The organism is Streptomyces yerevanensis, from assembly GCF_000716805.1.
Taxonomy (GTDB): Bacteria; Actinomycetota; Actinomycetes; order Streptomycetales; family Streptomycetaceae; genus Streptomyces; species Streptomyces flaveus.
This window is the reverse complement of sequence record NZ_JNWJ01000023.1, coordinates 1-115,343: the sequence shown is the minus strand read 5'-3', so window position 1 is coordinate 115,343 and position 115,343 is coordinate 1. Positions and strand designations below refer to the sequence as shown.

Here is a 115,343-nt window from a genome sequence, read left to right as displayed (position 1 = left end):
CGCTGTCGTATCCGTGGCTGTCGCGCACGGAGACACAGGCCGAGCGCTGCGTCTTGCCGAGCAGGCGGTCGAGCTGGCGCTCGCGATCGACCGCTTCTCCCTTGCCCCTGACGCACTGACGGCCGCTGTCCAGGCGCTGGGGTGGGCGGGTGCGACGGAGCGTGTCGCTGAGGTCATCGAGAAGCTCTCGAGACAGGACGGCCCGTTGAGCAAGTACGACCTCGATCGTGCCCGCACAGAGGCGGCTGCGGGCCTGTGGTCGCATGACCCGGACCTAGCAGGCCAATTGGTGGACGACGTGCTCCGCGACATGAACGGGAGATCCGTGTCGCGTGTTGCGCAACTCCTCGTCGCTGTGGGGTTCCATGACAGTGAGCGTGGCACCCGTATCGAGCAGTTTCTGCTCCGCCAGGACGCGGACCCTGACGTGCGTCAGTCGTACCGCGACGGGGTACTGCTCGGCCTGTTGGCCGCTGCCGCCGACCCAGCCGCTGCCCATCACCGCCTCGATGCGGTGACATCGGAACCAGAAGAAGCACCGTGGCCACAGGCAGCAACCGGGGCTGCCGCTGTTGCCTACGCCGCGCTCGGAGACCACGAGACGGCCCGGACCATCGCCCGGCGTGGAGAGGACGAAGAGGGGCGCTCGGGGGCGTTCGCCCAGCTCGCCGCATACGCCGCTTGCGTGCCGGGCGACTCCGCGGCCATTCCGCTCCTTGAGGGTCCTTTCAACGTTGTGTCGCCTGCCCGTCGCTTGGCCGCCTTCTTGCTCCCGCCCCCGTCCGGCCCGGACCTGCCCCGTGCAAGAGCCCTTCTTGCGGAAGCCCTCACCCCGGAGGGCTGGCACCACGCCGTCCCAGTCCTCGCCGCGATCGACCCCGACGCCGTGCTCCGAGTACGGGACGTCGTCTTCGCGCACCTGGGGCTCAGCGACTGAGGTTTCCGGCCTTCAGAGCGTGCAGGAGACCCGCGAAGGCACGGGACGTGGTGGTGGCGATCTCGTGCGGGTGGTCGCTTTCCCGGAGGTGTATGCGCTCCGGGGCCGTTGCCGCCAGCTCTACGCACTCGCCCTCGCCGCCGCCGCTGAACGAGGACTTCTGCCAAGCGAGTTGGGGCATCGCGATTCCTTTCACAGGGTGTACATGACGTGCTGGATCAAGCTCAGCGAGTCGCGGCACTCGTGCGACTCCGGTGCCGATTCCGGGTCGACCGGGTCCAACGCCAGCTCGGAGAGCCGCTCGAACATTTTGGCGTACTCGTCGAGTTGGTCTCCATCGTGTAGGAACAGCGAGTTGACCGGGTGCTCCAGATAGACCGTGTCCAGCTCGGGGGTTACGCCGCCGAAGATCGCGAACGACCGGCTGTACGCGGAGTAGACGCCTGCCTCGAACGGCACGACCTGCACGGTCACGTTGGGCAGCCGGGATGCTTCGATCAGCCGCAGGAGCTGCCTGCGCATCACGCTCGGGCCACCGACGCGGGTGTGCAGGGCGGACTCGTAGATGACGGCACGGTAGGTGACGGGGGTTTCCCCAGTGAGGGCGCGTTGCCGAGCCATGCGGAACTCCACGTATCGTTCGGCCCGTTGGATGTCGTCCTCCGTCTTGCCGAGCACGGCACGGGCGTACTCCTCGGTCTGGAGCATGCCGGGGATGAAGAGCGGTTCGTGCGTGCGCAGAATCGCTGAGCGCGACTCGAGTTCGGCCAGATTCCGGGCGACCGGACCGATCGTGTCGTCGAACTCGTCCCACCAGCCTCGTCCGCTCGACTGCCCCATGCTCATGAGCTCGTCGAAATACGGTCCCGGCGTGCACCCGTACTCGCGGAGCAACAGATGGAGGCGGTTGCGCGACACGCTGAGCCGCCCGGATTCGATGTAGCTGATCCGCGAGCGCTCGCCTTCCAGCAGTTTGGCGGCGTCGTCGCTCGACAGGCGCGCGCAGAGCCGGAGTTTGCGCAGCTCGGCACCCAGACGGCGTTGACGCTCGCTGGGGCTGGTACGTGGCGGCATGGTCCCTCCCTGTAACTGTGCGCAGTGTGCCGCGAACGCTCCGACGTCGTCGACCAGTTGTCTCTCGAGTCACCCACAAGGGTTGTCATGGGCGTTCACGATTGAACTCCACTCATGAATGACCATACCGTCGGCATCGAACCGACCACTCGCGTCACGAGGAAGTACCCCCGCCCTCAAGCCAGTTGACGAGGCCCGGATCTGGTCACCGCGTAGACGCCCAACCCGAACAGGAGCCCTCATGGAAAGTCCTCCAAGTCCCAACGCCCACCCCCACCCCGCCGACGTCTCCCTGGTCTTCCCGCCCCACCCCGCCTGGGTCCGAGCCGCCCGCGAAACCGTCCGCACCCTCCTCGCCGCCTCCGGCCGTTCCGAACTCGCGGACGCCGCCGTCCTGTTGACCTCCGAGGCCGTCACCAACTCCATCAACGCCTGCGCCGCGAAGGGCTGCATCACCCCCGTCACCCTCCACGCCGGCTGGGCCGACCCCGCCCGCCTCTGCATCCTCATCCACGACGAAGCCCCGGGCCTGCCCGCAATCCGCACCGCGGCGCACGACGACGAGGACGGCCGTGGCATGCACCTCATCTCGTACGGTGCCGACGCCTGGGGTGTGTGCACGCACGGTCCGGGTCGGGGCAAGGCCACCTGCTTCGAATTGGGGCGACCACGCTGACGGGGACACTCCCGCAAAAATCGTGAACACACAGCGGGAAACTGTCCTTCGGGCGCTCAATCGAGCAGTGCGTGAACACGGCAGGGAGAAGTGCTCACACTTTTCGACACAGCACCCTCCCAGACCCACCGCCGCGTCCGCCGCGCGGCACCGCATCCACCGCACGCACCACCGCACCACACCGCGCCACGCGGCCGCACCATCACCCCCGCCCTCGCCCGCGCTCAAGACCAGGGGCGCGGCACCCCCCTCAAGTGCCGCGCCCCATCCCCCCGTTCCCCCTGTTTCCCTCTACTCAGTGGTCACCGGAGGCAGCTCCCCCGAGCGAGCTGCCTGTGCGTACCAGTGGGCGCTCGACTTCGGCGTACGAGCCAGGGTCGAGTAGTCGACGTACACCGCGCCGAAGCGCTTGCCGTAGCCGTAGGCCCATTCGAAGTTGTCCAGCAGGGACCAGAGGTAGTAGCCGCGGACGTCCGCGCCGTCGGTGATCGCGCGGCGGACGGCCGAGAGGTGGCCGTGCAGGTACGCGATTCGCTCGGGGTCGTGGACACGGCCTTCCGGGTCCGGCTTGTCGTCGTAGGCGGCGCCGTTCTCCGTGATGTACAGGGGGAGTCCGGGGGCCAGGCTGGTGTAGCGCATGATCAGCTCGTGGAGGCCGGTCGGGTCGATCGACCAGCCCATCTCCGTGCGCTCGCCTGGAGTCTGATGGAACATCACATCGTCCGCGGCCGGCCAGGGGGAGTACGAGCTGGCGCCGTGGCCGTCCGCGCGCGGGCCGGCCGGGGCGGCTTCGGCGGCCGAAACCAGCGTCGGGGTGTAGTAGTTGAGGCCCAGGGCGTCCAGCGGCTGGTGGATCAGCTCGAGGTCGCCGTCGAGGACGTACGACCAGTCCGTGACCGAGGACGTCGCCTCGAAGAGCGTCTCGGGGTACACGCCGCCCAGCATCGGGCCGTGGAAGACGCCGTTCGCCAGGTCGTCGATCCGCTGCCCTGCCGCCAGGTCCGCCGGGTCCTGCGAAACCGTCCTGATCACCGAGGAGTTGAGGCTCACCGCGATCGTGTTGCGGGCGGGCATCGCGGCACGCAGGGCCGAAGTGCCGAGCCCGTGCGCCAGGTTGAGGTGATGGGCCGCCTTCAGCGAAGCCGCCGCGTCCGTACGGCCCGGAGCGTGCACCCCGGACCCGTACCCCAGAAAGGCGCTGCACCACGGCTCGTTGAGGGTGATCCACTGCTCGACGCGGTCACCGAGCGCCTCGCCGACGATCTGCGCGTACTCCGCGAAACGCAGCGCCGTGTCGCGCTCCGGCCAGCCGCCCGCGTCCTCCAGCTCCTGCGGCAGATCCCAGTGATAGAGGGTGAGGGCCGGCTTGATGCCGTGCGCGAGCAACTCGTCCACCAGGCGGCGGTAGAAGTCGAGGCCGCGCTGGACGGCGGGGCCGCGGCCCGTGGGCTGCACCCGCGACCAGGACACCGAGAAGCGGTACGCACCAAGGCCCAGCTCCGCCATGAGGGCCACGTCGTCGCGGTAGCGGTGGTAGTGGTCGACAGCGATGTCACCGTGTTCGCCACCGGCCGTCTTGCCCGGCGTATGACTGAAGGTGTCCCAGATCGAGGGTGTACGGCCGTCCTCCCGCACCGCCCCTTCGATCTGGTACGCGGAGGTCGCGGCTCCCCAGAGAAAGGCGGGGGGAAAGGTCACAGGCTCAGGCATGGAAGCGCTCCCATAAGGGGTCGTGGAGGGCCGAGGAGTAAGTGGGGGAGATGAGCGGGGCCGGGGCGTCGATGACCCGGCCCCGTCGGGCGGAGGCGCGGCGGGTCAGCCCTTGATCGCGCCTTGCATGATCCCGCCCACGATCTGCTTGCCGAACAGGAGGAAGGCGATGAGCAGCGGCAACGTGCCGAGCAGCGCGCCTGCCATGATCACCGACTGGTCGGGGACGTAGCCGGTACCGAGGGCGTTGAGCGCGACCTGCACGGTCGGGTTGTCCTGGTTGAGGGCGATGATCGGCCACAGGAAGTCGTTCCAGGCGAACACGAAGGTCAGCAGGCCGAGCACGGCCATCGCGGGCCGCGCCGCGGGGAAGACCACATGCCACACGATCCGCAGACTGCTCGCGCCGTCCACACGCGCCGCCTCGATCAGCTCGGTGGGCAGCGCCTGCACCAGGTACTGCCGCATGAAGAACGTGCCGAAGGCGGTGACCAGCGTCGGCAGGATGACGGTCTGCAGCTGGTTTGACCAGCCGAGGTCGGCCATCCACAGGTACAGCGGCACGATGGCGAGCTGCGGCGGGATCATCATCGTGCCGATGGTCAGCAGCAGCAGGATGCTGGAGAACTTGAACCGCAGCTTGGCGAAGGCGAAACCGGCCAGCGTGGAGAACAGGACCGTGCCGACGGTGATGGTGGTCGCGACCAGCGTGGTGTTGAACATCGCGGCGCCGAGAGAGGCCTCCTCCCACGCACGCTCGAGGTTCTTGAACAGATTCCCGCCGAACCACAGCGGCGGCGGCGTCTGCGCGAGCCGCTGGTCGGTGCGCGAGGCCGCGATCGCCGTCCACACCAGTGGCGCCAGCGAGACGAGAGCGAAGATGGTCAGGACCACATAGGTGACCGGGCCCGCGTGTAGCTGCTTGCCCGCGCCGAGCATCCGGGGGCGCCGGAAGCCCCGGTCGCTCTTCGCCTTCGCCCCCTTCTCCTGCTCCTTCTCCTGAGTGAGGGGCACTTCGCTGGTGGTCATTGGGACTTCCTCAGGCGTCGGGAGACCAGCAGATTGATCACGGCGATGAGCAGCAGGATCAGGAACATCGACCAGGCGATCGCGGACGCCTTGCCGAGGTTGCCGATGACCCAGCCCTGGTCGTACATGTACAGGCCGAGCGTCTGGTAGTCGTGGCCGGAGCCGCCCTTCGAGCCGCTGACCCCGCCGAACAACAGGGGCTCACCGAAGAGCTGCGTCGCGCCGATCGTGGAGACGACCACCGTGAACAGGATCGTCGGCCGCAGCTGCGGGACCGTCACATGGATGAACTGCTGCCAGCGGTTCGCGCCGTCGAGGGACGCCGACTCGTACAGGTCGGCGGGGATCGCCTGCATCGCCGCGAGGTAGATCAGCGCGTTGTAGCCGGTCCACCGCCAGATCACGATCGTGGAGACGGCGAACTTCGAACCCCAGTCGGACTCACGCCAGTTGATGGGGTCGACCCCGACGAAGTCGAGCAGCCAGTTGATCATGCCGCCGTCCCAGGAGTACAGCAGCACGAACACCAGCGTGGCCGCCGCCACCGAGGTGGCGTACGGGGTGAGCATGACCACCCGCCACACGGTCGAGCCGCGCAGCTTGTAGTTGAGCAGGTGTGCGAGCCCGATCGCCATGATCAGCTGCGGCACGGTCGAGATCACGCCGATGACGAGCGTGACCCACAGGGAGTTCCAGAAGAAGTCGGAGGACAACAGGTTCTGGTAGTTGTCCAGGCCCGCCCAGGTCTGGTTGTCCAGGTCGGACAGCTGCACGTTGTGCAGCGAGTACCAGGCCGTGTACAGCAGCGGGACGAGCGAGAAGGCCCCGAAGAAGATGAAGAAGGGGGAGATGAACGCGTACGGCGACGCCTTCATGTCCCAGCGGTACAGCCGGCTGCGCCAGGAACTGGGGCCTGGGGGCGGTGTACCGCGACCTTGAGCGCCCCGGGCCGCGCCCGGCTGTTCACCGGGCGCGGCGTCGGCGCTCGGCGCGGATTGCGCGAGAGCCTGTTTGGAGCTGGTCACTGGCCGAGCACGTCCTTGATCTCCTCGGTGGCGGCGTCCCAGCCCTCCTCGGGCGACTTGCCCTTCTGCTCGACCTGCAGGATGCCGATGTCGGTGAGCGCGGTGTTGATCGGCTGGTCCTTGATGCCGAAGTACTGGCTCGGGATGGTCTCGGCGGAGGCCGAGAAGATCTCGGTGATCGGCGCGTTCGAGAAGTATGCCGCGGTGGCGGCCGCCGGCTTCAGGTCCGCATACGCCGACGGGGTCGACGGGAAGCTGGCCTGCTTGGCGAAGACCTTCGCCTGCTGCTCGGGCGCGGTCAGCCACTTCGCCAGCTTGATGGCCTCCTTCTGGTTCTTGCTGGCCGTCGGGACGCCGAGGAAGGCGCCGCCCCAGTTGGCCGCGGTCGGCGCCGCCGCCACGTCCCACTTGCCCTTGCCGGAGTCACCGGACTTCTCCTGGATGTAGCCGATCATCCACGCCGGGCAGGCCACCGTCGCAAAGGTGCCGTTGGAGTAGCCCTGGTCCCACGGCTTGTCGAACTGCTTCAGCTTCGCCGACATGTCGCTGGTCGCCACCTCCATGGCGACGTTCCAGGCCTTCTTGACGCTGTCTGACTTGTCCCAGATGACGGTGCCGTCCGTCTCGTAGTAGCGCTCGGGCTCGCCGCCGAGGGCCGCGTTGTAGACGGAGGACGCGGAGTCCACGAACTTGGTGCCGCTGGGCGCCTTCTCCATGTACTGCTTGCCGAGGTCGACGTACTTGCCCCAGTCGCCCTTCCACTGTTCGGCGAGCTTGGTGCGGTCGGTCTCCAGGCCGGCTTTCTCGAACAGGTCCTTGCGGTAGCAGATCGCCATCGGGCCGACATCGGTGCCGAGTCCGATCTGCTTGCCGTCCTTGGTGGTGGCCTGGGCGTTCTTCCAGTCCAACCACTGGGACTTGTCGACTTCCTTGCCGAGGTCGACGAACTTGTCGGCCTGGGTCTCCACCGCCTCGGTGACGTTCATGATCTCGATCGCCTGAATGTCGTCGGTACCGGCACCGGCTTGCAGACGGGTGAGGGTCTTGGGCCAGTAGACGTCGGTGCGGGTGGTGACGTTCTCCTTGATGGTGACGTCCGGGTTCAGCTTCATGTACTCGTCGTAGAGACCGGCCTGCTTGTAGCCGAAGACACCGAAGGTGCCGACGGACAGCGTGGTCTTGCCGCTGCCGCCGTTGCCTCCGTCCGAGTTCGACGAGCCGTCGCCGGAGTCCTCTGCACAGCCGGCCAGCAGCCCGGCGCCCAGCGAGGCCACAGCCGCGAGGACTACCACCTTGCGGTGGCCGGTTCGGGTACGTGCGCGCATTGTCGTCCTCCTGTTGCCCTGACGTGCCGACCCCCCGGCCAACTCTCTTGCTGGGCCCGTGTGTTCTGACTTGCGGCTCGGGCGGGGAACGTGCGGGATGTGTATGTGCCAGGTACTGTGGGAGCGCTCCCACCGGTGATGTGTTGAAGGTTCGCCCCTCGATGCGGGGGTGTCAAGGGACCGGACAGCGAGATATGTCTTCAGTTATCGGGCCGTTAACTAACGGCCGGGGAGCGATCAAATCCGGTATGGGCGTCGGCAGATGAGCGCCGGAAGCCGCGTACGGACCGACACTGTTAGATTCCAGGCCACACGCGGTGCGAGCCGTGTCGGACGGGAGGCAGGGGATGGTAGTCCACGGAGCGCGGGGGCGCAGCGGCAGGCGGCCGACCCTCGAAGAGGTCGCCGCGCGAGCCGGAGTGGGCCGCGGCACGGTCTCCCGCGTGATCAACGGTTCCCCGCGGGTCAGCGACGCCACCCGCGCGGCCGTCGAGGCGGCGGTCGCGGAGCTCGGTTACGTCCCGAACACGGCGGCCCGCGCTCTCGCCGCCAACCGCACCGACGCCATCGCCCTCGTCGTCCCCGAGCCCGAGACCCGCTTCTTCGCGGAGCCGTACTTCTCGGACATGCTCCGGGGCGTGGGCGCGGCCCTCTCGGACACCGAGATGCAGCTCCTGCTGATCTTCGCGGGCAGTGACCGGGAGCGGCGCAGGCTGGCCCAGTACCTGGCGGCGCACCGGGTGGACGGCGTCCTGCTGGTCTCGGTCCACGCGGACGACCCGCTGCCGGATCTGCTGTCCCAGCTGGAGATCCCGGCGGTGATCAGCGGCCGCAGGTCCGCGGAGGAGACGCTGCCGTCCGTCGACTCGGACAACTACGGCGGCGGCCGGGCCGCGGTGGAGCACCTGCTCGACCGGGGCTGCCGCACCATCGCCCACATCGCGGGCCGCCTCGACGTCTTCGGCGCCCAGCGCCGCGTCGACGGCTACCGCGACGCGCTGAGCGACGCGGGCCGGGAGGTCGACGAGGAACTGATCCTCACGGGTGACTTCACGGAGGCGGGCGGCCGCCGCGCGATGACGGAACTGCTCGCCCGCTGCCCCGCCCTGGACGCCGTCTTCGCCGGCTCCGACGTCATGGCGGCCGGCGCCCGCCAGGTCCTGCGCGAGGCCGGTCGCCGCACACCCGACGACGTGGCCCTCGTCGGCTACGACGACTCCGCCATCGCCCGCCACATGGACCCGCCGCTGACCAGCGTCCGCCAGCCGATCGAGGACATGGGCCGCGCGATGCTCGACCTCCTGCTCGACGAGATCGCGGACCGCCGTCCTGCGGTCTCGCGAGGCCTGGACAAGCGGCAGTTGGTGCTTCCCGCGACGTTGGTGGAGCGCGACTCGTCGTGAGGGGCGGTGCTCCCGCGGTGTTCCGTGCGGTTCCCGTGGTTCGGGAACGACGAAGGCCCGGCCTGTCTGTGCAGGTCGGGCCTTCGTCTTCGAGGGTGAGTGACGGGACTTGAACCCGCGGCATCCTGGACCACAACCAGGTGCTCTACCAGCTGAGCTACACCCACCATGCCCGGCGGTTGTCCGCGTGGACTTCCTGACCGGCCGAGAAAAAGTGTACAGGGTCCCGAGGGGTGCTCGCGCCCGCGTTTTCGAGGGCGGAGCACAGCCCCTACTGCGCAGGCAGGACGTGCTTCGCGGCGATCGTGCGGGCCTTGTCGGAGTCCGGGCCCGGGGGCGGGACGAAGATCGCCTCGCGGTAGTAGCGGAGTTCGGCGATGGACTCGCGGATGTCCGCCAGGGCGCGGTGGTTGCCGTTCTTCTCCGGGCTGTTGAAGTACGCCCGGGGGTACCAGCGGCGGGCCAGTTCCTTGACGGAGGAGACGTCGACGATCCGGTAGTGGAGGTACTCCTCCAGGCTCGGCATGTCCCGCAGCAGGAAACCGCGGTCCGTGCCCACCGAGTTGCCGCACAGCGGGGCCTTGCCCGGCTCCTTGACGTGCTCCCGTACGTACGCCATGACCTGCTCCTCGGCGTCCGCCAGTGTCGTACCGGCGGCCAGCTCGGAGAGGAGACCGGAGGCGGTGTGCATGGCGCGCACCACCTCCGGCATGGTCTCCAGCGCCGTGTCGGGCGGGCGGATCACGATGTCCACCCCTTCGCCGAGCACGTTCAGCTCAGAGTCGGTGACCAACGCGGCCACCTCGATGAGCGCGTCGTCGGACAACGAGAGGCCGGTCATCTCGCAGTCGATCCACACCATGCGATCGTTCATATGTCTTACCCTATGCCCCCGGCGATGCCCGGTGGCAGGCGCGGGACCCGGCCGGCTGCCTGGCGCCGCGCCTCACCCGCGCCCCGTAAGGGGCGCGGGGCGGTGTCAATTTGCGGCTCCGCCGCGGGGCGCGACCAGCCACAACGAACCCGCAGCTTCGAAACCGCCTTACCCAGCGGAGCGCTACGGCGCGCTCCGCTGCCCCGGCAGGCTCGGCCGGCCGTTGGCGTACATCTCGTTGCCGCTCCTGTCCGGCTCCGTGGACAGGGACGCCGACGGGCCCACGGCGTGCGCGGCGGCCGTGCGGCGGGTCTGCGGGGGGACCGAGGCGGACTCCTGCGGGGGCGGTGGTGGTCCCTCCGGGTCCGAGGGCTTGTCGGACTGTGGGCGCCGGGCGCGGTAGGCGGCCCGGTACGCGGCCGGGGACGAGCCGAGCTGCCGGCGGAAGTGGCCGCGCAGGGCCACCGGGGAGCGGAAGCCGCAGCGGCCCGCCACCTCGTCCACCGAGTAGTCGGACGTCTCAAGGAGCCGCTGCGCCTGGAGCACCCGCTGCGTGATCAGCCACTGCAGGGGAGCGCTCCCGGTGAGCGAGCGGAACCGGCGGTCGAACGTACGACGGCTCATGTACGCGCGTGCCGCCAGCGTCTCCACGTCGAACTGCTCGTGGAGATGCTCCAGCGCCCAGGCGACGACCTCCGCGAGCGGGTCGGCGCCGATCTCCTCTGGTAAAGACCGATCGAGGTAGCGCTCCTGGCCGCCGCTGCGCCGGGGTGGGACCACCAGACGGCGGGCCAGCGCTCCGGCTGCTTCGTTTCCGTGGTCCGTCCGCACGATGTGCAGACAGAGATCTATGCCCGCCGCCGTACCCGCCGATGTCAGTACGTCGCCGTCGTCCACGAACAGTTCGCGGGGATCGACGTGGACGGACGGATAGCGCTTGGCCAGCGTCGGCGCGTACATCCAGTGGGTGGTCGCGGGACGACCGTCCAGCAGACCTGCCGCCGCGAGTACGAAGGCGCCGGTGCACAGCCCGACTATGCGGGCGCCCTCCTCGTGCGCCCGGCGCAGTGCGTCGAGCGCCTCCTCCGGCGGTGGGGAGGTGATCGACCGCCAGGCAGGCACGACGACCGTGCCTGCCCTGGATATCGCCTCCAGCCCCTGGGGCGCGGTGAGTTCGAGTCCCCCGGTGGTCCGCAGGGGCCCCTCCTCCCCGGCGCAGACAAGCAGCCTGTAGCGCGGTACGCCGGCGTCCTGGCGGTCGATCCCGAACACCGACAGTGGAATGGAACTCTCAAAGATGGGGCCGCCGCTGAACAGCAGCACCGCGACGATCTCCTTGCGGCGTCGCCCGGAAAGTTTCCGGGCCGCGGCTTCCGGCGCGGCAGTGGAGTCGTGGCTCATACTGCTAAGCCCCCCTCGGTGGTCGCGGCTCCTCGGTTGTGTCGCTCCTGCACGTTTCCCCTTGGTCCTGCACGAGTCCCCCGCCGTAAGACAGCATGATCGAATCTACTGTGTCCCGTGGTGCCTACGTGACCAGTTCAGCACTCGGCACATTGTCGACATGACAACTTGGCGTGAAGCATTCGATCACGAAGCGTTGCACTCGTGGGCCGTACAGGGAAGTGCGCCTCGCATGCGTGGCCGGTCCCCGTAGGGTGCGAGGCCCCTTGGTGCCCCTTTCGGTGCAGGTCGAACGAGGGGTGGAGACCCCTTCGGCCAACGAATGCACGGGAGCCAGAAGTTGGCTGAAAAGCACCGGGCGCGTGAGCGGAAACCGGTCAGTCGACCGGCGTGTTTTCTGCCGCTCGCCGGCCCCCTCTGTGCGCTCCCGTACCGCCCCTGATGCGCCGTCGGCGACTTGCCGTCCGTTTCTCGGCCGGTTTCTCGCTCGCCGGGCCCGCAGCGAACCGCTCGGACCGCCTCAACAGGGCCCGGCACGCCGCTGTCACCGCCGCCAGGCCGAGGGCCGTCCCTGCCGCGCCCGCCAGGGACGTCCCGTACCCGACGAGCACCACGGGGACCAGTACGCAGCTGAAGGCCGCCCAGCGCACCACATCGCTCACGGAGTCGCCGACGGAGTCCTGCGCGGCGGGCCTCCCGGAGGAGGGCTGGGATGCGGGCACGGTGGGCCTCCCTGGACGGTGGCTTGGGCCTGTCTGGAGCGGTGGCTCACCGGGGTTCAACGCCTGTTCGACCGGCCGGTCACGGAATCCGCCCCGCGGGCGGGAGCCCGACCGCCGCCGAGCCCGCCGAAAAGAGACCGAGCGGCGGGGGCGAACCGATCAACTGTCGCCCCACGCCTGTCAAAACCCCGTGCAAACAGCCTGTACGGGGCAGCAACCATTGCGTTGCGGGCACCCTCTCGTGCATGCTCCCTGGAACCCTCCCGCGGCCGTCGCGGGATCTGGGCAGAGGAGGCGTGCCGCCGTACCCTTGGGGGTATGGGGTTGGGAAGAAGATTCCCGGACACAGCTCCGTAGCACCTGTCGTCCCACCCATGAGGATCCAAACGCCGAGACAGCCATGGCCGGTCAAGAATTCTTCGATCCCGCGGACCGCAAGCGCCCCGTCGTCGATCCCACGGCGTCCGAGCCCTTCGCGGCGGAAGAGACACGTCAGTCCTGTGACCCTGCTTTCAAGCACGGCGTCGTCGTCGGCTTCGACGGCTCGACGTCCAGCGAGCGCGCCCTCGCCTATGCGATCGGAATGGCACACCGCTCCGGCTCCGGCCTGATCATCGTGCACGTCGCCAACCGGCTGCCGACCACGGTGTGGGCGGGCTGCGAACCCCCGGTCTTCGTCGACGTCCCGGACCACCGCACCGAGGTGCTCGGGCTCGAACTCGCCTGCGCGGACTATCTCGCCGAGGTGCCCTGGATCCTCGTCGAGCGCGGCGGCGACATCTGCCACGAGCTCGAGGAGGTCGGGCGGGAGTACGAGGCGGACGCGATCGTCGTCGGCTCCACGCACGGCATCGTCGGACGGATCTTCGGCTCGGTCGCGGGACGGCTCGCGAAGCGGGCGCAGCGGCCGGTCATCGTCATCCCGTGACGCGTCCCCTTGTTCCATTGCCCCAGGTGAGGCGCGGCGCGGCGGGGTGTCGGGCTGCTTCTGACGCGGCATAAACCTACTCGTGCGTAGAGGTGTTTGTGTCTTTGTGAAGGGTACAAACCGGTCGTCGGACCGACACGGTTCCGACATAGGGCATCGCGCAAGCGCACCTGCATGAAAGGAGCCCCGCCGTGAACAACGACGTCACTGCGGGAAGCACCATCACCACCCTCGGTCATCTCGCCCTCGGCATCACCCTGCTGTTCTTCGGCCTCGGTCACACCGAAGTGATCGACGGCGTGACGGCGGCCGACGCCGTGGGCCTGGCCACCTACGTCGGCGGCATCGCGCTCTTCATCGCGGGTCTGTTCGCGTTCCGCGACCGTGACATCGTCACGGGCACGGCCTTCACGGGATTCGGGGCCCTGTGGTTCGCCTGGGGTGCGATGGCGGGCGACTGGGGAGTCACCGCCGGCAGCGCGCTGTCGGACAACGCCGCAGGGCTCTTCTTCCTGCTGTTCGCTCTCGTCGCGCTGAGCCTCACCCTCGGGGCGGCGGCCCGCGGACCGCTCGCACAGGGCGCCTACGGGCTGTTCTTCGTCGCGCTGGTGCTTCTCGCCATCTCGAGCTTCGCGGACAACGAAGCGCTCGGTAAGGTCGGCGGCTGGTTCGCCGTGGCGGGCGGCGCCGTGGCCTGGTACACCGCGACGGCGTTCCTGGCCCACTGGCCCACCGCACTCCCACGACGCGCTGCCGGCCGGAGGATGACGGCTCCCGGCTGAGGCAGCCACGAGCCGGCGTAATGGGCGACGTCGGCTCCCGCAAAGAACGGCCTCCTGTGTGCTGGTGGCACACACAGGAGGCCGTTCGCGCGCCCCTTTGCGCCTAAACCGGCGCCGCTCTCGCGGACCTGGTTGCGCGCCCCTTTGCGCCTAAACCGGCGCCGCTTTCGCGGACCTGGTTGATCGCCGTGGGGGTTGCTCAATTATCGCTTCGGTGGTCTTGCGGAATTTTTATTCCACCGTGACCGACTTGGCGAGGTTCCTGGGCTTGTCGATGTCCCTGCCCAGGGCCAACGCCGTGTGGTAGGCGAGGAGTTGGAGGGGGATGCCCATCAGGATCGGGTCCAGCTCGTCCTCGTTCTTCGGGACGATGATCGTCCGGTCGGCCTTCTCCTGCTCCTGGTGCGCCACCGCGAGGATCTTGCCGCTGCGGGCCTTGATCTCCTCCAGGGCGGCGCGGTTCTTCTCCAGCAGGTCGTCGTCGGGCACGATCGCGACCGTCGGCAGGGCGGGCTCGATCAGGGCGAGGGGGCCGTGCTTGAGCTCGGAGGCGGGGTAGGCCTCGGCGTGGATGTACGAGACCTCCTTGAGCTTCAGCGAGGCCTCGCGGGCGACCGGGTAGCCCCGTACACGGCCGATGAAGAGCATCGAGCGGGCCTCGGCGTACTCCGCCGCCAGCTTCTCGATCTCGCCCTCCTGCTGAAGGATCTCCGAGATCTGCGCGGGCAGCCTGCGCAGGCCCTCGATGATCCGCTTGCCGTCGCGGACCGACAGGTCACGGGTGCGGCCCAGGTGCAGCGCGAGCAGCGCGAAGGCGACCGTGGTGTTCGTGAAGCACTTGGTCGAGACGACGCAGACCTCGGGGCCCGCGTGGACATAGATGCCGCCGTCCGCCTCGCGGGCGATGGCGCTGCCCACCACGTTCACCACGCCCAGGACGCGCGCGCCCTTGCGCTTCAGCTCCTGCACCGCGGCCAGTACGTCGTACGTCTCACCGGACTGCGAGACCGCGATGTACAGCGTGTCGGGGTCGACGACCGCATTGCGGTAGCGGAACTCGGAGGCCGGCTCGGCGTCCGCGGGGATACGGGCCAGCTCCTCGATCATCTGGGCGCCGATCATGCCCGCGTGGTACGAGGTGCCGCAGCCGAGGATCTTCACGCGGCGGATCTTGCGCGCCTCGCGGGCGTCCAGGTTCAGGCCGCCCAGGTGCACGGTGGAGAACCGGTCGTCGATGCGGCCGCGCAGGCACCGGTCCACGGCGTCGGCCTGCTCGGAGATCTCCTTGTGCATGTACGTGTCGTGGCCGCCCATGTCGTACGAGGCGGCCTCCCACTCCACGGTGGTCGGCTCGGCGGTCGTGCGGGTGCCCTCGGTGGTGTAGGTACGGAAGTCGTCGGCCTTCAGTGTGGCCATCTCGCCGTCGTCGAGCGTGACGATCTGGCGGGTGTGGGTGACCAGGGCTGCGATGTCCGAGGCGACGAACATCTCCTTCTCGCCGATGCCGAGGACGACCGGGGAGCCGTTGCGGGCCACCACGATGCGGTCGGGGAAGTCGGCGTGCATCACGGCGATGCCGTACGTGCCCTCGATGACGCGCAGTGTGTCGCGAACCTTGTCCTCGAGCTTCACGGCCTGCGAGCGGGCGATGAGGTGGGTGAGGACCTCGGTGTCGGTCTCGGAGAGGAACTCGACTCCGTCGGCCTCCAGCTTCCTGCGCAGGTCGGAGGCGTTGTCGATGATGCCGTTGTGGACGACGGCGACCTTGCCCTCGGCGTCCAGATGCGGGTGCGCGTTGACGTCGGAGGGGGCGCCGTGCGTGGCCCAGCGGGTGTGGGCGATGCCGGTGGTGCCCTTGAAGCGGGCCGGCACCTTGGCCTCCAGGTCGCGGACCCGGCCCTTGGCCTTGACCATCTTGAGGCCGGCCGTCCTCGGGCTGGTCACGACGATGCCGGCGGAGTCGTAGCCGCGGTACTCCAGGCGCTGCAGGCCTTCGAGGAGCAGCGGCGCCACGTCACGCTTGCCGATGTAACCGACGATTCCACACATACAGAAGGCCCCTAGCCGTAGATGATCTAGCCATAAACGATGCGGCGCAGCTGCCTGAGCGTGAGCTCGGGCGGTGCGACCGCGCGGTACTTCAGGTCCGCCGCGATCCGTTCGAAGATCGCCGCGTTCACCAGGCCCTGAACCTGGAGCTCACGATGGCGGCGACGGACGAAATCCTCCGTCGTCTCGTCGAAGTAGGCGAGCACGTCCTGTATCACCCGCAGTGCCTCGCCCCGGTTGAGGGCGGTGGAGCGCGTCAGGTGATCAACGAGTTCGTCGTGCACTCGATGATCCTGAATGATGGGGCGAGTGATCGCAAGAAATCTGCCCGAAATCGGGCAGGGTCGTGGCGGAACCGTCTCAAAGAACCTGCACTGGCCGCAAAGGATCTATGTCAGGTCAGAGGGGTGGCTCAGAGGTGCTTCAAGATGGCCTGCTTGGCCAGTGTGAACTCCTCGTCCGTGAGGACGCCCGACTTGTGCAGTTCGCCGAGTTCGCGCAGGCGGCGCAGTAGCGCGTCGTGATCGGGCTCGGCGGGCGGCTCGGCGTCCTGGGCGGGGGCGTTCGACGCTGTGGGCACCCGGTCCTCGACGGACGCCGACGGGTGCGGGAGGCGGGCCTGTACCGCCGCCGCGATCAGCGCCATCAACGGGTCCTTCTTGAAGCCCCACAGCTCGATGGAGTTGGGGTCGTACTTCGGCGGGGCCTTGGTCGGGGCGCCTCGGACGGTGAAGCGCAGGCAGCCGTTCTCCAGGCCGATCGCGGGGTGCCACTCCACGGACTGGATATCCGCGAAGTAGAGCGTGCGGGGGCCGGACGCAGCCTTGGCCTCCTCCGTCTTCCAGTTCCATTCCAGCCGTACGCGCTCCCCGTCGAAGCTCGCGGTGCCGTCCCCGGCGGACACCGACAGCGGCACGGACGGGCCCGGCAGCAGATAGCGGTCGACGGCGGTGGCCGGGACCTGGTCCAGCAGCAGCGCGTTGCGGATCTCGTCCACGAAGTACTCGGCGACGCCGTAGCGGTCGGAGTCGACGGCGAGCTGATACGGATCGTTCGGCTCGGCGAGCTTGCCGCCGGTCGCCTGCAGCAGTGGGTCCGCTCCCTCCCGCAGCCGGAGCTTCAACCGGCCGGACTTCTTGCCCTGCTCGAAGGAGATCCCCGCCAACGAGCCCAGCGGGACGGTCAGTTCACCCAGCGTCTTGCGCAACAGACTGACGCTCTTGTCGCGCCCCGGTGTCAGGTGCAGGGCATCGCCGTCGAAGGTCCAAGTACCGTCCTTTTGGATGATTTCCGCCATACGGCAATTCTGTACGACGACGGGCGCCCCCTGGGACCGTACTTGAGGGCGCCCGCCTGCTTGTGGGGCTGTTGCTACAGCCCGGCTATGGGGTTCTTCAGGTTGCCGACGAGCTGGAGCGCTCCGGCCGGGTCGGCGAGGTCGACCATCTGCTTGTTGTTGCGCAGCTGGAGCCGGTTGAGGCAGGACAGCGCGAAGTCCGGCGCGAACATGTCGTACTGCCGGAACTTGTCGGCCAGTTCGGGCGCGGCTGCCTGATAGTCGCGTACGCAGTCGGCGACCGTCCGCCAGAAGTCGGTCTCCTCGATGACGCCCTCGTCGGCGAGGTTCGCGGCCAGGAAGCGGAAGAAGCAGTCGAAGACGTCCGTGAGGATCGACAGCAGCTTCTTGTCCTCGGGCACCTCGACGCGGATCCGCTCGACCACCGGCGGCAGCACCGCGTCCGGGTCCATCACCGCGATCTCCTCGGCGATGTCCTTGTAGATCACGCGCTGTACGACGCCGTCCTTCAGGACGAGGATGACGTTCTCGCCGTGCGGCATGAAGACGAGGTCGTACGCGTAGAAGCTGTGCAGCAGCGGCGTGAGGTACGCGTGCAGGTAGCGCCGCAGCCACTCCACGGGCGTGAGGCCCGAGCGCTCGATCAGCGCCGCCGCGACGGACGCGCCCTCGTGGTCCACATGGACGAGGGAGGCCATGGTGGCCAGTTGCTCGCCCTCCTGGAGGGAGGGGACCGGGCTTTCGCGCCACAGGGCGGCGAGCATCTTGCGGTATGGGGAGTAGCGGTCGGTGGCCGCCTCGTACTCCAGGTGCCGGTAGCCGACGGCCGCGCGCTCACGGATGACCGACAGACCGGTGGACTTCAACACCGGGTCGTTCTGGACGAGTTGGGCCAGCCAGTCGTTGATGGCCGGCGTCGCCTCCATGTACGCGGCGGAAAGGCCGCGCATGAAACCCATGTTGATGACCGACAGAGCGGTCTTCACATAGTGCTTCTCGGGGGCGCTCTTGTTGAAGAACGTCCGGATCGACTGCTGGGCCAGATACTCGTCGTCGCCCTCACCCAGGCACACCAGGTGCTGCTGGGCGACCTCGGCCGCGAAGGTCACGGAGAGTTTGTTCCACCACTGCCAGGGGTGGACTGGGATGAGGAGGTAGTCGTCCGGGTCGAGGCCCTTTTCGGTCAAGGTGACGGAGAACCGCTTCAGCGTCTCGTCCCCCAGCTCGGACCGCAGCAGCGACTCGTAGTCGATGCCGACGCCCGCCGTGAACGCCGCCCGCGAGCGGTGCGCCGCCAGCCAGATCAGCCGTACGGGGCTCGCGGTCTCAGGGGCGTACGAGAGGTACTCGTGGACCCCGAAGCCGAGCCGCCCGTTGTTCGCGACGAAGCAGGGGTGGCCCTCCGTCATCCCCGTCTCGATCTCCTGGAAGCCGCTCCTCGCGAGCTCGGCGGAGGTGAGCTGGGGCTTGGTGAGCTTGTAGCAGGTGCCGGAGAGGGTGGAGGAGATCTCCTCCAGATAGACCGGCAGTACCTCGTCGCTCAGGCTCAGTGCACCCTTCAGCTCGATGAAGAACTCCAGGGCGTGCAGGGGGAGTTCCCTGCCGTCGCGGTGCCGGGTGATCGACTCGGCGTCGACCTGCCAGTGGTCGAGGGCGCGGCGGGCGGCGGTGAAGCGGTAGCGGGTGAGGCCGTCGTCGCTGCGTATGACGTACGAGCCGTCGTCGGTGGCCTCCGGCGTGAGGAGCCGCTCGTGGGCGAATTCGGCGAGGGCCTTGCGGATGAGGAGGCGGTTCGCCCGCGTCCAGCGCTCCGGCGACAGGTGCGCCACGGCGTCGGACAGATGCGGTCCGGTTGCGGTGTCGATGTGGGTGTGGGTGGTCAGGGTCATATCGCCACTCCTCGCGAAGCCAGGCTGTGCTTTTTAAAGAAGTGCGCCCGCGTGCAGAACGACAGCAGCGCGCGCTTCTCCGGCTTCTGGATCTCACGTACGGGCACAAAGCCGACGGCCTCGTTCAGCGCGTGCACGGCCGTGTTGCTCACGTCCGGTTCGACGACGACCCGCCGGGTGCGCGGGTCGTCGAACAGGGACTCCATCACCGCGGTGATCACGGCCCGGGTGAAGCCGTGCACGGGTGTGTCCGTCGGCGCCACCAGGAAGTGCATGCCGACGTCGCCGGGCTCGGGCTCGTACAGGCCGACGAGTTCGACGTACCGCGGGTCGTAGCGCTCCATCAGGAACGCCGGCTCGCCGTCGTGCAGCCCGATGAACGCGTCGTGGTGCTCATGGGCGGCGATCCGCATGTACTCGCGCTCCACGTCCTGGAGCCGGGCGCCCTGCATCATCCAGTAGGCCGCCTTGGGATGGGTCACCCAGGAGTGCAGCAGCTCGGCGTCGGAGAGCGGGTCGAGGGGGCGCAGTGAGAGCGCCCCGAGAATCGCAGTGCTCATACGGCGAACTCCTGGAAGGCGATGGTCTTCTCGACGGGGTAGTACTCGCTGCCGAGCAGCTCCCGGATGATGTACGCGTTGCGGTACGCGCCCATGCCGAGGTCCGGTGACGTGATCGAGTGCGTGTGGACGCCCGCGTTCTGCAGGAAGATGCCGCGCCCGGTCGTGTCGATGGCGTAGTTGCGGGCCACGTCGTGGTTGCCCTGCTCGTCGTAGAGAATCCGGTCGCGTACAGGCTTCAGGAACTCCGGCTCCGCGTACTTGTAGCCGGTCGCCAGGACCAGGCCCTCGGAGTGCAGCTCGTAGTCCTTCTCCTGCTCCTCCTGACGCAGGCCGAGGGTGTACGTACCGTTCTCGTAACTCGCCCTGTTCAGGGAGGAGTTGGTGAGCAGCCGGGTGGGAACCGGGCCGCCGAGGTTCTTCTGGTAGAGCAGGTCGAAGATCTCGTTGATCAGCTCACCGTCGATGCCCTTGAACAGGCCCTTCTGCTCCGACTGGAGCCGGTAACGGGTCCGCTCCGGCAGCGCGTGGAAGTAGTCGATGTACTCCGGGGAGGTCATCTCCAACGTGAGCTTGGTGTACTCGAGCGGGAAGAAGCGGGGCGAGCGCGTGACCCAGTTCAGCCGGTAGCCGTGTACGTCGATCTCGCTCAGCAGGTCGTAGTAGATCTCCGCGGCGGACTGCCCGCTGCCGACCAGGGTGATCGACTTCTTCGCCTGGAGCTCCTGCTTGTGCTGCTGGTAGCGGGAGTTGTGGATGAAGTCCCCGCCGAGACCCTGACAGGCCTCGGGGATGTACGGCGGTGTTCCGGTGCCGAGCACGAGGTGCCGGGCGCGGTAGGTCTCGTCGGCCTCCGTCCGTACGACATAGACGTCATCGACGTACGTGACCTCGGTGACCGTCGTGTTGAAACGGATGCTGGAGAGCTGCCCGGCCGCCCAGCGGCAGTAGTCGTCGTACTCGACGCGCAGCGGATAGAAGTTCTCGCGGATGTAGAACGCGTACAACCGCCCTGAGGACTTCAGGTAGTTGAGGAAGGAGTACGGGGACGTCGGGTCGGCCAGGGTGACCAGGTCCGACATGAACGGCGTCTGGAGGTGGGCGCCCTCCAGAAACATTCCGGAGTGCCACTCGAAGTCCGGCTTGGACTCCAGGAAGACGCCGTCGAGTTCGGTGATCGGCTCGGTGAGGCAGGCGAGGCCGAGGTTGAAGGGGCCGAGGCCGATCCCGATGAAGTCGTGGGTCTTCTCGGGGAATTCGGGAAGCGCGGATTCAGGAAGCGCGGTCAAGGGACTCTCCCAGGTACTGCTCGGCGTGGCCGGCGATCAGGTCGAGTACGGCGGCGATGTCGTCCGTCGTGGTCTCGGGGTTGAGCAGGGTGAACTTCAGGTAGTGGCGGCCGGCGACCTTGGTGCCCGCGACGACCGCGTCACCGGAGGCGAACAGGGCCTTGCGGGCGTACAGGTTGGCGCGGTCGATCTCGGCCGGGTCGGTGACGGCCGCCGGGATGTAGCGGAAGACGAGGGTGGAAAGCGACGGCGCGACGACCACGTCGAAGCGCGGGTCGGCGGCGAGCAACTCCCAGCCCTCCTGCGCCAGTTCGCAGACCTCGTCGAAGAGTTCGCCGATGCCGTCGGCGCCCATCACGCGCAGCGTCATCCACAGCTTGAGCGCGTCGAAGCGGCGGGTGGTCTGCAGGGACTTGTCCACCTGGTTGGGGATGCGTTCCTCCACCATGCGGCGCGGGTTGAGGTACTCCGCGTGGTACGTGGCATGCCGCAGCGTGGCGGCGTCCCGGACCAGCACGGCGGATGAACTCACCGGCTGGAAGAAGGACTTGTGGTAGTCGACGGTGACGGAGTCGGCGCGCTCGATGCCGTCGATGAGGTGACGGTTCTTGAGGGAGGTGAGCAGCCCGCAGCCGTACGCCGCGTCGACGTGCAGCCAGGCGCCGAACTGGTCGCACAGCTCGGCGATCTCGGGCAGCGGGTCGATGGAGCCGAAGTCGGTGGTGCCCGCGGTGGCGACGACGGCCATCGGGATCAGCCCGTCGCGGCGGCAGCGCTCCAGCTCATGGGCGAGCGCGACGGTCTGCAGGCGCTTGTCGTGGCCGACGGGTATGGAGACCACGGAGTCCTGGCTGAGCCCGAGGAGTTTCGCCGACTTCTTGACGCTGAAGTGGCTCACCTCGGAGGCGAAGACGCGCAGTTTGGCGTACGAGTCGGTCTTGGCCTCCTCGCGGGCAAGGAGCAGCGCCTGGAGGTTGGACTGGGTGCCGCCGGACGTGAACACGCCGTCGGCGGCCGGGCCGAGGCCGATGCGCTCGGTGGTCCAGTCGATGAGCCGGCGCTCGATGAGGGTGCCGCCGGCCGACTGGTCCCAGGTGTCCAGCGAGGAGTTGACGGCCGATAGGACCGCCTCGCCGACGACGGCGGGGATCACGACCGGGCAGTTGAGGTGCGCGAGATAGCGCGGGTGGTGGAAGTAGATCGCGTCGCGCAGGTAGAGCTCCTCGAGCTCGTCCAGGGCCGCGGTGGTGTCGAGCAGCGGCCGGTCGAGGTCGACCTTGTCGATGCGCGGCGCGAGGGCGTCGACCGTGACGCCGGTGAACGGACGGTCGGTGGTGGCGAGTTTGGCCGCCACCCGCTCGATTCCTTCGGTCACGGAGCTGCGGTACCGCTCCGCGGTCGTGTCATTGAGCAGGTGCGAGCGCATGGGGGGTTTCCTCCGGGGACAGAGAGGGTGTGGGGCGCGGTGTTCCTGAGAGCGTGTGACTTAGGTAAGGCTAACCTAACTTTTCGGCTCTCGCTCGTCCCTCATGTCCCTTTAGTTGCACGTATGCCGGCGTTTGGTGGCTGTCCGTGAGGGATGGATCACTCTCCTTGGATCACCCTCCCTGGATCACTCTCCTTGCTCGAGCCGCTGGTCCTCGGTCAGCCCGAGCCGCCAGTAGCCGACGAACCTGACCCGCCGACGGTCGATCTCCCGCTCGCGCACGAGATGGCGGCGCAGCTCCTTCACACAGCCGGCCTCGCCCGAGATCCAGGCGTACGGGCTTTGTGCGGGCGGGAGTTGGGCGGAGCGGATCGCGTCGAGAGCCATGGGGGACCCCTCGTCGCGTACGAGCCAGGTGATCTCGGCGTCCGCGTCGGTGCTCAACTCCAGACGGTCGCCCGCGTGCGGGACCTCCAGCCAGACGCGGGCCCTGGTCCCGGCCGGCAGCGACTCCAGGATGGCCGCGGCGGCGGGCAGGGCCGTCTCGTCCGCCCACATGAGGACCAGATCGGTGTCGGCGGGCGGACGGAAACGTATCGCCCCGTTGTCGGCGACCGCCGGGCCGATCAGGGCGACATGGTCACCGGCCTTGGCGTCGGCGGCCCAGCGCGAGGCCGGGCCTGCCGGGGTGGCGGCCCCGGGCTCCGTGCCGTGCAGCACGAAGTCGATGTCGATCTCGGCGGTCGGCCCCTGCGCGTCGCGGCGCAGCGCCCGCAGCGTGTACGAGCGCATCACCGCCCGTACGTCTTCGGGGATGCCGAGGTATGCCTCCCGCCAGCCCTCGCCGTACTCCAAGGGCAGGACGGGCTTCTCCTGCCCCGGGCGCGGCAGGAAGAGCGAGAGGCTCTGGTCCAGGCCGTCGGAGGCGAAGGAGCTCAGGTCGCCGCCCGCGAAGGTGACGCGGACGAGAGACGGGCTGAGCCGCCTCGTCCGTACGACCTGGAGGGAGAAGATACGGTACGGGGCGGCTACGGCCGTCGTCATGCGTGCTCCTGAGTTCTCGTCAGGGGGCGGGCTTTGTGTCCGGCAACGCCGGCGGGTCAGGCGACCTTCTTGGCCTTCTCGATGGCCGTGGCGAGGTTCTCGAGGATGGGCGCGCACTTGTCGTAGGACAGGATCGGCTCCGGGTCACGCGCGATGACCTGACCGGCCTTGACCGCGGGCAACTGCTTCCATGTGCCCTCGGTGATGTCGGCGGGCTGGATGGCCGAGGTGCGGTTGTCCATCAGGATGAGATCCGCGGGGTACTTGTCGACGTTCTCCCAGCTCAGGTTCTCGAACCAGCCGCCGCTGGCCTTCAGTACGTCGGCGGGGGGCTCGACGAAGTTCACGCCGAGCGCTTTGAAGTACTCCAGGTCGATGGAGAGGTTCGAGGTGGAGACGTAGAAGATGTCCTGGCTCGCGGAGCCGGCCAGCACCCTGATGCCCGGGTTGGCCTTGACGGCGGCCCGCACCTTGGCAGAGGCGTCCTCGAAGCGCTTCTTGGCGGCGGTGACCTTCTCGGCCTTCACGTCGGCGCCCAGCGACTCGGCGAGCTCCATCATGCGCTGCAGCGGCTCGGTCAGCTGGCGGTCGTAGACGGAGATGCCGACGGTCGGGGCGAGGGCGACGATCTTGTCCTTGGACTCCTCGGGGACGTACCAGAGCGTGCCCGCGTCGTCGAACATCGTGGTGATCAGAACGTCGGGCGCCAGGGTCGCGTACTTCTCGACGTTGAACTGGCCGAACTCGTTGCCGAGAATGGTCACTTTGCTGATGTCGAGGTCGCCGGCCTGGACGTCGGCCTTGCCGTCCTTGGTCTCGGTGGGGCCGAAGACGCCCTTGACCGCGATGCCGTAGTCGTGGAGCGCGGCGGCGACGCCGGTGAACGCGACGATGTTCGCCGGGACCTTGTCGGTCTTGGCGGTCTCGCCGCGGTCGTCCTTGAAGCTCCAGGGGCCGGACTTGGCGGCCTCCGTGGAGTCGGCCGAGCCACCGCTTTGCGCTTCGTCGTCGCCGCAGGCCGCGAGGACGGCGCCGAGGCCGAGGGCGCTGCCCGCGGCGAGTATGCCGCGGCGGGTGAGGTGGGCGGAACGGGCGTTGGACATGGGTGGCTGCCTTCGAACGGGGCTGGATTGCGGACAAAGTATCAAGTCAGGTTAGCCTAACCTAACCGCATATCCAGAGGGTGGTTCCGGGTGCTGAGACGCCCGGAGTGACGTATGCCCGTTGCTGTGAGCCGCCTGTGGATCGAAGGCAGGCGAGGTGGATGCCCCTCCAATGGGGCGCAGTGCAGCCGGTTGTGATGCGAATGTCAAGGCCGATCTGACGCCTCGGTGGTCGGCTGACGAGCCGCCGGATCCCGCATACCCAGCAGTCGCCGGAGCATTCCACTGCCGTGACCGCCCCGACCCAACACGGCCTGCCGACCGACCACATCGAGGCCACGAAACCGGCGCTGACTGACCGGGTGCGACCGGCGACTGTCACCTGGCCAACCGGTCACCTGTACCAACCGGTAGGGACATTTGCCTCTAGTGACCCGTGATGCCTTTGTGAACCATGTTGCGGAAGCGGGCCTTCCAGGCCGACCAAGGCCGCAAGCGGCGTCGTTTCAGCAGCCTGCCCGCCCAGTCTTTTGTCGCGCCGATGCGGTCTGTGTTTCCGCGATTCCGCCGGTCAGGAGATAAGCCGACGCAAGAAAGGGCAACACTCAGATGCAATCGTTCTCCGAGCCTGTCGTACCGAGGACGAAAGGCCGCGGGCGCAGGAAAGGCTCCCGGTGGCTGAACAAGAAGTTCCTGCCGGTACTCCTCGCCGTAGCCGTGATTCTCGGCGGTGCCTTTCTCATGGCTCCTCAACTGCAGCCGAAAGCCAGTGCGGCCATCAACACCCAGCCGATCGCCTATGGCATCAGCGCAGGACAGACCGGCCAGTCCAGCTACTCGGACTTTCTCAACCGGCTCCGGCAGCGCGTGACAGGCGGTCGGTTCCTGCAGGGTGACACGCTGCGGACAGATCCCGCCGCCCGGAACGACTTCACCATCGTCCAGCTGGGTGCGGGGAACGAGGGCGCCGCCGCGAACGAGATCATGCTGCTCGTACGCAACAGCGACCTGTTCGTGGTCGGCTGGCTCAGCAGGAGCACCAACCGCTTCACGTCCCTCGAGAACGACATTCCGACCCTCAACGACCCCATAGACGATCAGCGCCCGCCGGCCGAGGCCGTGCGAGCCCGCTTCAGCGGGAACTACGTCGATCTGGAGCGCCGGGCGGGCCAGTCCCGTCTGGAGATCGGCCTCTCCCCCGACGGGGTCCGGCAGTCGATCCGCGACCTGGACAGGGCGCAGTCCACCGAGGCCCAGCAGGCCCGGGCCCTGATCGTGCTCATCCAGGTGATCGCCGAGGGCGCCCGGTTCCGTCCGATCGAGACGCTGTACCGCGACACCTACATCAATGGCGCGAGGCAGCCGGACCAACACCTCGTAGAGCTGGAAAACGCCTGGCAACCCGTGTCCGAAATAGCCAATCGGCACGTCAACGATCCGAACGATCCGCTCACTCAAGAGCTCATGCGTCGGCACGAGAACTTCCTGAACGAGTTGCAAGTCTTCGAATCGAATCAGGTTGCCGCCCTGCTGGCGGTGGCGATCTTCTTCACGTCGCTGTAGTGCCCTCGCGGGGTCTGGCCCGTCCAACTGCGGAACTCATTCGCCTTGCAACTGGACGGACCAGACCCCACTCATCCATGCGGGAGACACGAGAGAAGCACGAGGGAAGCACGAGGGAACGGCAGCCCCGCACTTTCGCAGCGGAGGGGTCAACAGCCCGACGCGCCGGCGGCATCGTCCTGGCCCTGGCCGATCGCGACCAGCGCGCGGTCCAGGACCTCCTGGACCTGGCCGAGGGCCGAGATCGTGGTGACCAGACCCGGGGCCTGGTAGTGGTCGACGACCGGCGCCGTCTGGCTGCGGTAGACCTGCAGTCGCGTACGAACAGTTGCCTCGCGGTCGTCATCGCGCTGGTACAGCTCACCGCCGCAGACGTCGCAGGTTCCTGCCACGTCAGGCGGGCTGTAGTCGACGTGGAAGATGTGTTCGCGGTCCCGACGGCACAGCCGTCGTCCAGCGATCCGCCTGACCACCTCGGCCTCGGGAATCTCCAGGTCGAGCACGGCATCCAGCCTCGACTCCGAGTCGGCCAGGATGCCGTCCAGCGCCTCCGCCTGGGCAAGATTGCGGGGGAAGCCGTCCAGCAGGAATCCGCGCTCGGTGTCCGGGCGGGCAAGGCGCTCTTTGATCACCTCGATCGTGACCTCGTCCGGTATCAGAAGGCCGGCGCGCATGTGCGTGTGGGCGCTCTGCCCGAGCTCGGTGCCCTGGTCGATGTGCTCGCGGAACAGGTCACCGGAAGAGATGTGCTGGATCGACAGATGCGCGGCAATGCGCACCGCCTGCGTGCCCTTGCCGGCTCCGGGCGGCCCGATCAGGAGGATGCGCATCGATGAGGTGTCCCTTCGTCGTGCGTGGCCAGGGTCAATCCCAGGATTCGAAGTAGTTGGGCGTAGTGACTGCGTAGACGCCCTTTGTGTATTCCGCAGACGGTAGGCACCCTAAGGTCGGCGCGGCCTCTTACCGCGGCGCGACGGCCGCGAGTACGCCCCGTGCAGCCGTTCCGTCTGGCCAGGTCCACCCGGCGACGAGGCGTCCGGACGACCTCTGCGCGGCCTCCGCCGACCGTAGGACGCGGTTGACCTGGACATCAAGCCCGTCGTCAAGGCCAGTTCCGTGCACGGTGACGGTCGGGTCAGGGGTGTCGCTCTTGCTCTGGTGCTGCGGCGTCGCCTCGCCACGCAGGAGGGCGCGCAACTGCGCCATCACCACCGGGTCGTGGACGCCGTCGTAGATCCACCGGGTGCCGAGCACCCCATGCTCGGAGGTGCCGATCAGCGCATCGCCGGGAACGTTCTCCAGCGCCGCACCGCGGTAGCCCATCGGCACCAGATACGCCACCGGCTCCTGCGCGGTGGCGTCCACCACGACCATGAACTCGATCCCGACCGCGCCCTCCGGATCGTCCAAGCGGAACCCACCGGCCTTGACCAGTTCCGGCGTTACTGCGTCGCCCACGTACCAGCTCTGCTTCGGTAGCCAGTCGGTGAGCAGTTCCAGCTTGGTGGGCGTCATGGTGGTGCGGTGGATGGAGGCCATGCGAGCTCCCTCACGCGTAGGTCTGGGCCCGTCCTCCAACGGGACGTGATGGAACTATAGGAAACGGCCGTGCTTCCCGAGCGGCGGCGAGTGACCTCGTGGATCTCCCCACGTTATGAGGGTCGGTTGCGGGTGGAGGTCGCCGACGCCAACAACGATCAGCCTGCGCCCAGGGAGGCGCAGGCTGATGAGGAGTGCGGGCGTGGCCTCGCTCTCGTCGTTGCCCTTGCTGAGAAGTGGGGGTGCTGTCCGCGGCGGCATGGGATTGGCAAGGCAGTGTGGGCGGAGCTGCTCCTCTGAGCGAGGGAGATGTCAGCTCGTCAGGCCCAACTCCCGTGCGATCAGCATGCGTTGGACCTCGCTCGTGCCCTCGCCGATCTCCAGGATCTTGGAGTCGCGCCACATGCGGGCCACGGGGTATTCGTTCATGAAGCCGTAGCCGCCGTGGATCTGGGTGGCGTCGCGGGCGTTGTCCACGGCGATCGTGGAGGAGTAGAGCTTGGCCAGGGCCGCCTCCTTCTTGAAGGGGTCGCCGGTCACCAGGCGGGAGGCCGCGTCGCGCCAGGTGAGGCGGGACGTGTGGGCCTTCATCTCCATGTCGGCGATTTTGAACTGGATCGCCTGGTTCGCGCCGATCGGCCGGCCGAAGGCGTGGCGCTCCTTGGCGTACTTCAGGGATTCGTCGACGCAGCCCTGCGCAAGACCCGTCGCCAGGGCCGCTATGGCGATACGGCCCTCGTCGAGGATGCGGAGGAACTGGGCGTAACCGCGGCCCTCCTCGCCGAGCAGGTTCGCGGCGGGTACGCGGACGTCGTCGAAGGACAGCTCGCGGGTGTCCGAGGCGTTCCAGCCGACCTTCGAGTACGGGGGTGCCACCGTGAAGCCCGGCGTCCCGGACGGGACGATGATCGCCGAGATACGCGGCTTGCCCTCGGCCGTGCGGCCGGTGACCGCCGTGACCGTGACCAGAGCCGTGATGTCCGTACCGGAGTTGGTGATGAAGCACTTGGTGCCGTTGATCACCCATTCGTTCGTCGCCTCGTCGAGACGGGCCGTCGTACGGGTCGCGCCGGCGTCCGAGCCGCCGTCCGGTTCGGTCAGGCCGAAGGCGCCGAGGATCTCGCCCGTGCAGAGGCGGGGGAGCCATTCCCGCTTCTGGGCCTCGGTGCCGAAGAGGTGGATCGGCATGGCGCCGAGGGAGACGCCCGCTTCGAGGGTGATGGCCACGGAGGAGTCGACGCGGGCCAGCTCCTCCAGCGCGATGCCCAGCGCCAGATAGTCGCCGCCCATACCGCCGTACTCCTCCGGGAACGGCAGCCCGAACAGGCCCATCCGGCCCATCTCCCGCACGATCTCGTACGGGAACTCATGCCGCTCGTAGAAGTCGCCGATCTTCGGGGCGACGACATCATGTGCGAACTCCTCGACCGTACGCCGGAGTTCTTCGAGTTCGGGGGAGAGCCGATGGTCCAGGGACATGGGGGATCACTCCTTGTGGGAGAGGGCGCGGACGGTGCGGGAAGGGCTGGGTCGGCCCAGTTGCTCGGCCATCCACACGCTGGTGGTGATGAGGCGGTCGAGGTCGACTCCGGTGTCGATGCCGAGGCCACGCAGCATCCACACGAGGTCTTCGGTGGCGAGGTTGCCGGTGGCGGACTTGGCGTACGGGCAGCCGCCGAGGCCTCCGGCGGACGCGTCGACGGTCGTGACGCCGTGCTGAAGTGCCGCGAGGGTGTTGGCGAGGGCCTGGCCGTAGGTGTCGTGGAAGTGCACGCCGAGGGTGTGAGTGGGGACGTCTGCGTCGTTGAGCGCGCTGAGCAGTGCCTGTACGTGCCCCGGGGTCGCGACGCCGATCGTGTCGCCGAGGCTCAGTTCGTCGCAGCCCATGTCGAGCAGGGCCCTGCAGACCCGGACGACCTGGGGGATCGGGACCGCGCCCTCCCACGGGTCCCCGAAGCTCATGGAGATGTAGCCGCGGACGTGGCGACCTTCCGTCTTCGCCCGGTTCACCACCGGCTCGAACATGGCCAGCGACTCGTCGAGGGTGCGGTTGAGGTTGGCCTTCGCGAAGGACTCGGTGGCACTGGCGAAGACGGCGACCTGCCGGGCGCCGAGCGCCAGGGCGCGGTCCAGGCCGCGTTCGTTCGGCACGAGGACCGGGAGCGCGACCGGGAGTTCGCTGACGCGGGGGAACAGTTGCTCCGCGTCCGCCAGTTGGGGCACCCACTTCGGGTGTACGAAGCTGGTGGCCTCGATGGTCGTCAGGCCCGCGTCGGCGAGGCGGTGGATGAACTCCGCCTTGACCTCCGTCGGGACCGTGCCCTTCTCGTTCTGCAGGCCGTCGCGGGCGCCGACCTCGTAGATCCGGACGGCGGCCGGGAGGCCCTGGGCGGGGACGGCCATGGGGAGTCCCAGTTCGGGAGTGGTCATGACGTGGCCTCCTCCTGCTCCTGCCCCAGCTCTTGCTCCTGGGGCGCGATGACGGCCAGCACCTGGTCCATGGCGACGGTCGAGCCCGGAGTGACGTCCAGCTCGGCGACGGTGCCGGCGTGCGGGGCGGAGATGACGTGCTCCATCTTCATCGCCTCGACGACCAGCAGGCTCTGTCCGGCGGTCACTTCGTCGCCGACGGCGACCTTCACGACGGTGACTGTGCCGGGCATGGGGGCGGTGAGGGAGTCGACGCCGGTGAGGGCGGCGCCGGTGAGGGAGGCGGCGACGGGGTCGTGATCCTGGACGTTCCAGGCGTCGCCGTCGCGGCCGAGCCAGGTGCCTGCCGGCAGGGCGGCGAAGGTGTGGGTGACGCCGTTCAGGTGGAGGGTGACGGTGCGGGTGCCGGCGGGAGGGTTTTCTTCCCCAAGCCCGCCCCTTCCCGAAGCTGGGGGCAAGCCCCCAGACCCCCACGAGACTTCCGCGTCGCGGAGGGTGCCGCGTACGCGTACCTCGACGGGGTCGTGGCCGGGTACGCGGAGGTGGTGCACGGTCCAGGCGGGGGTTCCGCCGAGACGCCACCCACTGGGTACCGAGAAAGGATCGGTCCACCCCTCCAGCCCGTCCGGCGCTTGAGGACGAGGCCGTTCAGGCCGATCGGGGGTCTGGGGGCGCAGCCCCCCACGCGGCGGAGCCGCAAATTGATACAGCCGGGAAGGGACGGGCCTGGGGAAAAGTTCCGCTTGTCGCAGCAACCCCGCCGCCACGTACACCTCACTCGGCACCTCAGCCGAGACCAGCCCGTCAACCTCCCGCTCCACCAACCCCGTGTCCAACTCCCCGGCCACAACGGCAGGGTGAGCCAACAGCCTCCGCAGGAACCCCGCGTTGGTCGGCACCCCCAGCGTCACCGTCTCGGCGAGGGCGGCGCGGAGCTTCCGTAGAGCCGTCGCCCGGTCAGGCCCGTACGCGATGACCTTGGACAGCATCGGGTCGTACAGGCTGCCGACCTCGGTGCCTTCACTGAGCCCCGAGTCGGTGCGGACACCGTCGCCCTGAGGCTCGCGCAGAGCCAGCACCGTCCCCCCGGAGGGAAGGAATCCCCGCGCCGGATCCTCCGCGCAGATCCGCGCCTCGACCGCGTGGCCGGTGAATGTGATGTCCTCCTGCCCGAACCCCAACCGCTCACCCGCCGCAACCCGAAGCTGCCACTCGACGAGATCGACCCCGGTAATCATCTCCGTCACCGGATGCTCGACCTGGAGCCGGGTGTTCATCTCCATGAAGCAGTACGCCGACGGGTCGTCGCCCGGCACGATGAACTCGACCGTGCCCGCGCCCACGTACCCGCAGGAGCGCGCCGCCTCGACCGCCGCCGCCCCCATGGCCGCCCGCGTCTTCTCGTCGAGCAGGACGCTCGGCGCCTCCTCGATGATCTTCTGGTGCCGGCGCTGGAGGGAGCACTCACGCTCGCCCAGGTGCACCACATTGCCGTGGCCGTCCGCCAGGACCTGGATCTCGATGTGCCGGGGCCGGTCGATCCACCGCTCCACGAGGAGCGTGTCGTCGCCGAAGGAGGCACGGGCCTCACGCCGGGCCGCCGCGATCTCCTCGCTGAGCACCGACAGGTCGCGCACCAGCCGCATCCCCTTGCCGCCACCGCCCGCCGAGGGCTTGAGCAGCACGGGCGCGCCCAACTCGCGGGCCGCGTCCTCCAGTTCGGGATCGGCGGCACCCGGCACGACCGGAACCCCGGCCGCCCGCACCGTCTCCTTGGCGCGGATCTTGTCGCCCATGAGCTCGATGGCCGAGGCGGGCGGCCCGATGAAGACGAGCCCGGCGTCGGCGCAGGCGCGCGCGAAGGAGGCGTTCTCGGCGAGGAAGCCATAGCCCGGATGCACCGCCTGCGCGCCCGTCCGTGCCGCCGCATCCAGCAGCCGCTCCGCCGACAGATAGCTCTCACCCGCCGGCGCCGGACCGATCCGTACAGCCGTGTCCGCCTCCCGGACGTGTCGCGCGTCGGCGTCCGCATCGCTGAAGACGGCCACCGAGCGCACACCCAGCGCCCGGAGCGTACGGATGACCCGGACCGCGATCTCGCCCCGGTTGGCCACAAGCACTGTCTCGAACATCGTCAAGAGTCCCTCACCCTCACATCCGGAAGACGCCGAACTGGGGCTCACCCAGGGGCGCGTTGGCGCAGGCGGTCAGGGCGAGACCCAGCATCTGCCGGGTCTCCATCGGGTCGATGACCCCGTCGTCCCAGAGCCGGGCCGTCGCGTAGTAGGCGTTCCCCTGGCGCTCGTACTGTGCGCGGATCGGCTCCTTGAAGGCCTCTTCCTCTTCGGCGGGCCAGGACTCGCCGCGGGCCTCCAACTGGTCGCGCTTGACGGTCGCGAGGACCGACGCGGCCTGTTCGCCGCCCATCACGGAGATCTTGGCGTTCGGCCACATCCACAGGAAGCGCGGGGAGTACGCCCGGCCGCACATCGAGTAGTTGCCCGCGCCGTACGAGCCGCCGATCACCACCGTCAGCTTCGGTACGCGCGTACTGGCCACCGCCGTGACCATCTTGGCGCCGTGCTTGGCGATGCCGCCCGCCTCGTAGTCACGGCCCACCATGAAGCCTGAGACATTCTGCAGGAACACCAGGGGGATCCCGCGCTGGTCGCACAGCTCGATGAAGTGGGCGCCCTTCTGGGCCGATTCGGAGAACAGGATGCCGTTGTTGGCGACGATCCCGACCGGATGCCCGTGCACCCGCGCGAACCCCGTCACCAGGGTCTGCCCGAACTCCGACTTGAACTCCGCGAAGCGCGAGCCGTCGACCACGCGCGCGATGACCTCGCGTACGTCATAGGGGGTACGGGAATCCACCGGCACCACGCCGTACAGCCCCGCAGGGTCCACCTTCGGCTCCACGGCCGGTGCGACCGTCCAGGGCAGTGCCCCGCGCGCGGGGAGGGTGGAAACGATGGTGCGCACGATCCGCAGCGCGTGCGCGTCGTCCTCCGCGAGATGGTCGGTGACACCCGACACACGCGCGTGGACCTCGCCGCCGCCCAGCTCCTCGGCGGTGACGACCTCTCCCGTCGCGGCCTTCACCAGGGGCGGCCCTCCGAGGAAGATCGTGCCCTGATTGCGCACGATCACGGCCTCGTCGCTCATGGCGGGGACGTACGCTCCACCCGCCGTGCACGAGCCGAGCACCGCCGCGATCTGCGGGATCCCGGCCCCCGACATCCGTGCCTGGTTGTAGAAGATGCGCCCGAAGTGCTCGCGATCGGGGAAGACCTCGTCCTGCATGGGCAGGAAGGCACCTCCGGAGTCCACCAAGTACACACAGGGGAGGCGGTTTTCCAGCGCCACCTCCTGGGCGCGCAGATGCTTCTTCACCGTCATCGGGTAGTACGTGCCGCCCTTGACGGTCGCGTCATTGGCGACGATCACGCACTCGCGGCCGCTCACCCGCCCGATCCCGGCGATGACGCCCGCGGCCGGCGCCTGCTCTTCGTACATCCCGTCGGCGGCGAGCGGGGCCAGCTCCAGGAAGGGCGAGCCCGGGTCGAGGAGGGCGTCCACGCGGTCGCGCGGCAGCAGCTTTCCGCGCGCGGTGTGCCGGGCGCGCGCCCGCTCGCCGCCGCCGAGCCTGGCTGTGGCCAGCTTCCGCCGCAGCTCGTCCAACAGCGCGTGGTGTGCCGCCTCGTTGGCCTGCCAGGCAGCCGACGCGGGGTCGGCCGTGCTGGTCAGCACCGGTGCCTCCTGCATCGTGGAGTCCCCTCGCTTTGTTAATGAGCGTTAACCATGTCCTCCAGGTTAACGACCGCTAACCTCCCTGTCTAGAATTACCTCCATGGCCACCAGAACCGAAGCCCTCACCCGCCGCGAACAGATCCTCAAGGAAGCCGCCCGGCTCTTCGCCGAGCGCGGCTTCCACGGTGTCGGGGTCGACGAGATAGGGGCGGCGGTCGGCATCAGCGGACCCGGCCTGTACCGGCACTTCGCGGGCAAGGACGCGATGCTCGCCGAGCTGCTCGTGGGGATCAGCGGGCAGCTGCTGACCGGTGGCAAGGGGCGGGCCGCCGAGGCCGCCGGGAACCCCGAGGCGGTCCTCGACTCGCTCGTCGAAGGGCACATCGACTTCGCGCTCGACGACCGTCCCCTCATCACCCTGCACGACCGCGAGCTGGACCGCCTCCGGGACAGCGACCGCAAGCTCGTACGGCAACTCCAGCGCCAGTACGTCGAGCTGTGGGTGGAGGTCGTGCGCGAGGTCTACCCCGACCTCGCCGAACCGGCCGCCCGGGCCGCCGTCCACGCGGTCTTCGGGCTGCTGAACTCGACGCCGCACATGGGGCGTCCCGGCTCGCTGCCCGGCCGGGCGGCGACGGCGGCCTTGCTGCACCGGATGGCGCGGGGGGCTTTTGAAGCGGCGGCCGTCTCGGCGCCGGGGTGAGTCGGTCCTGCGGTGACCCGGTCTTGCGGTGACCGGTCCGGGCCTGACGCGGTGCCCGTGTGACCTGCTCCCAGCGTGACCTACGTCTCTGGACGACTGTAGTGACCGGCGGGTAACGTGGGCTGAGCAAGCGCTTAGACAAGACATGCGGCGCTTGGGACCGAGCAACGCGAGCCAAGGAGCCGTACACGATGCGCCGTACCGTCTTCAACGAGGATCACGAGGCGTTCCGGGAGACCCTGCGAGCCTTCATCGAGGCCGAGGTCGTCCCCGTGTACGACGAGTGGTTCGCCGCGGGCCAGGCACCGCGCGACTTCTACTACAAGCTCGCCGAGCTGGGCGTCTTCGGGATCCGCGTCCCCGAGGAGTTCGGCGGCGCGGGCATCGACTCGTACAAGTTCGAGGCCGTCATGTACGAGGAGACCGCCCGCGCGGGTGTCTCCTTCGGCGGCTCCGGCGTGCATGTGCTGCTCGGTCTGCCGTACATCAAGATGCTCGCCACCGACGAGCAGAAGAAGCGGTTCCTGCCGAAGTTCGTCTCCGGTGAGGAGATGTGGGCCCTCGCGATGACCGAGCCGGGCACCGGCTCCGACCTCGCGGGCATGAAGACCACCGCGAAGCTCTCCGACGACGGCACGCACTACGTGCTCAACGGCGCCAAGACCTTCATCACCGGCGGCGTCCACGCCGACCGCGTCATCGTCTGCGCCCGCACCTCCGCCCCGCGCGAGGACGACCGCCGCTTCGGCATCTCCCTGTTCGCCGTCGACACCAAGTCCGAGGGCTACTCCGTCGGCCGCAAGCTCGACAAGCTCGGCCTGAAGACCTCCGACACCGCCGAGCTGGCGTTCGTCGATGTGAAGGTGCCGGTCGAGGACCTGCTCGGCGAGGAGAACAAGGGCTTCGCCTACCTCGGCACCAACCTCGCCTCGGAGCGCTGGGGCATCGCCTACGGCGCGTACGCGCAGGCCGAGGCGGCGGTCCGGTTCGCCAAGGAGTACGTCCAGGACCGTACGGTCTTCGGCAAGACGGTCGCCTCCTTCCAGAACACCAAGTTCGAGCTGGCCGCCTGCCAGGCCGAGGTCGACGCCGCGCAGGCCGTCGCCGACCGCTCCCTGGAAGCCCTGGACGCGGGTGAGCTGTCCCCGGCCGAGGCCGCGAGCGCCAAGCTGTTCTGCACCGAGGTCGCACACCGCGTCATCGACCGCTGCCTCCAGCTGCACGGCGGCTACGGCTTCATGAACGAGTACCCGATAGCCCGCCTCTACGCCGACAACCGCGTCAACCGGATCTACGGCGGCACCAGCGAGGTCATGAAGATGATCATCGCGAAGGACATGGGTCTGTAAGCCGCCCGCAATCAGTGCGCGGTACAACCGACAACATGAGCCAGGCACGCGAGGCACTCGACTCCCTGCTCGATCTGCTCGACCTGGAGCGGATCGAGCAGGACATCTTCCGCGGCCGGTCCCAGTCCTCCGTCGTCCCGCGCGTCTTCGGCGGGCAGGTCGCGGCGCAGGCCCTGGTCGCCGCCGGACGTACGGTTCCCGAGGACCGGCTCGCCCACTCCCTGCACGCGTACTTCCTGCGCCCCGGAGACCCCGGCGCGCCCATCGTCTACACCGTGGACCGGATCCGCGACGGCCGTTCCTTCACGACCCGGAGGGTCGTCGCGGTCCAGCACGGGCAGCCGATCTTCCACCTCTCCGCGTCCTTCCAGACGTACGAGGAGGGCCTGGAGCACCAGGCCCCCATGCCGGCCTCGCCCGACCCCGAGACCCTGCCGACCGCGGCGGAGATCCTGCCGACGTACGCGGACGCCTTCTGGGAACCGGGCGTACTGGAGCGCCTGCTGGAGGCCCGCGCCGCGGTCGACCTCCGGTACGTGGACGCGCCGCCGTTCGCGAGCGTCGGGGAGGAGCGCGAGCCGCGCTCCCAGGTGTGGTTCCGCACCAACGGCAAGCTGGTGGACGATCCCCTGCTCCACGTCTGCCTCGCCACCTACGTCTCCGACATGACGCTCCTCGACTCCGTGCTCCTCGCCCACGGGCGGGGTGGCTGGGCCGTGGGGGACGTGGTCGGGGCCTCGCTGGACCACGCGATGTGGTTCCACCGGCCGTTCCGTGCCGACGAGTGGCTGCTGTACGACCAGGAGTCGCCGTCGGCGTCAGGTGGGCGGGGGCTTGGGCAGGCCCGGATCTATACGCGGGAGGGGCAGTTGGCGATCACGGTGATCCAGGAAGGTGTGGTACGGATCCCCCGGTGATGGTTCCACCGGGGGTGGGCCGGGGCTCAGGCCGTCGCCGTGAGGCCCGCCGCGTCCAGGAGATACGCCGTCATCGGGTCATAGTGCCGCGGACTCGTGACGTGGTCGTCCAGGGGAATCGTCACCTGGAGCGTGCCCTCGGACTCGGCGAGGAAGAGGGCGGGGTCGTTGGAGTCCGCGTACCCCATGGAGTCGATGCCCTGCTGGCCGGCGAAACCCGCCCAGCCGTGGTCGGCGACGACCAGATCGGGCAGCGGCCGGCCCTCGCGCTCGAGCCCCGTCAGGATGGCGCGCATCGGCTCCCCGGAGTGGGTGTGCCAGAGCGTGGCACCCTGCTCCAGGACTGCCACGTCCGCGAACTGGAAGACATACCCCTCGTCCGTCTGCAGCCCGTCCGGAATCACCACGATCTCGCATCCGGCGGCCCGCAACCCGGCGGCCGTCGCCCGGTGCACATCCAGCAACCCGCCCGGATGCCCCGTCGCGAACAGCACCCGCTGCTTCCCGGCCGCCGCCTTCCGCAGCCGTGACGCCATCCGGTCCAGGGCGTCGATCGTCAGCTCCGGATCGATGGTGTCCTGCCCGTGGCGATACTCCGGGTCGTCATTCACCCCGCAACGCTCCGCCATCACCGCGAGTACGTCCTGCTCGTCGGTCCAGCGGTCACCGAGCTCGAGGCCGAGCCAGAAGTGGCGGTCGCCGTTCGCCAGTTTGCGGTAGTGGGAGAGGTTGTTCTCGCGGGGGGTGGCGACATCGCCCGCGATACGCGTCCGTACGAGGTGGTCGACGAGTTCGGCGCGGCTGGGAGTCCCGGGTATCGGCATGGTCCCTATTCTGCCGGTGCGCCCCGTGTGGCGAACTGGTGTTCCGTAGCCTGGGACGGGGGGTCACGTGGTGTTCGTCACCCCGGGCAGCGAAACGATCACAGGCGGGGCCGAAGCGGCGTTTCCGTCAGCCCAGGTGCGTAGGCGCGAACATCCGTAGCACTGCCGGGAGGACGATCACCGACGGGCCGGGCGTTGACAGGGCCTTCGCCAAGTCGCCTTCGAGGGTCTCAGGAGCCGTACGGACACCCGGTACCCCGAACGACTCCGCCAGAGCCACATAGTCCGGGCGGGTCAGTTCCGTGGCCGTCTCCGTGGCTGTGGCCGTCGCCGTCGTCTCGCCGAAGGTGTCCGTCATGTATTCGCGGAGGATGCCGTAGCCGCCGTCGTCGATGATCAGCCAGGTGACGTCGAAGCCGTGTTGCTTCGCGGTGGCGAGTTCGGCGATGGAGTACAGGGCGCCGCCGTCGCCGGAGACCGCGAGGACCGGGTGGGTGGGGTCCGCCGCCGCGGCGCCCAGGGCGGCCGGGAAGGCGTAGCCGAGGCCGCCCGCGCCCTGGGCCGAGTGCATGGTGTTCGGGTGGCGGGGGTCGAAGGCCGACCAGGCCCAGTACGCCAGGATCGTCATGTCCCAGAAGGAGGGGGAGCGCGGGGGAAGGGCTCGGCGTATCGACGCCAACGCGTCCTGTTCCAGGGCGAGTTGCTGGGAGGCGATACGTGAATGGACCCGTTCCAGGAGCGTACGCACCCGCTCGGGAGCCGCCTCGTCCGGACGCTCGTCCACCGTCTCCAGCAGGGCGGAGAGCGCGAGTCTCGCATCCGCGTGGATGCCGAGCGCCGGGTAGTTGGACTCCAGCTTGCCCAGGTCCGCCTCGATCTGGATCAGCCTGCCGCGCGGCTTGAACGTTCGGTAGTTCGACGACAGTTCGCCGAGGCCCGAGCCGACGACGAGGAGTACGTCCGCGTCCTCCAGGAAGTCCGTCGTGTGGCGGTCCTCCAGCCAGGACTGGAGGGAGAGGGGGTGGTTCCAGGGGAACGCTCCCTTCCCGCCGAAGGTGGTGACCACGGGGGCCTGGATCCGCTCCGCCAGCGCCCGCAGCTTTCCCGACGCGTCCGCCCGTATCACCCCGCCTCCCGCGATGATCGCCGGGCGGGCCGCCCCGGACAGCAAGTGGGCCGCCACCGCCGTGAGTTCGGGGCGTGGGACCAGTTCCTCGGGTGTCGCGTCGGCCGCCGTCACCTGCGGCAGCGGCGTCTCGGCCAGCAGTACGTCCTGCGGGATCTCCACCCACACCGGCCCGTGCGGAGCCGTCAGCGCCGACTGCCACGCCGCCGCGATCGCCGACGGGATCTGTGACTGCGTACGGACCGTATGGACCGACTTCACCACGCCCCTGAAGGACGCCTGCTGGTCCGGGAGTTCGTGCAGGTAGCCGTGGCGGCCGCCGCCCAGGCCCGCCGTCGGGATCTGGCTGCTGATCGCCAGCACCGGCGCGCTCGCCGCCGCCGCCTCCTGGAGTGCGGCCAGGGACGTCAGCGCGCCCGGGCCCGTCGAGAGCAGCAGCGGGGCCGCCTCGCCGGTGATACGGCCGTACGCGTCGGCCGCGAAGCCCGCGTTGTTCTCGACGCGCAGGCCGACGTAGCGGAGCGAGGAGCGGCGGAGCGCGTCGAACATGCCCAGGGCGTGCTGGCCGGGGAGACCGAAGACCGTTGTCGCGCCGAGGCCGGACAGGGTTTCCACGACCAGGTCTCCGCCGTTGCGGCCGGGGGGAGGATTCAGGGCGGCCGAGGTCTGCGCCTCCGTCGGGCGGAGGACCAAGTCGTGGTCGTGGGTCACTTCGCTGCCTTCTCCTGCTTTGCCTGCGCGATCTGGCGGGACATGATCGTCGTCAGTTCGTACGCCGTGTGGGACGCGGCGACCGACGTGATCTCGGCGTGATCGTACGCGGGCGCGACCTCGACGACGTCCGCCGAGACGAGGTGGCAGGACGCCAACCCCCGGAGGATCTCCAGGAGTTCGCGGGAGGTGAGGCCGCCCGCCTCCGGTGTACCCGTGCCGGGCGCGTGCGCCGGGTCCAGGACGTCGATGTCGATGGAGACGTAGAGCGGACGGTCGCCGATGCGCTGCCGCAGCTGGTCCGCCACCTCGTCCACACCGCGCCGCATCACGTCCGCCGATGTCACGATGCCGAAGCCCATCTTCTCGTCGTCGTCCAGGTCCTGCCTGCCGTACAGCGGGCCGCGCGTGCCCACGTGCGAGAGCGCCGAGGTGTCGAGGATGCCCTCCTCGACCGCCCGCCGGAACGGCGTGCCGTGCGTGTACTCCGCGCCGAAGTACGTGTCCCAGGTGTCGAGATGCGCGTCGAAGTGGAGCAGCGCGACCGGGCCGTGCTTCTTCGCGACCGACCGCAGGAGGGGGAGCGCGATGGTGTGGTCGCCGCCGAGGGTCATCAACCGGGCGCCGGTGCCGAGGAGTTCGTCCGCGGCCCCTTCGATGGTCTCCACGGCCTCGTCGATGTCGAACGGGTTCGCGGCGATGTCCCCGGCGTCCGCGACCTGCGCGAGGGCGAAGGGGGACGCGTCCTGCGCGGGGTTGTACGGGCGCAGGAGACGGCTGGCCTCCCGGATCGCGTTCCCGCCGAAACGGGCACCCGGCCGGTACGAGACGCCCGCGTCGAACGGCACACCCACGACCGCGACGTCGGCGCGGCCGACCTCGTCGAGGCGGGGCAGCCGGGCGAAGGTCGCGGGACCCGCGTACCGCGGAACGCGGGACGAGTCGACGGGGCCGCGGGGCGTCTCGTTGCTGCTCATGGTTGTTCTGCCTTCTTTCCTACGCTTCGTCGCGTATGTACTGCACGGCCGACTCTAGTGGGGAGCCGGAACGGGTTCGGACACGGGTTCGGGAGCCCGGCCCGCCAGTCGCTCGCGCCAGGCGGCGAGCACGGCGGCGTCAGTCGCGGGTGTGGCCAGCGAGACGATCACGTACGTGGCCAGCGAGGACAGCAGCCCGTAATAGATGGGCTCGTTGGCGAGGATTCCGTACGCCGCCATCAGCGCGATGACCGCGAGGCCGCCGACCGCGACGGAGGCCAGCGCGCCCTGGGCGGTGCCGCGCTTCCACAGCAGGCCGCCGAGGATGGGCACGAGGAGGCCGCCGACGAGGAGGTTGTAGGCGACGGTCAGGGCCTCGACGACGTTGTTGAGCGCGATGGCGGTACAGATCACCGCGACGCCCATGATGAGGATGAAGGCCCTGTTACCCCTGACCTCGTCGTGCTGCTCCTCGGACGGTCGGACGGCCCCTCGCAACCGCGACCAGATGTCGTTGTTCGCGACGGTCGCGCAGGCGATGAGAGCGCCCGAGGACGTCGACATCACGGCGGCCAGCGCCGCGGCGAGCACCAACCCCCGTACCCCCATGGGGAGTTCGTCCTTCACGATGGTCGCGAAGGCGTCGTCCGCGCTGCCGAGCTTCGGGTAGAGGACCTTGGCCGCCGTACCGATGACGGCGCCGGCGAGCGCGTACGCCAGGCAGTAGGTGCCCGCGACCGTGCCGCCCCATTTGGCGGTCCGGTCGCTGCGCGCGGTGAACACGCGCTGCCAGATGTCCTGCCCGATCAGCATGCCGAAGGTGTAGATCAGGACGTACGTGAAGATCGTCTCGCCGCCGATGCCCAGCGGGTCGAAGTACGACGTCGGCAGCTCGTCCCTCATCGCGCCGAAGCCGCCCGCCTTGACGACCGCGATGGGGAGCAGCAGGAGCAGTACGCCGATCGTCTTGACCACGAACTGCACCATGTCGGTGAGGGTGATCGACCACATGCCGCCGAGCGTCGAGTACGCGACGACGATCGAGCCGCCGAGGACGATCGCGACCGTGCGGTTCATGTCGAAGAGGACGTCGAAGATCGTGGCGTACGCGATGGTGGACGTGACGGCGAGCATCAGCGTGTACGCCCACATGACGACGCCGGAGATGACGCCGGCCCGTCCGCCGTAGCGCAGGTCGAGCATCTCGGAGACGGTGTAGACCTTCAGCCGGGCGATGCGGGCGGAGAAGAAGACCGACAGGGCGAGGAGCCCGAGGCCGATGGTGAAGACCATCCAGGCGCCGGAGAGCCCGTACTGGTACCCGAGGCCGACGCCGCCGATGGTGGACGCGCCGCCGAGGACGATCGCGGCCATGGTGCCGGAGTACATGGTGGGACCGAGGCGGCGGCCCGCCACCAGGAACTCGCTCTTCGACTTGGCGCGGCGCATGCCCCACCAGCCCATGGCCAGCATGCCTGCCAGATAGACGACGATCACTGCGTAGTCGACGGCCACAGGGCCCTCCTTCACTCGGTGTCGCCTGCGGGTGACGAGCAACGACACTAGGTGGCCGGAAAGCGACTGCGAAGTGTACGTTTCATCCATTCGAGCCGCCTCGAGTGGAGGGAACGTCCACCATGCAGGACCCCGCCGTCCCTCCCACCCCACCGGTCCCACTGGCGGCGCTCCTGGCCCGCGAGGACCTCGCCCTCCGCCAGATCGCCGGGCCGACCGATCCGGACCTCGTCGTCCACTGGGCGCACACCTCGGAGATGGCGGACCCGTACCCGTACCTGCTGGGCGGCGAGCTGCTGCTGACGGCCGGAGTGCACATCCCGGAGGCGGCGGGCTCGGGGACCTACTTCGAGGACTACGTGTCCCGGATCGTCGCGGCGGGCGGCGCAGCCCTCGGTTTCGGGGTGGCGCCGGTGCACGACATGGTGCCGCGGGCGCTGGTCGCGGCCTGCGAGGCGTACGAGCTGCCGCTGGTCGAGGTCCCGCCGCAGACCACCTTCTCGGGCGTGGCCCGGGCGGTCTGGCAGCTCATGGCCCAGGCCCGGCACGCGGAGCTGCGCCGCGTGACCGAGGCCCAGCAGAGCCTGGCCGCGGCGGCCTCCCGGCAGGACCCGGTGCCGTCGGTCCTGCGGCAACTGGCTCAGCGGGTGGGCGGCCGGGCGGTGCTGTACGGGACCGACGGGGTGGAAGTCGCGGTTGCGGGGCGGGAGTTGAGGCCGGGAGCGAGTGGCGCGCTGGCCGAGCTGGCGGCGATCGTGCGGCCGGTCGAGGGTCCCGGTGCCACGCCCACGCCCGCCCCTTCCTCCGCCACCGACACCGTGGACGGCACCCACCTCGCCGCGTACGCCCTCGGTACGGAGCAGAGATTCGTGCTCGGAGTGGCGGCGCCTCGGCGCGAACCCGGCGACCACACCATCGCCTCCGTCGCCGCCGTACTCCTGTCCCTCCTCACCGGCGAGCACCAGAGCGGTACCGGCGCGGCCCGCTCCTCGGCTCTCGTACGACTGCTGCTGGGCGCCGCGCCCGAGGACGTGGCGCCTCTTCTGGGCGGAAAGCGGTGGGTCGTGGTGCACGCGTGTCCGGACGGCCCCGCTGCTCCGGACGCCGTCGCCGCGTCCGCGCTGGGGGCGGCACTCGGCTCGGCGCTTGTCGACCTGGACGTGGACGGGGAGGTCGTACGCGTCCTCGTGCCCGCCGAGCGTGAGCCGGCCCCGCAGTCCGGCTGGACGTGCGGGGTCAGCTCGGCCGTCGGTCCGCAGGAGTGGGCTGCCGCCGACATGCAGGCCGCCCGCGCGCTGGCTCGCGCGCGGGCCACCCGTACGCCCCTGGTCCGCCACAGCGAACGCCTCGGCCTGGCCGGCCTGATTCCGCCGGCCGAGGCCGAGGCTCACACCCGTACGCTCCTCGCCCCGATCGCCACGAACCCGGCCCTCCCCGAGACCCTCCGCACCTGGCTTTCCCTGCACGGCAGTTGGGACCGCACGGCGGTCGCCCTGTCCGTGCACCGGAACACGGTGCGGCAGCGGGTCGCGCGGTGTGCGGCCCTGCTGGACGTGGACCTCGACGATCCGGACGTACGGATGGAGCTGTGGTTCGCGCTCAGGCAGCTCGGACACGAGTGACCCAGGAGCGGCGCGGACGCCTGTCCTGGGTCACTCGCTTTGTCAGCTGCTCATTCTCAGCTGCTCAGCGCAGGTCCGAGCCGAACAGTGCGTCCGCGGACGGCGCCGACAGCGTCCCGGGGCCGAAGGCGAAGGCCGACGTGGTGGTGAGGCCACTCGTCTTGCCGCGCAGGAGCCAGACCGCTCCGGCGTCGGCGTTCTCAGCCGTCGAGGAGACGGCGAGGTCACGGTGGCCGTTGCCGTCGACGTCCAGGAGCGCGGCAGCCGCGCCGAACTCGTCGTTCGTCTCGGCGACTCCGGGCACACCCTCGGTGTTCTGGTGGAAGACCTGGGTGCCGGTGCCCGTGACGCCGGAGGCGCTGCCGGGGACCAGGGCGAACGAACCGGCGTCGGTGAGGCCGCTGAAGTCCTCGCCGGAGATGCCGAGCGCGATGTCCGCGTAGCCGTCGCCCGTGACGTCGGCGACCGAGACCGCGGAGCCAACGTTGTCACCGGGCTCCTGGGCGCCGTGGAAGCCGGGCAGGCTCTGGTCGAAGGCCTGATCACCGGCGTCGTTCAGGCCCTGGGCCGAGCCGAACGCTATGCGCACCTTCTCGCTCGCGTCGTCGGCACCGACCACCACGTCGTCGATGCCGTCGCCGTTCACGTCACCCACGCCGGTGCCCGGCTGGGGACCGCCCGCGGTGTCTCCGGGTGCCCGCACGGTGGTGAATCCCGAACTGCCGCCGTACAGCACCCGGTTGCCCCAGGTACCGTCGCCGGTGTAGGCCCACTGGACGATGTCGTCCTTGCCGTCACCGTTGACGTCGCCGACCTGGCCGGAGACGACAGGTCCGGTGATCGAGTCGGGGCCGTCCTCGCAGCCGCCGTTGGTGACGCATGAGGCGTCGTCCGCCTCGTAGCCCCACCATTCGGACCTGTCGAGGATGTTCAGGGTGGCGGCGGGCGTTCCGGCGCGGGTGACCGGGCCCTTCCAGAGGGTGGCCGGGGCGCCCTCGGGGTCGTCGCCGCCGACGTCCTGCTTGGAGAACAGGGCCAGGTCCGTCGTGCCGTCCCCGTCGAAGTCGCCTGCCTGCGGAGCGGCCCCGTACCCGGCGATGTTCGTGCCGCCGGTGAGACCCGAGGGGGAGCCCCAGAGGATGACGGAGCCTGCGGTGCCGCCGGCGATCACGAGGTCGCCGTAGCCGTCGCTGTCCAGGTCGCCCTTGGTGAAGGTCGCCCCGAAGCGCTGGTTGGCTGTGGCCGAGCCGGGAACACCGCTGGTGGAGCGGCTGATGAGTTTTTTGTCGGTGGCGGAGAGGCCGCTGGGCGAGCCGTACGTGACGGCCACGTAGCCGGCCTTGGCCGCGCCGGAGATCGTGGCGCCCGGCGCGCCGACGACCAGGTCGGCGTAGCCGTCCCCGTTTAAGTCGTCCTGTACGTCAACGTCCGCCGATTCGGCCGTGGGGGCGGCCTGGGCGGCATGGGCGGAGGCCCCGGTGAGGGCCAGGGTGCTGATCCCTCCGGCGAGCAGCGCCGCGGCGGCCACGGGGGCGGTCAGCCGGGCGGTGGGGGTCCTGCGTCGTACTCGGGACATGCATGTGCCTTTCGAGTCGGTCCTTTCGGCGCGTCGGGGACGCGCTTTCACGGGATGAGACTCGGACGGTAGGTCACCGGTTGTTCGATCTGAAGACATTCATTGTTCATTTGTAAGCTTGGCTTGAACCGAACTCCCCGGTAACCCGGGGAGTTCGAGCCTCTGCGCGGTGTGCTGCCAGGCCGGATGTGTTACCAGATCGCCTCGACCCACTCCGGGTGGTCGATGAACGGGTTGCGGTTGCCCTGATAGGTGTCGTAAATGATCTCGTTGCGGCGCTCCTCGAAGGCGCTCGGCGGGTCCTCGTCGTTCCACTGCTTCAGGACCGAGAGGCGGCCGTGGTACGGGGAACTGCCGTTGGAGACCGAGTCGTTGGGCTCCAGGTCGGCCCAGCTGTCGTCGCCCTCGTAGCGGACGGCCATGTAGAGGATCATGCGGGCCACGTCGCCCTTGACGGCGTCGCGCGGCTCGAAGGAGTTCGAGTCGGTGTAGTTGCCGGCTGCGCCGCTGACCGCGCTGCCGCCGTTGTCGAAGTCCTTGTTGCCGCGGATGCTGTTGATCTGCACGTCCTCGGGGCGCAGGTGGTGCAGGTCGGTGCCGGGGCCCGCCGAGGTGCCGAAGTCGCCGTGGGACTGGGCCCAGACGTGCTCGCGGTTCCAGTTGCCGGTGCTGCCGCCGTTGAGGGACTTGCTGCGGGAGGTGCCGGTGTAGAGCAGGATCACGTTGTTGCTGTTGTTCGGGTCCTGGTCCGTGGCCTTGAGGGCGTTCCAGACCGCGGAGTACGAGATCCTGGTCTGGTCGCTGATGATCGTGTGCAGCGAGTCCTTCAGGGCCGGGCCCGTCTTGCCGATCGCGTCCTCGTAGTACGTGTCGTCGTACGCGGTGGTGGTGGCCACGGCGGGGCTCGCGACCGCGGCCGGCAAGGTGATCCCGACGAGTACGGCGGCGGCGGTCAGTGCGAGCGGCTTCCAGCCGCGTATTCGTCTGCCTGTCTGCGCAACGGACATGGGGGGTGTCCTTTCCCGGGGACGGCACGCGTGGAACGCGGTGTCCGACTCAAAGGGCCTGAGTTCTACGCGTGTTGACCACTTGGTCAATCGGGAGAGTGGCACGGGGGAGGGGCTCGCGGCGTAACCGGGACGAGGCGTTTGTGTGACGTTCTGAAATCGAAAGCAGCTACTGGCGTTGCGCGAGGGTTTTCCCCAAGTCATGGAGGGCTTGCCCTAGTTGACGTCGGACACGTCCGGCGGTACCGCGTGGGCCGCCGATGGTCCAGCAACTGACCTCCAGTCTCGGCGGGCGTATGGGCCCCTCACCGCTCAGAACTTCCGTGCGGGAAACGTGTGTACAACTTTCGGCCACTTCAATGAGTCAGAGAAGGCGAGCGTGCTGAAGCGCGCTCGTTCTGCTTCAAGGGGATGGGAAGCACTCCATGACTCACCGGATATCCAGGCGTGCCCGTGTGCTGTGCGCAGGGCTCGGCGCGGGGGTGCTCATGCCGTTCGTGGCGGGGGCGGGGCCCGCCGTTGCGGCGACGCCGCAGGTCAGTTGTACGTCCGGCACGGCGGGCCTGGCCGCCAAGTTGCAGAGGGACATCACCACTGCCCTCGCGAACCGCAACGGCACGATCGCCGTCGGTCTCTACGACCGTACGACCCGGACGACCTGCACGCTGCGGGCGAGTTCGGCGTACGACTCGGCCAGCGTCGTGAAGGTGACCGTGCTCGCCACGCTGCTGTGGGACGCGAGGAAGCATGGCCGGTATCTCACGCAGCGCGAGACCGAACTCGCCACCGCCATGATCACCAAGTCGGACAACTCCGCGACCAGCACGCTCTGGAGACAGCTGGGCGTGACCAAGGTGAAGGGCTTCCTCGCCGCCGCCGGGATGACCCAGACCAAGCCCGGCGCGAACGGCTACTGGGGACTCACCCAGATCACCGTCCGAGACGAGCAGAAGCTGCTCGCCCTCGTCACCGCGAGGAACTCCGTCCTGAGCGACAACTCCCGTGCGTACATATCGAAGTTGATGGGGAGGGTCATCTCCTCGCAGAGGTGGGGTACGCCGGCGGGGGCGCCCTCCTCCGTGTCCGTGCACGTCAAGAACGGCTGGCTGTCGCGGTCCACGCACGGCTGGCGCGTCCACAGCGTCGGTACGTTCAAGGGCGGCGGCCGCGACTACATGATCTCCGTCCTCACCCACGGCAACAGCACGATGAACTACGGCATCACCACGATTCAGGGTGTGGCACGGGCGATCCACAAGGACCTACGTCCCTAGGACCGGTTGACGCCTACGACCGGTTGACGCGTAGCGCTGTTACTGGACGAGAGGCCAGGGGGAGAGCAGATCACGCAGCAGCTCGGTGAAGGCGCCGTCCAGAGTGTTCTCCCAGCGCTGGTCGCCGACTGCTTCGGGGCAGAGAGCAGCGGGGCGGGCGATCCAGAGGATCTTCCACGTCCTGGACTTCAACGCGAGGTCGCCCCAGACCCCGCCGCGCGGGACGAGCGGGTAGAGCAGATCGCCGATCCGTTCCGTCGCGACCTCTACCAGCGGGCCCTCGATCGCCGTGTGCGCCGCTGCGAGCGCCATGGGGGAGGAGCGGGCGATCGCGGCCGTGGTCGGATGGCGGCGGACGACACGCGCCACGTGGGTCAGGTGGTCGATGATCCCCTGAGTGGTGCCGTCGCTGGGGCTGGTGCGTTGTGCCTCGTCAAAAGCGTGCGCGAGTTCGGCTTTGAGCGCGAGCTGGTGCAGTTTGGAGGCGGACTTCCAGTTGGCGTAGAGGAAGTTGCGCGACGTGCCACAGCTGCGGGCGATGGCGGTCAGGGGCACGTCCAGGCCGTCGGTACGCATCAGCGTGCGTACGGTGGTGATCACGTGTCCCGTGCTGTACGGGTTGCGCTCGAATCTGGATTGCGGGCTCATGGCCCCTATGGTGCGAAAAGCGTGAACACACGGGGGCGTGATGCCCTTTGTGCACTCAAACGAGCGGTGTTTGAACGCGGCGGGGAGAAGTGCTCACGCTTTTGTTAGGGGGTACTGGTCCGCTGGGCCCCCTCAGGCTGGGAACTTGCCGCCCTTGACGGCCGTGACGAACGCCGACCAATCGCCCGCCGAGTCCACCGCATGGCAGAGAGCCGCGGCGCCCGAGGCCCCGCCGATGTCGGGTGCCGTCGCCCTTGCTCAGCGTCCCACTGAGTACGGAGCCCTGTACTGCACCGAGACCAATGCCAGCGCCTCCTTCAGGTTGTGTTCGGAGATGCTCTTCATGAAGGCGCGGTCGGGGAAGTCGCCGTCGAGGAGGCGTAGCGGGCCCGCCGTGAGGGAGAGGCGTTGCGCGAGTGTGTAGAGGGCGAGTCGGTTCTCGTCCAGGCCGGACACCGCCAGGGGGCCGTACTCGTCGTTCAGGCGGATGCGCAGGAAGACGTGCTCCCACTCGACGTCGAAGTACATCAAGCCCTCGATGTCGATCAGTACGGGATTACCGTCCGCGTCCACCTGTACGTGGTCCGGGCCCAGTTCGCCGTGCACGACCGAGTACTGCGTGCGCGGCTGCACCTGCTCGGCCAGCACGTGCAGCCGCTCCTCCAGCCGGTCGCGGGCCGTCGCGATCCTCGGGTCGCGGGAGGCTGCTTCGGTGAGGTCCCGTAGCGCGCGCTCGAGGACGACTTCCTCGCATGACGTTCCGCGCGAGGTTCCGCCGGCGTCGACCACGGCCACCTTGCCGTACGTCGGTGCCCGGTGGTGCCGCATCGCCTCCAGCGCCTCTGCGAGGCGGGCCATGACCGGGGCGGCCGTGCGCGGGTCGCGTGCGAGGAGTTTCTCCAGGTTCTCTCCGGGGACGTCCTCGACGATCGCCAGGTCGGCCGGGTGGTGCGTGCCGTCGCGGTCGAGGAGGCGTATCGCCGGTACGCGGACGCCGAGCCCGTCCAGCCGTGTGTGGGCGGCCTCGAACAGGTCGAGGCCGAGGCCGGGCGAGAACGGATCGGTGAGGTCGTCGTCGCCCTCGGCCGACGGCCAGTAGTTCTCGGTGTCGTCCCACACGTAGGCGATCGCCGTTGTCGCGTCGTCCATCGTCAGGCGGTACACACCCTTCTTGCTGCCGCCCGCGACCCGTTCGGCTCCCTCCAACCGCCGCCCAGCTCCCAGCGCCGCCCGCGCCGCGCCTGCCAACTGATCCCGTGCCACTGTCCCTGGTGCCATATTCCGGACCGCCTCTCCGTCGCCATAGCCCGCGCACCTTACGGGAGTTGCGGCATACGGGAGTTTCCGTGTGGGCCCGAGTGTGGGCGACAAGGGTGCAAAAAGCGTGAACACGGATGGACGCAATGCCCTTTGGTCGCTCAAACGAGCGGCGTCTGAACGCAGCAGGGAGAACTGTTCACGCCTTTTCTGCTTACCCCTCAACCACCCGCGCCTACGGTGATCGCATGCGCTTGAGATCCGTACTCGCGACCCTCACCGCCGGCCTGACCGCGGTCACCTGCCTGACCGCCGCCGGGCCCGCCGCGGCCAGAGCCGCCGCCGGAGCCCCGGCCGCCGCGGCCGCAGCGGGAACCCCATCTCGGAACGCCTGTTCGCCCTCCGTCTCCATCGACGGGTTTTCCGACGCCCTCGACAAGACGACGTACGAAGGCACCTACGTCGGCAACTTCTCCGCGCTCGCCGTCGACCGGGACGGCAAGCTCGCCGCCCTCTCCGACCGTTCGTCCCTCTTCACCCTGGACCCGAAGACGTTCCAGCCCCGCTCCGTCGTCGCGCTCGCGGACGAGAACAAGGCCGCGCTCGACTCCGAGGGGCTGGTCGTCGATCGGGACGGTACGCGGCTCGTGTCGTCCGAGGGCAAGCCGACCGTTCGCCGGTACGGGCGGGACGGCGCGATCCTCACCCGCCTCCCTGTGCCGGAGTACCTGCGCGTCGCCCCCGCCGGGCGTGCCGCCACCAACCAGACCTTCGAGGCCCTGACCCTCTTCCCCGGCGGCCACACCCTGCTGGCCGGCATGGAGGGTTCCCTGTCCGGTGACACCCTGGGCATCGTCCGCCTCCAGACCTGGCACCGCCACGGCTCGAAGGACTTCCGCCTCGCGGCCCAGTACGGCTACCGCACGGACACCGGCCTCGGCGTCGTCGAGACCGCCGCGACCCCCGACGGCCGCCTCCTCGTCCTGGAACGCGGCTTCACGCCGGGCGTCGGCAACACGGTCCGCCTCTATGCCGCCGACCTCCGCCGCGCCACGGACACGAGCGGCGTCGAGAACCTGACCGGCCAGAACGAGGTACGCCTGGTCAGGAAAACCCTCCTCGCCGACCTCGTGAACTGCCCCACCCTCGGCGCCACCGCCAAACAGCCCCAGCCCAACCCCCTCCTCGACAACATCGAGGCCATGACCGTCACCGGCCACCGCCACGGCCGTCTCAAGGTCCTCCTGGCCAGCGACGACAACCAGAACGCAGCACAGATCACCCGCTTCTACTCCCTGCGCGTACGTCTCTGACCGTTTCGCCTCCGGCTGTTGCTCCGAATATTGCGGAGGGATGAAATCCGGTTCCGATCGCGTTGGTGCCTTCCGGCGGACAAGGATCTGAAGGATCTACGGGAGGCACCGGCGTGGCAGCGCAACAGGGGGAGTCGAGCGGCTGGGCACGGCGGCTCGCCGGATACGCGTGGCGGTATCCGAAGGACGTCGTGCTCGCGCTCGGTTCCTCGCTCGCCGGTATGGCGGTCATGGCGCTGGTCCCGCTCGTCACCAAGGTGATCATCGATGACGTCATCGGGGACAAGAGCCGGGACATGGCCCCTTGGGCAGGTGCCCTCATCGGGGCGGCTTTCCTCGTCTACGTCTTCACGTACATCCGGCGCTACTACGGCGGCCGACTCGCCCTCGACGTCCAGCACGACCTGCGCACCGACATGTACAAGGCGATCACCGGGCTCGACGGGCGGCGGCAGGACGAGCTGTCGACCGGGCAGGTCGTGGGGCGGGCGACCAGTGATCTCCAGCTGATCCAGAGCCTGCTGTTCATGCTCCCGATGACCATCGGGAACGTGCTGCTGTTCCTGATCTCCCTCGGGATCATGGCCTCGCTGTCCCTCCCGCTCACCGGCGTCGCGCTGGCCGTCGCCCCCGCCCTGTGGTTCATCGCCAAGCGCAGCAGCACCCGGCTGCACCCCGCCACCTGGTACGCGCAGGGTCAGGCCGCCGCCGTCGCGGGAGTCGTCGACGGCGCCGTCAGCGGCGTACGCGTGGTGAAGGGGTTCGGGCAGGAGGACCAGGAGACCGGGAAGCTGCGGGAGGTCGGGCGGCGGCTCTTCGCGGGGCGGCTGCGGACCATCAAGCTGAACTCCCGGTACACCCCCGCACTGCAGGCCGTGCCCGCGCTCGGGCAGGTCGCGATGCTCGCCTTCGGCGGCTGGCTCGCCGTACGCGGGCACATCACGCTCGGTACGTTCGTCGCCTTCTCGACGTATCTCGCCCAGCTCGTCGGGCCCGTTCGCATGCTCGCCATGGTGCTGACCGTCGGGCAGCAGGCCCGTGCCGGTGCCGAGCGCGTTCTCGAGCTGATCGACATCGAGCCGGCCATCGAGGACGGTACGAAGCCGCTGCCGGCCGACGCGCCCGCGACCGTCGAGTTCGACGACGTGGCCTTCGGGTACGAAGACGCCTCGCAACCCGTTCTCGACGGGCTCAGCTTCGAGATCCGCCCGGGCGAGACCCTCGCCGTGGTCGGCTCCTCCGGGTCCGGCAAGTCGACGGTGTCCCTCCTCCTCCCGCGCTTCTACGACGTCACACGCGGCGCCGTCCTCGTCGGCGGCCACGACGTGCGCGAGCTCACGCTCGAATCGCTGCGCGCCGCGATCGGGCTCGTCCCCGAGGACTCCTTCCTCTTCTCGGACACCGTGCGCGCCAACATCGCGTACGGCCGCCCCGACGCCACCCAGGAGGAGATCGAGACCGCCGCGCGGGCCGCGCAGGCGGACCGGTTCATCGCCGAGCTGCCGGACGGGTACGACACCAAGGTCGGCGAGCAGGGACTGACGCTCTCCGGCGGGCAGCGCCAGCGCGTCGCCCTGGCCCGCGCGATCCTCACCGATCCGCGCCTGCTGGTCCTCGACGACGCGACCTCAGCCGTGGACGCCCGCGTCGAGCACGAGATCCACGAGGCCCTCAAGCACGTCATGGAGGGCCGTACGACCCTCCTCATCGCCCACCGCCGCTCCACGCTCAACCTCGCCGACCGCATCGCCGTCCTCGACGGCGGACGGCTCGCCGACATCGGTACGCACGAGGAGCTCCAGCAGCGCTCGCCGCTGTACCGGCAGCTGCTCACCGACCCGGACGAGCTGGGCGGCGTCTCGCCAGGTCACGCACAGCCCGCCTGTCCCGTCGAGGACACGTCCGTACGGGACGAGCTGGACGCCGAGTTCGACGCCGAGCGCGGGATCACGCCCAAGCTGTGGACCGGGGACCGTGAGCCCCGGGACGCGGCCATGGACGGGATGCCGGCGACACCCGAACTCCTTGCCCAGGTCGAGGCGTTGCCCCCGGCGGACGACAAGCCCGGCATCGACGAGGCGCGGGCGGTCACCCCGGAGGAGTCGTACGGGCTCCGCAGACTGTTGCGGGGCTTCGGACTTCCCCTTCTCGTCAGCCTCGGCCTCGTCGCCGTCGACGCGGGCATGGGCCTGCTGCTGCCGGTCATGATCCGCAACGGCATCGACGACGGTGTCACCAAGGTCGCCGAGGGCGCGGTGTGGACGGCGTCCCTGCTGGCCCTGCTCACCGTGATCGTCCAGTGGGTGGCGCAGACCGGTGAGATCCGTATGACGGGACGTACGGGCGAGAGGGTCCTGTACGCGCTCCGGCTGAAGATCTTCGCGCAGCTCCAGCGGCTCGGACTCGACTACTACGAGCGGGAGTTGACGGGCCGGATCATGACCCGGATGACGACCGACGTGGACGCCCTGTCGACGTTCCTGCAGACGGGACTCGTCACCGCCTTCGTCTCGGTCGTCACCTTCTTCGGCATCATGGCCGCGCTGCTCGTGATCGACGTGGAGCTCGCGCTCGTCGTCTTCGCGACGCTGCCGCCGCTGATCATCGCCACGGTGTTCTTCCGCCGGGCGAGTGTGAAGGCGTACGAACTCGCCCGTGAGCGCGTCTCCGTGGTGAACGCGGACCTTCAGGAGTCGGTGGCCGGGCTGCGGATCGTCCAGGCGTTCCGGCGTGAGCGGGGCGGCCGGCGGCGGTTCGCGGAAGGCAGCGACAGCTATCGCAAGGCGCGGATCCGGGGGCAATGGCTGATCTCGGTGTACTTCCCCTTCGTGCAGTTCCTGTCGTCGGTCGCGGCGGCCGCGGTGATCATCGTGGGCGCGGGGCGGATCGACGCGGGGACGCTCACCACCGGTGCGCTGGTCGCGTATCTGCTGTACATCGACCTGTTCTTCGCGCCCGTGCAGCAGCTCTCGCAGGTCTTCGACGGCTACCAGCAGGCGAGCGTCTCGCTGGGCCGCGTCCAGGAACTGCTCCAGGAGCCGACCTCCACCAAGGCCGCCGACAAGGCGCTCGAAGTCCCGTCACTGCGGGGGGAGATCGCCTTCGAGGACGTCGACTTCGCGTACAAGGACGACGAAGAAGCCCTGAGCGGCGTGAAGTTGCACATCCCCGCCGGACAGACCGTCGCCTTCGTCGGCGAAACCGGCGCGGGCAAGTCGACGCTGGTCAAGCTGGTTGCCCGGTTCTACGACCCGACGGGCGGGCGGGTGACCGTCGACGGCACGGATCTGCGTGCGCTGGACCTCACCTCGTACCGGCACCGTCTCGGGGTCGTCCCCCAGGAGGCGTACCTCTTCCAGGGCACGGTCCGGGACGCCATCGCCTACGGCCGCCCCGACGCCACCGATGCCGAGGTGGAGGCCGCCGCCCGCGCGGTCGGCGCGCACGACATGATCGCCACGCTCGACGGCGGCTACCTCCACGAGGTCGCCGAACGCGGCCGCAATCTCTCCGCCGGACAACGCCAGTTGATCGCCCTCGCCCGAGCCGAACTCGTCGACCCGGACATCCTCCTCCTCGACGAGGCCACCGCCGCGCTCGACCTGGCCACCGAGGCCCAGGTCAACCAGGCCACCGACCGCATCGCGGGCCGCCGCACCACACTGGTGGTCGCCCACCGCCTCACCACGGCGGCCCGCGCGGACCGGGTCGTGGTCATGGACCACGGCCGGGTGGCGGAGGACGGCACACACGAGGAACTGCTCGAACGCGGCGGCCGGTACGCGGAGTTGTGGCAGATGTTCCTCGGGGAGCCGGTCACCGCCCCGATTGCCTAGTCTTTGCTCGACTTCCCTTCCACCAGGCAACCAGACGGCCTACGTCATGCGTCCGTAGACGGAGTACGCCGATTGCTGCGGGAGGAACAACAGTGGACAAGAGCGCGATACGCCGTCATATGGCGCTCGGTGTGGCTGTACTGACCGCTTCCGGAATGCTGTCCCTCGCGGGCCCGGACACGGGCACCGCGGAGGCGGCGGCACTCTGCTCCGGCCGCAAGGTCCGCACGCTGCCCTTCTCCACCGGGTCCGTCCAGATCTACAAGAAGCGCGGCTACGTCTGCGCGGTGACCCTCCGCGAGAGGCAGGGCACCCGCACCTACATGTCCGTGAGCGTACGAGCATGGCGAGCCCGACCAGCCGTAAACAAAGGCCTCTTCAAACACCACGCAGGCCCGGTAACGGTCCACGCCGGCCACCGCCGCGTATTGATAAAGGGCACAGTCGGCTCAGACTCGGCAAGCTCAGGCTGGATCCGCCTATGACCCCGCGCCCCTGAAAAAAAGGGGGCCGCAGGCCCCTTTTTTCAGGGGCGCGGGGAACTGCGCGACCAGCCACAACGGACCCGCACCTTGGAAACGAATTTCCAGCAGGTCGCACCCTTGTCCGGAATGCGCCCAACATCCCCTGGCCTCAACGGAGTTGCTCCGCTAAGTTCCGGCGGACATCTGTGTTCTCCAGGGGAGTGTGCATGCGCAAGACGCTCAGATGGCTGCTGTCGCTCGTGGTGCTCATAGGCACCGTGAGTACGGCCGGCGCGGCCACCGCCGCCCAGCCAGAAGCCACCGCCGCCCAGCCGGAGGCAACCGCCGACATCAAGGACCGTCTCCTCGCGATACCGGGCATGAGCCTGATCGAGGAGAAGCCCTACACCGGCTACCGCTACTTCGTCCTCAACTACACCCAGCCGATCGACCACCGGCACCCGTCCAAGGGCACGTTCCAGCAGCGCATCACGGTGCTGCACAAGGACACGGCACGCCCGACGGTGTTCTTCACCAGCGGCTACAACGTCTCGACGACGCCGCGCCGCAGCGAGCCGACCCAGATCGTGGACGGCAACCAGATCTCGATGGAGTACCGCTTCTTCACTCCGTCCCGCCCCGACCCGGCCGACTGGTCCAAGCTCGACATCTGGCAGGCGGCCAGCGACCAGCACCGTATCTTCAAGGCCCTCAAGAAGGTCTACGACAAGAAGTGGCTCTCCACGGGCGGCTCGAAGGGCGGCATGACCGCCACGTACTACGAGCGCTTCTACCCGCGCGACATGGACGGCGTCGTCGCGTACGTCGCCCCCAACGACGTGGTGAACAAGGAGGATTCGGCGTACGACCGGTTCTTCGCGAACGTCGGCACCAAGGAGTGCCGCGACAAGCTGAACGCCGTGCAGCGCGAGGCGCTCGTACGCCGTGAGCCGCTGGAGAAGCGCTACAAGGACTACGCCGACGCGGAGGGCCTGACCTTCAACACGGTCGGCAGCCTGGACAAGGCGTACGAGGCCGTCGTACTCGACTATGTGTGGGGCTTCTGGCAGTACAGCCTGCTCGCCGACTGCGACACCATCCCGGCGGACGCCGCCAACGCCACCGACGACGAGATCTGGAGCACGATCGACACGATCGTCGGCTTCTCCGCCTACGCCGACCAGGGCCTGGAGCAGTACACGCCGTACTACTACCAGGCGGGTACGCAACTCGGGGCGCCGGACATCGAGTTCCCGCACATCGAGTCGGGGCTGATCCGCTACGGCTACCAGCCGCCGCGGAACTTCGTGCCGCGCGACATCTCCATGAAGTTCCAGCCGTGGGCGATGCGCGACGTCGACACCTGGGTCAAGCACAACGCCAAGCAGATGCTGTACGTGTACGGCGAGAACGACCCGTGGGGCTCCGAGCCGTTCCACCTGGGCAAGGGCGCCCGTGACTCGTACATCTTCACGGCTCCCGGGGCGAACCACGGCGCCAATGTCGCCGGCCTCGTCGCCGACGAGAAGGCCCTCGCCACGGCCCGCATCCTGAAGTGGGCGGGCGTCGCCTCCGCCACGGTCCAGGAGGACCCGTCGAAGGCGAAGCCGCTGGCCAAGTTCGACAGGAAGCTGGACAAGCACAGCGCGGAGCGCCAGCTGCGGCCGTAAAGCCGTAATTGCTCCCGGCTCCCGGCAGAGCAACTGCCGTGCTGCGCCCGTCCGTTGACTACAGCGGGCGGGCGCAGCCCACCGGCTTCGGCCCGCCGAGCTGGACGTACAGGACTGTCGACGCGGGACAGTCGGCACGCTTCTCGACCGCCGACGCCACCTTGTACTCGGGCGACTTCTCGCCCTTGCCGTCGCACGCCGTCTCACGGACCTCGCCTTCGCCCGCGCTGTAGACGCAGTCACCGACGATCGTGCGCGGGCCTCCGCCGCCGCCCGGGTCGCCGGGGTGAGGCTTCTGCAGATTGCGCATACAGGCGTACCCCTGCGGGACCGCGCCGTCGCCGTCCTCGTCCGCGGACGGTTTCTGTTCGCTGATGTGCAGCACGAAGTCCGTGGTGGCGGGGCACGCCGGACCTTCGCTCTGCTTGCCGTCATGGCGCGCCACGACCCGCGCCGCCGCCCGCTCACTGGCGCACGGCACCTCGGTGAACGACGTGCGCCCGAACGAACTGCACTCGTCCACCCCGAGGAACTGCGCCCCGAACCCGGCGGTCCGCGTAGGCGTCACCTGCTCGCTCTCGCCGAGCCGGCCCTCCCCGGAATCCGCGGATCCCGAAATCCGGTCGCACCCGGTGAGCGCCGCCACGATCACCAGCAGCGCGCACACCACCCACCCACACCGTGCCTTGTGCATGACTGCTCCCCCCCGATACCCCCGCCCAGCGTGACCCGCCACAGCGGGCCCACGCCAGACGTGCGGGGTGCTTTGCGTCTTTTGGGGGCGGTGCGCCGGGTGTGCGGCGTACGTGGCGTACGGCGGACTGTACAGCCGTACGTCGCCCGATGTCCGACAAGGGCCTAGTACTGCGTTTTCCCGGGGGGTAACCCCCGGACCCCCAGCAGAAAAGCAGGTCGGCTGGAGTGATCGGAGCGGACATCGCGAGGCAAACTCGAGTAACTCGACCCATTGTCCGACCAGGGCCTAGTAGCTCAGCCCGTGCCCGATCGGATACAGCACCTGATCCGGGTCGTCCGCCCGCTGCACCGGCAGTCTGTCGGCCGGTTCGATGCACCCCGCGAGCACCCGTCAGGGGCGCGGGGCTGTGTCTATTTGCGGCTCCGCCGCGATGGGGGTCCCCCCGCTCTGGGGGTCTCCCCCCCCCGATCTGGGGTCCCCCCAGGCCCTTAAGGCACTGGGGGAGCAGCCGAGAGTGGGGGAGCGACCAGCCACAACGGACCCGCGGGTTCAACTGTGCTTCCAGCGGAGCGCCTTGGCGGTCGGCGGAGGGGCCGCCACCGGCGCAGTTGGAGGGGGCGCGCCGATGGCGGCATGCTGCCGGCCGCAGGCGGTTGGAGAGGGTAGGTCAGCGATCGCAGCCAGCAGCGAGGGCCGACACCGCACAGCGGAGACTCATCCGGCAGCCTGCGGATTGGACGGCGGGTGGCGGGGATGGGTTCCCCGGATCGGCCCGATTCCCGGAAATTGGTACGGGAACGCACCACCGTGTCCAAGGAGGTTGCTGCGGCACTGTTTTGGGCCGGAGCGCCGCAACCAACCTGTGAACCCGCTGAACTCACCGAACTCGCCGATCAGCGCTTCTTGTTGTACGTCGCCGTCACCTCGACCTCGACGAGCCACCCCGGCACGGCCAGCGAGGCGACCTCCATCGTCGCCCGCGCCGGGCGGGCCTTGTTGGCGAGCAGCGGCGCCTTGGGGGCCGAAGTGCCCATGGGCACCGGCACGACCTGGAGCGACTTCAGGTCGATGTTCGCGAAGTACTGCCGGTACGCGCGGTTCCAGCCCGCGTAGTCGGCGATCTCGGCGCCCGGCGGCTTCATCAGGTAGGCCTTCATCGTGATGACGTCGGCCGGTTTCACGCCCGCGGTCTCGAGGTTGGTCTTGATGTTGCGGAGGACGACGAGCGCCTGTGCCTCGGTGATCGTGACGCCCTGCGCCCCTTCGGTGAGGGTGGGGTCGGTGTAGCGCTCGGGCGTGCCCTCCGGCGCGGCCGGGTTCAGCGCGGACGGGCCGAGACCGCTGCTCTGGTAGACGGCGACTTCCCCGCCCGTCGCCACGCCGTTGGCGATGGCAGGGTTGGACTGCCCCTCGGGCAGCATGACCCGTACCTCCTTCGGGCCCGGCGACCACCAGCCCTTGGCGCCGGCCACTGTCGCGGAGCCGGTCAGCAGTGCCCCGGTCAGGGCCGTACCGACGAAAACCTTCGTACGCCGCTTCATCCCGCCATCACCCTCTCGTGGATCCCGGTCACGACCTTGCGGGCCGAGGTGAACGCTCCGTGCTGCCAGGCGATGACGTGGCTGAGCCAGTCGCCGGCGAAGTAGACGTGTCCCGCGGGCTGGTTGAGCAGCCTGTACTCGGGGCCGGTCTGCGAGGGCCAGCCGACCCAGCCCGCCTCGATGTGGGGCGTGCGGTGCCAGGCGACGCTGAAGGAGCGGTCGAGTTCGGTGCGGTACTTGTCGCCGTGGATCTTCACACCCCGGCTCACCGCCCGCTTCAGCCGCTCGGCGTGCGGCAGATCGCCGTACGCGACAGCGTTGTCACCGAAGTTGTAGTAGCCGATGAGCGTGCCGCGGCGGCCCTGATAGCCGTACGACGGGTACCAGATGGTGGACAGGTCCGTGTCGGTCGGTGTGATGCCGCCGTAGATTTGCTCGTCCGTCTCCCACCAGCGGCTGCGGTACTCGAGCCCGATCTTGCCGACGGGGGTCGCCACGGGATACTTCAGCGCCGCGGTGACGTCCGCGCCCAGGTTGTGCTTGATACGGGCCATGACCATGGGCGGAACCGCCGCCACGACGAAGTCGGCGCGCCGGCTGCGGATACGGCCCTCGGCGTCCTCGTAGGTGACCTCGGCGCCGTCCGGAAGGTTCTTCACCTCCATCGCCTTGGCGCCGTAGGTGATCCGGTCCTGGCCGATGGCCTTGGCGAGCGCGTACGGGATCGCGTCCATCCCGCCCACCGGCTGGAACATCAGCATGGCCTGGTCGTAGCCGAACTCGAAGGAGAAGCGCTGCCCGACGCCGCTCGCGACCACGTCCGACAGGGAGGGCACCGGGCCGAGCACCGTGCCCTCCTCGAAGCCCGCGCCAGGTTCGACCGAGTAGCCGCGACGGTCGCTGCCGGTGTACGCGAAGCCGTCCGCCTTGCCCTTGATGGCGCCGAAGTTCTGCAGGAACGCGATGAGGCCTTCCTTGTCGGCGGCGGTGAGCTCCTTGTCCAGGGCGCCCTGGTCGGTGGCCTTGGCGAGCAGCTCGGAGACATAGCCGTAGACATCGGCCTTCGCCGTACGCCAGCGCATCGGCTTGCCCGCGAGGGCGGCGCTCTTCTCCTGGTAGATGTACGCGTTGGCGTTCTGGTTGGTGAACACCTCGAGGGGAACGCCGAGTTCGCGGCAGTACTCGAGCGTGACGTGGGTCTGCGGCAGCCGGGCCGGGCCCGCGTTCATGTACTGGCCCTCGGAGAACGCACCCTTCTGCGTACGCCCGTCCAGATCGGTCAGCGTGGTGCCGCCGCGGACCGTCCAGTTGCGTCCGCCCGGGCGGTCCTTGGCCTCCAGGATCCGGCAGTCGTAGCCCGCCTTGCCCAGCTCGTACGCCGTCGCCAGCCCGGCAATGCCGCCACCGAGAATGAGTACCTTCTTGCGCCCGCGCCCGGTGAGTTCGAAGTCGCCGTTCCGGGGCGCCCGGTACGCCTCGGCCCGAGCCTCCGGGACCGGCGCGAGCCCCAGGGCCCCCATCGCCGAGTACAGCATTCCGGCGCCGCCCGCGATCCCGACGGATCTCAGGAAGCCGCGGCGAGATGCCTCTGCAACCATCCAATTCCTCCTCGCCCACAGCCCACGGCCCTGGCGGACCGAGGCTGCATCGTTGGATCAACCCGGCCCGGTGGGGGGTGAGTTGCGGGTGAGGCCGGAGTGCTTCTTGAGCCTCCGTCAGGGGTGTTACAGGGTCATGCCAATGAGGTATCCATGGCGGATGAGGTTGGTTTGCAATTCAAACCGACGTCACTGGGACCCGCGCACCCTGGGCATCGCGCCGGGCATCACACCGCGGAGGTGACGCGGCCGTCGCTCTCCAGCACGCGCAGATCCCTGTAGAGCTGGGCCACCACCGTGCACACGGGCGGCAGGACCACCAACGGCATGAGCAGCAGCGCGATGGCCGTCGGGGTGATCAGGACCAGTACGCCGGTGACCCACACGTTGTCACCGCTCAGCCAGAGCATGGCCAGGCCGATCGGGTGGGCCAGGGGAGTGGCCGCGTACCGCAGGACGACGAAGCCGAGCACGACGAAGGCCGTGAGAAGCAGGCCGATGCCGTAGGTCTTCCACGGCGCGCCCTTGGTGAGCGCCCAGGCGCGCTTCACGGCCGCCCGGGAAGAGGTGTTCTCCGACACGAGCGCGGCGGTGGCCACGCAGTAACGGAAGTACACGAGCAGGCCGAGTCCCGCGATCGCGATCGGCAGACCCCAGCCCACGATTCGGTACTGCATCGTCGCGGTCTCACCGATCCCCGTGCGCTCCACACCGGGCACCTCGCCCGCCTCGACGGCGACCCACAGCGCGAACCCGAGAAAGGCTATGGCGCCCACCCGTACCCAACTCCGCCACTGCACCCAGTACGCGACGCCGACGTGCGGGCGTGCCCGGGCCCATAACTCCTTGACGGTCAGGCGCCCTTCACCGTCCAGGCTGTGGTCCAGGGCGACGGTGTGCGCGGTCTGCATCACGCAGACGACTGCGGCGGCGAGGGCCAGAAGCAGCACCGTGACTCCGAGACCGATGTCTTCCAGGGTGTCCATCTGATCGGCGTACGCGACGTAGGAGTCCTCGGCGGCGATGGCTGCCTCAGCGTCTGACCGGGCGGCCTCGAAGCTGTCCCACCCCACGAGGAATCCGCCCGCGACGATGCCGCCTCCGACGAGGGTGGTGAGGGCGGTGACGCGCAGGGCCAGGCCGTAGAGGGGGCGCCAGGCGAGGCCGAGGGTTCGGAGAGCTTCGCGGACGAGCATCCCCTGTGGCCCTACGCCGACTCGTTGAGCAGGCGCGACAGATGCTCCCTCCCCGCCCCCAGCAGCCCTGGAAGCGGCGCAGCCGACTCGTACCACCGCTTCTCGTACTCCCAGCACAGCCAGCCGTCCCAGCCCTCGCGGGAGAGGAGTTCCACGCACTCGGTGAGGGGGAGGACACCCGCGCCGAGCGGCAGCGGGGTGGTGTCGTCGGCGGACGCGATGTCCTTGACCTGGACGTAGCCGAGGTGCGGCGAGAGCGCGGCGTACGTCGAGCCGGGCTGTTCGCCGCCGAGCCAGGTGTGCATGACGTCCCAGAGGGCGCCGACGCGGGGGTGGCCGACGAGGCCGAGGACACGGATGGCGTCCGCGCCCGTGCGGTGCGAGTCGTGGGTCTCCAGGAGGATGCGTACGCCAAGATCGGCGGCGTACTCCGCGGCCGTGCCCAGACGCCGCGCGGCCGTCGCGTCGGCCTCCCCGGGGCTCTGGTCGGTGCCGCCGCCGGGAAAGACGCGGATGAAGGGGGCGCCCAGGTCGCGGGCCAGCTCCAGGAGTTCGCGGATCTCCTGGAGTACGGGTTCGTCGTCGCCCGGTGCGGCCACGCGCGCGTATCCCGCAAGCCCCAGGATCTCGACACCGGCCGCCTTGAACTCGGCGGCCACGTCGGCTCGCCGGCTCAGGTCTATGCCGGGGTGGACCGGCTCCTCGGGATGCGCGCGCAGCTCGACACCGTGGTAGCCGTGCGCGGCCGCGAGCCGCAGCACATCGGGGATGGGCAGTCCGGGAACGCCGAGCGTGGAGAAGGCCAACTTCATGCTCCGGACCCTACCTGCCGCCCCCACCTGCTGGGCAGGGTCAATCTTGTGCGCCGTGCAGGTCCAGGCGCCAGTCCTGGCCGACGAGGTCCACACCGAAGGAACGGTGCGGCTTTTCGGCGAGGAGGACGAAGCCGTGGCGCTGGTAGATCTTGCGGGCCGCGGACAGTACGTCGTTCGTCCACAGGACCATTTCGCGGTAGCCGACGCCCCGCGCGAACTCGATGCAGGCACGCACGAGTTGGTCACCGATACCGAGGCCGCGCGCGTCCGGTTCGACGAGGAGGAGGCGCAGGCGTGCGGCTCCCGGCGCCTCGTCCCGTACGCACATCACGCAGCCCACCGCGCGACCGTCCAGCTCCGCGATCCACGCCCGCTCCAGATGCGGGTCGTGATCCTCCGCGAAGTCCGCGACGATCCGGGCGACCAGGCCCTCGTAGTCCGTGTTGAACCCATGCTCGGCGGCGTACAGCGCGGCGTTGCGCTGCACGATCCAGCCGAGGTCGCCGGGGCCGGGGTCCCGCAGGACGACGTCCTCGCGGCGATGGGGGTCCCCCCGCTCGAGCGAAGCCGAGAGTGGGGGAGAAGCCGAGAGTGGGGGAGGCCGGTCGTCGGACAGAACGTCCCGGATCGTGCGCATCGCCTCGGTCAGGCGGGGCCGGTCGTCCGCCGGAACGGTGGCCAGCAGTGAACCGACCGCTTCCCGTGAACGCTCGTCCAGCAGATCGGCCGCCTCGCGTCCGCGCACGGTGAGCGTGATGTGACGCCGCCGGGTGTCCGTCTCGGAGGGCGCGCGCTCGATCAGCCCGTCCTGCTCGAACTTCGCCAGGATGCGGCTCAAGTACCCGGCGTCCAACGACAGTTCACCACGCAGATCGGCGGCGTCCGTACGGAGTGAGTGCGCGAGTTCGTACAGCACCCGGGCCTCGGTCAGCGTGTACGGGGCGTACAACTGGCGGCTGTAGTCCAGCGCGCCGATGACGTTCGTATAGAAGCGGTTGAACGAGCGGATGTCCTGGATGGTCATGGGCCGAACCTCGAGATGGTTGACTCAGTCAGAGATATCGCTGTCCTGAGGGTAGACCGACGACGGCGCCTCGTCCATGGCTCGGTTCGCTACCGCGCTCTTCAGGGGCGCGAGGCTGTCACATCTGCGGCTCTCGCGCGGGCGCGACCAGCACCGCTAAGGAGGCCGCAGGCCTCTTAGGGGCGCGGGGCTGTATCAATGTGCGGCTCCGCCGCGATGGGGGTCCCCCCGCTCTGGGGGTCCCCCCAGGCCCTTAAGGCACTGGGGGAGAATTCGAGAGTGGGGGAGCGACCAGCCACAACGAACCCGCACTCGCCCACGAACCGAACCCGCCACCCCCGTAGGCGCCCCGCCCCCCTACTCCTTGGGAACCCCCGTAGACCCCCGCACCATCAACTCCCCCCGCACCGTCACAATCCCACCTTCCGGCGCCTCCTCCCGCCCCATAGCGACCCGCCCGGCCAGGGCCCCCGCCTCCGACAGCGGCAACCGCACCGTCGTCAGCGCGGGCACCGCATCGACGCTGAACGGCAGGTCGTCGAACCCGACGACCGAGACGTCATCGGGGATACGCAGCCCGGAGTCGCGCAGAGCGGCACACGCGCCGAGCGCGACGGTGTCGTTCGCGGCGACGATGGCCGTCAACGACGGCTCGCGGCGCAGGAGTTCGAGGGTCGCCTCGTAACCCGCCCGGCGGTCGTAGCGGCCGTGGACGGTCCACGCGGGGTCGTCGGGGATGTCGTGCGCGGCGAGCGCGGCCCGGTGGCCTTCGAGGCGGTGGCGGGTCGTGGTCCGCTCCTCGGGGCCCGCGATGTAGCCCATGCGGCGATGGCCGAGTTCGATCAGGTGCTCGGTGAGCTCCCGGCCGCCGCCGCGGTTGTCGAACGTGAGCGCCACGGCGTCGGTGTCGGCCGGTGCGGGCGGACGTCCGCACAGCACCACCCGGGTCCCCGCGTCCGCCAGCTTGCGCAGCTTCGTCGCGACGGCCGTCGCGTGCGCGGTGTTCTCGACGGCGCCGCCGGTCAGTACGACCGCGGCGGCGCGTTGGCGCTGAAGGAGCGTGAGATAGGTGAGTTCGCGCTCCGGGGAGCCGCCCGTGTTGCAGACGACGCCAAGCCGTTCCCCGCCCGCGCGCCCGCCGGGTCCGCCGATCTCGGACTGGATCGCCGCCGCCATGATCCCGAAGAAGGGGTCGGCGATGTCGTTGACCAGGATCCCGACCAGGTCGGAGGTGGCGGCGGCCAGTGCGCTCGCCGGGCCGTTCAGTACGTAGTCCAGCTCGTCCACGGCCCGCAGTACCCGCTCCCGCGTCGTTGCCGCCACGGGGTAGTTGCCGTTCAGTACGCGGGACACGGTGGCGGGCGAGACCTGCGCGCGAGCCGCCACGTCCGCCAGGGTCACGGTCATCTATCGTCCTCCGGTCAGGCCTCTACGTATGTACATCCCGCACACGACCGCATGTCTCGCACATCTCACCACCGCGCGGTCTTGTCCGATCCGCTGCACAGAGGCTAGCTTCTCATCACATAGAAAGCGCTTGCTGTAACGCTCACCTGTTCACCTGTGGGGCGTACGCGGCGCAGGACGCGTACGAAGGGAATGACGTGACACGCAAGACGGTGCGCATCGCGATGAACGGCGTGACGGGACGCATGGGCTACCGCCAGCATCTCGTCCGCTCCATCCTCGCCCTGCGCGAACAGGGCGGACTCGACCTGGGCGACGGCACCGTGCTGTGGCCCGAGCCCGTGCTCGTCGGCCGCCGTGAGCACGCGCTGAAGGCGCTCGCGGACCAGCACGGCATCGAGCACTGGTCCACCAGCCTCGACGCCGTACTCGACGACCCGGCCGTCGACATCTACTTCGACGCGCAGGTCACCTCCGCCCGCGAGGGCGCCATCAAGAAGGCCATCGAGGCCGGAAAGCACATCTACACCGAGAAGCCGACCGCGACCGGCCTCGACGGTGCCCTGGAGCTGGCCCGGCTGGCCAATGCCAAGGGCATCAAGCACGGCGTGGTCCAGGACAAGCTCTTCCTCCCCGGCCTGCTCAAGCTCAAGCGCCTCATCGACGGCGGCTTCTTCGGACGGATCCTGTCCATCCGCGGCGAGTTCGGCTACTGGGTCTTCGAGGGCGACTGGCAGTCCGCCCAGCGCCCGTCCTGGAACTACCGCGCCGAGGACGGCGGCGGCATCGTCGTCGACATGTTCCCGCACTGGGAGTACGTCCTCCACGAGCTGTTCGGCCGCGTCAAGTCCGTACAAGCGCTGACCGCGACGCACATCCCGCAGCGCTGGGACGAGCAGGGCAAGCCGTACGCCGCGACCGCCGACGACGCCGCGTACGGCATCTTCGAGCTGGAGAACGGCGCCATCGCCCAGATCAACTCCTCCTGGACCGTACGCGTCAACCGCGACGAGCTGGTGGAGTTCCAGGTCGACGGGACCGAGGGCTCGGCGGTCGCCGGCCTGCGCAACTGCCGTGCCCAGCACCGCAGTTCGACGCCGAAGCCGGTCTGGAACCCGGACATCCCCGCCACCGAGGTCTTCCGCGACCAGTGGCAGGAGGTGCCCGACAACGCCGAGTTCGACAACGGCTTCAAGGCGCAGTGGGAACTCTTCTTCAAGCACGTGTACGCCGACGCGCCCTACCACTGGGACCTGCTCGCCGGCGCCCGCGGCGTCCAGCTCGCCGAACTGGGGTTGAAGTCCTCGGCCGAGGGCCGCCGTTTCGACGTACCGGAGATCTCGCTGTGACGACTGGGACGACTGGGACGATCCAACTGCCCGGTGCGGACGGGGTGTTGAGGTCCTACACTCCGCGCACGGAACCGCTCGCCCTCACCACGGGCGCCCCGTTCAGCTCCCGTACGGTCTTCTCCGCCGCGCACGTCGTGGCCGATCCGTACGCGGATGTCTCCCCCGACTCACCCGCGGCCGTCGACTGGGACGCCACCCTCGCCTTCCGCCGCCACCTGTGGTCGCACGGGCTCGGCGTCGCGGAGGCGATGGACACGGCTCAGCGGGGGATGGGCCTGGACTGGGCGGGCGCGGCGGAACTGATCCGCCGCTCGGCCGCCGAGGCGAAGGCCGTCGGCGGGCTGATCGCGTGCGGGGTGGGCACGGACCAGCTCGCCTCGGGCTCCTTGGCGGAGGTCCAGGCGGCGTACGAGGAGCAGCTCGCGCTCGTGGAGGGGACGGGCGCGCAGGCGATCCTCATGGCGTCGCGGGCGCTGGCGGCGGTGGCCTCCGGTCCCGAGGACTACCTCGACGTGTACGGGCATCTCCTCCGCCAGGCCTCCGAACCCGTGATCCTGCACTGGCTGGGCCCGATGTTCGACCCGGCCCTGGAGGGTTACTGGGGTTCGTCCGACCTGGACGCGGCGACCGACACCTTCCTGGAGGTCATCGCCGCGCACCCCGACAAGGTCGACGGCATCAAGGTCTCCCTCCTGGACGCCCAGCGGGAGATCGACCTGCGCCGCCGCCTGCCGAAGGGCGTCCGCTGCTACACGGGCGACGACTTCAACTACCCCGAACTCATCGCGGGCGATGACCAGGGCTTCAGCCACGCCCTGCTCGGCATCTTCGACCCGCTGGGCCCCCTGGCGGCAGAAGCCGTCCGGGTCCTCGACACGGGCGACGTGAAGGGCTTCCGCGAACTCCTCGATCCCACGGTCGAGTTGTCCCGCCACCTCTTCCAGACCCCGACCCGCTTCTACAAGACGGGCGTGGTCTTCCTCGCCTGGCTCGCGGGCCACCAGTCGCACTTCACGATGGTCGGCGGCCTCCAGTCGGCCCGCTCGCTCCCGCACTTCGCCCGCGCGTACGAACTGGCCGACGGTCTTGGCCTGTTCCCGGACCCGGCGCTGGCCGCGGCGCGGATGAAGAACCTGCTCTCCTTGTACGGAGTGAACCAGTGACCGAATCGGTACCCGCCCTGTCGCGTTTCTCCATCAACCAGATGACGGTCAAGCAGCTGTCGCTGCCCGAACTGGTCGATGCCTGCCTGGAGTTGGGCGTACCGGGCGTGGGTCTGTGGCGTGAGCCGGTCCAGTCGTACGGCGTGGAGGAGACCGCGAAACTGGTCCGCGAGGCGGGTCTGACGGTCACGACCCTCTGCCGGGGCGGCTTCTTCACGGCGATCGACGCGGACGAGCGGGCGAAGGCGCTGGACGACAACAGGGCGGCCGTCGACGAGGCGGCCACCCTGGGCACCGACACGCTGGTCCTGGTCTCCGGCGGCCTCCCGGCGGGCTCGAAGGACCTGCACGGCGCGAGGGAGCGCATCGCCGACGCGCTGGCCGAGCTGGGTCCGTACGCGCAGGAGCGGGGCGTACGGCTGGCCATCGAGCCGTTGCACCCGATGTACGCCTCGGACCGCTGCGTGGTGTCGACCCTCACTCAGGCCCTCGACCTGGCGGAACGCTTCCCGGCGGAGCAGGTGGGCGTGACGGTTGACACGTACCACATCTGGTGGGACGACCAGGCCCCCGCCCAGATCACCCGCGCGGGCGCAGGCGGCCGCATCCACACCTTCCAACTGGCCGACTGGACAACCCCGTTGCCGGAGGGCGTCCTCACCGGCCGTGGTCAGATCGGCGACGGCGCGATCGACATGAGGGAGTGGAAGGGCTACGTCGAGGCGGCGGGCTACACCGGTCCCATCGAGGTCGAGCTTTTCAACGCCGGGCTGTGGGCACGGGACGGCCGCGAGGTGCTGGCGGAGACGGCGGCACGGTTCGTGGAGCATGCGGCGTAAGGGCGTACGTGGCCTGACGAGCTTGGGGCGCCCTACGAGGGAAGGGGCGCCCCATCTTGACGTTCGCGGCTGGGGTGCGACGCGGGCCTGGGTGGAGCAGGCGCTGTCTGCGGGCGAGCACATCGACGGCGTGGTGCGGCTTCGTGGCGGGTGGACGTCGGAAATGCGACGTCTGGACATCTCCGGGCCGGGCGGTCGGCGCTCGATGGTTCTGCGGTCGTTCGTCAAACCCTTCTTCTTGCGGCACGCGGAGGGGCTGCTGAGCCGCGAGGCGGACATTCTGCGCCTGCTCGGCGATACGGACGTGCCCGCGGCCACACTGGTGGGTGTGGACGCGACGGCGCAGCACTGCGATCACCCGTCCTTGCTGATGTCCCTGCTGCCGGGGTCCGTGCGCCTGGGTGATGAGGGGGCCGACCGGCGTTCCGATCTGCTGGCCGGCCAGTTGCTGCGTATTCACCGGCTGCCGGTGACCGTGGAGGCACGGCCCCGTACCTATCAGGCGTGGACCTCTCCGGAGCGAGTGAGTACGCCGGGGGACACCGAGCGGCCCGAGCTGTGGCAACGGGCCGTGGACGTCATCCGGCAGGAGCCCCCGGACTACCGGCCCTGCTTTCTGCACCGGGACTTCCATCCCGGCAACGTCCTCTTCACGGGCAACGGCAAGGGTGACGGCGGCGGCGATGATCTGCGGATCAGCGGCGTCGTCGACTGGGTGGAGACCTCCTGGGGGCCGGCCGATCTGGACGTGGCCCACTGCTCCACGGCACTGGCGCTGCTGCACGGAGTGCCGGCGGGCATGCGCTTCGCCGACCGCTATGTCGCCGCGGGAGGGACGCTGTCGGAGGACCCCGCCGCCCACCTCTACTGGCGGTTGCTGGACGCCTTGGCCTTCGCCCCGGACGCCGAGAAGGTGGCCGTCCCATGGCGCGAACTGGACCGAACCGATCTGACCCCCACCGTGCTGACCAGCCGGCTGGAGGGTTACGTCCAGGCTTTGCTCGACCGCTACTGAGCGGACCCTGCGTTTGACGGGAGTCCGCCCAGGGGCTGGACTGGAATCACGGGCGCTGCGGCCGGACCCCGTTCTAGGGAGAGCAGCGATGACGACCATGGAAACCTTCCACCTTCTGCAGCCGTACCGGATCGCCGAGGAGACGTTCGTCATCCCGTGGGCCCTGGAAGCCCCGCCGGTCGGCCACTTCCCGATGAATTCGATGGTGATCCGGGGATCCGAACCGGTGCTTGTGGACACCGGGGCACCGGCGGTGCGGTCCCAGTGGCTGGAGGCCGCGTGGTCCGTGGTGGATCCGTTGGACGTTCGGTGGATCTTCCTCACTCACGACGACCGTGACCACGCCGGCAACCTCTTGGCGGTCCTCGCTGAATGCCCGAACGCGACGCTGCTGACGACGTGGTTCTCGATCGGGCGCATGGCCGAGGAGTGGGAGACGCCCATCAACCGGTGCCGCTTCATGATCGACGGCGATACGGTGGATGTGGGTGACCGAACGCTGGTGGCCAAGCGGCCGCCGTTGTACGACAACCCCACGACCCGCGCCCTCTTCGACCCGAAGACCGATGTCCTGTGGGCGGTGGACACCTTCGCGACGAACGTGCCCGCTCCCATCCCCGAAATCGCCGACCTGTCCGCCGATGAATTTCGCGAAGGCCAGTTCTTCGGCGGGCGCCTGGTCTCGCCCTGGGTCGCGCTGCTCGACGGCCGGAAGTTCGGGGCGGTGGTGGACGACTTCCAGCGGCTGGACGCCGAGGTCATCGCCGGCTGCCATTCACCGGTGCTTCGCGGGCCGCGGATCGCGGAGGCGTACGACCTTCTCCGCCGGCTTCCCGAGATTCCCGCGTGGCCGGAGTTCACGCAGGCCGACCTGGACCAGTGGATGGCGGTTGCCGAGGGGTCGGTCCCGCCGGAACAGCCACGGCCGTCGGCCACGTGACGGGTGTTCCCGCCGCCATCAGGCCGAGCGGCACACGGCCGCCGGTGGGCGGTCGGCACCTGCGCAAGCGCGCTACAGGCCGAGAGACGTCTGTGTCTGCCGCGTCTCCTGTATCTCCTGGTCGTCAGTGAAGGCACCGGATGACGCCGCCCCGCCGAGGAGTGCCGTGGCGAGCACCGCCGCAGCGACGAACGTCCAGCGTGGCCGCCACGAGCGCTTGGTTTCGTCGTTGCGTGGAGGTGGGGCGTCGACGTGCCCGCAGGCGATGGTGGTGCGCGCGTCCGCCCACGCCTCCGCCTCGTCGTCCCGCACTCCGCAGGCCGTGACGAACGCGACGACCAGCTCCTCGCGGGGCAGCCGCTCCCTGCCGAGCATGGTCGCCGCCGTGGAGTAGGGCAGCGTGTGGCCCGCCGCCGTCGCGCGGCGTTCCAGCTGGCGGTAGCTCAGGCCCGACCACGTCTTGAGGCGGCGTAGCGCCGCCATGAAGGCGGCTGCGTCGGTGTCCGGCGGTGTGGGCGGTGCTGTGGTCATGGTGGTGGTCCCCCCTGTTGAGCTGGACGTACACGAGCTCGCACAAGCTCGAACACCCTGACAGCTTGAGGAACGGCGAGAGCCGCGGTCAACCTCGGCGCAGATTCCCGATGTTGGAGGTCATATGGGCAAGGGTCTTCGTCTGCGTCACTGTCGCCGTACGGGCGTCGCCGCCACGGTCCTCTCGGTTCTGGTGATGGTGGGCGGATGCGCCGAAGAGCGGGCCGCCGGGCGCGCGGCACCGCCCGGCGCCGCGTCCCCGAAGGCGCGCGACGGGGAGTCGGTCGCCGGCTTCCTCCGCCGCACCCTGCCCGCCGGGTCCGGCGGCACCGTGATCGCCGCACGTGGCGGCGAACTCGCGTACTGCGGAGGGTTCGGGACGGCGGACCGCGCCTCGGGCACCCCCGCGAGCTGCCGCACCGTGTACGACGTCATGTCGAACACCAAGCAGTTCACCGCGGCCGCGATCCTGAAGCTGGAGGTGATGGGGCGGCTGCGGGTGAGTGATCCGATCGGCCGGTACCTGGGGTGGCCGGTTCCCGGGGACAAGCGCGGCATCACGATCGAGCACCTGCTCACTCATACATCGGGCCTGGTCGAGGGGCTCGGCGACGACTACGAACCCGTCTCGCGCGACGAGTTGGTGCGGCAGGCCCTGGCGTCGAAGCTGCGGTCCGTCCCGGGTGCGGAGTTCCACTACTCCAACACCGGCTACAGCCTGCTCGCCGCGATCATCGAGGAGGCGTCCGGGGAGGGCTACGAGCCGTTCCTGGCCCGTCACCTGTTCGCACCGGCCGGAATGGACCGGACCGGATATGTGCTGCCCCGGTGGCCGCGGAACCTGGTCGCGGTGGAGTACGACAGCGAGGGGCGGAGCCAGGGCAGGCCCATCGACCATCCCTGGGCCGCCGACGGGCCGTACTGGCACCTGCGCGGCAACGGCGGCATGCTCTCCACAGCACAGGACATGTTCCGCTGGCACCGCGCCCTCTCGGGCGACGAGATCCTTCCGGCGCAGGCCAGGCAGAGGTTGTTCGCGCCCCACGTGCGGATCCCCGACTCCGACGAGCTGCTCGGGCCCGGCCCGTCGTACTACGGATACGGCTGGGTCGCCACCGGCACTCCCCAAGGCCCGCTCGCCTGGCACAACGGCGGCAACGACTGGTCCCTGGGCTATCTCGCGCACTGGCCGCGCGACGGCGTCCTGGTGTTCTGGGTGAGCAACCACGCCTACCAGGACGGGAAGTGGGACCTCCAGGACCGTGCGGAGAAGCTGACGATGGGCATCGCCGACCGCGTACGGGCGGAGGACCACTGAGGTCCCGCAAAAAATCTCCGGAGCCCGTGCAACCCTCTGCCCACCCCGCGGGTCGTACTTGGCATCAGGACTTCTGGAGGGGGGATCTGGGGGGATCCGCGGGGGTTCTGATGTTGGGGGAGGGGTAGAACGAGGGGCTCGGTCGACGGACCGGGCCCCTCGAAGCCTTTCCGGCCTTCTTCACAGGGCTGCGACCTCTTCGGCGCTGGGGAACGAAGCCTGGGCGCCCTCCCGGGTGACCGCCACGGCGCCCACGCGTGCCGCGTACGCCGCCGAGTCCGCGAGGGACTCCCCGGCCCCGAGCCGCCAGGCCAGGGCCGCGGTGAACGCGTCGCCCGCCCCCGTCGTGTCCACGGCGTCGACCTTCACGGAGGGGACGCGGGTCACCCCGGACGCGTCGGCGACCAGCGCGCCCTCCTCGCCCAGCGTGACGACCACCGAGCGTGGGCCCCGCGCGAGGAGCGACTCGGCCCACTCCGAGGGCCCGGCGCCCGCGTCGGCACCCAGCACCACGCGCGCCTCGTGTTCGTTCACGATCAGCGGGTCGCAGGCCGCGAGCACCTCGTCCGGCAGTTCCCTCGGCGGCGACGGGTTGAGTACGAAACGGGTGCCCGGCCGCAAGCCCCGTACGACCTCCTCGACCGTCTCCAGGGGGATCTCCAGCTGGGCCGAGACCACCGGGGAGGCGGCGAGGAGGGCCGAGGCCGTTCGGACGTCCTCCGGGGTCAGGCGGCCGTTCGCGCCGGGCGACACGACGATGCTGTTGTCGCCGGACGGGTCCACCGTGATCAGCGCGATGCCGGTGGGCGCCCCGCCGACGAGGACGCCGGCCGTGTCGACACCGGCGTCCCGCATCGAGTCGAGCAGCAGCCGCCCGTGGCCGTCGTCGCCGACCCGCGCCAGCAGCGCCGTACGGGCCCCGAGGCGGGCGGCGGCGACCGCCTGGTTGGCGCCCTTGCCGCCCGGGTGGACGGCCAGGTCGGAGCCGAGGACGGTCTCCCCGGCGCCGGGGCGGCGCTCGACGCCGATCACCAGGTCGGCGTTGGCCGACCCGATGACCAGCAGGTCGTAGTCGTACATCACTCTCGCTCCTTGTGGAGTTCCCCGTGGATCCCTGTGTGGACTGGCTCAGGGCCCGTGTGGGCCGGCTCAGGACATGAGGTCGGCGACGTTCTCGGACGCCACCATCTTCACCGGGACCTTGACCGTCACGGTGACCTTCTCACCGTCCGCGGCCTTCAGCGCGTGACGAAGGTTGTCCACAGGTTTCGCGCGCTGTCAGAGGCGGGCGGTAGCGTCGGATCATGTCGAATCTGGCGGGGAACCAGGCAGGCACCGGGGCGCGGAACCTGGCGGTTCTCGAGGGCGTGCTGGAGCGGATCACGTACGCCAACGAGGAGAACGGCTACACGGTCGCCCGGGTGGACACCGGACGGGGCGGCGGCGATCTGCTCACGGTCGTCGGCGCGCTGCTCGGCGCCCAGGTGGGGGAGTCCCTGCGCATGGAGGGCCGCTGGGGGTCGCACCCTCAGTACGGCAAGCAGTTCACGGTGGAGAACTACACGACGGTGCTGCCCGCCACGGTCCAGGGTATCCGCCGCTATCTGGGATCCGGCCTGGTCAAGGGCATCGGGCCGGTCTTCGCGGACCGCATCACCCAGCACTTCGGGCTCGACACCCTCCAGATCATCGAGGAGGAGCCGAAGCGGCTCATCGAGGTGCCCGGTCTCGGCCCCAAGCGGACCAAGAAGATCGCCGACGCCTGGGAGGAGCAGAAGGCGATCAAGGAGGTCATGCTCTTCCTCCAGACCGTCGAGGTGTCGACGTCGATCGCGGTCCGTATCTACAAGAAGTACGGCGACGCCTCGATCTCGGTGGTCAAGAACCAGCCGTACCGCCTGGCGTCCGACGTCTGGGGCATCGGCTTCCTCACCGCCGACAAGATCGCCCAGTCCGTGGGCATCCCGCACGACAGCCCTGAGCGTGTCAAGGCCGGTCTCCAGTACGCCCTTTCGCAGTCCACCGACCAGGGCCACTGTTTCCTCCCGGAGGAGCAGCTGATCGCGGACGCGGTGAAGTTGCTCCAGGTGGACACGGGCCTGGTCATCGAGTGCCTCGGGGAACTGGCGGCGCCCCAGGAGGACGACGGCGACCCCGGAGTCGTACGGGAAAAGGTCCCCGGCCACGACGGCGGCGACCCCGTGACGGCCATCTACCTGGTCCCCTTCCACCGGGCCGAACTCTCCCTGTCCGCCCAGCTGTTGCGCCTCCTGCGCACCGACGAGGACCGGATGCCGGCTTTCCGGAACGTGGCCTGGGACAAGGCCCTGGCCTGGCTCAAGGACCGTACGGGAGCGGAGCTGGCCCCCGAGCAGGAGGAGGCCGTTCGCCTCGCGCTCACCGAGAAGGTCGCCGTGCTCACCGGAGGCCCCGGCTGCGGCAAGTCCTTCACGGTCCGCTCGATTGTGGAGCTGGCCCGCGCCAAGAAGGCCAAGGTCGTGCTGGCCGCGCCCACGGGCCGCGCCGCCAAGCGGCTGGCCGAGCTCACGGGCGCGGAGGCCTCGACCGTGCACCGGCTCCTGGAGCTGAAGCCCGGCGGGGACGCGGCGTACGACAAGGACCGTCCGCTGGACGCCGACCTGGTGGTCGTGGACGAGGCCTCGATGCTCGACCTGCTCCTTGCCAACAAGCTGGTGAAGGCGGTGCCTCCGGGGGCGCATCTGCTCTTCGTGGGAGATGTCGACCAGCTGCCGAGCGTCGGCGCGGGGGAGGTCCTGCGCGATCTGCTCGCCGAGGGCGGCCCGGTGCCCGCCGTCCGGCTCACCCGGATCTTCCGCCAGGCCCAGCAGTCGGGGGTGGTGACGAACGCCCACCGGATCAACGAGGGCAAGCAGCCGATCACCCAGGACCTGAAGGACTTCTTCCTCTTCGTCGAGGACGACACGGAGGAGGTGGGCCGGCTCACGGTGGACGTGGCGGCCCGGCGCATCCCCGCCAAATTCGGCCTCGATCCGCGCCGTGACGTCCAGGTCCTCGCCCCCATGCACCGCGGCCCGGCGGGCGCGGGCACCCTCAACGGACTGCTCCAGCAGGCGATCACACCCGCCCGCCCCGACCTCGCCGAGAAGCGCTTCGGCGGCCGGGTCTTCCGCGTCGGCGACAAGGTCACGCAGATCCGCAACAATTACGAGAAGGGTGAGAACGGTGTCTTCAACGGCACGGTCGGCGTGGTCACCTCCCTCAACGTGGACGACCAGCGGCTGACGGTGCTGACCGACGAGGACGAGGAGGTGCCGTACGAATTCGACGAGCTCGACGAGCTGGCGCATGCGTACGCGGTGACGATCCACCGCTCCCAGGGCAGTGAGTATCCAGCGGTGGTGATCCCGGTGACCACCAGCGCCTGGATGATGCTCCAGCGCAACCTGCTCTACACGGCCGTCACCCGCGCCAAGAAGCTTGTGGTGCTGGTCGGTTCACGCAAGGCGATAGGGCAGGCGGTGCGCACGGTGTCGGCGGGCCGACGTTGTACGGCCCTGGATTTCCGGCTCTCACCCCGCCCTCTCGGCCCGTGAGCCAGATTTGATCGATCAAATGAGTCGCAAGGGTCACAGAGCACTTCCGCAGGCAGGGCGAAGGGGGGCAGGATGAGCAGAGTGACGGCACTGAGTGCCGCCAATAGGCCCAATGGTCGACCCCGAGTGCACTCTCCTGCGCCAAATGGGGGATGGTAGAAGCAGTCAGGGCACCTCGAAGAAGAGGCACAACGTCGGTGAGGGATGACGTGAGCGACAACTCTGTAGTACTGCGGTACGGCGACGGCGAGTACACCTACCCGGTGATAGACAGCACCGTCGGCGACAAGGGCTTCGACATCGGGAAGCTCCGCGCCCAGACCGGTCTGGTCACGCTGGACAGTGGTTACGGCAACACCGCCGCCTATAAATCCGCCATCACCTATCTCGACGGTGAGCAGGGCATCCTCCGGTACCGCGGTTACCCGATCGAGCAGCTGGCAGAGCGCTCCTCCTTCCTCGAGGTGGCCTACCTGCTGATCAACGGCGAGCTGCCGACGGTCGACGAGCTCTCCACCTTCCGGGGCGAAATCACACAGCACACCCTGCTGCATGAGGACGTCAAGAACTTCTACCGTGGCTTCCCGCGCGACGCCCACCCGATGGCGATGCTGTCCTCGGTGGTCTCCGCGCTGTCCACCTTCTACCAGGACAGCCACAATCCGTTCGACGAGACCCAGCGCAACCTCTCCACGATCCGCCTGCTCGCCAAGCTCCCGACGATCGCGGCGTACGCGTACAAGAAGTCGATCGGGCACCCCTTCGTCTACCCGCGCAACGACCTCGGTTACGTCGAGAACTTCCTGCGTATGACGTTCTCGGTTCCGGCGCAGGAGTACGACCTGGACCCGGTCGTGGTCTCCGCGCTCGACAAGTTGCTGATCCTGCACGCGGACCACGAGCAGAACTGTTCGACCTCCACCGTCCGCCTGGTCGGCTCCTCGCAGGCGAACATGTTCGCCTCGATCTCGGCCGGTATCTCGGCGCTGTGGGGTCCGCTGCACGGCGGTGCCAACCAGTCCGTCCTGGAGATGCTGGAAGGCATCAAGGCCAACGGCGGCGACGTCGACTCCTTCATCCGCAAGGTGAAGAACAAGGAGGACGGCGTCCGCCTGATGGGCTTCGGCCACCGGGTGTACAAGTCCTTCGACCCGCGCGCCAAGATCATCAAGGCTGCGGCGCACGATGTCCTCTCGGCCCTCGGCAAGTCCGACGAGCTGCTGGACATCGCGCTCAAGCTGGAGGAGCACGCGCTCTCCGACGACTACTTCGTCTCGCGCAACCTCTACCCGAACGTGGACTTCTACACCGGGCTGATCTACCGGGCGATGGGCTTCCCGACCGAGATGTTCACGGTCCTGTTCGCGCTCGGCCGTCTCCCCGGCTGGATCGCCCAGTGGCACGAGATGATCAAGGAGCCGGGTTCGCGGATCGGCCGTCCGCGGCAGATCTACACGGGTGAGGTTCTGCGGGACTTCGTCCCGGTCGAGGCGCGTTAAAGCGGCTTCTGCAAGTCACGGCGCACGTTAAACGGCGCCTACAAGTCACGGCGCCCTACAGCGAGTGAGTCGAAGGGGCGCGACGGCGTCGAGACGGCATGGGGGTCCCCCCGCTCTGGGGGTCCCCCCAGGCCTTTAAGGCGCTGGGGGAGAATTCGAGAGTGGGGGAGTGCGGAGGCCTGACGAAGGCGGGCCGAGCACGATCGCCGTCTCGACACCGGCTGCAGCGCCCCGGAGGCGAACCGAGCTCCAAAAAAATACGGAAGGCGCCCCGCTGCCGGTCCCCCCACGGGCCGGAGTCGGGGCGCCTTCCTTGTCCCGGTTCGGATTCCCCCCACGGGATCCGGCCGGGCGTCTTAGGACAGCGCCTGAATCGCTGTGATCTAAACGAGCAGAACTCGATGTACTGCTGAACTGGCTGAACTCTGTGTACTGCAGCGAGTGCGGTCTGCCGGGACCCGTACGGGAGGGCCGCTCAAGCTCCCCGTGTACGTGCCCCGGCAACGCAGTTCCGGGAACGTCCCCCAAGACATCCCCAGATGCCAGTCACGCCCCCCAAGACGCTTCTGACATCGCCAACTTAGACTCACGAACCCCTTCGATGGTTACCTTCGCATCACTGTGATCTGCGTCTCTTGCATATGTCCTGAAGATGCACAAGAGACCCGATACGTCGATCGGAGCCCAAGCGTAAGGAAGATGCGCGAGCCTTGTGAAGAGCTTATGTGAGGCTCGCGTCGGACTCTAGAGGGGTTCTTACTTCGACATCACCGAAATGCCCGGAGTCGAAGGCTGTTCGTCACCACGAACACCGAGGAGAACGCCATCGCGGCGCCCGCGATCATCGGATTCAGCAGCCCCGCCGCGGCCAGCGGCAGCGCGGCCACGTTGTAGCCGAAGGCCCAGACGAGATTTCCCTTGATCGTGGCAAGGGTCCTCCGCGACAGCCGGATCGCGTCCGCGGCCACCCGCAGATCCCCGCGTACGAGCGTCAGATCGCCCGCCTCGATCGCCGCGTCAGTCCCCGTGCCCATGGCAAGGCCCAGATCGGCGACGGCGAGAGCGGCCGCGTCGTTGACGCCGTCGCCGACCATCGCGACGGCCCGCCCCTCGGCCTGGAGCCGCTTGATCACCTCGACCTTGTCCTGCGGCAGCACCTCCGCGAAGACGAACTCGTCGTCGATGCCGACACGGCGTGCCACGGACTCGGCGACGGTCCGGTTGTCCCCGGTCAGCAGTACGGGCGTCAGCCCCAGGACGCGCAGCTCGCGGACCGCCTCGGCGCTGCTCTCCTTGACCGCGTCGGCGACGGTCAGGACACCGCGTGCCACCCCGTCCCAGGCGACGGCCACGGCGGTACGCCCCTCTGCCTCGGCCCGCGTCTTCAGTGCGGTCAGCTCGTCCGGCAGCACGACACCGGCCTCGTCCAACAGCCGCGCACGCCCGACCAGCACCTCGTGCCCGTCGACCGTGCCGCGTACGCCGAGCCCCGCGAGGTTCTCGAAGCCGTCGACCGAGGGCAACGGAACCCCCACACGTTCCTCCGCGCCCGCCGCGACGGCCCGTGCGATCGGGTGCTCGGAGGCGTGCTCCAGGGCGCCCGCGAGCCGCAGTACCTGTTTCTCGTCGGCGTCGGCAGCGGCGTACACCTCTTGGAGCGTCATACGGCCCGTGGTGACCGTGCCGGTCTTGTCCAGGACGACCGTGTCGACGCGGCGCGTGGACTCCAGGACCTCGGGGCCCTTGATGAGGATGCCGAGCTGGGCGCCGCGCCCGGTGCCGACCATGAGGGCGGTCGGGGTGGCGAGGCCGAGGGCGCACGGGCAGGCGATGATCAGCACCGCTACGGCGGCCGTGAAGGCGGCGGTCAGCTCGTCCGTCATGCCGAGCCAGACGCCGAAGGTGGCGACGGCGATCAGCAGGACGGCGGGGACGAAGACGGCGGAGATCCGGTCGGCGAGGCGCTGCGCCTCGGCCTTGCCGTTCTGCGCGTCCTCGACGAGCTTCGCCATCCGCGCCAGCTGCGTGTCCGCGCCGATGCGGGTCGCCTCGACGACGAGCCTGCCGCCGGCGTTCACGGTCGCGCCCGTCACGGCGTCGCCGACCGTCACGTCCACCGGCACCGACTCGCCGGTCAGCATCGAGGCGTCGACCGCCGAGGCGCCCTCGACGACGGTGCCGTCGGTGGCGACCTTCTCGCCGGGTCGTACGACGAAACGGTCACCGACCTTGAGATCAGCGACGGGGACGCGTACCTCACGGCCGTCGCGCAGTACGGAGACATCCCTGGCGCCCAGCTCCATCAGGGCCCTCAGGGCCGCGCCCGAGCGTCGCTTGGCGCGGGCCTCCAGATAGCGGCCGAGGAGGATGAAGGTGACGACTCCTGCGGCCACTTCGAGATAGATCGCCGACGAGGCCTCCCCACGGGACACTGTGAGGTCGAAGCCGTGCCGCATGCCCGGCATCCCCGCGTGACCCCAGAACAGCGCCCACACGGACCAGCCGAAGGCGGCCAGCGTGCCGACGGAGACGAGCGTGTCCATGGTGGCCGCGCCGTGCCGGGCGTTCGTGAACGTCGCCCGGTGGAACGGCAGTCCGCCCCATACGACGACGGGCGCGGCGAGCGTCAGCGACAGCCACTGCCAGTTGTCGAACTGGAGGGACGGGACCATGGCGAGGAGGACCACGGGGAGGGCGAGCACGGCGGAGACGGTCAGGCGCTCGCGCAGGGAGGCGAGTTCGGGGTCTTCCCGGGGTGCCTCCGGTGAGGGCTCCGGCTCCGGGGGTGCCGGCTCCTCGGCCGTGTAACCGGTCTTCTCCACGGTGGCGATCAGATCGGCCACGCGTATGCCGTCTTCGTACGAGACCCTCGCGCGCTCCGTCGCGTAGTTCACCGTGGCGGTGACGCCGTCCATGCGGTTGAGCTTCTTCTCGACGCGGGCGGCGCAGGAGGCGCAGGTCATGCCGCCGATGGTGAGTTCGACCTCGGCGGCAGGTGTTGCCGTGCTGCTCAACTTCGGGCCTCAGACCGTGCCGACGAGTTCGAAGCCGGCCTCGTCGATCGCGGCGCGAACCGCGTCCGCGTCGAGCGGGGCGGTGGAGACGACGGTGACCTCGCCGGTCGAGGCAACGGCCTTCACCGAGCTGACGCCGGGGAGCTCGGAGAGCTCGTTGGAGACGGAGCCTTCGCAGTGGGCGCAGCTCATTCCGGTGACCTGGTAGGTGACGGTCTGCTCGGTCATGTCGTTGCTCCATTGTCGGGGCGGGTGGGGCTGTTTGCTTTCACTGTACCCCTAGGGGGTATTCCCCCAAAGTGTGGGCTGTGGGTGGCTGGTCGCGCAGTTCCCCGTGCTTCGGGAAAGCCCGCACCCCCACGCACTCGCGGCTTCCCTCCGGTGGGAGGGGTCGTGGGCCGGTGCGTCGTATGCCCGTCGCTTAGGTCCGGTCTCGGAGAACCCGCACCGTGTACCAGGCCAGGGCCGTATGCCCGGCCTGCGACGGGCTGACGCACCGGCCCACGACCCCGCACCCACCGACCACCCAGGGGCGCGGGGAACGGCGCGACCAGCCACAGACGGCCCGCACCCGCCAGTGAACCGAACCCACCCACCCCGTAGGCGCCCCGCCCAACCGCCGGAGGCTCACGCGGGGGCGAACCCCCTGGTCAGTCCGCCCGGCGACCCCGGTTGCTCGGCCGGGAGGCCACCCACGCCCGGATGGTGTCCGCATACCAATACGGCTTGCCGGACTCCACATGGTCCGGCGGAGGAAGCATCCCGTGTTTGCGGTAGGACCGCACGGTGTCCGGCTGCACATGGATGTGCGCCGCGATGTCCTTGTACGACCAGAGTCTTTGGTCGGTCATCAGTAGCACCTCCCCGCGCGCGCCGCGGAGGCGCTGCGCTGGCGATCGCGTGGCTGTGACCGTCCAACGACAGGACGTGACTGTGGACCAGTGGCTGTCGCTCGGGTGTGACACAAGGCGTGCGCGGCCGGGACATGTGTGACAGGGCGGCGGTATCTGTGACACGGGTGACGTGTTGCGGCGTCTGGGTCTGGTCCGAATGTCCGGACAACCAATTGACAGGCGTCATGGAGCGCCGCTACACCTTGGAGCAGCCGAAGCGAAGGGAAGCCGATGGGCGAGTCCGCGGTGCCCGGTGCGTCCAGTGCGTACGAGCTGATCACCATGGGGCGGATCGGCATGGACCTCTACCCCTTGCGGACAGGCGTGCCGCTCCCGCAGGTGACGTCCGCCATCGTCGCCTCCCGCCTGGAGTGCTCCTCCGCCATGCCGACCCCCTCGGAGGCCGAGGACGCGCTCAAGGAGGGGGCGGTCCTGTGAGCAACGGCGTCTGCACTGGCCGAGCAGAGGCCACCACCCTTGAACTCCTGGGCAGGGAGGGCGTGTTCAGCGAAGTCACCGGCTTCGCGTACACCCTTCGCGACGCCCGGGTGCAGATCGCCTCCGGCGCGGGACGCCGCTTCGCCCTGGCAGGAGCGAAGTGCGAGCGCTGACTCCCCGCCCGCTACGGCCCCGCGCCGGAGGTCCTCGTACACCCCGCCGACAACACGAGCACCGGCCCGGTGTCGAGTCGGAACTGTCGGAACCGGAGGAGAAGCACTGTTTCGAGTTCGAGATCGACGGCCCGAACGGATTCGGTCATCAGCGCGTATTTCCCCGCGTGAGGGCGGATCCGATGTCCTCGCCGAGGTCCGCACCGACGATGCCGGCGGTGCCTTCCTCGTACTCGACGAATGGCACGGCTCGTCCATCGCCCGGCCAGGTCGCGCGATGTACTACTGGAACGTGACAGACGGCCCGGGGGAGGACAGGGTGTGGCGGATCTGCTTCCACCCGGGACACGTAGAAAGCACAGAGGGCTACCGATGACAGAGCCGAAGACGTCAACGGCGACGACAAGGCTGACGGTCGCGCAGGCGCTGGTGCGGTTCCTCGCCGCCCAGTACACGGAGCGGGACGGGGTACGGCGCCGACTGATCGACGCCACCTGGGGCATCTTCGGGCACGGCAATGTCGCCGGGCTCGGGCAGGCGCTTCTCGAGTACGGCGCCGAGATGCCGTACCACCAGGGCCGCAACGAACAGGCCATGGTGCACGCGGCGGTCGGCTACGCCCGTCAGTCGCACCGCCTGGCCACGCACGCCGTCACGACGTCCATCGGACCAGGTGCCACCAACCTCGTCACGGGCGCCGCCCTCGCCACGATCAACCACATCCCCGTACTGCTCCTGCCCGGCGACACCTTCGCGACCCGCCCCGCCGACCCGGTACTCCAGCAGCTCGAAGTCCCGTACGCGGGCGATGTGTCGGTGAACGACTGTCTGCGCCCGGTGTCGAAGTACTTCGACCGCGTCATGCGTCCCGAAGCCCTCATCCCGGCCGCCCTCCAGGCGATGCGCGTGCTCACCGACCCGGTCGAGACGGGCGCCGTCACGCTCGCGCTGCCGCAGGACGTGCAGGCGGAGGCGTACGACTGGCCGGAGGAGTTCTTCGCCGAGCGCGTCTGGGCCGTCCGTCGTCCCGGCGTGGACCCGGAGGAACTGGCCGCCGCCGTCAGGGCCGTACGGGATGCCCGGCGACCCTTGGTCGTCGCGGGCGGCGGGGTTCACCACAGTGAGGCCGAGGCCGCGCTGAAGGAGTTCGCCGACGCCACCGGTATCCCGGTCGCCTCGACCCAGGCGGGCAAGGGCTCCCTCGTCTGGGACCACCCGGCGGACGTCGGTGGCATCGGGCACACCGGCACCGCGACCGCCTGCGAACTGGCCCGCACCGCAGACCTGGTGATCGGCGTCGGCACCCGCTACACCGACTTCACCACCGCCTCCGGCACCCTCTTCGCCGCCCGCGATGTCCGCTTCCTGAACCTCAACATCGCCCCCTTCGACGGCCACAAGCTGTCCGGCCAACCGCTGATCGCGGACGCCCGTACGGGCCTGGAGGCGCTCACCGAGGCGCTCGCGCTGCACGGCCACCGCGCCGAGCCCGCGTACGTCACCGACTACACGGACGACAAGGAGCGCTGGGAGCACCGGGTCGACGCGGCCTACGAGGCGGACGAGCCGGACACCCGGCCCACCCAGCCGCAGGTCCTCGGCCTGCTCGACGAACTGGTCACCGGGGACGACATCCTGATCAACGCGGCCGGCTCCCTCCCCGGCGACCTGCAGAAACTGTGGCGGACCCGGTCCTGGGACCAGTACCACGTCGAGTACGGCTACTCCTGCATGGGTTACGAGATCCCGGCCGCGATCGGCGTGCGCATGGCGGCGCCGGACCGTCCCGTGTGGGCGCTGGTCGGCGACGGCACGTATCTGATGATGCCGACGGAGATGGTCACGGCCGTCCAGGAAGGCATCGCGATCAAGGTCGTGGTCCTGCAGAACCACGGGTACGCGTCCATCGGCGGGCTCTCCGATTCCGTGGGCGGCGAGCGGTTCGGCACCGCGTACCGCTACCGGTCGGAGGACGGTACGTACACGGGGCGGCCGCTGCCCGTCGATCTCGCCGCCAACGCGGCCAGCCTCGGGATGCGGGTGCTGCGCGCGAAGACCGTACGGGATCTGCGGGACGCCCTCGCCGAGGCGCGGGCCGCCGACACTCCCATATGTGTCTACGTGGAGACCGAAACGGCAGACACAGTGTCGGGCGCACCTCCGGCGCAGGCCTGGTGGGATGTACCCGTGGCCGAGACCGCGACCCGCCCGTCGGCGGTCAAGGCACGCGAGGTGTACGACCGGCACGCCGCCGCCCGCCGCCGCCATCTGTGAGGAGTTGCAGGACATGACGAAGACCGTCGACCACTGGATCGGTGGCAAGCCCGCTGGGAGCACGTCGGGTACGTACGGGCCGGTCACCGACCCGGCGACCGGTGCCGTGACCACGCGGGTCGCCTTCGCGAGCGTCGACGAGGTGGACGCCGCGGTCGCCGCCGCCAAGGAGGCGTACGCGACCTGGGGCCAGTCCTCGCTCGCCCAGCGGACGTCCATTCTGTTCAGGTTCCGGGCGCTGCTCGACGCGCACCGGGACGAGATCGCCGAGCTGATCACCGCCGAGCACGGCAAGGTGCACAGCGATGCGCTGGGCGAGGTGGCGCGTGGCCTGGAGATCGTCGACCTGGCGTGTGGCATCAACGTGCAGCTGAAGGGAGAGCTGTCGACGCAGGTCGCCAGCCGCGTGGACGTGGCGTCGATCCGGCAGCCGCTGGGGGTCGTCGCGGGCATCACGCCGTTCAACTTCCCGGCCATGGTGCCGATGTGGATGTTCCCGATGGCCATCGCCTGCGGCAACACCTTCGTGCTGAAGCCCAGCGAGAAGGACCCGTCGGCGTCGATGAAGCTCGCCGAACTGCTGGCGGAGGCCGGGCTTCCGGACGGTGTCTTCAATGTCGTGCACGGCGACAAGGTGGCCGTCGACCGGCTCCTCGAGCACCCGGACGTGAAGGCCGTCTCCTTCGTGGGCTCGACGCCGATCGCCCGCTACATCCACACCACGGCCTCCGCGAACGGCAAGCGCGTACAGGCCCTCGGCGGTGCGAAGAACCACATGCTGGTGCTGCCGGACGCGGACCTGGACGCGGCGGCCGACGCGGCGGTGTCGGCTGCGTACGGGTCCGCGGGCGAGCGCTGCATGGCCATCTCGGCCGTCGTCGCGGTCGGTGCGATCGGCGACGAGCTGGTGGAGAAGATCCGCGAGCGCGCCGAGAAGATCAAGATCGGTCCGGGCGACGACCCCGCGTCCGAGATGGGCCCGCTGATCACGAAGGCGCACCGCGACAAGGTCGCCTCGTATGTGACGGGCGCGGCGGCTCAGGGCTCCGAGGTCGTCCTCGACGGCACCGGCTACACGGTCGAGGGTTACGAGGACGGTCACTGGATCGGCATCTCGCTGCTCGACAAGGTGCCGCCGGCCTCGGACGCGTACCGGGACGAGATCTTCGGCCCGGTGCTGTGCGTGCTGCGCGCGGAGACGTACGACGACGGCGTGGCCCTGATCAACAACTCGCCGTTCGGCAACGGCACCGCGATCTTCACCCGGGACGGCGGCGCGGCCCGACGCTTCCAGATGGAGATCGAGGCGGGCATGGTCGGCGTGAACGTGCCGATCCCGGTGCCGGTGGGCTACCACTCCTTCGGCGGCTGGAAGGACTCCCTCTTCGGCGACCACCACATCTACGGCAACGACGGCACGCACTTCTACACCCGCGGCAAGGTCGTCACGACGCGCTGGCCGGACCCGGCCGACGCGCCGACGGGTGTGGACCTGGGGTTCCCGCGCAACCACTGAGCTGAGCCCTCGTTCCTATCGGTTGCCTGTCAATCGTCAGCCGTGACTCCGGCGGGGGCGCGTGGGCGGGGTGCATCCGCCGCGTGGACGGCGGCACGCTCCTCGGCATCGTCACCGCAGGTCACGTACGGGTTCAGGGGACCTCGCATACCGCGTTCGTGGTATGCGGCCGGGGTCGCGTACGCCGGTGGGATGTCTGCCACTTCCGACCGGAGGCTGCATCGGCTGTCGGTGGTGGCCCTTACCGTTGACGCATGGATCTTCGACTGCCCCGACTACGCGAGGCCGTACTGCGGCGGCCGCGACGGCTGATCGCCGCCGCGGCCGCCGTGGTCGTGCTCGCCGGCGCCGGTACGTGGACGGCCGTCGCCTCTGACGACGTCCCGCCCGTGGACCGGGCCGACAGAGTCATGGACATGGGCAGCGGGGTGAAGGTCGACACCTCGTACTTCACGTCGGGCTCCGGCCGTCGCCCCGCCGTCCTCCTCGCGCACGGCTTCGGCGGCAGCAAGGACGACGTACGGTCCCAGGCGGAGGGCCTGGCGCGCGACGGGTACGCGGTGCTGACGTGGTCGGCCCGCGGATTGGGCAGGTCCACGGGCAAGATCGGCCTGAACGACCCCAAGGGCGAGGTCGCCGATGTCTCCAAGCTGATCGACTGGCTGGCCGAGCGCCCCGAGGTCGAGCTGGACAAGGACGGCGACCCGCGCGTCGGCGCCACCGGCGCCTCGTACGGTGGCGCGGTCTCGCTGCTCGCGGCGGGCCACGACCAGCGGGTGGACGCGATCGCCCCGGCGATCACGTACTGGAACCTCGCGGACGCGCTGTTCCCGAACGGCGTCTTCAAGAAGCTGTGGGCCGGGATCTTCGTCAACTCCGGTGGCGGCTGCGACAAGTTCGAGGCCACGCTGTGCGAGATGTACCAGCGGGTCGCGGAGTCCGGGGAGCCGGACGCCGAGGCGAGGGAGCTGCTGGAATCCCGCTCCCCGTCCGCCGTCGGCGACGAGATCAATGTGCCGACGCTCATCATGCAGGGCCAGACCGACTCCCTCTTCCCGCTCGGCCAGGCCGACGCGATGGCCAAGGCGATCCGGGCCAACGGCGCACCCGTGGACGTCGACTGGATCTCGGGCGGCCATGACGGCGGTGACATGGAGGCGGCGCGGGTGGCCGCGCGTGTGGGCTCCTGGTTCGACCGCTATCTGAAGGACGAGTCGGGGGTGGACACAGGGCCCGCGTTCCAGGTCACGCGCAGCGGCGGTGTCGACTCCCGAGAAGGCACCACCCGGCTGACCAGCGTGAGTTCGGACAGCTATCCCGGCCTGACGAGCAAGACGCGCCCGATCACCCTGTCCGGGCGGGAGCAGAGCTTCGAGAACCCGGCGGGCGCCAACCCGCCCGCCGTCTCGGCCCTGCCCGGCCTCGGCGGCGCCGGCGGCCTCTCCCAGCTCTCCTCGCTCGGGATCGGTGTGTCCCTCGACTTCCCGGGCCAGTTCGCCGCGTTCGAGTCCGAGCCCTTCGTGGAGGACCTCCAGATCACCGGCTCGCCGACGGCGACGGTCCATGTGAAGTCGACCAGCGAGGACGCCGTGCTCTTCGCGAAGGTGTACGACGTCGGACCGGACGGCGGCATGCAGCAGGTGCTGCCCGCGCAACTGGTCGAGCCCATCAGGGTTCAGGACGCGAAGGCCGGCAAGGACGTACGGCTCACCCTCCCGGCGATCGACTACGAGGTGGACGACGGCCACCGGCTGCGCCTGGTCCTCGCCTCGACGGACCTCGGCTACGCCTCCCCGACGGCTCCGGCGACCTACACGGTCTCCATGGCGGGAGACGGCGGCCTGAGGGTGCCGATGCCACTCGGCGACTCGGAGGCGACGGCACCTCTGCCCGCATGGGTGTGGTGGCTGCCGCTGGCCGGCGCGCTCACGGCGCTGGCCCTGATCCTGACGGCCCGCCGCCCCACCGCCGCACCCGCCCCGGACCCGGAACTGGCCGACGTCCCGCTCCAGATCACGGACCTGAGCAAGAAGTACGCCAAGTCGAGCGCCGGTTACGCGGTCCGCGACCTGTCCTTCCAGGTGGAAAAGGGCCAGGTGCTCGGCCTGCTGGGTCCGAACGGCGCGGGCAAGACGACGACGCTGCGCATGCTGATGGGCCTGATCAAGCCGGACGGCGGAGAGATCCGGGTCTTCGGCCACGCGATCCGCCCGGGCGCCCCGGTGCTGTCCCGCGTCGGTTCCTTCGTCGAGGGTGCGGGCTTCCTGCCGCACCTCTCCGGCCGCGAGAATCTCGAACTGTACTGGCGGGCGACGGGCCGCCCGCCCGAGGACGCGCACCTGGAAGAGGCCCTGGAGATAGCGGGCCTCGGTGACGCCCTGTCCCGCGCGGTCCGTACGTACTCCCAGGGCATGCGCCAGCGCCTCGCCATCGCCCAGGCCATGCTCGGCCTCCCGGACCTGCTCATCCTGGACGAGCCGACCAACGGCCTCGACCCGCCCCAGATCCGCGAGATGCGTCAGGTCGTGATCCGCTACGCGGCCGCCGGCCGCACGGTCATCCTCTCCAGCCACCTGCTGGCCGAGGTCGAGCAGTCCTGCACCCACATCGTGGTCATGGACCACGGCCGCCTGGTCCAGGCGGGCCCCGTGGGCGACATCATCGGCAGCGGCGACACCCTGCTCGTCGGCCTGGCCTCCGACATCGCCGACCCAGTGGTGGAGAAGGTGGCGGCCCTGCGGGACGTGGAGTCGGCGGTGCGGACGGATGACGGCCTGCTCGTACGGCTGGCTCCGACGGCGCCCTCCACAGAAGGCGCCGCGGTGCCCGAGCCCGCAGGCGTGGGGGCATCCGGCGGAGCGGACCGCACCGAGGGCTCGGTGGCCGTCTCAGACGCCCCGGACACCGCGCTCGCCGAGGACGCACCGGGCGTCAACGAGCGGAGCGCCTCGTTGCTCGTCGAGCTCGTACGCCTCGAGGTGCCCGTCTCCTCGATCGGCCCGAACCGTCGCCTGGAGGACGCCTTCCTCACCCTGATCGGAGACTCCGAATGAGCACCCTCGCCGAGAAGGCCGACAAGGTCGAGAAGGAAGAGGTGGCGGACGGCTACCGCGCGGGCCGGACCCTGCCGCTGCGCGTCGAGCTCGTACGGCAGCTGAAGCGGCGGCGCACGCTCGTCATGTTCGGGATCCTGGCCGCCCTGCCGTTCATCCTGGCCATCGCCTTCCAGGTCGGCGGCGAACCGGGCGACGGCAACGACCGTGTGAACCTGATGGACACGGCCACCGCGTCCGGGGCGAACTTCGCCGCGGTGAACCTCTTCGCGTCCGCGGGCTTCCTCCTCGTCATCCCTGTGGCGCTGTTCTGCGGGGACACGGTCGCCTCGGAGGCGAGTTGGTCGTCGCTGCGCTATCTGCTCGCGGCGCCCGTGCCCCGGGCCCGGCTCCTGTGGTCCAAGCTCGTCGTCGGACTGACCCTCAGCCTCGCCGCCATGGTGCTGCTGCCGGTCATCGCGCTCGCCGTCGGCACGGTCGCGTACGGCTGGGGCCCGCTCCAACTGCCCGTCGGCGGCACACTGCCCAGCGGCGACGCCGCACGGCTCCTGCTGATCATCATGGCGTACATCTTCGTGTCCCAACTGGTCACCGCGGGGCTGGCGTTCTGGCTGTCGACCCGTACGGACGCCCCGCTGGGCGCGGTCGGCGGCGCGGTGGGCCTGACGATCATCGGCAGTGTCCTCGACGAGGTGACGGCCCTCGGCGACTGGCGCGACTTCATCCCCGCGCACTGGCAGTACGCCTGGCTGGACGTCATCCAGCCGGAGCCGGCCTACGGCGAGATGATCCAGGGCACGGCCATCTCCGTCACGTACGCACTGGTGCTGTTCGCCCTGGCCTTCCGGGGGTTCGCCGGCAAGGACGTCGTCTCCTAGACCGGCCTTGACCGGTGCCTGGACCGATGCTTTGACCGATGCCTGGACCGGTGCCTGGATCGGCTGTCCGGACCCGGAGGGAACGCCTGTTCCGGCATCGAACATCCGGGACGTATTCGCCATGGTCAGCCACCCCTCCCGCTGAGCGGAAAGATCCATCAGCATGAGCAGGCGAGGGCCCGACCAGCCCTGGCGGTGAGGGGGAGAGCGTCGTTCCGCCCGCGAGGGCCAACGGACCCGGAGGGTCACCATGCGAACAGTGCCCATGCGAACAGTCACGAAGCAGGCCACGGAGTGGCTCGCCGCCGCCGCGACCGATCCACGCGACTGCAAGCGGCGGTGGCAGGGCTGTCAGGGGATCGCGGTGCTGCCCTGCGGACGGTTCTGGGACGTGCTGAGTGTCCCGGAGGAACTGGGTGTGCGGGCCCTGGACGCCCTGTTGTGCATCCCGCAGGCACCCGGTCCCGTACTCGCGGACACCGTCGCGCGCAGGGTGGGCTTCTTCCTGCCGCCGGATCCCGAGGGCCGCTGGGTCGGCTCGGACGTCCGGTACCTGGGCAGAGGCGCCTGGATCACGGTGCCCGCGCCACGTCCGGCACCAGGACGTTTCCGGTGGCTGGTTCCGCCCGACGGTACGGGAACGCTGTTCGTCCCCGCCGCCGTGGAACTGGCCCTCCAGCAGGCCCTCGGCACTCTCGCCGCCCAGTCCGTCACGCACCGCCGGTGCCCGACGTGCGGAGCGGCGACCGCGAGAGCCAGTTAGACCGCCGGTGGCCGCCGCCCCATTCCGAGTCCTGACGGATCGTGAGACGGGCGGCAGCCGTGTTCCTCGGACGGGTGCCGACGGGGGAGTGTCGCCAGGCTGATCGTCAGGCGTCAGGAGCTCTCCATGACAAACATGACAAGACCGCCGCCTCACACGAGGCGGCGGTCTTGCTGGCACCGTTCCCGATCCGGGAACGGTCACCTCGGAGGCGGCTTTTAGAAGACCGCGGTCGCGCCCGGCAGGCAGGTGAACACCGAAGTCCCATTGCTGCTCACGGCGTTGCAGGCAGGAACGGTCACCAGGCGGGCGCGGTCACCGCCGTCCACGGAGACGCTGGAACTGGAGCTGGAATTCGAGCTGGAGCTGGAGTTGGAGGTTCCGTTGTCGCCGGCGGCGAATGCGGCGGGCGCCGCCATGGTCAGAGCGGCCGTGGCCAGCACAGCTGAGCCGAGCAGTACTCGAGCAGAACGCATAGTCGCGTATTCCTTCCGGCACCGACGATCGCTGGCCGATTGCCAGCAGGGTGGATCGCCGATGCATCTCCCTCAACGTCAACCACTTCCGGGTGCCCCACCACCGGAGCTCGCCCATTTGTATGAGATCCCCCAAATCTCCGGTCCAAAAAGGTGAGTTGTATTTAAATGGGCATGACGACAGCGCCCCTTGTCTTCGGCCCGTCGGCACCTTCTGGTCGGAACAGGTGAATTTACGCAACGGCGCGGCACAGTAGCGCAGTATCCGTTGGTGGGCTGGTGGCCTTCTGTTAGAACTTCTCCCGCAAGCAGAATTTCATGCGGCGACGAAAGGAATTACATGCCTACGATCAGCTTCGAGGAGCTCGACGGCCTGACCGGCGAGCTGCTGCCCGAGCGTTCGGTGCTGTCCACGATGCTTCCCCTCGGTGGCGGCGACGGTGTCGGTGTCGGGGCCGCGGACTCGAACTCGAGCAGTGCCGCGGTCGCGGAGGGCGGTGACGCGGCTCCCCGCGGCGTCATCTCGACCTCGGCCTGCCAGGCCGTCAACAACATGGGTACGCCCCCGAGCCTGGTCAGCGGCAGCCCGTTCGGCGGCCTGTACCCGAACTCCAGCTTCACCTGTATGCCGGGTACGACCGCCGTGTACTAGGAGCGTGTTCGAGCGGCCGGGGAATGGACGGGCTTTTTTCGCCGGTCCTTCCCCGGCCGCTTGTCCCGTTGTACGGCCGAAGGCCCCACGGCGGGCTCAGACTCCAAGGAATCAGGAATGGAAAACATGTCTGCCGTCGACTACCAAGAACTCGACGCGCTCTCCGGTGAGTTGCTCCCCGGAAAATTTCTGCTGTCCATTATTGACCTGACCCTGGACAACAGCAGGCATACGACATTCAACTTCCCCAACGGCGGTGGCGGCGATGTGGCTTACGCATGCCACGCCACGAACTCCCCGGGCGTACCGGACGCCGCCGGCACCTTGGGACTGGGCGGCGGCAGCAGCATGACGTGCATTCCGGCCACGGTCACCAGCCGCTGAGCTCTGCAAAACCCTGCGAGAGACCTCGCCGAGAGACCTCGCCCTTGCGTGGCGGCCAAAGCGTTCCACCGCCCGACGTCTGGAGATCGACATCAGCACGCGAGTATCCACGCCCGATGCCCGGGACGGCCTCGTTACCTCCACCGCGGCGCCCACCCTCACCGAGGGAACCGAGCTGGTGGGTGAGTACGCGGGATCCGGATATCGCAACCCTCCGCTACTGGTTTACCGCTTCGACGGACAGGTGATCCACCTCCCGCCCCTCCTCTACCGGACCGCCCAGCTCCTGGACGAGCTCTCCAAGGCAGCCGAAAGACCGTTGAACGGGCGTCAGACGATGTCCCGTATCGCGCGGGAACTCAGCCGTACGACCGGCCGGACCTTCAACGCCGAGCACGTCATCTTCCTGATCGACCAGAAGCTGGCTCCGCTGGGCATCACCACCTACAGCGATGGCTCGCAGCCCACCGTCACCAAGAGCGAGCATCCCTTCCTGGGCCTGCGCTTTCGTGCCGCACTGGTCTCCGAACGGGCCACCTGGTTCATCAGCGGCCTGTTTTCCTGGCTGTACCGGCCCCTCATCCTCGTCGTGGCCGTCACCGCGATTCTCGCCGGCGAGATCTGGCTGTTCAGCACGCAGAACCTGGGCCAGGCGATGGCGCACGTACTGGCCAATCCGGCCGGCATCCTGCTCGTGGTGCTGCTGACCCTGGCTTCCGCCGCGTTCCACGAGGTCGGTCATGCCGCGGCCTGCCGGTACGGGAAGGTGCCGCCCGGTGCCATGGGATGCGGCATCTATCTGGTGTGGCCCGCCTTCTACACCGACGTCACCAACTCGTACCGACTGAGCAGGAGCGGACGTCTGCGCATCGATCTCGGTGGCGTCTACTTCAACGGCCTGTTCATCCTCGGCCTGGTCCTGCTGTACCTGCACACCGGATCCCCGCTGCTGTTGGTGACCCTCCTGCTCGTCAACATGGAGATGGTGCAGCAGTTGTTGCCGACGCTCCGGTTCGACGGGTACTACATCGTCTCCGACCTGGTCGGAATTCCGGACCTCTTCAAGTACGTCGGCCCCATTCTCAAGCGGACGATCCTCCGCAGGCCCGCGGACGAACGGCTCAACGCCCTCAAGCGGTGGCCTCAGATCGTTGTCACCGTGTGGGTGCTCGCCGTGTTGCCCGCGCTGGTGATCCAACTCGGCATCGTGTTCGTCCGGCTTCCGGATCTGGCAGTCATCGCCTGGCAGACCATGGTCACACTGGCCAGTGATGCCACGGCCGGCGGCAACCCCGTCATCGGCGTGGCCTCGGCCTGCGTACAGATCCTCTTCCTCCTGCTTCCCCTGCTCGGGCTCGTCCTGATCCTGTGGCAGTTGCTCGTCCTCGCCGTCCGGTTCCTGCGCAAGCGCGGCGCCGGCCGCGCACTCCGTGGGTTCCTCCGGAACTCGCCCCGCTGATCTGCCGCTGAGAGCACTCTCGACACGACGTCCTTCCGCGGATTCGCCCACGGAAGGACGTCGTGTCGTAAGGGTCCCTACGGAGTCCCTACGGACACCCCTAGGTCTCCGGAAGATCTCCCACCGGTCTCAACAGGCGCCCGCCGTGCCCGCTTTGAGATCGATCCGCAACGCCCCGTGCCGCACACCTCGGCCCTCTCCGGCGTCACAGTCACAGACGTCGACGTCAACTCAGAGGGGGCCCACATGGGCGAGTACCGGACGACACGCCGAACACGACGACCGCGCGGCGCACTCGCCGCCCTGATGACCGCGGGCTGCCTGCTGCTCGCCGCCTGCGGCTCGGGCGCCGACGAGTCGTCGGCCGACGGCAGCAACAGCGCCCGCGACACCGAGCGCTTCCCGGCTCCAGCCCCCGCGCAGCCGACCGGCCCCGCGGGCACCGACGAAGGCAGCACCCCGGGCGAGCAGAAGGGCGAGATCCGCGAGAGCACCCCGCCGCCCGCCGACTACCTCTCCACCTTCGCCCTGGACGTCGACACCGCCTCGTACGGGTACGCGCGCCGCACCCTCGCCGACGGAGGGCGGCCGGACCCGGCGACCATCCGCCCCGAGGAGTTCATCAACAGCTTCCGCCAGAACTACGAGCGTCCCGACGGCGACGGCTTCTCCGTCACGGTCGACGGCGCCCGTACGGACGCGGGCGGGGAGGGCGACGACTGGCGGCTCGTACGCGTCGGTCTCGCCACGCGCCCGTCCGAGGACAGCGGCGAACGGCCGCCCGCCGCCCTCACGTTCGTCATCGACGTCTCGGGTTCCATGGCCGAGCCGGGCCGGCTCGACCTGGCCCAGAAGTCCCTCGGCGTGATGACGGACGAACTGCGCGACGACGACTCCGTCGCGATCGTCACCTTCAGCGACGAGGCCGAGACCGTACTCCCGATGACCCGCCTCGGCGACAACCGCGACCGCGTCCACGAAGCCATCGACACCCTGGAACCCACCCTCTCCACCAACCTCGGCGCGGGCGTCGACACCGGATACGCCACAGCCGTCGAGGGCCGGCGCGAAGGCGCCACCAACCGTGTCGTCCTGCTCTCCGACGCCCTCGCCAACACCGGCGAGACGGACGCCGACGCCATCCTGGACCGCATCGCCGACGCCCGCCGCGAGCACGGCATCACCCTGTTCGGCGTCGGCGTGGGCAGCGACTACGGCGACGACCTGATGGAACAGCTCGCCGACAAGGGCGACGGCCACACCACCTACGTATCGAACGAAGACGACGCCCGCACGGTCTTCGTCGACCAACTGCCCCGCAACATCGACCTCACAGCCCGCGACGCCAAGGCGCAGGTCGCCTTCGACCCGCAGACGGTCGAGCAGTTCCGGCTCATCGGCTACGACAACCGCGAGGTCGCCGACGAGGACTTCCGCAACGACAGCGTCGACGGCGGCGAGATCGGCCCCGGCCACACGGTCACGGCCCTCTACGCCGTACGCACCAAGCCCGGCGCCTCCGGCCACCTCGCCACCGCGACCGTCCGCTGGCTCGACCCCGGCACCCGCACCCCGCACGAGGAGTCGGCCCAGCTGGAGTCCGAAGCCCTCAACGAGCCCCTGTGGAGCCGCGACAACGCCCGCAACGGACTCCAGGTCACCGCGATAGCCGCCTACTTCGCCGACGCCCTCCGCTCCGGCGACTCCCGTTGGTCCCGTCTCCCCGGCGCCCCCGGCCTGCCCGAACTGTCCGACCGCGCCGACGAGTTGGCTGACACCACGGAGTCCGAGGAGGTACGCCAACTCGCCGAGACGATCGAACAGGCCGGGTCGGGAGTACCAGTAGGGGGCTAGGAGGGCCGGAGCCGGTAGGCGTACGTGTACGTCCTCCCGGAGTGCAGCAGGTACTTCTCCAGCGGAGCCGCGCCCCACGAGTCGATGCCGCCCACGCCCATCTGCCGGTGGTTGACGCCCAGCACGGTCTCGTCGCGCCGCTTCAGCTCGTACGGATGGCGCGGCCCGTCGAGGTCGAACGGCGAGTAGTGGAGCGCGCTGGTCTCCAGCAACGGCTCGCCGTCCGCCGGATCGGCGAGCACGGTGAGCCCGTCACCGGCACGGTCGGTCAGCGACAGGTGGCGTACGTCCGTCATGTTCCCGGTCTGCTGGGGCCGGACGTACGGCGCCACCTGATCGTCGACCGTGGACCGCCAACGCCCCACGAACGCTGACGTCTTGCGGTCCCAGTAGTTCTCGTGCGGCCCACGCCCGAACCAGTCGAGCCGCTCGAAACCCCCGGGCACGGTCAACAGGGCGCCCACCATGGGCAGATCGGGCAGCCCCGAGGCCGCCTCCAGCGTGTGCCGCACCCGCACCTCGCCGTCTCCGCGCACCCGGAACTCGGTACGCCACGACGAGGCGTTCGGCGAGGTGGGCAGCGTACAGCCGACCTCGATGACCACCTCGCCCGACGAGGGCTGCGAGGCCTTGACCGACGTCACGGTCCGCTTGGCCCCGGCGTCGCGCCAAGTGCGCGCCGTGTTCTGGAACTTCCTGCCGATGTCGTTGTCCGTCGGCCCTCGCCAGAAGTTCGGTACGGGGCCTTCGGCGAGCAGAAGCCGGCCGCGGAAGGCGTACGAGGAGAGCGTGCCGGAGGCCTTCGACAGCACCACCTCCACGTTGCGGCCGCTCACCTTCACCTCGCGGTCGGTCTCCGTCAGCTTGAGGCCGCCCCGCGGTGCGGGATCGGCGGGCGCGGCTGCCTGCCAGTCCAATGCCAGCTGTTCGGCGGCCACTTCGTGCCCGGCGTCGGCCCAGCTCGTCTTCTTCCGCAGCACGAAGGACAGGTTGAGGAAATACTCCGCGCCGGGTTCGAGCGCGGACGGCTTCCGGTAGGGGATACGTACGGTCCCCTCCTCGCCTGGCGCGATCCCGGGCGCCGCCAGCGTGCCGTGCTGCACGCGTGCGCCGTTCCGCGTGACGGTCCACCGCAGCTCGTACGCGTCCAGGCCGCTGAACAGGTGCTTGTTGCGCACCTTCACCACACCGGCGGCGAGATCACCGGCCGTGATCCCCACCGGCTGGTAGACCTTCTTCGCCTCCAGCAGCCCCGGATGAATCGCACGGTCACCCGCCACCAGGCCGTTGCAGCAGAAGTTCCCGTCCGTCGGATAGCCGGGCTTCCAGTCGCCTCCGAACGACAGATACGTGCGCTTCGGGTCGCCCGGCACGGGCAGCCGTATCGTCTGGTCGGCCCAGTCCCAGAAGAACGCGCCGTGCAGGTTCGGATAGCGCTCGATGATGTCCCAGTACTCGGGGAGGTTGCCGCCGCTGTTGCCCATCATGTGCGTGTATTCGCAGAGCATGTACGGCTTCGGGTTGCCGGACCTGCCGTACCGCTCGACGCCCGCCGGGCTGGTGTACATCTCGCTGTGCACGTCGGTCACGGCGTTCATGCCCTCGTAGTGCACGGGCCGCGAGGCGTCGCGTGCGTGCACCCAGTCGGCCATGACCTTGAAGTTCGAGCCCTGGCCCGCCTCGTTGCCGAGCGACCAGACGACCACGCAGGCGTGGTTCTTGTCCCGCTCGACCATCGACCGCATCCGGTCCACACACGCGTCGGTCCACTCGGGCAGCGAACCCGGCACGGTGTCGCGTACCCCGTGCGTCTCCAGGTTCGCCTCGTCGACGACGTACAGCCCGTACTCGTCGCACAGCTCCAGCATCCGCGGATGGTTGGGGTAGTGCGCGGTGCGCAGGGCGTTGATGTTGTGACGCTTCATCAGCAGGATGTCCTGCACCATCCGCGCCTCGTCGACGGCCTGCCCGCGGTCGGGGTCGTTCTCGTGGCGGTTGGTGCCGCGGAACATGATCGGCTTGCCGTTGACGGTGAACTTGCCGGGCCCGTAGTCGACTTGGCGGAACCCGACCCGCTTGCTGTGGATGTCGACGGCCTTGCCCGAGCCGTCCCTCAGCGTGACGACGAGGGTGTAGAGATTCGGCTGCTCGGCCGACCAGAGGGCCGGGGCCTTCACCTCGCCCTTCAGCGTCACCTTCTCCTCGACGCCGTCCGCCAGCTCCAGCACGCGCCGCCCCCGCGCGTCGAACAGCTCGGCCACGATGCGATGTCCGGCGACCGACTGCTTCCCACTCCGGTCGCGTAAGGCGATATCGACGCTCAACACGGCGTCGCGGTACGCGGAGTCCAGCTCCGTCCGCACGAACAGGTCGTCGACGTGCACCTGCGGGACCGAGTACAGATACACGTCCCGGAAGATCCCGGACAGGTCGATCATGTCCTGGTCCTCCACCCAACTGCCGTCGGACCAGCGGTAGACCTCCACGGCGAGCGTGTTCCGCCCGGCCTTCAGATACGGGGAGATGTCGAACTCGGCGGGCGTGTAGCTGTCCTCGCTGTACCCGACGCGCTCGCCGTTGACCCACACGAAGAACGCGGACTTCACGCCCTGGAAGGAGATCAGCGTGCGCCGGCGCTTCCATCCGTCCGGCACGGTGAAGGTACGGCGGTACGAGCCGACCGGGTTGAAGTCGTGCGGGATCTGTGGCGGCTCGGGGGTCTCGTAACCGACCCACGGATACGGGATGTTGAGGTAGATCGGTTCCGGGTAGCCCTCGATCTCCCAGTTCGACGGGACGGGGATACGGTCCCAGTCGCTGTCGTCGAAGCCGGGCGCGTGGAACCCGGTGGGGCGCTGATCGGGGTTTCTCGCCCAGTGGAAGCGCCAACTGCCATTCAGGGAGCGGTGGTACGGCGACTTCTCGAACTGCCCGCGCCGGGCGTCCGCGGCGCTGGCGTACGGCACGAGACGAGCTGCCCGTGCCGGCTCTCTGTTGACCTGGAAGACTCTCGGACTCGCGTCCCACTCGTCCCCCTCGGCGGCGAACGCCCGCTTCTGCGCGGCGAACGCGGCCGAGCCCGCGAGGGCGGCTCCTGCGACGAGGACATTGCGGCGGCTCGGACGGTATGTGCTCATACGGCGGCTCCACCGGAAGGCAACATGAAACTTCAGGGTCGAACGGAATCGCGCATGGCGCAAGACCACGTGCGCCTCGTACGCCCGAGGGGGCCGCAGGCCCCTCAGGGGCGCGGGGCTGTGTCAATTTGCGGCTCCGCCGCGTGGGCGCGACAAGCCACGACGAACCCGCACTCGCCAATGAACCGAACGCACCCTCCCAGTAGGCGCCCACAGCCCCGAACACAGGCGAACAATCGATTGAAGTTCAGCTACGCGCGAGTAAGTTGACGCCAGCGTAAGTACGTACGCACCGCACCACTGCAAGTGAGCCGCCGCGACCGGGAGCCGTCATGGGCGTACGCAAAGATCTGAAACAGGCGAAGAAACGTATCGACCTGGCAGACCGCACCACGGTCGAGCTCGTCAGGGACCACCACGGCGTCGTCCGTGAGGCCCGCATGCCGCCCCTCGCGCCGAGGGCCACCACCGGCAGCATCGCCGACCTGCCCTACACCAACGCGGCCGAGGCCCCCGACGCCGTGATCCTGCGCCGCCGAGCGAACGGCACCTGGCACCCGGTCACCGCGGAGGCCTTCGCCCACGAAGTCACCGCCGTCGCCAAGGGGTTGATCGCGGCGGGACTCGAACCGGGCGGCCGGGTCGCGCTGATGTCCCGTACGCGCTACGAGTGGACGGTCCTCGACTTCGCGATCTGGGCGGCGGGCGGCCAGTCCGTCCCCATCTACGCCACGTCCTCGGCCGAGCAGATCGAGTGGATCGTCCGCGACTCGGGCGCCCGCCTCGTCATAGCCGAGACCCCCGAGAACGCGGAAGAGGTCACCGCCGGCACGGCCGACCACCCCGACCCCCCGCTCGTATGGCAGATCGACGAAGGCGCCATCCCTCAACTCACCGCCCGCGGCCAGCACATCCCCGACGAGGAGATCATCAAGCGCCGCGAGGCCCTGACCCCCGACACGCCCGCGACGATCTGCTACACCTCCGGCACCACCGGTCAGCCCAAGGGCTGCGTCCTCACCCACGCCAACCTGCACGCCGAGGCCGCCAACACGGTCGAGCTCCTGCACCCCATCTTCAAAGAGATCACGGGCCAGGCCGCCTCGACCCTCCTCTTCCTCCCCCTCGCCCACATCCTGGGCCGCACCATCCAGATCGCCTGCCTGATGGCCCGTATCGAGCTGGGGCACTATCCGAGCATCAAGCCGACCGAACTCCGGCCCGCGCTGCGGGAGTTCGGCCCCACCTTCCTGGTCGGCGTCCCGTACCTCTTCGAGAAGATCCACGCCACCGGCCGAGCGACCGCCGAACGCATCGGCCGCGCCGCCTCCTTCGACCGCGCCGACCGCATCGCCGTCCGCTTCGGCGAGGCCCACCTCAACAGGTTCCTCGACCGCGGCGAGGGCCCGAACCCCGGCCTGTACGCCGCCTGGGCCCTGTACGACCAGCTGGTCTACCGCCGCATCCGCAAGGAACTCGGCGGCCGCCTGCGCTACGCCATCAGCGGTGGCTCCCCCCTCGACCGCAACCTCAACCTCTTCTTCTACGCGGCCGGAATCATCATCTACGAGGGCTACGGCCTGACCGAGACCACAGCCGCCGCGACGATCGTCCCGCCCCTCAAACCCCGCCCCGGCACGGTCGGCCTCCCGGTCCCCGGCACGGCGATCCGCATCGACGACGACGGCGAGGTCCTCATCAAGGGCGGCATCGTCTTCAACGCGTACTGGAACAACCCCGCCGCCACCGACGCCGCCCTGACCGACGACTGGTTCGCGACCGGCGACCTCGGCGCCCTCGACGAGGACGGCTACCTCACCATCACCGGCCGCAAGAAGGACATCCTCATCACCTCCGGCGGCAAAAACGTCTCTCCCGCCATCCTCGAGGACCGCCTCCGCAGCCGCCCCCCGGTCGGCCAGTGCATCGTCGTGGGCGACAACCGCCCCTACGTAGCCGCCCTGATCACCCTCGACCGCGAGGACGTAGCCCATTGGCTCCACGTCCGCGCCATGCCCGCGGACACCCCCATGTCCGACCTCGTACGCGACCCCACCATGCGAGCCGACGTCCAGAAGGCCGTGGACTACGCGAACCAGGCAGTCTCCCGCGCCGAGTCCATCCGCGAGTTCATCCTCGTGGAGGACGAGTTCACCGAGGAGAACCGCCTCCTCACGCCATCGCTGAAGGTCAAGCGGCATGCGGTGACACGGGCGTACGAGGATCAGATCGAGGCGCTGTACCGAGGCTGACGCGCTCCTGTTGCCGGACGACAGATGCCGGACGGCAGGCGGGCCAGAGGCCCGGTCTTGCCATGCGCGCTACGGCCGCAACGTCAACACAAAGAGTGAAAGTTATCTGAATTATTCGCGGTGGCATAGGGGCAAATGGCCCTCTATCGGGGGCATGTCGCGACCATCTTGATTACCGAGAGTCGCATACGGTGGCGTGCGTCGCGTCGGCCGGACACCGGCGCATGTCTGGCTCTTCGACTACTCGGAAGGAGTGAGCGTGAAAGCTCGCTTTGGCATGAGGCGGGGGAAGGCGCTCGCGTTCGCCGCACTGGCCGCGATCGCCGCCTCGACCCTCTCGGCATCGGAACACGCTGTCGCAAGCGGAGGCGGAGGTGGAGCGCGCTCAGAACACTGGGGCGTGATCACCCGCAACGCGATCGGCTCTCCCGTCGCCGACCTGAGGAACGGCCCGTACGGCTCGTACGGTGTGACGGGATCCTCCGCCAGGCCGCCCTACGGACGAGGCAGCCTGGGAATCGAGGTGGCGGACGACTCCACCTCGCTCACTCCTCCCAGCGAGAAGGTCGACTTCGGCAACGAGGTCGACTTCTACGGTGACCCGGTGTTGAGCCTGAGGCAGCTCGGGTTCCACGTCTTCCAGACCCGCGAGAACGTCGGCTACGGGGGCGAGGAGAACATGCCGAACATCAGGTTCGAGATCGACGCGAACCTGGACGCTCTGCCGGCGGACAACTACACCACGATGGTGTGGGTGCCGGATGAGGTCCCGACGTCGCGCCTGAACCGTTGGAGCCGGTTCATCGATGCCACCAGGACCGGCTATTGGTACTTCACCGGCGCCGAGGGCACCGCCACTGGCTGCACCCAGGCCGCGGAGTGCACGTTCGCCCAGGCGAAGACCCGCCTCAGGGACGGTGGCCAGGCGCCCACCATCTACACGGCCGCGGTGGGCAAGGGCCGCGACCACATGTGGATCGGCGCTGTCGACGGATTCCGGATCAATCAGTACATCTACGACTTCGAGGTCGATGGCGTAAGGGCTCGTCCCGCTCCCCGCAATAACTGACACGGCTGGCTGACCGCATGCTTCCAGCGGCGGTCAGTCCGGCTGGTGATCAGGCGAACAGAGAGTGCCTCTGACCAGTGGGAACAAGGATTGCTGAGATCCTTGTTCCCGCACCCGTCGGGGGCACTTTCCAGTGAAGAGCTGAGGATGCAGAGCGCTCGGGTGATGTCATACAGTGGCACCACTCTGTGATACCTAATTGTGCAACCATTCTTTGGTTGCTAACGTGATGGCATGTCTGTGATGACTCTCCGTATTCCGGATGACCTCGACCCGTCGATAAAGGCCAGCGCCAAGGCGGCCGGGCTCTCCCTCAACGCCTACATCGTGCGCGCGGTCCGCCGGCAGTCGGTGATCGACGCCGCCCAGCAACTCGCTGCGCTCGGCCTCGGCGACGACCTGTGCGAGGAGGGCGACAGCCTGTGAAACGGGGGGACATCTGGACGCTCGGTGACGGGCGAAGCGTCCTGATCATTTCGCTCGACGGGCTGGAGGGGGCGTACGGCGCGGTGGTCGCGATCGTGCTGCATCCCGCCGGCAGGTTCCCGGACACCGCGATGTCCGTGACCATCGAGGATCCACTGCCGTGCACGGCGGTCGCGGTCAACATCCAGCAACTGAGGACCACGCGCTTCGACGATGCGAAGCTGCTCGGCTCCGTGGGGCCCGCGGTGATGGAACGGGTGAACCTGGCGCTCCGCGCGGTCCTCGACCTGTAGATGGGCGTCGAGCCCGCCGCCACAAAGGCGTCCTCGTCGCGACTGTGGACCTTGTCGGCGAATCCGGCCGATGGCGTGCGATCCAGGCGGGCACGCCGCGAAAAGCGTGACACTTTCCCGGAAAGTGTCACGCTTTTCGCAACTGGTGTCCCGGCGCAGGGGGTTGGCCGACAGCCTCGACTGCGGGGCACCTCTTTACCCCCGGCCTCGGAGGGGTCAGGCCGCCAGCGTCGACGGCGGCCCCTCCGGGAGGGAGAGCTCGAACCAGACGGTCTTGCCGCCCGGTCCGTACGGCCCTTCCCCTATGGCGCACCCGCCCCACCGGTCGGCCACCGCTTCAAGAATCAGCATCCCGCGCCCGCCGTCCGCGTGCGGAGGGGGTGCGACGGGCGGCGCGGGCGGGGGCAGGTCGGGGCTCATGTCCCAGACGGTGACCCGCAGTACGGGGCAGAGCCACTGGAGCCGTACGGATGCGGGCCCCTTCGTGTGCCGGACCGAGTTGGTGGTCAGCTCGGAGGCCAACAGCTCGGCGCGGTCGGCGAGTTCGGCGAGACCGTGAGCGGAGAGTACGGCCCGGAGGGTGAGCCTGGCGATACCGGGGCCTCTTGGGTCACAGGGGAAGTGGAGTTCGTACTGCCAGGGGGCGGCGAAGGGGAGGGGTGGAGGGTGCGGGGGGCCTGAGAGGGGGTCCAGGGTGGCCATGAGAAGGGAGTTGTGGTCGCCGTGAGGGGTGGTGGTTGGGTTCGGGCAGGTGTGGTCGTTGTCCACGTGGCGCCTCCTGAGGTGCGCGGTCGTGAAGTGACAAGTGGGCGTGCGCCACGCGGTGTTGGGGACATGGCCGGGTGGTGTCTTTGCCGCGCTGCCCTGCGTCCCGGGTGGGCAGGGCTGTACGGTGCGCTTCCGGTTCTGGCGGCGAATCGGGTGGCACGGGTCACACCGTAGAGCACTAAAACTCACTAGTGAGCGCTACTTCCACTTTCTAGTGAACGATTGATGTGCTCACTAGACGGCGTGAGCTTTCGTTGCCAGACTGCTCGCGCGCACGGGAGAGGAACCATGGCCCCACGAAACGCCCCGACGAACCGCAAGCGACGCCTGGCTGCGGAGATGCGCCGCATGCGCGAGCAGGCAGGCATCTCCATCCAGGAAGCAGCGTCACTGCTCGGCTCGGACCGGACGATGATCTCCAACATCGAAGCGGGGCGTACCGGCCTCAGCGAGGAGCGAGTACGACAGATCGCCTGCCACTACAAGTGCCCTGATCCGGCACTGGTCGACGCTCTGGCCGTGATGGCGGGCCCCCGTCGAGCCACCCACTGGTGGGACGAATACCGGGGCAAGCTCCCAGAAGGACACCTTGAGGTTTCGGAGGTGGAGCATTTCGCCACCCGGATCCGTACAGCCCAGTCGCTTCACCTGCCGGGCCTGCTCCAGACCGAGGATCATGCGCGTGCGATCTTCGAATACACGGTGCCGAAGCTGCGACGGCTGGACGTGGAGCTGCGGGTCGAGCACCGGCTCAGGCGCCAGGACATCCTCAGCAGGCCGAACCCGACGCGCTACGTCGGAATCATCCACGAAGCCGCCCTGCGCCTGGAGTTCGGCGGGCGCGATGTGGCCCGGACCCAGCTCGAGTACCTCGCGGACGCAGCCGACCGCGACAACGTGACGCTGCTCGTGATTCCGTTCAGCGCCGGCGCCTTCCACGGAGCGGGGCAGTCGGTCCTGTACGCGGAGGGACCGGTCCCGCAGTTGGACACGGTTCAGCTGGACACAGCGATGGGGGCACATTTCGTGGATGCCCCGACTCCCCTGGCGAACTATCGTTCCCTTTTGGACCTGATGGAGCAGTCGGCCCTGTCACCTGACGAGTCGCAGAAGCTCATCCGCTCCATCGCCCGCGAACTGTGAGGGGACCAGGGATATGACCGGGAGCGAGTGGCAGCGATCGTCGTTCTGCGGGGGTGGCGGCAACAACTGCGTCGAAGTGGCCGCCACCACCAATGGCGTGGAACTCCGAGAAAGCGACATCCCGTACGAGGTCCTGACGACAGGCCGCACCTCGCTGCGCTTGCTGATACGCAGCGTGAAGGTAGGCACGTTCCAGAACCCGCCTTCATAGCGCGAACTCTCGGTGTAGGCCACGTCAGAGCCCCGCTCAAAGCTCAGGATGGTCAACGACCCGCCCATGACCGGGTGTTCGCCCTGCCCGAAGGGCAGTACCTGTACGACCACGTGCGGAGTCCGCGCCATGCGGAGCACATGCGCCAACTGCTCGCTCATCACCGCGTGGCCTCCGACGGGGCGGCGAATCACCGCCTCGTCCAGGATGCACCACAGCAGCGGCGGAGCGCTGCGTTGGAGGATGGCCTGCCGCTCAAGTCGGGTGGTCACGAGCTCTTCGATCTCGGCGTTGGTGTCACGGGGACGGCTGATACGGAGCAAGGCCCTGGCGTAGGCCTCCGTCTGGAGGAGGCCGGGCACGGCTTGCGCCATGTACTTGAGCATCTTGGTCGACCTGGCCTCGTACTCCACGAACTTCCGCGCCCAGTCCGGGATCGGCGTCCTCCTGATGTGACCCCACAGGTCGATCAGGTCGCCGTCCGCACCCAGCAAGACATCCAACTTGGCGTTGACGTCCTCGGGCGGCGTCTCCTTGCCAGTTCGAACTGGGCGATACGGCTGTGGGCGATGGGGATCTTGTCGCCGAGTTGCCGCTGGGTGAGCCCGGCCCGGCCCGGATGCGGAGCTTGCGCAACTTCACGCCGTACAGGGCGGATAGCGAGGTGGACGGGTCAAGTTCCTTCGGTGCGGGCATCGTTGACCCCCGTTTTCGTTCCACTGCTCCGAAACCGTTACACTTGGTGACCGTAGCTGACGGATTGCAACGGCAAAGTGCAGCACGGAGATTGCCAAGCGGACGCAGATCCAGGAGGCGGAGGCCGCGAGAGGCGAACTGGGAGAGGCGCTGGCCGGAGTCGGCGTACTACTGTCGTCACTGGGGCTGGACGCCCTCTCCCTCGCCGGCGACTACTTGCCACCCCTCGTGGACCTCGGGCGCTGCAACCCGGACACGGCTCGCAAACTGGCGGCGGCCCTACGGGACACGCGATGACCGGCGACGACGTCGCTCCTGCACCTCCGGGCGACGAAGGCGATCAGGGCACCGAACCCGACACGACAGGGGTTTCGAGTCCTCGCTGCTCGGCCTCTTCTGCGCTGGCCGCGGCGACTGGTCCCGGTCTGTTCGGAACGGTCGCCACCTGCTGCAGTGCGGTCCGGCGACTTCAGCTGCCCTGAAGCGTGCATAGGTCGATTAATGGCATTCAGTCAGGTGTGTCAGAAATAAGCGATAAGAGAGGTGGATGTTATCGTCTGTGACCATGCAGGCACGGTCCGTAAGGAGGGTCGTGTGCGCGAGGAAAACGGAGATGCGATGCACAAGCTCAAGAAGGCCGTGGCTGTCGCAGTCATGGTCGGCGGCATTGGCCTTGTCGGCGGTGGGGTCGCTCACGCCGACAACGGCCACGGCTACAACAACGAGCGCGGCCACGAGAACGGGCGCGGCCACGAGAACGGGCGCGGCCACGAGAACGGGCGCGGCCACGAGAACGGGCGCGGCCACGAGAACGGGCGCGACCACGAGGAGAAGGACGACTACGGACCCGCCTGCAGCAGCCTCTCGGGCGAGGGGGGGTCAGAAGGCGACGACAACGCCGAGCAGAACAACGGGTTCGGCGACGTGGTTGCCTGCCAGTTCGGCGAGAACAACAACTTCAACTACATTCCGACCGGCAACGACGTGGATGGCGGGGACACCTCTCTCCTCGGGGATATTGCCGGTGACCTCACCGGCGGTATTCTCTGACGTCGACGGAGCGAACGGAGCCCCTGACCCCGCGTTGTGACTGTCCAGTCCAGTCCGGCAGTCAGGGGCATCCATCCTCGATTACGGGCGAACGGCTCTTCGGTGGGAGGGGGAGCCGCTGACCTGTCAATAGGCTGGTGGGATCGGATCGAACCTGGATCTCGACGCAGCCGCGACGTCACGCGAAGGCCCTGCCCGATGCCCGCCGGGACAAGCAGGATGAACTGATCGGTTCCGGGGCTCACGATCGCCATTGATGAATCGACATCAACTCTGTTTCGCAGATGGTGTGTCGTTGCTCCATTGGATGGCTGATCCGGTGTGACCTGGGAATTCTGCAATTCACATCAACCGCTCTGCGGGGCCATGTGGATGAAGTTCTCGGGTCGGGGTCGTTCCAAGTGGTGCGGGCTTGGGCGGTAGGGCAATATCGATTTCGTTCTTCCAGACGGAGAAGGACCGAGAAACGGAGATATTAATGCGCAAGAGCATGAAGCTGGGCGCCGCCTCGACCCTCGCTGCGGTGGCCCTCCTCGCGGGTTCTGCGTCGGCTGCCAGCGCCGAGGGCAGGGGCGGCAACGACAAGAAGGACGGGCCCTTCTGCAGCACCCTCTCGTACGAGGGGGAGTCGGATGGTGACGGCAACTCCGAGCAGAACAACGGGTTCGGCGACGTGATTGCCTGCCAGTTCGGCAAGAACAACAACTTCAACTACATCCCGACCGACAACGACGTGGATGGCGGGGACACCTCTCTCCTCGGGGATATTGCCGGTGACCTCACCGGCGCTATTCTCTGACGTCGACGGGGCGAACGGAGCCCCTGACCCCGCGTTGTGACTGTCCAGTCCAGTCCGGCAGTCAGGGGCATCCATCCTCGATTTTCTGGGAGATAGTGACCCAGTCTGAAAGCGTCTTTCCCTGAAAGGTAGATGGGGCAACATCCTCATCCATCGAGGGAGAGGCGCTTTCTCTTTCCCAGGATTAATGTTGATCACTATTAAATTATCACGCCGCAGGTGATCGCACAATTAGTGCACAGGGGAGGGGCTAACGAGAGAGTCAGGGCTTTCGCCCTGTGCCGTTGGTCGGATGCCCTGATCCATCTGTCGGCTCGGGGTGACGGGGAAGAGGGCCGATAATCTGCGGAACAGGGGATGCCGAGGCAGCAAGATCTCGGCGTCCCCTTTGTCGTATGCGGTGTGGCCGGTCGAACCGTGATACGGCGTTCGGCAGCGGCGATCAGGATCTCGTTCAGTCAGTCGCTGCCGGACCCGGCTCCGTTCCCTCCCGATGGCCGCCGACTCTTTTTCCGTGCTGGGTGAGTTCAGCGAATTACCGGTCGGCCAAGTCGCCGGACGGTGCAGCTCGTGACCCTCCTGCATATCGTCTGATCGGCGCACTTCATATCAGTCGCCGTACAGGGCCGTTCGGATGAAATTTGATGGCTGCTCGTCCATATGGGTTGTCACCTGCTTGGTGGATGGTTTCGTGCCGATGCAGTATCGGTTCCGTCCTTCTCGTCACAGGAATGTGAGTCGCATCGCGCATTGGAGAGAATATGGCTGATGTGATCATCTTGCCGCGTTGCCCGGAAACGGGTAAAGCCTCATTCCGTACTGAGGGCGAGGCCCGCGCCTGGCTCGTCAGGCAGCCGTTGATCGAGAGGATTCCGGACCGGATCTATCAGTGCCCCGGGTGCCGGTACTGGCATTTCACCGGGTCGCATCATCTGACCAGTCAGAAAATCCAGTCACGGCGAAACTATGGCAGGCGTGAAGCCGCTCCCCGGCGCGGCCGTAGGAAGCGGGGGAGGAACTGACGAGGGAGTCAGTTCATTCGCCCACTCCGTGCCGTTGTCGGAACATCAGCCGAACGGCTGAGGCGCGGGCCCGGCTTGGGCCTGTTCCTTCGGTTTCTATGCCGGCTTCTCCCAATTATTCGAGCAGGAAGACGACTAGATTGCGACAGAACCTGAGCAGGGGAATGGCCGTGGCTGCCGCCGCGACGAGCATTCTGTCCCTGTACGGCAGCCCGGCGTTCGCGGGCTCGCGTTCCGAGGAAGGCGCCGGGGCATCGTCCGGCGCCCTGGCGGGCGGCGACGTTGAGGCTTCGCTGGACGTTGCCTCGGACGTCGGCGGCAATCCCGTCGGTGTGGGCGCCGAGGCCGACACATCCGCCGAGTACGGCGATCACGGCTACGGCAGTGGGCTCGATTACGACGTCAGTTACAGCCTTGGCGTCGATCACGGCGAGGACAGTGGCTACGGCGACGACGGAAGCGACGGCGGCGGCGACTCGTACACGCCGCCTACGGAGCCGTCACCGCCCACCACCATTCCGTCGGCGAGGACGCTGCCCACGTCGCCGCGACCGGCCACCCCGGTCGGCGCACCCCCGACGCAGCAGCCCTCGCTTGCTGAGACCGGTGGTGGTGAGGAGCAGGTGCTCCTTGCCTCGGGTGCTGCCGCGCTGCTGGTGAGCGGCGCCATTCTGTACCGGCGAGGGCGAGCCGCTTCGGTGCGGTAGGGAGGATCTACGCGGGAGTGCTTCTCTCGGGGGTCGGACGGAGACTCGTCCGGCCCCCGGACCCGTTCCGGCCAGGGCTCACCCGGGCGGGTGGTCTGGGGGCGGCCAGGCAGACGGCTCCGCTCGCGGGATCGCAGTACATATGACTGGATGTCAGGAGTGATCCGGAAAAGTAGGTGGCGGTGCAGCCGTTACGCCGCCGTTGATCAGCCGAGACGGGAGCAGTCATGGCCGTACGGTATCGGCGCCTCAGACGATGGCCCGTGTGTGCGGCGGTCGGCGTTGTTGCGGGGGCTGCCCTGTTGGCGGGGCCCGGGCACCGTGGAGGCAGCGGGGTGGATGAGGACGCCAAGACGCGGGGGCCGGTAGCGGCGCCGGGGCGAGTGGCGCCCCGGGCGCCGACGGTCACTGGTGCAACCCCCGCCCCCTTCCCCGCCTTCGGCGCCTACCTCGACTACAGCTGGCGTGGCGTGGCTCAGACGGACTGGTTCAGTCGGTGGCTGGGTGGGGCTGATCTGCGGGTGGGGCGTACGTATCTGCCCGGTGATCTCTGGAGCAACATCGAGGGTGCGCCCGGATTTCTCGATGACTGGGCGGACTGGCGGCGGGAGAGGGACGACCGGATCTTTGTGCTCAATGTGCCGATGATGGAGCGCAACGAGGAGGGAGTTTCCGACGCCGAGGTGCGTCACCTGCTGCGGCGGGGTGCGGCCGGGGAGTTCGATGTGCATTACCGGCGGCTGGCCGAGCGGCTGGTCGGGTTGGGGGTGCCGGACACCATCCTGGTGCTGGGGTGGGAGATGAACGGCATCACGTACACCCATCGGTGCGGGCCGGATCCAGAGGCCTGGAAGGCGTACTGGAACCGGATCGTCGCCGCCATGCGGTCGGTGCCCGGCCAGGAGTTTCGGTTCGACTTCGCGCCTAATCGCGGGCGCGATGCCATTCCGTGGACCGAGTGCTATCCAGGGGACGACACGGTCGACATCATCGGGATGGACAGTTACGACCAGCCGCAAGGGATGCCGTTCGACGAGCAGGTCACGGAGCCGTACGGGCTGCAGGATCATGTGGACTTCGCCAGGGAGCGTGGGAAGCCCATCTCGTATCCGGAGTGGGGGCTGTTCCGCAACGGCGACAACGCGGAGTACATGCGGCACATGCTCGCCTGGATGGACGAGCACAAGCCGCTGTACAACACGCTCACCGACTACTGCCCGCACGGCGTGTGGCAGTGCGGGCAGAATCCGCAGGCGGCTCAGGTGTACCAGGCCGTGCTTTACGGACGTACCGAGCCCGTGCCGCCGATGCCAACGCCTGTGCCCGAGCCCACTCCGGAGCCCCAGCCGGCCCCGGGTTGCTCGTCGCTGGACCTGGGCGACTGGGTCGAGTACTGGATCGGCGGGGAGCCCTGCGTCCGTGACGACTGGTGGCCGGATGACTGGTGGTCAGACGACTGGTGGCCGGACGACTGGTGGTCGTTCAGTTGGTGACCGCTCCTTCCGCCTGCGTACGAGTTCCCTGGCCCGGTTGCGCGCGGAGGCCTCGCAGGCGACCGCCGACAGGAGCGGGGCGGTGCGCCGTCGGGCCAGCAGCAGTCGCTGGTTGACCACGGTGTCCGGGCGCCAGCGGAACTTGTACGGCTCGGCTCCGCGCAGCAGGCTCAGTACCTGGCGGCCGTCGCGGGCCACGTGATCGGCGCTGGCGTGCAGCAGCATGGTGGCGATGTCCGCCTTCCACTCCCGTAGCCGTGGGTGGGCGCCGTACAGGTAGTTGCCCGCCAGTCGCGGTGTCAGCAGGGTCACGTCGACGGCGAGTACGTCGGTGCCGGCCCGGAACTCGGTCACCACGGCGTCCCCGGAGCGGACCAGTGGGCCGAGCGAGCGGGCCAGGTGCTCGTGGAAGCGGGGTCTGAGGTGTTCGGCGGTCACTTTGCGGGTCGCCCATTGGAGGCGGTGCAGGTCCAGCATGGTGCGTAGGGCCGAGTCCACCTCGTCGGGTCGGACGAAGCGGTGTTCCATGCCGAGTTCGCCGAGCTTGCGGATCTTGGTATGGATGCGTTGTGCTCGGCCGGGCGGCATCCGGGTGAGCAGCTTGTCCATCGGGTGGGCGGGCAGCTCCAGGCACACCGAGTCGGCCAGCTGTCGCCGAGGGCCGGGCCAGCGTGCGTACACCTGCTCCGCGGCGCCGCCCGGGCGGACCTCGCGGATGTCGATCAGTGCGGTGCGGGCGGCCGTCCAGAGTGTCTGGGTGAGTGCGTCCGCGGCGCGGTCGGCGTGTTCGTCGTCGAGCAGTACGTCCCCGTAGTCGGAGATCGCTCCGCCGAGCGGGACCAGTCGGGGCAGTGGGACGCCGGTGCGCATCAGCGGTGCGGCGGCCCGTAGTTCGCCGCTGCCGTCGCGTACCAGTACCAGCCGTAGTCGGCCCGGGGTGCCGTACGACGTCCACCACGAGTGCAGCCAGGCGTGGCTCTGGAAGGGGGTCGCCGTGCCGCATCTGCGGTACAGCCGCTCCCAGGCCGGGCCCAGTGCGGTGAACTCGCGCTCGTCGGTGCACAGTTCGGCCTGCAGGGTGCCGCCGTCGGCCGCCACCCGTGCCCCGCTCACAGCTGGCCGTGGGCGTCGGCGGCGGTGGCCGGGCCGGGTACTACGGCCGAGCCCATGCTGTCGGTGTCCGTGTGCCGTGGGCGGGCCAGCAGTGCGAGGCCGCCCAGCAGGCCGCCGGCGCTCGCGCCCACCAGGCCGGTCAGTGCCGGGGATGCCGAGGACGGCTCGTTGGGCTCGACGGCCCGGGAGAACTGGCGGAGTTCGACGTGCGTGGCGTTCTTGGTGTGGGTGGCGTGCCGGGTCATCGCGCGGGTGACCGCATTGGCCATGTCGGCGGCGAGGTCGGGTCGGGCGGAGGTGGCCGTCACGGCGACCATCGGTGCGTCCGGTGAGGTCGCCGACCGTACGCTCTCGCGCAGCGTCCGCACCGGTACGCCCGCCCACACCTGGGCGTCGCCGAGTACCGCGAGTTGGGTGGCGACCCGGCCGTACGCCTGGGCGAAGCCGAGCGCCGCCTGTGGGTCGGATTTCGTGGTGGGTACGGCAACGACGTAGGCCGAGGCCGAGTAGGCGGGCGGCGTGAGGGCGCCGTACGCGCCGCCGGCCAGGGCGCCGGTGAGGGTGCCGGCCGCGAGCAGGGACCAGGACGGAAGCGCTCGCAGGCGCCTCAGGGCCCCCCGCGGTCGGCGGGGCGGGGAGGTCGGGGATTCGGTCTTGAGGGTCATCAGGGGATCACTCCCAGGGGTGACGGGGACGGGGACGAGACGGCGGCTGCGTACACGTCCATGAGTTGTGCGGCGGTGCGCGTGATGCAGTAGTGGCGGGCGGCGGCGGGGGCCGGGCGGTCCGTCGGGCGGGAGGGGTCGTGCCCGGTCCGGGCGCGGGTCTCGGCCAGGGCGCGGGCGAACGCGTCCGCGTCGCCGTGCACCCGGTGGGCCCCGGCGGCGAGGCGCGGCGGGAGGTCCTCGACGGCCGGGCAGCAGGCGTACAGCACCGGCAGTCCCGCTGCCAGGCCCTCCACGACGGCCAGACCGAAGGACTCCTCCGTGCTCGGCGAGGCGAGTACGTCCATCGCCGAGGTCAGCGAGGGCAGATCCAGGGCGTGGGTGCCGTCGGGCTCGTACGGCTGCTCGCCCGTGAACAGCACCCGGCCGGTCACCCCGGCCCGTTGGGCGGCGCGCCGCAGTACGTTCTCCTCGGGGCCGCTGCCGACCAGCAACAGCATGTAGTCGCGGGGGAGTCGGCCGAGGGCGTCGATCAGGACGCCGAACCGCTTGCCCGCGGTCAGCCGGCCGATGCCGCCGACGACGTACGCGTCCTTCGGCAGCCCGAGTCGGCGGCGGGTGCGTTCGCGGCGGTCGGGGTCGAAGCGGAAGCGGGCCACGTCGATGCCGTTGGGCACGACCTCGATGCGCGGCTCGGGCACGCCCCAGCCGCGGAGCCGGTCGGCCACCGTGGGGGAGACCGCGACCGTGGCCCGGCCAAGGCGCTCGCTGGCCAGGTACAGCGCGCGCATACGGGTGGTCAGGGCGCGGCCCTCCAACTGCGTGCCGCCGAGGGAGTGTTCGGTGGCCACCACGGCACGGACGCCCGCCAGGCGGGCGGCGATCCTGCCGTACACGCAGGCCCGGTAGAGGTGGGTGTGTACGAGGTCGTAGCCGCCGTGGCGGATCAGGCGGGCCAGTCGGGGCAGGGCGGACAGGTCCCGGTTGCCGGACATGCCGAGGTGGACGACCCGGACGCCGTCCGCCGTCAGGCCTTCGGCGACCTGGCCGGGGTTGGTGAGGGTCACGACGTCGCAGTCGAGGGGCAAGTGGCGCAGGAGCAGGCGGAGCTGTTGTTCCGCGCCGCCTGCTCCCAGGCCGGTGATGATGTGCAGGGCCTTCAAGCCGGGCATCGCGGGGGCTCACACTCCGTCGACGGGGTGGCGGTGCAGCCGGCGCTTGAGGTGCAGCCGCCAGGCCGTGTCGCGCTCGCCGACGTGGACACGGGGGAGGGCGTAGGGGCTGTTCAGGTCGCCGGGGCCGGTGGCGCAGGCGTAGCTGTAGCCCGCCTGGCGTACGGCGTCGGCGGCGCGGTGGTCGACTCGGCCGTACGGGTAGCAGAAGCCGTGGATGTGAGCACCGGTCACTTCGGAGAGCAGTGCTCTGCTGTCGCTCACCTCGGCGCGGAGCTGTGCGTTGTCGGCCCGGGTCAGGTCCATGTGCGTGAGGCCGTGCGAGCCGATCTCGATGCCCTCGGCGGCGGCCTGCCGGATGCCCTCCGCCGACAGCAGCGGCTTGCGCGGGCCGTGCGGGTCCCAGGCGTTGTCGCCGCCCAGCCTGCCCGGCAGTACGAACAGAGTGGCGCCGAAGCCGTGGCGGTGCAGCAGCGGCAGGGCGTGCGTGAGGAAGTCGGCGTACCCGTCGTCGAAGGTCAGCCCCACCAGGTTCTGGGCCTCCCCCCTGGCACGCGCGGCGAGCAGCTCACGCACACCGACGCCACGCAGGCCCCGGCGGCTCAGCCAGCCGAGCTGCTGGTCGAGGCGGCGGGGTGAGACGGTGACGCGGTACGGGTCGTGGGAGCAGTCGTCCACGGAGTGGTACATCGCCACCCACGGGGGCGGGCCGGGTCTGCGTCGGGACCGGTCGGGGCGGGGCGTATCGGATCGAGGCATGTCGGATCGGGGCATTTCGGATCGTGTGGCGGTGGGTTGAGGGGCAGTGGGTTGAGGGGCGGCAGTCGGGTCGTGGTCAGCGGAAACGGGCATGGGGAAGCCTCCGGGTGAGGGTGCGGATGGTGGGGGTGAAGCCCTGCCCGCCCGGCATCCCGGCGAGCACGAGGAAGACGACGGTGACGGCCGTGCCGCCGGCCGTGAGCCCGAGGGTGGACGAGCCGACGAGGCTCGCGCCGAACCAGCCCACCCCGCAGGCGACCACCGCGGCGCGCAACGGCCGGCCCATCGCGGCCAGCACCCGCCGGGTGCGGATCGGTACGCCGCGCGTTCCCATGCCGTACAGCAGGATCAGGGCGGTGAGGCTGATGCCGGCCGCGTTGGCCGCGGCGATGCCGAGTACGCCCCATGAGCCGACCGCCCATGCGCCGGCACCGGCCGTGGCGGCGATACCGGCGGTCATGGCGGCCACCGGGTACCAGGTGGCCCGCCCTGCCGAGAAGTACGAGCGGACGAGCGCGCCCACCAGCGCCTGGCCGAGCAGCCCCAGGGCGTACACGCGCATGACGGCGGCGGTGGCCGCGGTGTCCTGTGCGGTGAACGCGCCCCGCTGGAAGAGGAGTTGGATGAGCTGCGGGGCGCAGGCGACGACCGCGGCGGTGCCGAGCAGCACGACGTACGACACCGCCCTCAGGTCGCGCTCGACGCGGTCGCGGGCCCGCTCGGTGTCGCCCTCGGCCAGTGCCTGCGAGACGACGGGGAAGGTGACCGTGCACAGCATCAGGGCGAGCACCATCGGCAACTGGGCAACCTTCTGGGCGTAGTTGAGGTGCGAGATGGTGCCGGCGGGGAGCGGGGCGGCCAGGAAGCGTTCGATGAGGACCTGGGACTGGCGGCACAGGGCGAAGAGCAGGACGGTGCCGAAGAGGGCGAGGTTCACGGCGCGCCGGTCTGCCGCCGGGTCCTCGAGGTCTGCCGGATCCTCGAGGACCGCCGGATCCTCGAGGGCCGCGGGGCCCGTCGCGTTCGGTGCGTCCGTCGGGGTTGTCCCGAGGTCCGTCGGTCGGCGGCGCAACTGTCGTAGGAAGGAGGGCAGTTGGGTGAGGATCATCAGCAGTCCGCCCACCGCCACGCCGATCGCCGCCGCGCGTACGCCCCAGCGTCCGCCGAGGACGAACATCGCCGTGATGACGGCGGTGTTGTAGGCGACGTAGATGGCCGCGGGTGCGACGAACCGGCGGTGCGCGCGCAGGGCCGCGCTGCAGTAGCCGGCGAGGCCGAAGGTCAGGACGCAGGTGCCGGTCAGCCGGGTGCAGTCCACCGCGAGCCGGGGATCCGGGAGCCCTGGCGCCAGCACCTCGACCAGGTACGGCGCCCCCCAGATGAGCAGTACCGACGCCACGGTGAACGCCAGCGTCAGGCGGGGCAGCGTGCCGCGGACCAGGGCGCGCACCGGGTCGCCGGTGTCGCTAGTGCCCCGGCAGGCAACGTTCGCCCTGTCGCGACGCCCGGCACGCACTCTCGCCGCACCGGGCACAAGCCCAAGTACGTCCAGTACGAGGGCTTGCACCCGGCACGCCGAGAGCACGCACCGCGGTGACACAGCCGCTCCGCGGC

At 69.1% G+C, this 115,343-nt stretch carries 95 protein-coding genes, 1 tRNA gene and 2 pseudogenes (1 of these 98 running past the window's edge); 44 read left to right on the top strand and 54 right to left on the bottom strand.

What is annotated here, in order from left to right:
* Positions 1–937: the end of a trypsin-like peptidase domain-containing protein gene (locus tag OP79_RS24310; RefSeq protein WP_078491979.1), read on the top strand. 3,209 nt of this gene lie to the left of the window's left edge; only the last 937 of its 4,146 coding nucleotides appear in the window; its start codon lies beyond the left edge, outside the window; its stop codon occupies positions 935–937.
* On the opposite strand, the gene OP79_RS24305 is transcribed toward OP79_RS24310, so the two are convergent.
* Positions 927–1,118, bottom strand: coding sequence for a DUF397 domain-containing protein (locus tag OP79_RS24305; protein ID WP_033322816.1), 192 nt, complete (start codon positions 1,116–1,118; stop codon positions 927–929). The two genes, OP79_RS24310 and OP79_RS24305, sit on opposite strands and share 11 nt — an antisense overlap.
* Positions 1,119–1,129: 11 nt before the next feature.
* A complete protein-coding gene (locus OP79_RS24300; RefSeq protein WP_033322815.1) occupies positions 1,130–2,011 on the bottom strand; it encodes a helix-turn-helix domain-containing protein in 882 nt (293 codons plus the stop codon).
* A gap of 241 nt (positions 2,012–2,252) precedes the next feature.
* On the opposite strand from OP79_RS24300, the gene OP79_RS24295 reads away from it, so the two are divergent.
* Complete coding sequence (locus OP79_RS24295; protein ID WP_051744880.1) at positions 2,253–2,687, top strand: ATP-binding protein; 435 nt, start codon at positions 2,253–2,255, stop codon at positions 2,685–2,687.
* Between the two features lie 291 nt (positions 2,688–2,978).
* Here OP79_RS24295 and OP79_RS24290 read toward each other — a convergent pair whose 3' ends face one another.
* From OP79_RS24290 to OP79_RS24275, 4 genes are all read right to left on the bottom strand, one after another.
* A complete protein-coding gene (locus OP79_RS24290; RefSeq protein WP_033322814.1) occupies positions 2,979–4,397 on the bottom strand; it encodes a GH1 family beta-glucosidase in 1,419 nt (472 codons plus the stop codon).
* A gap of 105 nt (positions 4,398–4,502) precedes the next feature.
* Positions 4,503–5,336 (bottom strand): carbohydrate ABC transporter permease, encoded by an 834-nt coding sequence (locus OP79_RS24285; RefSeq protein WP_245685438.1) that lies wholly within the window; start codon positions 5,334–5,336, stop codon positions 4,503–4,505.
* A gap of 86 nt (positions 5,337–5,422) precedes the next feature.
* Positions 5,423–6,451: a carbohydrate ABC transporter permease gene (locus OP79_RS24280; RefSeq protein ID WP_033322812.1), complete on the bottom strand. Its 1,029-nt coding sequence runs from the start codon at positions 6,449–6,451 to the stop codon at positions 5,423–5,425.
* On the bottom strand, positions 6,448–7,776 hold the full coding sequence (locus OP79_RS24275; protein ID WP_033322811.1) for an ABC transporter substrate-binding protein: 1,329 nt from the start codon (positions 7,774–7,776) through the stop codon (positions 6,448–6,450). The genes OP79_RS24280 and OP79_RS24275 overlap by 4 nt, the downstream gene beginning before the upstream one ends.
* Before the next feature lie 347 nt (positions 7,777–8,123).
* On the opposite strand from OP79_RS24275, the gene OP79_RS24270 reads away from it, so the two are divergent.
* Positions 8,124–9,179 (top strand): LacI family DNA-binding transcriptional regulator, encoded by a 1,056-nt coding sequence (locus OP79_RS24270; RefSeq protein ID WP_033322810.1) that lies wholly within the window; start codon positions 8,124–8,126, stop codon positions 9,177–9,179.
* A gap of 94 nt (positions 9,180–9,273) precedes the next feature.
* Here the strand turns inward: OP79_RS24270 and OP79_RS24265 are convergent.
* From OP79_RS24265 to OP79_RS52075, 4 genes are all read right to left on the bottom strand, one after another.
* Positions 9,274–9,346, bottom strand: a tRNA-His gene (locus OP79_RS24265).
* A gap of 104 nt (positions 9,347–9,450) precedes the next feature.
* Positions 9,451–10,053 (bottom strand): oligoribonuclease, encoded by a 603-nt coding sequence (gene orn / locus OP79_RS24260; RefSeq protein WP_033322809.1) that lies wholly within the window; start codon positions 10,051–10,053, stop codon positions 9,451–9,453.
* Positions 10,054–10,236: 183 nt separating this feature from the next.
* Positions 10,237–11,454: a helix-turn-helix domain-containing protein gene (locus OP79_RS24255; RefSeq protein ID WP_033322808.1), complete on the bottom strand. Its 1,218-nt coding sequence runs from the start codon at positions 11,452–11,454 to the stop codon at positions 10,237–10,239.
* A 377-nt stretch (positions 11,455–11,831) separates the two neighbouring features.
* Positions 11,832–12,176 (bottom strand): hypothetical protein, encoded by a 345-nt coding sequence (locus OP79_RS52075; protein WP_078491978.1) that lies wholly within the window; start codon positions 12,174–12,176, stop codon positions 11,832–11,834.
* Positions 12,177–12,576: 400 nt separating this feature from the next.
* Between OP79_RS52075 and OP79_RS24250 the strand changes: the two genes are divergently transcribed.
* On the top strand, positions 12,577–13,104 hold the full coding sequence (locus OP79_RS24250; protein ID WP_033322807.1) for a universal stress protein: 528 nt from the start codon (positions 12,577–12,579) through the stop codon (positions 13,102–13,104).
* Positions 13,105–13,295: 191 nt separating this feature from the next.
* Complete coding sequence (locus OP79_RS24245; protein WP_033322806.1) at positions 13,296–13,886, top strand: GPR1/FUN34/YaaH family transporter; 591 nt, start codon at positions 13,296–13,298, stop codon at positions 13,884–13,886.
* A 231-nt stretch (positions 13,887–14,117) separates the two neighbouring features.
* Here the strand turns inward: OP79_RS24245 and glmS are convergent, their stop codons facing one another.
* From glmS to OP79_RS24200, 9 genes are all read right to left on the bottom strand, one after another.
* Positions 14,118–15,935, bottom strand: coding sequence for a glutamine--fructose-6-phosphate transaminase (isomerizing) (gene glmS / locus OP79_RS24240; protein ID WP_033322805.1), 1,818 nt, complete (start codon positions 15,933–15,935; stop codon positions 14,118–14,120).
* Positions 15,936–15,961: 26 nt separating this feature from the next.
* Entirely contained in the window at positions 15,962–16,219 is a 258-nt protein-coding gene (locus OP79_RS24235; RefSeq protein ID WP_033322804.1) for a hypothetical protein, read from the bottom strand.
* Between the two features lie 128 nt (positions 16,220–16,347).
* The gene (locus OP79_RS24230; RefSeq protein ID WP_033322803.1) at positions 16,348–17,232 is read right to left on the bottom strand and encodes a DUF4429 domain-containing protein; all 885 of its coding nucleotides are present in this window, start codon (positions 17,230–17,232) and stop codon (positions 16,348–16,350) included.
* 74 nt (positions 17,233–17,306) lie between these two features.
* A complete protein-coding gene (locus OP79_RS24225) occupies positions 17,307–19,121 on the bottom strand; it encodes an IucA/IucC family protein (protein WP_051744879.1) in 1,815 nt (604 codons plus the stop codon).
* Positions 19,118–19,681: a GNAT family N-acetyltransferase gene (locus OP79_RS24220; RefSeq protein WP_033322802.1), complete on the bottom strand. Its 564-nt coding sequence runs from the start codon at positions 19,679–19,681 to the stop codon at positions 19,118–19,120. Before OP79_RS24220 ends, OP79_RS24225 begins: the two co-directional genes overlap by 4 nt.
* Entirely contained in the window at positions 19,678–20,970 is a 1,293-nt protein-coding gene (locus OP79_RS24215; protein WP_211270855.1) for a lysine N(6)-hydroxylase/L-ornithine N(5)-oxygenase family protein, read from the bottom strand. Before OP79_RS24215 ends, OP79_RS24220 begins: the two co-directional genes overlap by 4 nt.
* Positions 20,954–22,396 (bottom strand): lysine decarboxylase DesA, encoded by a 1,443-nt coding sequence (gene desA / locus OP79_RS24210; RefSeq protein ID WP_033322801.1) that lies wholly within the window; start codon positions 22,394–22,396, stop codon positions 20,954–20,956. Before desA ends, OP79_RS24215 begins: the two co-directional genes overlap by 17 nt.
* 186 nt (positions 22,397–22,582) lie before the next feature.
* The gene (locus OP79_RS24205) at positions 22,583–23,440 is read right to left on the bottom strand and encodes a siderophore-interacting protein (protein WP_033322800.1); all 858 of its coding nucleotides are present in this window, start codon (positions 23,438–23,440) and stop codon (positions 22,583–22,585) included.
* A gap of 56 nt (positions 23,441–23,496) precedes the next feature.
* Positions 23,497–24,543: an ABC transporter substrate-binding protein gene (locus OP79_RS24200; protein ID WP_033322799.1), complete on the bottom strand. Its 1,047-nt coding sequence runs from the start codon at positions 24,541–24,543 to the stop codon at positions 23,497–23,499.
* Between the two features lie 609 nt (positions 24,544–25,152).
* On the opposite strand from OP79_RS24200, the gene OP79_RS24195 reads away from it, so the two are divergent.
* Positions 25,153–26,106 (top strand): ribosome-inactivating family protein, encoded by a 954-nt coding sequence (locus tag OP79_RS24195; protein WP_033322798.1) that lies wholly within the window; start codon positions 25,153–25,155, stop codon positions 26,104–26,106.
* Positions 26,107–26,255: 149 nt separating this feature from the next.
* Here OP79_RS24195 and OP79_RS24190 read toward each other — a convergent pair whose 3' ends face one another.
* From OP79_RS24190 to OP79_RS24165, 6 genes are all read right to left on the bottom strand, one after another.
* Positions 26,256–26,936, bottom strand: a complete 681-nt coding sequence (locus OP79_RS24190) for an adenylate kinase (RefSeq protein WP_033322797.1) — start codon at positions 26,934–26,936, stop codon at positions 26,256–26,258.
* A gap of 130 nt (positions 26,937–27,066) precedes the next feature.
* The gene (locus tag OP79_RS24185) at positions 27,067–27,645 is read right to left on the bottom strand and encodes a maltokinase N-terminal cap-like domain-containing protein (RefSeq protein WP_033322796.1); all 579 of its coding nucleotides are present in this window, start codon (positions 27,643–27,645) and stop codon (positions 27,067–27,069) included.
* A gap of 312 nt (positions 27,646–27,957) precedes the next feature.
* Positions 27,958–29,118: an acyl-CoA dehydrogenase family protein gene (locus OP79_RS24180; RefSeq protein ID WP_033322842.1), complete on the bottom strand. Its 1,161-nt coding sequence runs from the start codon at positions 29,116–29,118 to the stop codon at positions 27,958–27,960.
* A gap of 12 nt (positions 29,119–29,130) precedes the next feature.
* Positions 29,131–30,075 carry a hydroxymethylglutaryl-CoA lyase gene (locus OP79_RS24175; RefSeq protein WP_033322795.1) on the bottom strand — a complete coding sequence of 315 codons (945 nt, stop codon included), beginning with the start codon at positions 30,073–30,075 and terminating at the stop codon, positions 29,131–29,133.
* Complete coding sequence (locus OP79_RS24170) at positions 30,072–32,207, bottom strand: acetyl/propionyl/methylcrotonyl-CoA carboxylase subunit alpha (protein WP_033322793.1); 2,136 nt, start codon at positions 32,205–32,207, stop codon at positions 30,072–30,074. The genes OP79_RS24175 and OP79_RS24170 overlap by 4 nt, the downstream gene beginning before the upstream one ends.
* Positions 32,208–32,226: 19 nt before the next feature.
* Complete coding sequence (locus OP79_RS24165) at positions 32,227–33,843, bottom strand: carboxyl transferase domain-containing protein (RefSeq protein ID WP_033322791.1); 1,617 nt, start codon at positions 33,841–33,843, stop codon at positions 32,227–32,229.
* Positions 33,844–33,928: 85 nt separating this feature from the next.
* On the opposite strand from OP79_RS24165, the gene OP79_RS24160 reads away from it, so the two are divergent.
* The 3 genes from OP79_RS24160 (at position 33,929) to OP79_RS24150 (ending at position 36,797) form a co-directional block, all read left to right on the top strand.
* Complete coding sequence (locus OP79_RS24160; protein ID WP_033322789.1) at positions 33,929–34,531, top strand: SACE_7040 family transcriptional regulator; 603 nt, start codon at positions 33,929–33,931, stop codon at positions 34,529–34,531.
* Positions 34,532–34,722: 191 nt separating this feature from the next.
* Positions 34,723–35,880 carry an acyl-CoA dehydrogenase family protein gene (locus OP79_RS24155; RefSeq protein ID WP_033322787.1) on the top strand — a complete coding sequence of 386 codons (1,158 nt, stop codon included), beginning with the start codon at positions 34,723–34,725 and terminating at the stop codon, positions 35,878–35,880.
* Between the two features lie 35 nt (positions 35,881–35,915).
* Complete coding sequence (locus OP79_RS24150) at positions 35,916–36,797, top strand: acyl-CoA thioesterase (protein WP_033322841.1); 882 nt, start codon at positions 35,916–35,918, stop codon at positions 36,795–36,797.
* A gap of 26 nt (positions 36,798–36,823) precedes the next feature.
* Here OP79_RS24150 and OP79_RS24145 read toward each other — a convergent pair whose 3' ends face one another.
* From OP79_RS24145 to OP79_RS24130, 4 genes are all read right to left on the bottom strand, one after another.
* The gene (locus OP79_RS24145) at positions 36,824–37,621 is read right to left on the bottom strand and encodes a phosphatase (protein ID WP_033322785.1); all 798 of its coding nucleotides are present in this window, start codon (positions 37,619–37,621) and stop codon (positions 36,824–36,826) included.
* A 127-nt stretch (positions 37,622–37,748) separates the two neighbouring features.
* On the bottom strand, positions 37,749–39,458 hold the full coding sequence (locus OP79_RS24140) for a thiamine pyrophosphate-binding protein (protein ID WP_033322783.1): 1,710 nt from the start codon (positions 39,456–39,458) through the stop codon (positions 37,749–37,751).
* Positions 39,455–40,435 (bottom strand): agmatinase, encoded by a 981-nt coding sequence (speB, locus tag OP79_RS24135; protein WP_033322781.1) that lies wholly within the window; start codon positions 40,433–40,435, stop codon positions 39,455–39,457. Before speB ends, OP79_RS24140 begins: the two co-directional genes overlap by 4 nt.
* Positions 40,436–40,489: 54 nt before the next feature.
* Complete coding sequence (locus tag OP79_RS24130; protein ID WP_033322779.1) at positions 40,490–41,950, bottom strand: sodium:solute symporter family protein; 1,461 nt, start codon at positions 41,948–41,950, stop codon at positions 40,490–40,492.
* Between the two features lie 122 nt (positions 41,951–42,072).
* Between OP79_RS24130 and OP79_RS24125 the strand changes: the two genes are divergently transcribed.
* Positions 42,073–43,572 carry a PucR family transcriptional regulator gene (locus tag OP79_RS24125; protein ID WP_211270854.1) on the top strand — a complete coding sequence of 500 codons (1,500 nt, stop codon included), beginning with the start codon at positions 42,073–42,075 and terminating at the stop codon, positions 43,570–43,572.
* A gap of 64 nt (positions 43,573–43,636) precedes the next feature.
* Here OP79_RS24125 and OP79_RS24120 read toward each other — a convergent pair whose 3' ends face one another.
* Both OP79_RS24120 and OP79_RS24115 read right to left on the bottom strand, forming a co-directional pair.
* Positions 43,637–45,148, bottom strand: a complete 1,512-nt coding sequence (locus OP79_RS24120; RefSeq protein ID WP_033322776.1) for an FG-GAP-like repeat-containing protein — start codon at positions 45,146–45,148, stop codon at positions 43,637–43,639.
* 191 nt (positions 45,149–45,339) lie between these two features.
* Positions 45,340–46,155, bottom strand: coding sequence for an endonuclease I family protein (locus OP79_RS24115; protein WP_033322774.1), 816 nt, complete (start codon positions 46,153–46,155; stop codon positions 45,340–45,342).
* Between the two features lie 425 nt (positions 46,156–46,580).
* Between OP79_RS24115 and OP79_RS24110 the strand changes: the two genes are divergently transcribed.
* The gene (locus OP79_RS24110) at positions 46,581–47,429 is read left to right on the top strand and encodes a serine hydrolase (protein WP_033322772.1); all 849 of its coding nucleotides are present in this window, start codon (positions 46,581–46,583) and stop codon (positions 47,427–47,429) included.
* Between the two features lie 39 nt (positions 47,430–47,468).
* Here the strand turns inward: OP79_RS24110 and OP79_RS24105 are convergent, their stop codons facing one another.
* Positions 47,469–48,077 carry a hypothetical protein gene (locus OP79_RS24105; protein ID WP_033322770.1) on the bottom strand — a complete coding sequence of 203 codons (609 nt, stop codon included), beginning with the start codon at positions 48,075–48,077 and terminating at the stop codon, positions 47,469–47,471.
* Positions 48,078–48,335: 258 nt separating this feature from the next.
* Complete coding sequence (locus tag OP79_RS24100; protein ID WP_211270853.1) at positions 48,336–49,355, bottom strand: phosphotransferase family protein; 1,020 nt, start codon at positions 49,353–49,355, stop codon at positions 48,336–48,338.
* A gap of 227 nt (positions 49,356–49,582) precedes the next feature.
* Here OP79_RS24100 and OP79_RS24095 point away from each other — a divergent pair, with 227 nt between their 5' ends.
* From OP79_RS24095 to OP79_RS24080, 4 genes are all read left to right on the top strand, one after another.
* Complete coding sequence (locus OP79_RS24095) at positions 49,583–50,647, top strand: esterase-like activity of phytase family protein (RefSeq protein WP_033322768.1); 1,065 nt, start codon at positions 49,583–49,585, stop codon at positions 50,645–50,647.
* A gap of 113 nt (positions 50,648–50,760) precedes the next feature.
* The gene (locus tag OP79_RS24090) at positions 50,761–54,483 is read left to right on the top strand and encodes an ABC transporter ATP-binding protein (protein WP_033322767.1); all 3,723 of its coding nucleotides are present in this window, start codon (positions 50,761–50,763) and stop codon (positions 54,481–54,483) included.
* A 92-nt stretch (positions 54,484–54,575) separates the two neighbouring features.
* Complete coding sequence (locus OP79_RS24085; protein ID WP_078491977.1) at positions 54,576–54,968, top strand: hypothetical protein; 393 nt, start codon at positions 54,576–54,578, stop codon at positions 54,966–54,968.
* A 206-nt stretch (positions 54,969–55,174) separates the two neighbouring features.
* The gene (locus OP79_RS24080) at positions 55,175–56,617 is read left to right on the top strand and encodes a S28 family serine protease (RefSeq protein ID WP_033322763.1); all 1,443 of its coding nucleotides are present in this window, start codon (positions 55,175–55,177) and stop codon (positions 56,615–56,617) included.
* Between the two features lie 58 nt (positions 56,618–56,675).
* On the opposite strand, the gene OP79_RS24075 is transcribed toward OP79_RS24080, so the two are convergent.
* The 7 genes from OP79_RS24075 to OP79_RS24045 form a co-directional block, all read right to left on the bottom strand.
* The gene (locus OP79_RS24075; RefSeq protein WP_033322761.1) at positions 56,676–57,311 is read right to left on the bottom strand and encodes a hypothetical protein; all 636 of its coding nucleotides are present in this window, start codon (positions 57,309–57,311) and stop codon (positions 56,676–56,678) included.
* 896 nt (positions 57,312–58,207) lie between these two features.
* Complete coding sequence (locus OP79_RS24070) at positions 58,208–58,855, bottom strand: Rid family hydrolase (RefSeq protein ID WP_033322760.1); 648 nt, start codon at positions 58,853–58,855, stop codon at positions 58,208–58,210.
* The gene (locus tag OP79_RS24065) at positions 58,852–60,453 is read right to left on the bottom strand and encodes a flavin monoamine oxidase family protein (protein WP_033322758.1); all 1,602 of its coding nucleotides are present in this window, start codon (positions 60,451–60,453) and stop codon (positions 58,852–58,854) included. Before OP79_RS24065 ends, OP79_RS24070 begins: the two co-directional genes overlap by 4 nt.
* 227 nt (positions 60,454–60,680) lie before the next feature.
* Positions 60,681–61,649, bottom strand: coding sequence for a hypothetical protein (locus OP79_RS24060; protein WP_033322756.1), 969 nt, complete (start codon positions 61,647–61,649; stop codon positions 60,681–60,683).
* Positions 61,650–61,660: 11 nt separating this feature from the next.
* On the bottom strand, positions 61,661–62,461 hold the full coding sequence (locus OP79_RS24055) for a sugar phosphate isomerase/epimerase family protein (RefSeq protein WP_033322754.1): 801 nt from the start codon (positions 62,459–62,461) through the stop codon (positions 61,661–61,663).
* Positions 62,462–62,501: 40 nt separating this feature from the next.
* Complete coding sequence (locus tag OP79_RS24050; RefSeq protein ID WP_033322752.1) at positions 62,502–63,488, bottom strand: bifunctional helix-turn-helix transcriptional regulator/GNAT family N-acetyltransferase; 987 nt, start codon at positions 63,486–63,488, stop codon at positions 62,502–62,504.
* 357 nt (positions 63,489–63,845) lie between these two features.
* A complete protein-coding gene (locus tag OP79_RS24045; protein WP_033322750.1) occupies positions 63,846–64,895 on the bottom strand; it encodes a LacI family DNA-binding transcriptional regulator in 1,050 nt (349 codons plus the stop codon).
* Between the two features lie 197 nt (positions 64,896–65,092).
* Between OP79_RS24045 and OP79_RS24040 the strand changes: the two genes are divergently transcribed.
* The 5 genes from OP79_RS24040 to OP79_RS24020 all read left to right on the top strand — a co-directional run bounded on the left by OP79_RS24040 (position 65,093) and on the right by OP79_RS24020 (position 70,204).
* Entirely contained in the window at positions 65,093–66,244 is a 1,152-nt protein-coding gene (locus tag OP79_RS24040; protein WP_033322748.1) for a Gfo/Idh/MocA family protein, read from the top strand.
* A complete protein-coding gene (locus OP79_RS24035) occupies positions 66,241–67,410 on the top strand; it encodes a dihydrodipicolinate synthase family protein (RefSeq protein WP_033322745.1) in 1,170 nt (389 codons plus the stop codon). The genes OP79_RS24040 and OP79_RS24035 overlap by 4 nt, the downstream gene beginning before the upstream one ends.
* A gap of 41 nt (positions 67,411–67,451) precedes the next feature.
* A complete protein-coding gene (locus OP79_RS24030; RefSeq protein ID WP_051744881.1) occupies positions 67,452–68,249 on the top strand; it encodes a sugar phosphate isomerase/epimerase family protein in 798 nt (265 codons plus the stop codon).
* On the top strand, positions 68,239–69,264 hold the full coding sequence (locus OP79_RS24025; RefSeq protein WP_051744877.1) for a phosphotransferase family protein: 1,026 nt from the start codon (positions 68,239–68,241) through the stop codon (positions 69,262–69,264). The genes OP79_RS24030 and OP79_RS24025 overlap by 11 nt, the downstream gene beginning before the upstream one ends.
* A gap of 88 nt (positions 69,265–69,352) precedes the next feature.
* Positions 69,353–70,204 (top strand): MBL fold metallo-hydrolase, encoded by an 852-nt coding sequence (locus OP79_RS24020; protein WP_245685434.1) that lies wholly within the window; start codon positions 69,353–69,355, stop codon positions 70,202–70,204.
* Between the two features lie 72 nt (positions 70,205–70,276).
* On the opposite strand, the gene OP79_RS24015 is transcribed toward OP79_RS24020, so the two are convergent.
* Positions 70,277–70,735, bottom strand: coding sequence for a helix-turn-helix domain-containing protein (locus OP79_RS24015; RefSeq protein ID WP_033322742.1), 459 nt, complete (start codon positions 70,733–70,735; stop codon positions 70,277–70,279).
* A gap of 124 nt (positions 70,736–70,859) precedes the next feature.
* On the opposite strand from OP79_RS24015, the gene OP79_RS24010 reads away from it, so the two are divergent.
* On the top strand, positions 70,860–72,053 hold the full coding sequence (locus OP79_RS24010) for a serine hydrolase domain-containing protein (protein WP_245685433.1): 1,194 nt from the start codon (positions 70,860–70,862) through the stop codon (positions 72,051–72,053).
* A 180-nt stretch (positions 72,054–72,233) separates the two neighbouring features.
* On the opposite strand, the gene OP79_RS24005 is transcribed toward OP79_RS24010, so the two are convergent.
* Positions 72,234–73,133 (bottom strand): ribokinase, encoded by a 900-nt coding sequence (locus OP79_RS24005; RefSeq protein ID WP_033322740.1) that lies wholly within the window; start codon positions 73,131–73,133, stop codon positions 72,234–72,236.
* Positions 73,134–73,357: 224 nt separating this feature from the next.
* Between OP79_RS24005 and recD2 the strand changes: the two genes are divergently transcribed.
* Together recD2 and OP79_RS23995 are read left to right on the top strand one after the other, a co-directional pair.
* A complete protein-coding gene (gene recD2, locus OP79_RS24000) occupies positions 73,358–75,628 on the top strand; it encodes an SF1B family DNA helicase RecD2 (RefSeq protein WP_033322737.1) in 2,271 nt (756 codons plus the stop codon).
* 209 nt (positions 75,629–75,837) lie between these two features.
* Entirely contained in the window at positions 75,838–77,127 is a 1,290-nt protein-coding gene (locus tag OP79_RS23995; RefSeq protein WP_033322735.1) for a citrate synthase, read from the top strand.
* A gap of 767 nt (positions 77,128–77,894) precedes the next feature.
* Here the strand turns inward: OP79_RS23995 and OP79_RS23990 are convergent.
* The 3 genes from OP79_RS23990 to OP79_RS23980 form a co-directional block, all read right to left on the bottom strand.
* Entirely contained in the window at positions 77,895–80,090 is a 2,196-nt protein-coding gene (locus OP79_RS23990; RefSeq protein ID WP_078491982.1) for a heavy metal translocating P-type ATPase, read from the bottom strand.
* A gap of 60 nt (positions 80,091–80,150) precedes the next feature.
* Entirely contained in the window at positions 80,151–80,369 is a 219-nt protein-coding gene (locus tag OP79_RS23985; protein WP_033322732.1) for a heavy-metal-associated domain-containing protein, read from the bottom strand.
* A 422-nt stretch (positions 80,370–80,791) separates the two neighbouring features.
* Positions 80,792–80,992: a helix-turn-helix transcriptional regulator gene (locus OP79_RS23980; RefSeq protein ID WP_033322731.1), complete on the bottom strand. Its 201-nt coding sequence runs from the start codon at positions 80,990–80,992 to the stop codon at positions 80,792–80,794.
* A gap of 273 nt (positions 80,993–81,265) precedes the next feature.
* Between OP79_RS23980 and OP79_RS23975 the strand changes: the two genes are divergently transcribed.
* From OP79_RS23975 to OP79_RS23945, 7 genes and pseudogenes are all read left to right on the top strand, one after another.
* Positions 81,266–81,472 (top strand): hypothetical protein, encoded by a 207-nt coding sequence (locus OP79_RS23975; protein ID WP_033322729.1) that lies wholly within the window; start codon positions 81,266–81,268, stop codon positions 81,470–81,472.
* 5 nt (positions 81,473–81,477) lie between these two features.
* Positions 81,478–82,021 (top strand): annotated as a pseudogene (locus OP79_RS52070) (5-deoxy-glucuronate isomerase); the annotation flags it as partial.
* Positions 82,018–83,919 (top strand): 3D-(3,5/4)-trihydroxycyclohexane-1,2-dione acylhydrolase (decyclizing), encoded by a 1,902-nt coding sequence (gene iolD / locus OP79_RS23965; protein ID WP_033322727.1) that lies wholly within the window; start codon positions 82,018–82,020, stop codon positions 83,917–83,919. The pseudogene OP79_RS52070 and the gene iolD, both read left to right, overlap by 4 nt.
* A gap of 13 nt (positions 83,920–83,932) precedes the next feature.
* A complete protein-coding gene (gene mmsA, locus OP79_RS23960; RefSeq protein WP_033322725.1) occupies positions 83,933–85,435 on the top strand; it encodes a CoA-acylating methylmalonate-semialdehyde dehydrogenase in 1,503 nt (500 codons plus the stop codon).
* 254 nt (positions 85,436–85,689) lie between these two features.
* On the top strand, positions 85,690–88,488 hold the full coding sequence (locus OP79_RS49820; RefSeq protein WP_037973593.1) for an alpha/beta fold hydrolase: 2,799 nt from the start codon (positions 85,690–85,692) through the stop codon (positions 88,486–88,488).
* On the top strand, positions 88,485–89,366 hold the full coding sequence (locus tag OP79_RS23950; protein ID WP_033322835.1) for an ABC transporter permease: 882 nt from the start codon (positions 88,485–88,487) through the stop codon (positions 89,364–89,366). Before OP79_RS49820 ends, OP79_RS23950 begins: the two co-directional genes overlap by 4 nt.
* 265 nt (positions 89,367–89,631) lie before the next feature.
* Entirely contained in the window at positions 89,632–90,129 is a 498-nt protein-coding gene (locus tag OP79_RS23945) for a hypothetical protein (protein WP_033322723.1), read from the top strand.
* A gap of 218 nt (positions 90,130–90,347) precedes the next feature.
* Here the strand turns inward: OP79_RS23945 and OP79_RS23940 are convergent, their stop codons facing one another.
* Positions 90,348–90,605 carry a hypothetical protein gene (locus OP79_RS23940; protein ID WP_033322720.1) on the bottom strand — a complete coding sequence of 86 codons (258 nt, stop codon included), beginning with the start codon at positions 90,603–90,605 and terminating at the stop codon, positions 90,348–90,350.
* A gap of 340 nt (positions 90,606–90,945) precedes the next feature.
* Here OP79_RS23940 and OP79_RS23935 point away from each other — a divergent pair, with 340 nt between their 5' ends.
* From OP79_RS23935 to OP79_RS23920, 4 genes are all read left to right on the top strand, one after another.
* Positions 90,946–91,257, top strand: coding sequence for a hypothetical protein (locus tag OP79_RS23935; protein ID WP_033322718.1), 312 nt, complete (start codon positions 90,946–90,948; stop codon positions 91,255–91,257).
* Between the two features lie 117 nt (positions 91,258–91,374).
* Entirely contained in the window at positions 91,375–91,641 is a 267-nt protein-coding gene (locus tag OP79_RS23930) for a hypothetical protein (protein ID WP_033322716.1), read from the top strand.
* 178 nt (positions 91,642–91,819) lie between these two features.
* Positions 91,820–93,100 (top strand): hypothetical protein, encoded by a 1,281-nt coding sequence (locus tag OP79_RS23925; RefSeq protein ID WP_051744876.1) that lies wholly within the window; start codon positions 91,820–91,822, stop codon positions 93,098–93,100.
* A gap of 246 nt (positions 93,101–93,346) precedes the next feature.
* Positions 93,347–94,954: a vWA domain-containing protein gene (locus tag OP79_RS23920; protein WP_033322832.1), complete on the top strand. Its 1,608-nt coding sequence runs from the start codon at positions 93,347–93,349 to the stop codon at positions 94,952–94,954.
* On the opposite strand, the gene lacZ is transcribed toward OP79_RS23920, so the two are convergent.
* Complete coding sequence (gene lacZ, locus OP79_RS23915; protein ID WP_033322714.1) at positions 94,951–98,091, bottom strand: beta-galactosidase, LacZ type; 3,141 nt, start codon at positions 98,089–98,091, stop codon at positions 94,951–94,953. The two genes, OP79_RS23920 and lacZ, sit on opposite strands and share 4 nt — an antisense overlap.
* Before the next feature lie 332 nt (positions 98,092–98,423).
* On the opposite strand from lacZ, the gene OP79_RS23910 reads away from it, so the two are divergent.
* From OP79_RS23910 to OP79_RS23895, 4 genes are all read left to right on the top strand, one after another.
* A complete protein-coding gene (locus OP79_RS23910; RefSeq protein ID WP_033322712.1) occupies positions 98,424–100,343 on the top strand; it encodes an AMP-dependent synthetase/ligase in 1,920 nt (639 codons plus the stop codon).
* A gap of 259 nt (positions 100,344–100,602) precedes the next feature.
* Positions 100,603–101,412: a hypothetical protein gene (locus OP79_RS23905; protein ID WP_245685432.1), complete on the top strand. Its 810-nt coding sequence runs from the start codon at positions 100,603–100,605 to the stop codon at positions 101,410–101,412.
* 234 nt (positions 101,413–101,646) lie between these two features.
* Entirely contained in the window at positions 101,647–101,838 is a 192-nt protein-coding gene (locus OP79_RS23900; protein ID WP_033322708.1) for a toxin-antitoxin system HicB family antitoxin, read from the top strand.
* A complete protein-coding gene (locus OP79_RS23895) occupies positions 101,835–102,131 on the top strand; it encodes a hypothetical protein (protein WP_033322707.1) in 297 nt (98 codons plus the stop codon). The genes OP79_RS23900 and OP79_RS23895 overlap by 4 nt, the downstream gene beginning before the upstream one ends.
* A 216-nt stretch (positions 102,132–102,347) precedes the next feature.
* Here the strand turns inward: OP79_RS23895 and OP79_RS23890 are convergent, their stop codons facing one another.
* Positions 102,348–102,899 (bottom strand): ATP-binding protein, encoded by a 552-nt coding sequence (locus tag OP79_RS23890; RefSeq protein ID WP_342669548.1) that lies wholly within the window; start codon positions 102,897–102,899, stop codon positions 102,348–102,350.
* Positions 102,900–103,187: 288 nt separating this feature from the next.
* Here OP79_RS23890 and OP79_RS23885 point away from each other — a divergent pair, with 288 nt between their 5' ends.
* Both OP79_RS23885 and OP79_RS52065 read left to right on the top strand, forming a co-directional pair.
* Complete coding sequence (locus tag OP79_RS23885) at positions 103,188–104,042, top strand: helix-turn-helix domain-containing protein (protein ID WP_033322705.1); 855 nt, start codon at positions 103,188–103,190, stop codon at positions 104,040–104,042.
* A gap of 13 nt (positions 104,043–104,055) precedes the next feature.
* Entirely contained in the window at positions 104,056–104,253 is a 198-nt protein-coding gene (locus OP79_RS52065) for a DUF397 domain-containing protein (RefSeq protein WP_078491976.1), read from the top strand.
* 62 nt (positions 104,254–104,315) lie between these two features.
* On the opposite strand, the pseudogene OP79_RS57120 reads toward OP79_RS52065, so the two are convergent.
* Positions 104,316–104,627: pseudogene (locus OP79_RS57120) on the bottom strand (DUF5753 domain-containing protein); the annotation flags it as partial.
* Between the two features lie 916 nt (positions 104,628–105,543).
* Here OP79_RS57120 and OP79_RS23875 point away from each other — a divergent pair.
* From OP79_RS23875 to OP79_RS23860, 4 genes are all read left to right on the top strand, one after another.
* Positions 105,544–105,999: a hypothetical protein gene (locus OP79_RS23875; RefSeq protein WP_033322703.1), complete on the top strand. Its 456-nt coding sequence runs from the start codon at positions 105,544–105,546 to the stop codon at positions 105,997–105,999.
* Between the two features lie 478 nt (positions 106,000–106,477).
* Positions 106,478–106,798, top strand: a complete 321-nt coding sequence (locus OP79_RS23870; protein ID WP_033322701.1) for a hypothetical protein — start codon at positions 106,478–106,480, stop codon at positions 106,796–106,798.
* Positions 106,799–107,990: 1,192 nt separating this feature from the next.
* On the top strand, positions 107,991–108,527 hold the full coding sequence (locus OP79_RS23865) for a hypothetical protein (protein WP_425428598.1): 537 nt from the start codon (positions 107,991–107,993) through the stop codon (positions 108,525–108,527).
* A 227-nt stretch (positions 108,528–108,754) separates the two neighbouring features.
* Positions 108,755–110,020: a glycoside hydrolase family 26 protein gene (locus OP79_RS23860; RefSeq protein WP_051744874.1), complete on the top strand. Its 1,266-nt coding sequence runs from the start codon at positions 108,755–108,757 to the stop codon at positions 110,018–110,020.
* Here the strand turns inward: OP79_RS23860 and OP79_RS23855 are convergent.
* The 5 genes from OP79_RS23855 to murJ form a co-directional block, all read right to left on the bottom strand.
* Entirely contained in the window at positions 109,976–111,133 is a 1,158-nt protein-coding gene (locus tag OP79_RS23855; RefSeq protein WP_051744873.1) for a GNAT family N-acetyltransferase, read from the bottom strand. The two genes, OP79_RS23860 and OP79_RS23855, sit on opposite strands and share 45 nt — an antisense overlap.
* Complete coding sequence (locus OP79_RS23850; protein WP_033322697.1) at positions 111,130–111,798, bottom strand: YveK family protein; 669 nt, start codon at positions 111,796–111,798, stop codon at positions 111,130–111,132. Before OP79_RS23850 ends, OP79_RS23855 begins: the two co-directional genes overlap by 4 nt.
* Positions 111,798–112,970, bottom strand: a complete 1,173-nt coding sequence (locus OP79_RS23845; RefSeq protein ID WP_033322695.1) for a glycosyltransferase — start codon at positions 112,968–112,970, stop codon at positions 111,798–111,800. Before OP79_RS23845 ends, OP79_RS23850 begins: the two co-directional genes overlap by 1 nt.
* Positions 112,971–112,979: 9 nt before the next feature.
* The gene (locus tag OP79_RS23840) at positions 112,980–113,729 is read right to left on the bottom strand and encodes a polysaccharide deacetylase family protein (RefSeq protein WP_245685431.1); all 750 of its coding nucleotides are present in this window, start codon (positions 113,727–113,729) and stop codon (positions 112,980–112,982) included.
* A 76-nt stretch (positions 113,730–113,805) separates the two neighbouring features.
* Positions 113,806–115,263 carry a murein biosynthesis integral membrane protein MurJ gene (murJ, locus tag OP79_RS23835; RefSeq protein ID WP_245685437.1) on the bottom strand — a complete coding sequence of 486 codons (1,458 nt, stop codon included), beginning with the start codon at positions 115,261–115,263 and terminating at the stop codon, positions 113,806–113,808.
* Positions 115,264–115,343: the final 80 nt, after the last annotated feature.

Bases quoted from the DNA above. Each gene is read 5' to 3' on its own strand.
- OP79_RS24305 (WP_033322816.1), bottom strand. From the start codon at position 1,118: ATGCCCCAACTCGCTTGGCAGAAGTCCTCGTTCAGCGGCGGCGGCGAG.
- OP79_RS24300 (WP_033322815.1), bottom strand. From the start codon at position 2,011: ATGCCGCCACGTACCAGCCCCAGCGAGCGTCAACGCCGTCTGGGTGCC.
- OP79_RS24295 (WP_051744880.1), top strand. From the start codon at position 2,253: ATGGAAAGTCCTCCAAGTCCCAACGCCCACCCCCACCCCGCCGACGTC.
- OP79_RS24290 (WP_033322814.1), bottom strand. From the start codon at position 4,397: ATGCCTGAGCCTGTGACCTTTCCCCCCGCCTTTCTCTGGGGAGCCGCG.
- OP79_RS24285 (WP_245685438.1), bottom strand. From the start codon at position 5,336: ATGCTCGGCGCGGGCAAGCAGCTACACGCGGGCCCGGTCACCTATGTG.
- OP79_RS24275 (WP_033322811.1), bottom strand. From the start codon at position 7,776: ATGCGCGCACGTACCCGAACCGGCCACCGCAAGGTGGTAGTCCTCGCG.
- OP79_RS24270 (WP_033322810.1), top strand. From the start codon at position 8,124: ATGGTAGTCCACGGAGCGCGGGGGCGCAGCGGCAGGCGGCCGACCCTC.
- orn (WP_033322809.1), bottom strand. From the start codon at position 10,053: ATGAACGATCGCATGGTGTGGATCGACTGCGAGATGACCGGCCTCTCG.
- OP79_RS24255 (WP_033322808.1), bottom strand. From the start codon at position 11,454: ATGAGCCACGACTCCACTGCCGCGCCGGAAGCCGCGGCCCGGAAACTT.
- OP79_RS24250 (WP_033322807.1), top strand. From the start codon at position 12,577: ATGGCCGGTCAAGAATTCTTCGATCCCGCGGACCGCAAGCGCCCCGTC.
- glmS (WP_033322805.1), bottom strand. From the start codon at position 15,935: ATGTGTGGAATCGTCGGTTACATCGGCAAGCGTGACGTGGCGCCGCTG.
- OP79_RS24230 (WP_033322803.1), bottom strand. From the start codon at position 17,232: ATGGCGGAAATCATCCAAAAGGACGGTACTTGGACCTTCGACGGCGAT.
- OP79_RS24225 (WP_051744879.1), bottom strand. From the start codon at position 19,121: ATGACCCTGACCACCCACACCCACATCGACACCGCAACCGGACCGCAT.
- OP79_RS24220 (WP_033322802.1), bottom strand. From the start codon at position 19,681: ATGAGCACTGCGATTCTCGGGGCGCTCTCACTGCGCCCCCTCGACCCG.
- desA (WP_033322801.1), bottom strand. From the start codon at position 22,396: ATGCGCTCGCACCTGCTCAATGACACGACCGCGGAGCGGTACCGCAGC.
- OP79_RS24205 (WP_033322800.1), bottom strand. From the start codon at position 23,440: ATGACGACGGCCGTAGCCGCCCCGTACCGTATCTTCTCCCTCCAGGTC.
- OP79_RS24200 (WP_033322799.1), bottom strand. From the start codon at position 24,543: ATGTCCAACGCCCGTTCCGCCCACCTCACCCGCCGCGGCATACTCGCC.
- OP79_RS24195 (WP_033322798.1), top strand. From the start codon at position 25,153: ATGCAATCGTTCTCCGAGCCTGTCGTACCGAGGACGAAAGGCCGCGGG.
- OP79_RS24190 (WP_033322797.1), bottom strand. From the start codon at position 26,936: ATGCGCATCCTCCTGATCGGGCCGCCCGGAGCCGGCAAGGGCACGCAG.
- OP79_RS24185 (WP_033322796.1), bottom strand. From the start codon at position 27,645: ATGGCCTCCATCCACCGCACCACCATGACGCCCACCAAGCTGGAACTG.
- OP79_RS24175 (WP_033322795.1), bottom strand. From the start codon at position 30,075: ATGACCACTCCCGAACTGGGACTCCCCATGGCCGTCCCCGCCCAGGGC.
- OP79_RS24170 (WP_033322793.1), bottom strand. From the start codon at position 32,207: ATGTTCGAGACAGTGCTTGTGGCCAACCGGGGCGAGATCGCGGTCCGG.
- OP79_RS24165 (WP_033322791.1), bottom strand. From the start codon at position 33,843: ATGCAGGAGGCACCGGTGCTGACCAGCACGGCCGACCCCGCGTCGGCT.
- OP79_RS24160 (WP_033322789.1), top strand. From the start codon at position 33,929: ATGGCCACCAGAACCGAAGCCCTCACCCGCCGCGAACAGATCCTCAAG.
- OP79_RS24155 (WP_033322787.1), top strand. From the start codon at position 34,723: ATGCGCCGTACCGTCTTCAACGAGGATCACGAGGCGTTCCGGGAGACC.
- OP79_RS24150 (WP_033322841.1), top strand. From the start codon at position 35,916: ATGAGCCAGGCACGCGAGGCACTCGACTCCCTGCTCGATCTGCTCGAC.
- OP79_RS24145 (WP_033322785.1), bottom strand. From the start codon at position 37,621: ATGCCGATACCCGGGACTCCCAGCCGCGCCGAACTCGTCGACCACCTC.
- speB (WP_033322781.1), bottom strand. From the start codon at position 40,435: ATGAGCAGCAACGAGACGCCCCGCGGCCCCGTCGACTCGTCCCGCGTT.
- OP79_RS24125 (WP_211270854.1), top strand. From the start codon at position 42,073: ATGCAGGACCCCGCCGTCCCTCCCACCCCACCGGTCCCACTGGCGGCG.
- OP79_RS24120 (WP_033322776.1), bottom strand. From the start codon at position 45,148: ATGTCCCGAGTACGACGCAGGACCCCCACCGCCCGGCTGACCGCCCCC.
- OP79_RS24115 (WP_033322774.1), bottom strand. From the start codon at position 46,155: ATGTCCGTTGCGCAGACAGGCAGACGAATACGCGGCTGGAAGCCGCTC.
- OP79_RS24110 (WP_033322772.1), top strand. From the start codon at position 46,581: ATGACTCACCGGATATCCAGGCGTGCCCGTGTGCTGTGCGCAGGGCTC.
- OP79_RS24105 (WP_033322770.1), bottom strand. From the start codon at position 48,077: ATGAGCCCGCAATCCAGATTCGAGCGCAACCCGTACAGCACGGGACAC.
- OP79_RS24100 (WP_211270853.1), bottom strand. From the start codon at position 49,355: ATGGCACCAGGGACAGTGGCACGGGATCAGTTGGCAGGCGCGGCGCGG.
- OP79_RS24095 (WP_033322768.1), top strand. From the start codon at position 49,583: ATGCGCTTGAGATCCGTACTCGCGACCCTCACCGCCGGCCTGACCGCG.
- OP79_RS24080 (WP_033322763.1), top strand. From the start codon at position 55,175: ATGCGCAAGACGCTCAGATGGCTGCTGTCGCTCGTGGTGCTCATAGGC.
- OP79_RS24075 (WP_033322761.1), bottom strand. From the start codon at position 57,311: ATGCACAAGGCACGGTGTGGGTGGGTGGTGTGCGCGCTGCTGGTGATC.
- OP79_RS24070 (WP_033322760.1), bottom strand. From the start codon at position 58,855: ATGAAGCGGCGTACGAAGGTTTTCGTCGGTACGGCCCTGACCGGGGCA.
- OP79_RS24065 (WP_033322758.1), bottom strand. From the start codon at position 60,453: ATGGTTGCAGAGGCATCTCGCCGCGGCTTCCTGAGATCCGTCGGGATC.
- OP79_RS24060 (WP_033322756.1), bottom strand. From the start codon at position 61,649: ATGCTCGTCCGCGAAGCTCTCCGAACCCTCGGCCTCGCCTGGCGCCCC.
- OP79_RS24055 (WP_033322754.1), bottom strand. From the start codon at position 62,461: ATGAAGTTGGCCTTCTCCACGCTCGGCGTTCCCGGACTGCCCATCCCC.
- OP79_RS24050 (WP_033322752.1), bottom strand. From the start codon at position 63,488: ATGACCATCCAGGACATCCGCTCGTTCAACCGCTTCTATACGAACGTC.
- OP79_RS24045 (WP_033322750.1), bottom strand. From the start codon at position 64,895: ATGACCGTGACCCTGGCGGACGTGGCGGCTCGCGCGCAGGTCTCGCCC.
- OP79_RS24030 (WP_051744881.1), top strand. From the start codon at position 67,452: ATGACGGTCAAGCAGCTGTCGCTGCCCGAACTGGTCGATGCCTGCCTG.
- OP79_RS24025 (WP_051744877.1), top strand. From the start codon at position 68,239: ATGCGGCGTAAGGGCGTACGTGGCCTGACGAGCTTGGGGCGCCCTACG.
- OP79_RS24020 (WP_245685434.1), top strand. From the start codon at position 69,353: ATGACGACCATGGAAACCTTCCACCTTCTGCAGCCGTACCGGATCGCC.
- OP79_RS24015 (WP_033322742.1), bottom strand. From the start codon at position 70,735: ATGACCACAGCACCGCCCACACCGCCGGACACCGACGCAGCCGCCTTC.
- OP79_RS24010 (WP_245685433.1), top strand. From the start codon at position 70,860: ATGGGCAAGGGTCTTCGTCTGCGTCACTGTCGCCGTACGGGCGTCGCC.
- OP79_RS24005 (WP_033322740.1), bottom strand. From the start codon at position 73,133: ATGTACGACTACGACCTGCTGGTCATCGGGTCGGCCAACGCCGACCTG.
- recD2 (WP_033322737.1), top strand. From the start codon at position 73,358: ATGTCGAATCTGGCGGGGAACCAGGCAGGCACCGGGGCGCGGAACCTG.
- OP79_RS23990 (WP_078491982.1), bottom strand. From the start codon at position 80,090: ATGACCTGCGCCTCCTGCGCCGCCCGCGTCGAGAAGAAGCTCAACCGC.
- OP79_RS23985 (WP_033322732.1), bottom strand. From the start codon at position 80,369: ATGACCGAGCAGACCGTCACCTACCAGGTCACCGGAATGAGCTGCGCC.
- OP79_RS23980 (WP_033322731.1), bottom strand. From the start codon at position 80,992: ATGACCGACCAAAGACTCTGGTCGTACAAGGACATCGCGGCGCACATC.
- OP79_RS23975 (WP_033322729.1), top strand. From the start codon at position 81,266: ATGGGCGAGTCCGCGGTGCCCGGTGCGTCCAGTGCGTACGAGCTGATC.
- iolD (WP_033322727.1), top strand. From the start codon at position 82,018: ATGACAGAGCCGAAGACGTCAACGGCGACGACAAGGCTGACGGTCGCG.
- mmsA (WP_033322725.1), top strand. From the start codon at position 83,933: ATGACGAAGACCGTCGACCACTGGATCGGTGGCAAGCCCGCTGGGAGC.
- OP79_RS49820 (WP_037973593.1), top strand. From the start codon at position 85,690: ATGGATCTTCGACTGCCCCGACTACGCGAGGCCGTACTGCGGCGGCCG.
- OP79_RS23950 (WP_033322835.1), top strand. From the start codon at position 88,485: ATGAGCACCCTCGCCGAGAAGGCCGACAAGGTCGAGAAGGAAGAGGTG.
- OP79_RS23945 (WP_033322723.1), top strand. From the start codon at position 89,632: ATGCGAACAGTCACGAAGCAGGCCACGGAGTGGCTCGCCGCCGCCGCG.
- OP79_RS23940 (WP_033322720.1), bottom strand. From the start codon at position 90,605: ATGCGTTCTGCTCGAGTACTGCTCGGCTCAGCTGTGCTGGCCACGGCC.
- OP79_RS23935 (WP_033322718.1), top strand. From the start codon at position 90,946: ATGCCTACGATCAGCTTCGAGGAGCTCGACGGCCTGACCGGCGAGCTG.
- OP79_RS23930 (WP_033322716.1), top strand. From the start codon at position 91,375: ATGGAAAACATGTCTGCCGTCGACTACCAAGAACTCGACGCGCTCTCC.
- OP79_RS23920 (WP_033322832.1), top strand. From the start codon at position 93,347: ATGGGCGAGTACCGGACGACACGCCGAACACGACGACCGCGCGGCGCA.
- lacZ (WP_033322714.1), bottom strand. From the start codon at position 98,091: ATGAGCACATACCGTCCGAGCCGCCGCAATGTCCTCGTCGCAGGAGCC.
- OP79_RS23910 (WP_033322712.1), top strand. From the start codon at position 98,424: ATGGGCGTACGCAAAGATCTGAAACAGGCGAAGAAACGTATCGACCTG.
- OP79_RS23900 (WP_033322708.1), top strand. From the start codon at position 101,647: ATGTCTGTGATGACTCTCCGTATTCCGGATGACCTCGACCCGTCGATA.
- OP79_RS23885 (WP_033322705.1), top strand. From the start codon at position 103,188: ATGGCCCCACGAAACGCCCCGACGAACCGCAAGCGACGCCTGGCTGCG.
- OP79_RS52065 (WP_078491976.1), top strand. From the start codon at position 104,056: ATGACCGGGAGCGAGTGGCAGCGATCGTCGTTCTGCGGGGGTGGCGGC.
- OP79_RS23870 (WP_033322701.1), top strand. From the start codon at position 106,478: ATGCGCAAGAGCATGAAGCTGGGCGCCGCCTCGACCCTCGCTGCGGTG.
- OP79_RS23860 (WP_051744874.1), top strand. From the start codon at position 108,755: ATGGCCGTACGGTATCGGCGCCTCAGACGATGGCCCGTGTGTGCGGCG.
- OP79_RS23850 (WP_033322697.1), bottom strand. From the start codon at position 111,798: ATGACCCTCAAGACCGAATCCCCGACCTCCCCGCCCCGCCGACCGCGG.
- OP79_RS23845 (WP_033322695.1), bottom strand. From the start codon at position 112,970: ATGCCCGGCTTGAAGGCCCTGCACATCATCACCGGCCTGGGAGCAGGC.
- OP79_RS23840 (WP_245685431.1), bottom strand. From the start codon at position 113,729: ATGCCTCGATCCGATACGCCCCGCCCCGACCGGTCCCGACGCAGACCC.